The organism is Rheinheimera mangrovi, from assembly GCF_003990335.1.
In the GTDB taxonomy this organism is placed as follows: Bacteria; Pseudomonadota; Gammaproteobacteria; order Enterobacterales; family Alteromonadaceae; genus Pararheinheimera; species Pararheinheimera mangrovi.
In genome coordinates this window covers 1,876,314-1,991,656 of record NZ_CP034683.1, presented here as the reverse complement: position 1 = coordinate 1,991,656, position 115,343 = coordinate 1,876,314, and the positions used below count along the sequence as shown (strand labels likewise).

Below are 115,343 nucleotides of genomic sequence, written 5' to 3'. Positions count from 1 at the left end.
TTGATGTTCGTGCTTTAGGTCAGCAGGGATACTTCACCTTCGATCCGGGCTTTATGGCCACGGGCTCATGCGAATCAAAAATCACCTATATCGATGGTGACAATGGCGTGTTGTTACACCGGGGTTACCCAATAGAGCAGTTAGCAGAACATTCAGATTATCTGGAAACCTGTTATTTGTTATTGGAAGGCGAATTACCAGGCAAAGAAAAGTACGATGAGTTTGTGCATACCATCACGCGCCACACTATGGTGCATGAGAAAATTGCCTCATTTTTTCAGGGCTTCCGTGTTGACGCTCACCCAATGGCCATGCTGTGTGGCGTGGTTGGCGCACTGTCGTCTTTCTACCATTCAGACCTTGATATTAACGACCCGGAGCAGCGTAAACGCAGTGCTCACCGCTTAATTGCCAAGTTACCTACTATCTCTGCCATGGCGTATAAGTACACTGTAGGTCAACCTTTTGTGTACCCACGCAATGACTTAACTTACGCAGAAAACTTCCTGCATATGATGTTCTCTGTACCAGCTGAAGAATACAAAGTTAGCCCTATCCTGGCCAAAGCCATGGACCGTATTTTTATGCTGCATGCAGACCATGAACAAAACGCTTCAACGTCCACAGTACGTTTAGCTGGTTCTTCAGGCGCAAACCCTTACGCTTGTATCGCTGCAGGCGTTGCATCTCTGTGGGGCCCTGCACATGGCGGCGCCAACGAAGCATGCTTAAAAATGTTACAGGAAATTGGCTCTGTTGAGCGTATTCCTGAGTTTGTGGCTCGTGCCAAAGACAAAAACGACAGCTTCCGCCTGATGGGCTTTGGTCACCGTGTTTATAAAAACTTTGACCCTCGTGCCAAAGTAATGCGTGAAACCTGTCACGAAGTGTTAAAAGAGCTGAATATCAAGGATCCTCTGTTGGATGTTGCTATGGAACTGGAGCGTATTGCGCTGTCTGACCCGTACTTCATCGAGAAGAAATTGTATCCAAACGTAGATTTCTACTCAGGCATTATTTTAAAAGCCATCGGTATTCCAACCAGCATGTTTACTGTGATTTTCGCTATGTCACGTACTGTTGGCTGGATCTCTCACTGGGACGAAATGCTGTCCGACAAAGGCCACAAAATTGGCCGTCCGCGTCAGCTGTATACCGGCTACACCAAGCGCGACTACAAAAAAGCCTAACCTGCTCATGAGGCCGGATGTTATGATCCGGCCTCATTTGTTTTTGCTTTAGGTTGGCAACCTTGAATTTCGATTTATCCGCTTTACGTCAACAATTCCCGTTTTTTAGCGCTCATCCGGATTGGATTTATCTGGATAACGCAGCCACTTTGCATAAGCCCCAAAGCGTTTTTGATGCAATGAATACGTTTTACAGCAGCCAAAACAGCAATGTTCACCGCTCTGCGCATGGCTTAAGTCAACAAGCCACAGCAGCTTTTGAAGCGGCCAGAACCACTGTGGCTCAGTTTCTAAATGCCCGTTATTCGCATGAAATCATCTGGACCAGCGGCACCACAGCAGGCTTTAATCAGCTGGTGTTTGGCCTGATGGGGCCTGTTTTACAGTCCGGCGATCGGGTATTAATTTCATCTATGGAACATCACGCAAATATAGTGCCCTGGCATATTCATGCCCTACCTTTTGGTGTGGAACTGGACGTAGTGCCTTTAACGGCCGAGTATCGTTTTGACCTTGCAGCCTTTGCTGAATTATTAAAGCTTAAACCTAAAGTGGTCAGTATCAGCCATGTATCTAACGCTTTGGGCCATATTCAGCCAATAGCGGACATAGTGCGTCTGGCAAAGGCTGCAGGCGCTATAGTCATACTGGACGGCGCTCAGGGCATTGTCTGGGAGCAAGTTGATGTACAGGCATTGGATGTAGATTTTTATCTGTTTTCAGGCCACAAGTTGTATGGTCCCACTGGCATTGGTGTGCTTTATGGCAAAAAAGACTATTTAAATTTGCTACGGCCCCTGCTTGGCGGTGGAGAAATGATTAAAACCGTCAGCTTTTCTGACAGTAGCTGGAACGATTTACCTTACAGATTAGAGGCAGGTACACCCAATATGGCAGGCGCTATTGGCCTTGGCGCTGCTATTTTGTGGTTACAACAGCAGGATTTGAAGGCTTGGCAACAGCATAAAATAGCCTTGCTGCAGCGCTTTTATGCCGGTTGTCAGCAAATTCCAGCTTTAGAGCTGCTATCTGGTCCGACAACTAACGCAGGAATTGTGGCTCTCAACCTGAAAAATGAGCACCCTACCGACCTCGCAACCCTGCTAGACCAGCAAAACATAGCAGTTCGGGCTGGAACTCACTGCGCCATGCCACTTTTTCAGGCACTTAATCATAGTGGTTCAGTGCGTTTTTCTTTGGCTTGTTACAACAGTTTCGACGAAATTGACCGAACTTTAACCGCTTTAGCTACAGCAGTGGAGTTACTTGCTGAATGATCCGACCAGATATCTTTACAAAAACTGCTATTGCTCTAAAAAACATTGGCGAAACCCGATTACCGGAATTGCGAAAAATCAAAGAATGGCAAAGTAAATACCGGGTGCTGATGACGTTGGGCAAGGAATTACCGGCTTTTGACAGTAAATGGCAGCAAGATGAGTTCTTAGTGCAGGGTTGTGAGAGCAAAACCTGGCTGATCCACTATCAGGATCCGCTTACAAAACAGCATTTTTGGGCCTTTGACAGCGAAGCCCGTATTGTAAAAGGGCTGATTATTTTGATTTTGGCACAGGTAAATGGCTTTACTTGCGAAGAATTGGCTAGCGCGACGCCAGAATTATTGCTGAATGAATTGCAGTTACAACAAAATATCAGTCAGTCGCGCACTAACGGTTTGCTGGCGGTGTTAACTAAAATTAAAAATGTGATCTGAATTTATTCGCTGCCATCCATGGCGCTCCCCCTAAAGGGCCAACGCTCCGCGTTGTTAAACATTGCTCCGGGTAATGTTTTATTCGCTGCCATCCATGGCGCTCCCCCTAAAGGGCCAACGCTCCGCGTTGTTAAACATTGCTCCGGACAATGTTTTATTCGCTGCTATCCATGGCGCTCCCCCTAAAGGGCCAACGCTCCGCGTTGTTAAACATTGCTCCGGACAATGTTTTATTCGCTGCCATCCATGGCGCTCACCCTAAAGGGCCAACGCTCCGCGTTGTTAAACATTGCTCCGTGCAATGTTATCAGCCAGTTTTTTCAGCACTCTGGATACAGCAACAAAAGCAAAGGAGCCTGTCACTACGGTGACAGCACCAAAACCACCGCTGCAATCTAAACGCATAGGGCCTTCCAGTTCAGGTTTAGTCTGGCAAACAGTGCCATCGCCTTTTGGATACACCAGTTGTTCAGTGGAATACACCGCATCTATACCAAAACGCCGTTTTGGATTGCGGCTGTAGTTATAGTCGCGACGCAACGTATTGCGAACCTTAGATAACAAAGGGTCGTACACAGTCTGGCTTAAATCGGCCAGCTGAATTTGCGTCGGATCGACCTGCCCGCCAGCACCACCTACAGTTACTATCGCAATTTTATTGCGTTTGCAGTGTGCGATTAGCGCCACTTTGGCTTTGATGGAGTCAATACAATCCACCACATAGTCAAAATCTTTGCTCATCAGTTCGAATAAATTATCCTGTGTGACAAAGTCTTCCACCTGATGCACCACACAATCAGGGTTTATGGCTTTAATCCGCTCTGCCATCACAGCCACTTTGTCTTTGCCTATGCTGTCAGACAAGGCATGCAACTGACGATTCGTATTGCTGATGCAAATATCATCCAAATCAATCAGGGTAATTTCGCCTATGCCGGAGCGCGCCAAAGCTTCTGCCGCCCAGCTGCCAACACCACCTATGCCAACCACACAGACATGAGCCTTCTGAAACGCATCCAGCGCTTTAGTACCATACAAACGGCCTATACCGGCAAAACGTAATAAATAATCGGACACGTTAAATACTCTTTTACTCTACGGTCTTAGAAGTCGTAGGTTTTTGATACGAAGGCCAATCCAGCAAAGCAGGTTCTGCCCAATTCTGATTGAGATACTGTTGCAAGGGCTCAGCCAAAAAATCGGCACCATCAGAGGGCGGTAACACCAGCTTAAGTTGTGTAGCACCCCAGCTAAAATACAAGGCATAAGCGTGTAGGCAGAGACGATCTGCTGCGCTGCCCTGATACAACTCATCGCCTAAAATGGCAGCGCTGACACTTTTTAACGCCACACGCACCTGATGGGTTTTACCGGTAAAAGGTTTCACCAAAAAAGCTCTACGCCCTTCGATTTGGTAAAAAGCCGAAACAAAATAACTGACAGCAGGATTGGCTAAGGTGCTGGTTAACTTCCAGGCTGAACGGCGCGCCTGTACCATATCGCCTTTGACCCACCCCTGTTTTTTCTTTGGTTTTTGATCAGTCAGCGCCAGATAAAACTTTTGGATCTGCTGGTTTTGAAACAATTCAGACAACTTCGCTGCAGCTTCACTACTTTTGGCCAGCAGCAATAAACCTGACGTACCTTTATCCAGCCTATGCACTGCATACAACTTCTGGCCAAACTGAGCTTCAGCCAAAGCCACCACACCAGGTTCAAACTCAGAATGAAAACTGATGCCGGACGGTTTATCCAGCACCAAAAAGTCGGCGTGATCCAAAACCCGTTTTAATGTCATTTACAGAGCTGCCGCCACCAGACGGGCACGTTCTAAATCTTCTGGTGTATCCACGCCTACAGCTGGAACTTCAAGCGCAGTAGCCACATGAATAGCTTCACCTTGCCACAGCACTCTTAATTGCTCTAAGCATTCAATTTGCTCAAGCTGCGAAGCTGGCCAGCTGACATAATCTTTTATAAAACCAGCACGGTAAGCGTAAATACCTATATGGCGACGATAAATATTCGCAAGTTCTGTGCTAAAGGCTTTGTCTCTGTCAAAAGGGATCACGGAGCGGCTGAAATACAATGCATAACCATTTTTATCGCTTTGCACTTTCACCACATTGGGGTTTTGTACTTCGTCGCTATGGTCAATAGCTACAGATAAAGTCGCCATACGCGCTTTGGTTTGGCTGGCTAAGTTTTCAGCCACCTGACGGATAATGGCTGGCGGAATAAAAGGCTCGTCGCCTTGTACATTTACCACCACTGTGTCGTCGGCCAAACCTAATAAAGACACCACTTCGGCCAGACGCTCAGTGCCGGAGTTATGGGCTGGGCTTGTCATACAGACGTCAGCACCAAAGCCTTCGCAAACCTGTTGCACCCTGGCATCGTCAGTGGCAATCACAACTCGCTCTGCACCACTTTTAATGGCCTGACGGTATACCCGTTCAATCATGGTCAAGCCTGCAATATCAGCCAAAGGTTTACCTGGCAGACGGCTGCTGGCGTAACGGGCCGGAATAACAACCAGAAACGCAGACATCTTTAGCGCCGCTTTTACTAACGCCATTTTTCCGCCTCATCCAGACTTAAAGTGCGGGCTTCAGACGTTAATAACACAGGAATATGTTGTTTGACCGGATATGCCAAACGATCAGCAGTACAAATCAACTCCTGCTTTTCTTTATCCAGTTTCAGTTTGTTTTTACATAAAGGACAAGCAATGATGTCCAGTAAGGCGATATTTAAAGCCATTATTCATCTCTCCATTGGCGCAGCTGTTGCTGCAGCCAGAATTTAAATTCGTCCGACAGATCGGCTTCGACCGGCAGGTAATACCAATTGGGTTTGGCAAAAGCACGGCATTTCACCGCATCTTTTTCTGTCATCAGCACTGGGCCTTCAATATCGGCCAGACTGTGTTCATCAAAAGCAAAATGATCACGGAAAAAGGCTGTGGCTTTAATCTCAATGCCCACACTTTTTACCGTATCGACAAAACGTTGCGGATTGCCTATGGCTGCGACTAAAGTCACAGCCTGAGCTTGTTCTGGCCATTGGCTTTGCCCATCCAAAGCCTGTGGTATCACAGCTTTTAACGACATCTTGTGCTTTGCCAGTGCAAAGTCACCACTATTCACAATCACCGCATCAACTTTTTGCAAACGTGATACCGGCTCACGCAATGGCCCGGCTGGTAATAATTGCTGATTACCCAGCCCGCGTTGACCGTCAATCAATACCAGTTCCAGATCGCGTTGTAATCTATAGTGCTGCAAACCATCGTCGCTGATCACTATATCGCAGTCTGTGGTATCAAGCAGATACTGTGCTGCTGCCACTCTGTCCGGACAAATCACCACAGGGCAATGACTTTTGCTGGCTAAAAGCAAAGGCTCATCGCCTACATCACAAGCCAAATGCAGAGAGGTCACCCGCACAGGCTCTGTGATTCGGGCACCATAACCCCGACTGACAATACCAGGGGTAAAGCCCTGCTCTGCTAAAAACTTACAAAGCCACAAAGTAAAAGGTGTTTTACCTGTACCACCTACCGAAATATTACCAACAATAACAACGGGCTTTTCCACCGCAAAAGACTGAAACCAGCCACGCTGATAGCCGAAACGACGAATTACAGCAACCAGACGGTACAGCAGGCTCAGCGGCCAGAAGATCAGTGTAAAAGGGTGCTGTTGGTACCAGCCTTTCTCCCACCAGTTCATCAGACTTCGCTAAATTGCATTTTATACAGCTGAGCATAGTAGCCATTTTGTGCCAGCAAGGACTGATGAGTACCCTGCTCTACAATCTGGCCCTGATCCATCACTAAAATCTGATCGGCATTTTCAATGGTGGATAATCGGTGCGCTATAACAATACTGGTACGGCCTTTAAATAATTCATCCAAAGCGCCCTGAATTTTACGCTCTGATTCTGTATCCAGGGCTGAAGTCGCTTCATCCAGAATAAGCACAGGCGCCTGGCGCAATAAAGCACGGGCTATTGCGATACGCTGACGTTGACCACCGGATAAAGTCACGCCGTTTTCGCCAATTTCAGTATCAAGTCCCATCGGCATTTGGCTGACAAACTCCATCACATGAGCTTTTTCCGCCACTTCCAATAAACGTTCAGGACTTAATTCACCACGGTAACCATAAGCAATGTTGTTGGCGATAGTGTCGTTAAACAGTACCACTTGCTGCGATACCACAGCCATTTGCGAGCGCAGTGAATCCAGTGTGCAGTCTTTGGTATTGATACCATCCAGCAGAATTTCGCCCTGCTCTATTTCGTAAAAACGTGGCAACAAGCTGGAAATAGTGGTTTTACCGCTGCCGGAACGGCCGACTAAAGCCACGGTCTGGCCTGGTTCGACTTTGATATTGATCTGTTTTAACACCTGTTTTTCATGGCCAGGGTAGTTAAAACTTAAATCTTTAATTTCGATAGTGCCTGTCACTTGCTTCAGCTCTATGCTTCCAGTGTCTTGTTCAGGTTTTTCATCCAACACTAAAAATACATTAGCCGCCGCTGCCATACCACGCTGAAAATCACTATTGACTGTCGTCAGCTGTTTTAGCGGTTTCAACAAAAACATCATAGACGCCAGAATTTCGCTAAAAGTGCCGGGGGTTAAGGTGTCCAGCATAGCCGGGAAGCTGGCCAGATAAATCACAAAAGCTAAGGCAAAAGAGGCGATCAGCTGAATCAACGAGACGCTGATGGCGCGGGTCGCTTCCATTTTGACATCCAGCTGCCGGTTGCGATTATTCACCGCTTTAAATCTGTTGTTTTCTAAATCACCTGCACCAAAAGATAAAATTACTTTATGGCCGTTCAGCATTTGCTCTGAACTGGTGGTGACATCGCCCATGGCGTTTTGCATATTGCTGCTGATTTTACGAAAACGTTTCGACACTTGCGCAACGATCACTGCGATCACTGGGGCTATCACTAAAAAAATCAACGATAAATGCCAGCTGTTATAAAACATCAGCGCAAGGCAACCTACAACAAATACACCTTCGTGAATAAGTACCATCAGCGCTTTACTGGAGGCTTGTTTAATTTGTTCGGCGTCGTAAGTAATTTTGGAGATCAGCTCACCGGTTGAGTGCTTATCATGATAACTGACAGGCAAAGCAATCATCTGACGGAACAGTTGCTGACGTAAGTCTTTGACTATATGAGTACCAGCCCAGGTTAAGCAGTAGCTGGAGATAAAATGAAACACACCCCGCAGGAAAAACATGCCGACCACAAAAACCGGAGCCCAGGCTAAATAGGCGGTATCTTTTTGCGTGATACCACGGTCAATAAAGCTGGAGAACTGTGAAATAAAATATACGTCAACACAGGCATATCCAGCCATACCCAGCATTGCCAAAGCAAAACCTGCTTTGTAAGGCTTCAGATACTGCAACAAGCGTTTATAAGTGCTGATAGAACCCGTTGTTTGTGAAGACAAATCTAACCCCAAAGAATAAGAAAACCGCCGCCATTCTACCTTGTTGTTCAAGCGCTTTCAGCAATTGTTCACTGCTTTTGCAGCCAAAATGGCAAAGGTTGCTGCCGATAAGGCCAGATATGGAGATGCTGTTCTGTGATTTCAATCCGCACAGCGCCCTGCTCTGCCGTATTCAGTAGCGGAATTTGCAGCAGTGCCAGTCGTCCCAACACCTCTGCGCTGGGATGGCCGTAGGCATTATTCGAGGCGGCGCTATTCAGCGCGACCAGAGGGTGCACCCGACTTAAGAAGTTTAATTGGCTGGAGCTTTTGCTGCCATGATGACCCAGCACTAACAGTTCGCTACGCAAGTTGGGCTGTGCCAGTAATAATTCCGCTTCTACGTTATGACCTATATCACCTGTCAGCAGCGTTTGCCATCCGGCGGTTTTTATTGCCAGCACACAAGAGCTGTCATTGCCTTCCTGCAGCTGATGCGCACTTCGAAAAGCCCACAGCTCCGCATCCAGATAATAGGCAGGTAAAGATAAACAAGGTTGCTGCAAAAAGCCGGTTTCAAAATCGGCAATCAATTTTACCTGCGGATAAGCTTTTATTACTTCGTCAAAAGCACCTGTGTGATCGGTGTCTGCATGACTTAACACCAAATAATCCAATTGCCGAATGCCCTGATAATGCAGGTAAGGCAACACATAAGCTTCGGTTGCATTAAAACTGCCATACACAGGACCCACATCGTACAACACTCCTCGTTGTCCTTTTTGCAGCAGCACTGCAGTGCCCTGCCCAACATCAATGACATGAAGTTGCCACTGTGCGGCTTTAGGCCATAACAAGAATAAAAAAGGTAACAACAGCAGACTAAGTCGTAATTTAGGTATTGTGGCTGGCAAGAAAACCAACAGTTGCAATGCAAGCGCGATACAAAGAGCAGAAAACACCGTTTGAGCGGGCAACAACCACCAATAATCCATCGCTGCACCGTACAGTAGCCAATGATGAAGCGGTGCCAATAATAAGTCAGCCAGTTGCCAGTGCCAGATCACATCTGCCGGTAACAATAATTCCAGTAGCAAGGCTATCAGCAGATAAGGGATCACTAACAAGGAACACCAGGGCACAAAAATCAAATTCGACAGCAACGCCAGAGGCGCTATACCATGGAAAAATAATAAAGTAGGCGCACTCATTAACAAGGTCATCAGCGCCTGAAATTTCAGCGCGTGTTTGATCATGCCCCAATGACTACGGTCTGTCAGTGGATAACACCAGACAAATAAAAAGATCAAGGCCACTGCATAAAGCGTCAACCAAAAACTGATACTCATTACCCATAAGGGATTGAGTAATAACAAGAACCCACAAACTAAAATCCAGCTTTGGCTATAACTTAAACGTCTGTGCTGCTGCATCAGATAAACAGCCAAAGCCAACGCAACTAAAGCCCTTAAAGTCGGAATAGCAAAACCGGCCAACAAGCTGTAATACCAGGCAGCGGCCAAAGCGACAAAAGGCGCAAGACGCCGACACCATAACAACCTGACATGAAGCCGGGCTAACAGCAGCATCAAGCCATAGACCCAGCCAAACAGCAGACCAATATGAAAACCGGATATCGAAATTAAATGGCCTAAAGCTGTTGCTTGTAAACCCAACCACAACTCGTCATTAAAAGGCCGTTCGCCAATGGTGAAGGCAGTGATCAACGAAAAGGATGGCAAGTCGCCAATTTTTTGCAGTAAACGCTGATACAGTTGCTGGCGATGGTCCCAGCTTGCGTCCAGCAACAGCGCATCTTTCACCACACAATTGCCAATAATACCCAACACATAAGCGTTGGCTTCCACATAAACTGACCCCGGATTGGCCGGGGCACGAACCGCTTTACAACGCAGCTTTAACCACAAGTTTTGCCCTTGCCCCAAAAGCTCTGGCGCATCCTGCCAGCGCAATCTGAGTACATCCCCTCGCAGAGGCCCCTCATTGATTTGCCATAAAAATCTGCTGAAGTCCTGATCCTGTTGTCTGATACTGACGACTTGCCCTTTCAGCCATGGATCGGACAATTGAAGCAACAGCTCAGCATGCGATTGATGCAGCTGTACCTGCCACAACCAAAGGCTTAACGCACAACAAAGACCAGTGAAAAAGAACAAACGATAGTAAAGACAGATCAAGATCAAACACAGCAGGAAAATAAGCCACAAAAGGGCTGGCACTATTGGTGAAAATAATGACAATAGGCATCCGCTGATCACGCCAATGAAAAAACGGTTCACGTTAATTATTCATTAATGAGTTGTAATGGCAAAGAATCTAATTAAGAAATATCTACCAGATACAGAAAAAATCAAGCACCACCCTTCGCTAAAAATCTTTGGCACTTTGTTGCATGACAACAATTTGTGGCACTTTAACCGCCGCTCTGCCCGGGGTGCTTTTGCCGTGGGTTTGTTTGTAGCATTGATCCCTATGCCATTTCAGATGGTATTAGCCGCTGCTTTGGCTATTTTGTTCAGAGTCAATTTACCTTTGTCAGCCGCTTTAGTCTGGCTGACCAACCCACTGACCATGGGGCCGATATTTTTTATCTGCTATCAGTTAGGGGCACTGATTTTGGGCCATCCTGGTCATCATGTCGAACCACAAGTCAGTTTAAGCTGGTTGATTGATAGCCTGGATACCATAGGCAAACCTTTTCTGCTGGGCAGCCTGATTGTAGGTTGTACCTTGTCGGCCTCAGGTTATGTGCTGGTGGATTATTTCTGGTGTTTATCGGCGAAAAAAGCCTGGAAGAACCGCATTAAAAAACGCCAGAGTGAGCTTGAACCCGACTGACTCTGACGTTGGTTTTTATCTTTGGCCTAAAACCTGAGCTGGCTGTACTTTGCTGGCACTTAATGCCGGATAAATAGTCGCCAGTAAGCTCATGATTAAAGCGATACCTATGGTCATTACCACTTGCATAGGCTCAATATGAGAAGGTACATAATCGACAAAGTAAATGCTGGAATCAAGCAAACTAAAGCCCGTTAAGCTGGTGATGAAACGAAATAACGGTTCTATTTGCCATGCCAGTAACAAACCGACCACACCACCCACCAGAGTACCGGTTAAACCGTTCAGCCAGCCCAGCCACATAAACGCTTTAACTATACGACGCCTCGGCATACCCATGGTCAGTAAAATAGCGATATCCCCTTGTTTTTCCCGCACTGCCATCACTAAGGTCGCAACAATATTAAAACAAGCCACAGCCAATACCAGCACTAGCACCAGATACAAAATGCTGCGCACCATCTGGATATCGTTATACAAATGACCCTGAGTACGAAACCAGTCCAGCATATAGACATAATCAGTGGCCATAGCGCCAAGTTCGCGTGACAAGGCAGGAGCTGCAAAAATATCGGCAATTTTAAAGGCAAACCCCTGCACCGCACCTTGTGGATAGCTCAGCCAGTAACCTAAAGCGGCAATGTCGACCCAGGCTTGCTGATAATCCAATTGGCCACCAATACTGACAATAGCCACCACTGTTAAGCTGACATGTTTGTGGCTGGCGAGTTTACCGTCCGCTGTCACTTGTGGCAGCATCAGTTGAACTTCATCCCCTACTTTGGCTTGCACTTCGTCCGCTATACCTTTACCAAGCACGATCTGATGTTCACTGATCTGGTCTAACTGCCCTGCGACGACAAAAGAGCCCAAGGCACTAATGCCCTGCTCCAGCTGCAGATCTATGCCTCTTAAACTGGCTGCTTTGACCTTAGCGCCGCTACGGATCATGGTATTGGTTTTGATATAAGGTGCACCAGCCACAACACCAGAGTGCTGTTGCAAAGGTTTAATTTTTTTCTGCCAGTTCCGAATGGGATCCGACACGGCCTGCAATTCGACATGAGGGATCACAGACAATAACTTATCTTTTAATGCCAGCTCAAAGCCGTTCATCACCGACAAGGCCAGGATCAGAATAGCAACGCCAAGACCTATGCCTATAGTGGAAGATGCAGCGATAAAACGAATAAAAGCATTGCTGTTACGGCTTTTGCGATAACGCTGCGCCAATTGCCAGGACAAACTAGCCATGAGGTAAGCCATCCATCGTTTTACCTAAATGGCCATCCAGCATCCAGTACTGCTGGTCCAGCTTCTTCGCCAGCGCCAAATCATGGGTCACCACTATAAAGCTGGTTTTCAGTTCGCGGTTTAATTCACGCAGTAATTTATAAATGCTTTCAGCGGTTTGATGATCCAAGTTGCCCGTTGGCTCATCAGCCAGCACCAGCGCAGGCTCTCCAACTAAGGCCCTGGCTATAGCAACACGCTGGCGCTCCCCTCCACTCAACTCCGCAGGTCTATGGCTTATGCGATGCGCAAGGCCAACACGAGTCAACATAGCGGCGGCTTTTTGCTCAGCTGTTGCATTGGATTCGCCGCGGATAAGCAATGGCATGGCCACATTTTCCAGCGCGGTAAAATCCATCAACAAATGGTGAAACTGATAGATAAAACCCAGCTTCTCATTACGTAGTTTGGCTTTGGCATTGGCCGATAATTTAGCTATAGCTTTGCCCAACAAAGTCAGTTCACCACTGTCCGGCTGGTCCAGAGTACCTAAAATATGCAACAACGTGCTTTTACCTGAGCCAGAGCTACCTACTATCGCCAACATATCGCCGGCTTTCACATCCAGACTGACCTGATGCAACACCGGAGTGACATTAGCGCCATCTGTGTAACTTTTACTGATTTGACGGGCCGTTAAAATACTGGTCATTAGATTCTATCCAAAAAATTGATATTACAGCGCGACGACACTGTAGGGGCGGGTCTTGTACCCGCCCGTCTTGCACATAAACCTGTGTTTGGGCGAAAGCGCGCAGTCAACAAAGCTGCAGCTTCCACCGACGAGGTTTCCTCTAAGTCATTGGAGTTGCAGCGCGACGACAAGGGATTGAGACCCCGGGAGCATAGTTCACCTATGTGACCGGGGCGAAAGCGCGCAGTCAACAAAGCTGCAGCTTCCACCGACGAGGTTTCCTCTAAGTCATTGGAGTTGCAGCGCGACGACAAGGGATTGAGACCCCGGGAGCATAGTTCACCTATGTGACCGGGGCGAAAGCGCGCAGTCAACAAAGCTGCAGCTTCAAGGACGACGAGGAAACTATTCATCCCGGAGAATCTCTGCAGGTTGTACTTGCACCGCCCGCCAGGCTGGATAAACCACAGCCAATGCCGTCAGCACTAAAGCGCATACTATGATAAAGAAAATTTGCACTGGCTGAATATCCACTGGCAATGCCACACCAGCAACCACACTAATGCCCAAAAACGACAAAATATCATTCAGTTGCCACGCAACTACAATACCAGCCACAGCGCCACTTAAAGTACCCAACAGCCCGTTATTCATGCCTTGCACGGCAAAAACGGTGAAAAGCTGTGCATCAGTCATGCCCTGAGTTTTTAAAATGGCTACTTCTCGTTGTTTTTCTGTCACCATCATCACCAGCGCAGACACTATATTAAAAGCCGCCACTGCAACTATTAATAACAACATCAGCCACATCATGGCTTTTTCCATAGCCACAGCAGAAAACAATTTGCCATGACTGTCGCGCCAATCTGTCACCTTAGCAACGGCGGGAAACTGATGAATTTCGTCGGCTAAAGCCGGAGCAGCAAAAGGTTCAGTTAAACTTAAACGCCACTGCTCCGCATCTTTTGCTTTGCTGCCAAGACGTTTTAAATCCGGCAAATGCACTAAGGCCACACCGTTATCTACTACTGAGCCGGTATTAATTAAGCCTGCCACAGTAAATAAGCGCTGGCGTGGTAACCAGCCCATAGGCGTAAAACTGCCACCTTCGGCCAGTAACAAACGAATTTGTTGACCTGGCCCAACCTTTAGCTCATCAGCCAGACCTGCACCTAAAATTACCGAATAAGGTTGTTCGGTTAAATCAGACCAGTCACCTGCCACCAAAGACTGCTGCAAAAAGGCCGGGATTTGTGTTGGTTCAATGCCCTGCAATAACACAGCGGTCAGCTGCCCCGGGCTTTGTACTAAAGCTTCGAGCTGCAAATAAGGCGTGGCCTGAATAATTTGCGGATACCTTTGCTGCAAAGCATTGATATCAAGTTGTTGAGTAGTCTCACTTTGTACTATCAAGTGCGGTATCACACCAAGGATGCGCTTTTTCAGTTCAGCTTCAAAACCATTCATTACCGAGCTGACAATAGTCAGAGCCATCACACCTAAAAAAATACCTGTGACAGAAAACAGCGTAATAAAGGATAAAAAGCCATGGCCTTTCCGGCTTTGGCTATAGCGTAAACCAATACGGACACTCAGGGGCAATTGCAGGCTTTTCACAGACTTCCACTTGGGTTGGTGAAGAAATTGCTGCGATAATAGTGATTATCCGTTAAGGTTACAAGCTTGCTACCCGAGGTATCCTTATGCAACAGCCAGGCAATATAGATATAGCCACAGAATTAGCCGATGAATTTTCGGACTACTTTCAGATTGAGCATCAGACCACTGTCAATTTAGTGCCATTTTTTGAACCATTGCCGGATCAGGACGGATTTTTACGCCTTATTCCTGACGCCTTTAAAATGACCAGCGAGTTAAGTCTGCTAAATAACTCCTCCATTCGCACTTTTAATGCAGTAAAAGATTTATCCATCGATTTGGCTCATTATTTACAACAACAAGCCCGTAAACTCGATGCGTTAACCCACTACGTGCTGCGCTCGCAGGACGATCCCAAGCAACGTTTTCATACGTTCAGTTACGGCGGTTCAGGCGTACAAGTCTGGATGGATGAGGCGGTAGAACAAGGTCAGGTTTACGAAGTAAAACTCTTTCTGGATAATAATGACGGTGCTTTATATTGCTTGGGTCAGGTATTGGAAGTGATTGAGCAACAGCGGTCAGAGTCACAGCCCGGTTATCTGGTAAAAATATTGTTTCGCCGCATTCGCGATGAAGACAGAGATATGGTGGTCAGAGCCAGTTTGCATGAGCAATCCAGGCAACTAAAACGCAAAGCTGAACTGCGCCAGCAACAAGCACAGCAAAGCCAGCAATAAAAAGCTGAACTCAAACAGCTAAACCCAAATAACAACATAGACCGTATTAACCAACGGTCTTTTGATAACGAGTAAAGAATCTCCCTGATGATCCGCATTGAAGCATTACCAGCGCCCACCTCCAGCACCGATCAAAAACAATGGGGCCGTCTATCTGGCGCCGCCTTGCCCTGGGCTATTTATCAGCTGTATCAGCGCCAGAAAGGCCTTTATGTTGTCATAGTGCCAGACACCACTACAGCCCTTCGCCTAGAGCAGGAGCTGATGGTGTTTTTCCATGAAAACGCTACCGATGTATGGACTTTTCCTGACTGGGAAACCTTGCCTTATGATGTATTTTCACCGCATCAGGACATTATTTCTCAGCGCATAAAAACCCTGTACAGCCTGCCACGATTGCAACATGGCATAGTGATAGTGCCACTGAATACGGCCCTGCTGCGGTTAACAGACGCCAGTTATTTGCAGCAGTACAGTCTGGTGCTGAAAAAAGGCCAGCAACTGGATTTAACGGCACTGCGTCAGCAATTGGCCGCAGTGGGTTATCGTGCTGTGGATCAGGTGATGGAACATGGTGAGTTTTCAGTACGCGGCTCCTTGCTGGACTTGTACCCTATGGGCAGCAGCCTGCCTTATCGCATCGACTTTTTAGATGACGAAATTGACGGCATTCGCCTGTTTGATCCGGACAATCAGCGCACAGTGCAACAGGTTGATGAAATCGAACTTTTGCCTGCCCACGAATTCCCGCAGGATAAAGCAGCAATAGAACGTTTCCGTATTCGTTATCGCGAGCGTTTTCCGGCGCGTAGTGAAAAAGAATCGCTCTATATGCAGGTCAGTCAGGGTTTGATGCCTGCTGGTATTGAATATTACCTGCCGCTCTTTGCAGAGCAGTCTGCGCCGTTATTTTCGATGTTACCAAAACAAACAGTGATGATGGCTGTAGGTGATTTAGAAGCTGCAGCAGAACGTTTCTGGCACGACTTGCAACGTCGGTATCAGGACAGGGCCATCGACTTACTGAAACCCATTTTAAAACCGCAGGAATTGTATTTAGCGGTCGATGAGTTTTTTGCTCAGTTAAAACAGTGGCCACGTTTACGTTTAAGCCGGGCCGAATTGCCCGAGCGCGCCGGACAATCCAATGCTGCTGTTGCTGATTTGCCAGAACTGACGGTGAATCATCAGCTGAAAAATCCGCTGGAAAAGCTACAGCAATTTATTGTCGATATCAAAAAACAGCAAGGCCGTGTGCTGTTTTTTGTTGAATCTGAAGGCCGCCGCGAAAGCTTGTTACAGCTAATGCAGCGTAATCAAATTCGTTTGCAGCAATTTGCCTCGGTGGAAGAATTTTTAACAGACCAGGTGGATTTAGGCATAGTCATTGGCTCGTTAGAGCAAGGCTGTCTGCTTAAATCCGGCAAAACCAAAGCGGGTGAAGAGCCTTTAGCTTTAGTCAGCGAAAACGAATTATTTGGCCAAAAAGTTACCCAAAGACGTAAACGTAAACACAGCCAACAAATCTCCGGCGATACCATAATCCGCAATCTGGCCGAGTTGTCTGTTGGCCAACCTGTGGTGCATTTACAGCATGGTATAGGCCGTTATCAGGGGCTGCAGGTGCTGGATGCGGCTGGCATCAGCGCTGAGTTTGTGACCATTGAATACGCAGGTGGCAGCAAGTTGTATGTGCCTGTGTCGTCCCTGCATTTAATCAGCCGTTACACAGGTTCTGATCAGGACAATGCGCCGCTGCATAAACTTGGCAACGACAGCTGGGAAAAAGCCCGGCGTAAAGCAGCAGAAAAAGTGCGGGATGTGGCGGCAGAATTACTGGATGTATACGCCCAGCGCGCCGCTCAAACCGGTTATGGTTTCAAACTGGACGCTGAACAATACGAAATTTTTGCCGACGGTTTCCCTTATAAAGAGACTGTCGATCAGCTTGACGCTATAGCAGCAGTGCTGGCCGATATGCAGGCTGAACGCGCTATGGACCGTCTGGTCTGCGGTGACGTGGGTTTTGGTAAAACAGAAGTAGCGATGCGCGCGGCTTTTGTTGCAGTTAATGACAACAAACAAGTGGCGGTTTTGGTGCCAACCACGCTTTTGGCGCAGCAGCACTTCGAAAACTTCCGCGATCGTTTTGCCAACTGGCCAGTCAAAGTGGCAGTGCTGTCGCGCTTTATCAGCGCCAAAGAGCAAAAAGCCATACTGGACGAGACCGAACAAGGCAAAGTGGATATTTTAATAGGCACTCATAAACTGCTGCAGGACGATATTCGTTTTAAAGATCTGGGCTTATTGATTGTCGACGAAGAACACCGTTTTGGTGTGCGGCAAAAAGATAAAATCAAAGCGCTACGCGCCAATATCGACATTCTGACTTTAACGGCCACCCCTATTCCACGAACCTTAAACATGTCGATGTCAGGCATGCGCGATTTGTCTATTATTGCTACTCCGCCGGCCAAACGTTTGGCGGTGAAAACCTTTGTGCGCGAGCATGAAGAAGGCTTAATACGGGAAGCTGTACTGCGGGAAATTTCCCGTGGCGGCCAGGTGTATTTCCTGCATAACGATGTCGCCAGCATAGAAAAAACGGCGGCAGATTTAGCCACACTGCTGCCTGAAGCTTTGATTGGCATAGCCCATGGCCAAATGCGGGAACGTGAACTGGAACAGATCATGGCTGATTTTTACCATCAGCGTTTTAATCTGTTGCTCTGTTCCACCATTATCGAAACCGGCATAGACGTGCCCACTGCCAATACCATTATTATCAACAGAGCCGATAATTTTGGTCTGGCGCAATTGCACCAGTTACGCGGTCGGGTTGGTCGCTCGCACCATCAGGCCTATGCCTATTTGTTAACTCCGCCACCAAAACGCTTAACCAAAGATGCGGAAAAACGCCTCGAAGCTATTTCCGCTTTGGAAGATTTAGGCGCTGGTTTTGCACTGGCCAGTCAGGATATGGAAATTCGTGGTGCAGGCGAACTGTTGGGGGATGAGCAAAGTGGCCAGATTGAATCTGTCGGCTTTAGTTTGTATATGGAAATGCTGGAACAAGCGGTTGAAGCGTTAAAAGCGGGTAAAGAACCTAGTCTGGATGCGCTGTTGACCCAACAAACCGAACTGGATATGAAGCTGCCTGCTCTGCTGCCAGATTCTTATATTCCGGATGTCAGCTTACGTTTGTCCTTTTACAAACGTTTAGCCTCCTGTCGAGACGAGCAGGAACTGGATGATGTGCAGGTAGAATTGATCGACCGTTTTGGCTTATTGCCGGATGCGGCGAAAAACTTAGTCAAAATCACAGAGTTAAAAATGCAGGCTCAGCAGCTTGGCATTAAACGACTGGAAGCCAACAGCAAAGGTGGTGTGCTAGAATTCGCCGAACGGACTTCAGTGAACCCGTCTTACATTATTCAGCTGATCCAGACGCAATCAAAAGTCTTTAAGCTTGAAGGTGGCAGTAAACTGAAATTTATCAAAGATTTACCTGATACGAACAGCAGATTCGCCTTTGTCAGCTATATGCTGGAAGACTTTGCTAAACATCAGACAGGAGCATCATGAAACATCTGCGTTTAACATCGCTGGGTTTGGCGTTAGTGGCTTTATGTACCACCAGCACAGCCATTGCCAATAGCTGGTATGAAATTGAACTGATCGCTTTTAGCCGCAGTGCCAACACCAGTTTAAAAGAACAGTTTGAAGCGCCAACTCAGGAGCTTAAAACCAGCAATGCAATGGATTTAATGCGCCCACTGGTGCAGCCTGCAGTCGCGGATTTAATCAAAGCTGTTCCTGCTTGCGCCCCCACTCCTGCGGCATCTGATACAACAGCGCCTGCTGTTGCGGCTCCTGTTTCTGCCACTGTGTCGGTCACAGTGCAGCAGCAAATTCAGCAGCTTTTAACTGAACATCAGCAAAGTAAACAAAATCAGCAGACTGTGGTGGCGGAAGATTCATTAGATGTACAATTAGAACCAGAACCTGCAGTAGCGTCTTTGTTCCAACTGAATTTCCAGAATTGTCAGATGGAACAATGGGATCTGGATGGCCAGTTAACCAGCCGGGCCTTAACTTCAGAAGAGCTGGCCTTGCAACTGCCTGCACCAGCGCAAATTCCAGCTACTTTTACCGGTGACGGTGTAGCAAAAGACAATGCTTATCTGGTCGGTGCTAATGATCTGCAACTGAAAAACCTCGCCTATCAACTACAGCGTGAAGCAGGGAAACAACTGCTATTGCATACTGCTTGGCGCCAGCCTTTAGTCTCGGGTCGCAATAGCCGCAGTCACTGGTATGCTGGGGTGTATCAGAATGAAGCAGCAACAGAAACTGAGCAGACTATTGATTTGATGCAGCAAGTGCAGCAACAGTTAGCCGCAGTGCAGCAAGGTCAGAGCAGCTTGCAATTGTGGTACAGTCCATGGCAATTTGATTCTTTAGTTCAGTTACGTTTGGGTCGCTTTATCCAATTTGACGGTACTTTTTATCTGCGCCAGACCGATGACGCAACTCAGCCGGCACAAATTGCAGTGAAACAAAGCGCCCGTTTAACCTTAGGTCAAATTCACTATCTGGATCACCCACGTTTAGGGCTGATTATTCAGGTAAAACGTTTTACCCCGCCAGAGGCAACTGTGGCAACAACACCTTAAATAGTTAAATAACACAAGGAATCTGTTATGAAAAAAATCGTGGTTTTGTTAGCAGCGCTAACCCTTATTGGAGCATGTAGCAAACTAACACAAGACAATTACAATCAGGTGAAAGCCGGTATGACATACGACGAAGTAACCGGAATTTTAGGCACAGCTACTCATTGTGATGAAGCTGTTGGCACTAAAAGCTGCCGCTGGGGAGATGATGAAAAAAATATCAAAATCACTTTCTTGGCCGACCGTGCGACAGTTTTCTCAAACCACGGTATTCAGTAATATTCCTTATACCCTTTGTACTTGAAGCTGCAGCATTGTTGACTGCGTGCTCTCGCCCCAGAAGTTTGTGGCGTATGATGGTTGGCGTGAGCTGCGAGCTCTCGCTTCAATCCAATTACCACATAGGTAAACTATGCTCCTGGGGTCTCACGCTTTTGTCGCCTCCCTGTAACTCCAATTACTTTGGGTATAGTTGTTATCAAAGGGGCTGTAACTGGCCCCTTCTTCTTGCGTAAACCATCCTTATGCTGCAACTTCGTGACTATCAACAACAAGCGGTTAAAGCCGTTTTAGTGCATTTCCGTCAAAAGCCAGAAGCAGCCGTATTGGTATTGCCCACAGGTGCAGGCAAAAGTTTGGTGATAGCGGAACTGGCACGTTTGGCTCGTGGCCGTGTGCTGGTATTAGCTCATGTCAAAGAGCTAGTGGAACAAAATCACGCTAAATACCAAAGTTATGGCTTAGAAGCCGCTATTTTTTCTGCCAGTCTCGGCCGCAAAGAAACCGCAGCCAAAGTGGTGTTTGCCTCAGTGCAGTCGGTGGCAAGAAATCTGACTGAATTTACTGAACAATACAGCTTACTGGTCATCGATGAGTGCCATAGGGTGGGTGATGACGAAGACAGCAGTTACTTAAAAGTCATTCGTGCATTACAAGCACAAAACCCGGATTTAAAAGTGCTTGGCTTAACAGCGACGCCCTACCGCTTAGGGTCTGGTTGGATTTATCAGTACCATAGCCGTGGTCTGATCCGCACCACCGAACCGCGCTTTTTTAAATACTGTATTTTTGATTTGCCTATCCGTTTTTTATTAGGCGAAGGGTATTTAACTCCGGCCGTACTGATGGATGCGCCAGTATTAAGTTACGACTTTGCTGGCTTAAAACCCACGGCCAGTGGTTATTTTAAAGAAGCTGATCTGGATTTACGCATTAACCAGCAGCAGCGCGCCACCCCACAAATTATTCACCAAGTGATACAACATGCCCAAAGCCGCACTGGCGTCATGATATTTGCGGCCACCACAGCACACGCCCGCGAGATTTTAGGTTATTTACCCGCAGCAGAAACTGCGCTGATTTTAGGCGACACCCCACAAAAAGAACGGGATGCATTAATCCAGAGTTTTAAACAAAAACAGCTGAAGTATCTGGTCAATGTGGCGGTGTTAACTACAGGTTTTGATGCCCCTCATATCGATTTAATAGCGATTTTACGCCCGACCGAATCTGTCACTTTGTATCAGCAGATTGTCGGCCGAGGCTTGCGCCTAAGCCCGGGCAAAACCGACTGTCTGGTTTTGGATTATGCCGGAAATCGTTTTAATCTGGAGCAACCTGACATTGGCGAACTAAGACCAGAGCCTGGCACAGAATTGGTGACAGTACCCTGCCCCTTATGCGGCTTTTTTAATAACTTTTGGGGCAAAACCGACGACAGAGGTTTGGTGCTTGAGCATTATGGCCGCCGTTGTCAGGGCTATAAAGAAGACGAGGATGCTAAACCAGTAGCTTGTGGTTATCGCTTTAAAGCCAAGTTTTGTCCGGACTGTGGCGCTGAAAATGATATTGCAGCACGCAATTGTGGCGACTGTGGTCTGGTATTGGTCGATCCGGACAAAAAGCTCAAAGAAGCTTTGAGTTTAAAAGATGCTTTAGTGCTTTATGTCACGCGTATGAAGCTGCAAAGCCATCAAACCAAAGAAGGCAAAACTTCACTTAAGGTCAGCTATTTTTCTGCTGATGGCGCAGAAATAGCAGAGTTTTGGAGCCTACAAACCAAAGCACAAAAACAAAAATTTTTAACTTTGTTTGTTCCACCGCATTTGGTCGACAGGCACAGGGCTTTTACTGAAAGCTCGGTCAATAAAGTGCTGCAACAGTCTCACAGGTTTCAACCACCGCAAGCCATCATTGCACGCAAGGATGGTCGTTTTTGGCAAATTCGTGACAAACTGTTTCAAATTCAGGATAAAGACGCGAACTAATTCCCCGCATCATGGCTAATGAAAAATTCTTTTGTTTTAGTACTGGGCAAAGCCAATGGAATTCGCTAATAATCAAGATGTTCGTCTACAACAAAATAAAAAGACACCACACAGATAGTTCTCCTTTTTTGTCACAGGGTTACATTTTATGTCAAATGAAAACGCGTTATTAAGCTTACTGGTTGAAAAAATCCAGAATGATACCTTGGTGCTGCCAAGTCTGCCTGAAATTGCCTTACGAATTCGTAAAATGGCGGAAGATCCAAATGTGAATTTAAACCAGATGGCCGACATTATTTCTCACGACCCAGCCATGTCAGCCCGTATGATGAAAATCGCCAACAGTGCTTTTTTAGGCCGTTCAGTGCATGTCAACTCACTGCATCAGGCTGTGACCCGTATAGGATTGCGGTATATCAAAAACATAGTGACAGCTATGGCGGTTGAGCAATTATTTGTCTCTCATTCCAGTTTAATCAAAGGCATGATGAGCAAAGTATGGCAAGACACGTTAGAAGTGGCCGCTGTCGCGCTCGCCGCTATGCAACTGTACAACAGCAACCTAAAAGTCAGCCCGGTGAATTTTGATACCATGACCCTTGCTGGTTTAATTCATAACATCGGCGCATTGCCTATTTTGACTGAAGCCGAAAAACATTTGGATCAATTTGGTGACAAAGACTTTATCGCGGGCTGCATCAACGATTTAGCCGGAGGCGTAGGCGGTAGCATTCTGCGTAAGTGGGAATTTCCGGATGAACTGATTGAAGTGGCTGAGCAGTGGAATACCAAATTGCCTCATACAGACAAAGTAAATTATCTGGATTTTGTCCGTATTGCCACTATTCAAAAAGGCCACAGCAAAGACAAAACTGAACCACGTCTGGCGCTTAAACCTTATGCCGACCGTGGTTTAATCACTGGCGTGGACTTCTACCGTTCCCCAGAATTTGTGGTTATTTATCAGGATATGAAACAGCTGTTTGTTTGATTGAAATTGGGGTCAGAGTAAAATTAAGTGCCAGACACTCCATTTTACTCTGCCGCCAATAATCAGTTAGTTAAATAACGTCTGATGTAGCTCTTTCACCACTGCGGCCGCTGACGCATCCTGCACTAAAAAGCACAGGTTATGGCGCGAAGCACCGTGACAAATCAGCCGCATATTAATTTGCTCTAAAGCGCTGAATAGCTCACCTGTTACGCCTTTGGTGCTATGCAGGTGATTGCCTATCACAGCCACCAGACTTAAGCCCTGCTCTACTGTTACCTCACAGAACGCCTTCAGCTCTGCAATAGCAGGTTCTGTTGATGTGCTGAACGCACTTCCAGCAGATTCGTCCAAAGTTAAAGCCACGGAAATCTCTGACGTTGTTACTAAATCGACTGAAATTTGATGACGACTTAAAATATCAAAAACCCGGGCTAAAAAGCCTGCAGCGTGCAACATCTCAGGGCTTTTCACTGTGATCAGGGTTTGAGATTTACGTAAGGCTATGGCGCGATAAGCAGGTTTGTGTTCCACAGTTTTTGCAATCCAGGTACCACCGGCTTGTGGTTCACGACTGGAGCCAACAAAAACTTTAATATTGCGGCGCATCGCCGGAATTAGGGTGGCTGGGTGCAATACTTTGGCACCAAAAGTTGCCATTTCTGCCGCTTCGTCAAAGCTGATTTCATTGATACAACGGGCGTCAGATGTCAAACGTGGGTCTGTGGTAAAAATCCCAACTACGTCAGTCCAGATTTGTACGATGTGAGCATTTAAAGCTTCACCTAACAAAGCCGCACTGTAATCCGAGCCGCCACGACCTAAAGTGGTGGTTTGCCCTGCTTCATCAGCACCAATAAAACCCTGAGTGACCACAATCTGTTCACGCAGTAAAGGCTGCAGATGGGTTTGCGCTAATTCAGCGATCAGATGAATTTGCGGCTCGCCTTTACCAAAACGGCTGTCGGTGCGAAGCACACGGCGCACGTCAAAACACTCTGCTGCAGCGCCGCGTTCCACTAACACCTGAGTAAATAACACTGAACTTAAACGCTCACCAAAGGACTGGATCAGATCTTTGTGCGCGCCAGAATATACAGCGCCTCCTGTTTCAATCAGGTTACGTAAATCAGCCAATAAGGTGTTGATTTGTGCAGCCACAGCTTCAGGTTGCTGCAGTGCGTTCAGCACGGCCAAAGTAATACGCTCTATGCCTTCATAAGAAGCATAACGGGCCTGAACTTCGGTTTGTTTGGTGATATCGACCAATAAATTGGTCACGCCTGAGCTGGCACTGACAGCCACCAGCCGGATATTCGGATCGGCTAACACAATATCAGCACAACGGGACATAGCCGGAAAATCGGCCACTGAAGTTCCGCCAAATTTGGCGACGATAAGTTGATTAGACATTCGAGTCTCTCCTTATTCAAAAAGTCATAAGGCAGAGCATGGCATTTGCAGGCAGTAAATAAAGTTGTATGCAGGCAGGATGCTGCAAACAACTGATCACAGACACACAAAGGCCAGAAGCTCTCCACCACAAAAAACAGGTGACAGTCGTAAGGATTCAGCCTTAACAACCGGACCCTCTGCCGCTACAGCATCTGGTCCTCGGCGTTAATCCCCCTCAAACATCCTGCGGCTTGTAGCAGCCTGAGATGTTCTACCTGGTTAACGCTCCTCTTCTGGTCTATACCCGTTGGCATTACACGGGCGGGGGTAAACCCCGCCCCTACACATCGGGTATCTCATAATCACGTATGATTGACGGCGCTGAGCTTAAGTGACTTTTTTACAAAAGGCAACAGCCGTTTAGCCGTCTTTTCAAAAAAACTGTAATTAAATTACAGCTTTTTGCCGTTAGCCCAGTGCAAGCTGGCCAACGACATAAACACCAACATAACCCAGGCTATAACAGCCCAGCAGGTAGCCAGCCATTTTAAAGTAAGTGCCAAAAGTCAGCTCTTTCACTTTACTCATGGCGATAATACCGGCCGCTGAACCTATGATCAGAATAGAACCACCCACACCAGTGGCGTAAGTTAAAGTCAGCCACTCCGCTGTGGTCATGGTTAAATCTGCTTTTAACAAAGCCGCAGTTAGAGGCACGTTGTCGATCATCGCAGACAAAATACCCATCAGGTAGTTGGCTTGCACTGGTTCTAAATACTGATACAAATGCGTGATATTGGTCAGCACGCCAATTTCTTTCATAATGCCAACCAGCAGTAAAACACCTAAGAAAAACAATAAGGTATCAAACTCAACTTCGCGGATGTAACTTAAAATATTGACGCCGGTTTTCTTACGCAGCAGGTACTGAGCCGCCAGAAACATTACACCTAAACCAAACAGGAAGGTTAATACGGGCGGGATCTGGAACAGAATATTAAACAGCAGTGTAGAGCCTATTGTAGAGGCAAAAATGGCAGCAATAATCACATCCGCTTTTTCAATTGGCTTAGGTGTTTTCTCCAGTACAATACGGCCCTTCATTTTGCGTGACAGTAAAATAGCCAATACAGCGACTGCAAATAACGACGGCAGAATGAGTAACAGCAGATTGGTTATAGTGACTTTACCGGCTAAAAATAACATCAGCGTCGTCACATCACCTGTGATTAACGACACTCCGCCACTGTTGACCGCAAAAATAATCAAGGTGGCATATTGAATACGTTTTTTCGCTTCCAGTTTGATACTGCTGATCACCGCGATAGCGACCAGTGTGGCTGTAACGTTGTCGGCAAATGACGAAAAGATAAAGGCAAAAACCGCGATAATAAACATCAGGCGACGCTCAGATAACTCAGCCGGTAATAAACGTTGAACCACCTGAGAAATAAAGCCTTTACTGTTGAGATAAGCGACAAAAGTCATAGTTGACATCAAAAACAACCACAAAGTGGCTATTTCTAATAAGTTATGATTCAGCTGCTCGCTGATATCGGCACTTGTAGCACCGTGCATAGGAAAAATAAAAGCGAGGATCCAGCAAAGAGTACCGAAAAAAAGTGTCGTTTTTGCCTTGTTTACGTGGATAATATCCTCTATAACGATCATCACAAAGGCGATTGCCACCAGAGCCAAAATTACTGCGCTTAACATGATGTAGTACCAGCTTTAATGTTGTGGAAAAGGAAGGAATTTGCGGGGTCGTATTCTACCAGCCCACGCCAGATGCCACTACCCACCCATGTCACATTTGTGAAAATTTTATGAAAGAAAGGACAGATGATAGCCCCACGTAAAATTATCCGCTGCTTAGATGAGCATTGGACTGTCATTGAGCAGTTGGTTGAACGAAGTATAAGCGGCAACTTCAGTTTTCAGGATGTACAACATTTGATCCTGCGCCACAACAGTGGCATGAGCAGTGAACAGGTGTTTCGCGAAGCCCAACGTTTTTTGCAACTGGAAATTCTGATCCCGCTGGCTAAATCAAGCCAGTTGGAGCTGAATCGTTCTGTGCTGGAATTTGCTCAGCAGCTGATGCAGGAACAGCAATTAGGCCTTGCAACAGATATTGAAAGCCGAATTCTGGAGCTGAAGCGTTTATCAGAGCGTATGCAGGAGGCAGCTCATAGCCGTGATAGCAGTGAACTGCGCCGTTTTTCCCGGGTAATGGACGAACGTATTCGTGAAGTCCTGAAGCATTTTGGTCAGAATGAAAGCGCCATTTTGTCTTTAGTGGAACGCGCCAAAGCCGATGAAGGCAAGCTCAGCCTTGCACGCCGCTACGCTGCAGTGATGGATGCCTTTGATGACTACATTGACCCGGTTTTAGCGCTGGTCGATATCAACGGCCCTTTCCAGAAAACCGTGTCCGATGTGGAGGCTATGCTCAGCGCACTGCTGCAAACCATCGAAATAACGGGCACACTCAATACTGAAAAAGAGACACTTATTCAGCTGCGCACTCGTTTGATTGAAATGAATCAGGTGGGCCGTGAAAGTTTAAGTCGTTGTGCTGACTTATTGATGCCACTGCGTGATGAGCTACGCCGCAATACCCTGCTGTCGCGTAACGCCAGCTTCCTGCTCGGACAGATGCGTAAAAAAGGCATAGACCTGACGCTGGAACCTTTAGTGCCAGCTATCAGCTCAGACAGCCAGCGTTTCTCCTTAGGTTCAGCCAATCAAATCACCAGCTATATGGCAGAACTTTGCCAGTACGAACACGATGCCTATCAGCTACCGGAAGAAATTCTGAGTAATCACAGCATGCTGATGCAGGTGCCTGAACTGAAAGATGTAGTGCACAAAGCCAAAACATTGAAAAAGCTACCGGATTTAAGCCGCTGGCTGGCTGACAGTTACCCTGAATTACCGGTAGACGAATTGCTGTTTTTATACCAGGAATTGTCGCGCTCTGACGAGCTGACTCTACAGCACAGCGAACAGCACACAGAATTGACACTCAATGGCTATAAGCTGACCTTACACCCTTTCCAAAGCAGCGAAGCCGGGACTTTATAAATGCAATTAAACTTAGATGAACTGACCCAACTGGCTGAGATCAGCAAAAAGCTATCGAACGGTTACCATATCAGCGAACAGGATTTTGCCTTATGGCAGGAACTGGATCAGCAGGAAGACTCCTACACAGCTCTGTTTGGAGCTCTGGGTAATACATTAAAACGCGACAGCCGTGGTTTCTTTTATTTTGAAGTAGATGATGCCACCGCCAGCATGGGAAAAATCTCCCGGCTTTTTGCTTTAACCTTATTTGCCTTGGTCGAGTTTTATGCCGACAAAGGCCAGGACCCGCTGCGGGCTTTATTTGAACATGAAATTACCACAGAAATCTGGGGCCAGTTACTGCAGCAGCAATACCATTTATTCGAACAACTGGAAATTTTCTCAGTGACCGACATGAAACGTGAAATATCCAACCGCTTATTACGTTATGGTCTGGCGCGGCCAAGCGGCGATCAGATCAAATTATTATCTCCTGTGTATCGTTATTTAGATGCGTTAATGGATGTGGATCACAGCGCTGTAGCAGAGGAGCAAGCCGATGTCTGAGTCAATCAAATCGGAGTTGTATGGCTTAACTAAACTCGCACTGCTCAATACAGCAGGTTATGCCAAATGTGTGATCCCACTGGATGATTCATCCTCCATTTGCGCGCCGAATAATACGGGTAAAAGTTCGGTGATCAACGCCCTGCAGTTCCCGCTGATTAACGATTTACGTTTAACGGAGTGGGACGGCCACGACTTAGACGAAACCCGTAAGTTCTACTTCGGCACTGACCAAAGTTACATCCTGCTGGAAGCCAATTTGCCCGACGGCCCAGTGGTGATTGGCGTCGCCGGCCGCGGTAAAATTGCCGGTTACGCTTTCCAGTATTTTTGCTACAAAGGCAAACTGGACTTAAACCATTATTTAGATGGCAAAAGTTATGTCCGGTATAACAAGCTGGACCATCATTTACGTGGTTTAGGTTTTGATCCAATTGAATTAAAACAGTCTGAACTGAACGCCATGCTGACAGGCGGTGCCACGCCTTTTGACAGTCGTATTAACCTTCGGATGATCCCACTGGCGAACGTGTCTGATGCCCCTGTCTACAAAGATATTTTTCGCCGTATTCTGAACCTGCACCGCTTAACAGCGCAGGACGTCAAACGGCTGTTATTGCCAGTGTTTGCCCGCCACTTAGGTGACCCTAAGGTCGATTTTTATCAGGTCTGGCACAACGCCTTTGAAAAGGTCAATAAAGACAGACGTGAACTGAAAGCTTTGGAAAACCAGCAGGAAGCCGTTACAGCGCTGGAAAGCCTGCTCGACAACCGCTCAGTGCTCAAAGGCCGTTTAGCCACTTATGCGCCTAAGCTGGACGTGGCTTTAACCGAATTCCACAGCTACTTTGACGATCAGCAAGAGCTTCTGAACGAACAGCTGACCGGTCTTTTGGCCGAAAAAAATCAGCTGGAAGAACGGCAGCGTTTGTATGTAGGCCAAATTAAAGAACTCTCTGGCCGTCAGCAGCAATTGCAGCAATGGTTTGGCGAATTTGATGGCCTGTCACAAAAATTCAGCTTAAGTAACGAAGCCACCTTGCAGACCAACTTAAGCAATATACGTTCTGCCTACGAGCAGTTAAGCCACAGCTTACAAGGCGCAAGTCAGGTCAATGCCACCACTTTGGCACACCAGAAAAGCCAAAGCGCCAAGCAGCTGCAAAGCTTAAAGCTGCAACTGAAAAACCTGGAATTTAACCTGTATTCGCGTTTGCGCGAAGACTTAAGCCTGCCGGAAGTGCAGCAAATCACCCGCATTCTGAATCCGGATTTATTATCGCTATCCACCACAGGTGGCGGTGATATTGAAATTCTGGACGATGCGCTGTTTTCAGAGCAACTGGAGAAAATTGCCGATTGCTTTAAACAAGGCAAACTGCATTTACCAGGCGTCGTTATTGACCTGCATCACCTGCAGCCAGTCGAGCAAAATAGCCTTGAGAATAAAATCCAGCTGAAAGAGCAAATTGAAGCACTGCAGCAAACCTTGCATACGCTGGAACAACAACTGGCTGTGGCTGGTGATTTGGCTGGTAAAACCCGCGAAAAAGACCGTTTGTATCAGGATTTATTGCAAGCCGAAGAAGACATCAAAAAGTTTGGCCGCTACCAGCAGATGCTGGAAATCAGCGATGAGCAGCAAGCGCTGCAGTCCGAACTGGAAATTGAAGAAGACAAGCTGCAGGAGCAATTGGCTGAAGTACAGCATAAGGCCTCTACCTTGTCGGATCGTCGTAATTTAGTTTCGAACAAGCAGGAACAAATTAAACGTCAGGCCGAACGTATTGAGCAGGAGAAAAAAGAGCGTATCGACTTCCAGCTCGATTTCTACTCCGGCAAAGTTACACCTTATCCTATTGAAGTAACGTTGGATTTTGACAACTTAGCCGACGTATTACGCGACTTTAACAAGCAGTGTAATGAGCTGAAGCTTATCGACGTCAATATCAAAAATACCTACTTGTTTATATTTAACGCTGGCATTACCAAGTTTGAAGTTGAATCGGATGAGGAGCTGAAGTTCCAGAAACTCATAAGCGCTTTTCATCACCTGGACAAAGAACGTGAAGCCATTGAACGTCGTGCCCGGGTGGCATTAACAGAAGTTGCGTCCACGCTCAAAGGCTTACGCGACGACTTAAACCGTCTGCACCGTGAGCTCAACAGCTTTAACCGCGGCATTTGGCGTCATCAGATCTCCAACCTGCAGGATTTTAAAATTGAAATTGTCGACCGGGCTCTATTGGTTGGCCATATCGATACCATTCTGACCACCTCAGAAGCTTATCAACAAGGCGATACGCTGGATTTATTAGCGCCAAACGCCAGCAGCAATGAGCGTGAAGTGCAGGCCGCGAAGGATTACTTAATTCAGGCGGCCAGCGAAAAAGGTGGTTTAACTTTATCTGACTTGTTTGATATTCGTTTTAAAGTGGTGAATCGGGCTGGTGAAGTGGAGTTCTTTGACAAAATAGACTCAGCAGGCTCCAACGGTACCCGTATCACCATTAAGTTATTGTGCGGTATGTTGTTTATCCGACAGTTGCTCTCTGAACGTGAGCGCGGTAAATACCGTATTCCAATTTATATCGACGAAGCAGCAGATATTGACCCGCATAACCAGCAGGCACTGATTGAAACTGCACTGAACTTTGGTTTTGTGCCAATTTTTGCATCAGTAAAACCTCAGACTTCCTGCCGTTATATAGTGCCAATCCGCACTGTCGCTGGTGGTGCACAAAACTGGGTCGATGAAAAAGACTGGATTTTATGTGAAAAAATCCCGCTGGCTGGTGAAGAAGCAATCGAAGTGGCAGCAGTGGCTCTGGCTGAAGCCGACGTCTGATAGTCAGATCCTAAAAACGCGGTATTAACTCCAAAGCTTGCCAACTGGAGTTGATACCGAAAGATGCCGTGCTACCTGGGCCTGAAACAATTCAGCACAGGCCATGGCGTCTGTCACCGCATGATGAGGTTGGTAAGCTGGCAACTGATAACGTTGCCGGCAATCAGCAAGACGTAAGGATGGCTTGGTTTGTGTAGTCATACTGCGCCACCAGCCTTTCAAGCCAAGCTGGGTAAAACCCCGCTCTAACGCCAAAGTATCAATCATTGGAAATACAACACCTTCATTTATCCGGCTCATCAAACCATGATACAAAAAGGCCCGCTCTATAGGCAGATGATGCGCCAGCACCACTTTCCCCGCCAGCGCCTGCAACAAGGGTTCAATACACTGCTCTAAATCCGGCGCCTGAGCTATGGCACTGTCGGTAATACCATGCACTATCACTGAACTGTCTTTCAGCTGTATTCTGGGTTTGACCAGATAACTTTGAGCTTTACTGCTATAAATTCTATCCAAAGTCAGCGGCACTAAACCTATGCTGACAATGCCATCCCGCAGCGGATCCAGGCCGGTGGTTTCAAAATCCAAAGCAACAAAAGACAGATCTTGCAAAGTAGTATTAGCCGCCACAGCTCCAGCCTGATAAAAGGTTTTTAACCTGGGATCTTTGGCTTTTAACTCCAGTTGCTGCATGGTTTTTTGCCAGTGTTTGCCAAGCATCTCTAGTGGATCTGTTTTTAACTCCTGCTTTTTCAGATAAAACATAACACCTCTGCTACTGTCGCCCACCGGGGTAACGGAATTTCAGAAACTTTTGCGCGTAACTTAAAATTTGAAAGGCTTCTTTTAAGGTTTTACGCTCAAAGGCAGAGAGTTCTTCAGGTTTAACTTTGTTATCCGCCGTTCTGCCCCCTTGTATAGCTTTGGCTTGCTGGCGAATTCGTACCATAGCTATCACTTCCAGTGCATCCAATAAATCGTCAGCGCGGCCTCTAGGTAAAATGCCAGCCGCTTTGACCGCCAACAATCGCTCATAGGTATTGGTTGCAGTGCAGCCAATAGACAAAGCATGTACCCTGACCAAATCAGCCAAAGGCGCTGTACCTCTGCGTTTAATATCCAGAGAGTTATTTTGCTGGCCGTCGTTTTCCAGTACAAAATCTTTAAAGAAACCCAAAGGTGGCGTCCGGCTGATGGCATTGCGCGCCATGCAGGCTAAAAAATCCGGATTGGCTTTGACCTGACGTCTGATTTGCTGATTCAGCTGTTCAGCCCAGTGCAGCTGACCCCATACCCCTTCTAAATCAAAAAAGATGCCGCTGTTCAGCAATCGCTGCGCATCAGGTTGTTCAATCCAATCGGTAAAGTACTGCTGCCAGACCCGCAGCGGCTGTCGCCACTGGCTGTTAGTGGCCATAATACCGCCGCTGCAATAGCTGTAACCACAAGCGGCCAGACCATCGCAGACAAACTGAGCCAGCGCAGCGAAATAATCCTGATGCAACACAGGGTCATAATCATTGTGCAGCACCAACGCATTGTCCTGATCCGTCACTATCAGTTGTTCATCCCGCGCCATAGAGCCCAAAGCCAGAAAACAATAAGGCACAGGCGGTGGCCCCAGTTGTTGCTCGGCCAGCTCCAGTAAACGTTGTTTAAAACTACGGCCTGTCACCGCCATAGCAGCGCCAATCATTCGGGAGTTGGCATCTTCATTGACCATACGAACAAAACAAGAAGCCAATTCAGTGCTCAGGCTTTGCAATTCAGCCACAGTCTGTTGACGGAAAATGCTGCTGACAATATAGAGGCTGTTTTGTGACTCATAACGGATCACATCAGCGATAGAGATAATACCCAGCACCTTGCCGTCTTCCAGCACGGGCAAATGATGCACATTGTGGCGCAGCATCAATAACATGGCCTCAAACACAAACTGGTGCTGTTCAATGCACACCAGTTCTGTGGTCATCACCACTGCAACTTTCTGTTGATAATCCAATCCAGCTGCTATCAGCCTGTTACGTAAATCACGGTCTGTGACTATGCCAACCAAAGCCGCATCCGCTGACTGATCGGCCACGATCAACAAGCAAGACACCGACTCTTGTTGCATCAATTGTGCAGCCTGCTGCACTGTGGCGTCCGCCGCTAAAGTCACTGCGGGTCTGCCGATCAATTGGCGAACTGCTGAGCTCATTAAATCATTGCTACTTTTGTCGGCAAGAGCTCCGCCTTTTTTCCGTTGGGTATCGCCTATCTCGACATAATCGGCAAAAACTTCGTCAGATTGATACAGCAGCTCAAAACAGTCCACAGGGATAAAATAAATCAAACTGTCTTCTATAGCTGTTGCAGGGAATATTACGGTTTTGTCACGCAATAAACCTTGCTCAGCAAAAATTCCGCCTTCGCTGAGTCTGTTGTACAACACGCCGTTACGCCTGTAGGTCTCGACAGCACCGCTACGCACCAGATGCAAGGCCTGCAAAGGTTCACCAAAACGCAAAATAGGCGTACCGGCTTTAAAATAGCCAATATCCACCTGCTTTGCCGTGTGCTGCAACAAGTCATCCGGTAGCTCTTTAAAAGGGCTATAGCCTTTTAAAAAATTCAGAATCTCTATTTGTTCTATCTGCATCCGCTTGCCTTAAAACTTAAATGGGGAGGCTAAACCCTCCCCTTATTTAGACTGATGGTTAAGCGCGAGGCTCGGATCTCAGTCCTATCACTACAGAGACACAAGAAGCCAATAAGACCAGGGCAAAAGGAAAGCCGGTCGATACCGCCATGGCTTGTAATGCCACTAAGCCTCCGCCCAGCACAAGAGCTATGGCAACCAGTCCTTCGAAGGTACACCAGAACACACGTTGCGCCACTGGCACATCCACTTTACCGCCCGCCGCTATGGTATCTATCACCAGGGAACCAGAATCAGAGGAGGTGACAAAAAACACCACCACCAACACTATGGCAATAAACGAGGTGATATCAGCCAGTGGCAAGGCCTGCAACATCTGGAACAATTGCAGTGGTAATTCAGCCGAAGCAGCAGCCTGATAACTGTCTTGCACCAATTGATGAATAGCGGTAGAACCAAACACCGTCATCCAGAGCACACAAGCAAAAGAAGGCACCAGCAGCACTGAAATTAAAAATTCACGTACAGTGCGGCCTCTGGACACCCGGGCGATAAACATGCCGACAAAAGGCGACCAGCTGATCCACCAGGCCCAATAAAAGGCCGTCCAGCCTTGCAGGAAATTGCTATCCTCGCGTCCAACCGGGTTGGCAAGAGCAGGTAAATACTGCAGATAAGCGCCCAGGTTATCCAGCACACCGCTTAAGATCACTAACGTTGGCCCTAGCACAATCACCGACAACAGCAGCAATGCTGCAAGTGCCATATTGATTTCAGATAAGCGTTTTACGCCTGCATCCAAACCTGCAACTACTGAAACTAATGCAATCAGCGTAATTACCACCACCAATACTATTTGGGTCGTCTGACCTTCAGGCACACCAAACAGCAGATGCAAACCTGCAGCAGCCTGAGCAGACCCCAAGCCAAGTGAAGTTGCCAGACCAAATAAAGTGGCAAATACCGCAAGAATATCGATGCAATGGCCTGGCCATCCCCAAACCCGCTCTCCTAACAAGGGATAAAACACCGACCTGATGGTCAGTGGCAAACCTTTGTTGAAAGAAAACAAGGCCAGCCCCAGCGCTAAAATGGCGTAAATAGCCCATGGATGCAGCGCCCAATGATAAATGGTAGCTGCCATACCCAAACGTGCGGCTGCGGCAGGATCGCCCGCAGCGCCACCCAATGGCGCCCAGTCGGTGCGGCTGCCGTTTTCCAACACTGGCCCGCTTAACGCACTGCTGAAATGCGATAAAGGTTCGGACACACCATAAAACATCAGCCCTATGCCCATACCGGCAGCAAATAACATTGAAAACCAGCCTACATAGCTGTAATCGGGTTTTGCTTCAGTTCCACCCAGCCGCACTTTGCCCAAAGGCGACACGATAAGGGCCAGACAAAGCAGTACAAAAATATTGGCTGCACTAATAAAAAACCAATCCAGATTGCTGGTCAGCCAGCCGCGCATAGCGGCAAACACCGGCGCTGTCTGGTTCTGGAATAACAAGGTCATCATAACAAAGGCGACAATACTCAAGCCTGAGATCAAAAATACTCTGTTATGAATATCCAGACCAAAAGGGCCAAGTTTTACCAGTATATTGTCTTGCCCGACCTGGTAGTCGGTGTCGATGGCATTCACCTTGCCATCAGGGATCATTGGATCTTTTTGTTCGTTCATTCTGTACCTGCTGTAGTTTTAGTTTGCGCCTGCACTGCTCCCCTTTTGAGCGAGCAGTTATTGCGATTTCGCGGTTAAAATGTCAGGAAAAAGACCGGCTAAAAGTAATAGCCAATATTGATATTAAAGCGTTGTTCCTCGTCGCTACTGTCACCGGCCATACTGCCACCGACAAAAGGCTGGTTACGGGCGTGCACATAGTCGACATAGGTAAAAAGTGCCCCTGCGGCCAGAGAAAAGCCCGTGACATTCATCAAAGTGCTGCGGCTTTGATCAGATTTGTCATACACCAGGCTGTAATTGTTATAAAACTGCAGATCCGTGACTGGGCCCCACTGCACTGGTAAATCGTAAGCCAGATTGACTGTGGCCGATTTGGCTTCAGCAGCTATAGAGTCATAAAAACCATAAGCCCCCACAGCGATGCGTTCTATACCGTCCAGATCATACTGATACTGACTATGTTGCAGCTGCAATTGCCAGCGCTGATAACGGCTATTCAGATGTAAAGCATAGGCCTGATAATCACCGGCATTACGTACACCATCGTGCAGTTTGCCGGACAACACGGAAAACCCAAGTTCGGTATTTAACTGGCCTTGCGTCAGGTGATAACCAAAACGGCTGACCAAGGTATTGGTCTCAGCCAGCGCTTGAGTGGGTTCGCCGTAAATATCTTCAGTAGCGCTGCGAGCACCTACTATGTCGTAGGAATAGCGGTCAGTTTTGTCACCAACATAACCATCTATGCCACCGAGTTCATCGTTTTTGAAAAAGCCGATATCGAGTTGCCACTGATCTGAAAGTTGGCGTTTAAACAGCAGCCCCAAATCATGATCATCTTCCAGACCCAGATAATAATTACTGCTAAAAAAGTAGTTATTTGAATTATATGGCCAGTTACCAAAAGGCACCTGAGTGATGCCCAGTTGGGCCTGCCACAACTCGTCGAATTGATAAGCCACATAGGCTTTTTTCACCGCAGTCATGTAATCAAAAAACCGGATTTCGGCATTTAAGCTGACATCTCCGACAGTGCCGCGAAAATCTAACCGCAGCAGGTCGAAGTCAAAATCGCCGCCTCGGTTTTTATTGCCCTCATCATAGGAGGTGTAACTAAAGTTTGTCCGCACAGCACCACCAACTTCAATACCATCTGCTGCTGTTTCAGCAGGTGGAGTTTCAGTTTCAGCTGCTATGGTGTTTTGCTGATTGTCCGCTTTGGCTTCTTGTTTAGATTGCTGTGCTAAACGACGTTCCAAAGCTTCAACCTGAAGTTTAAGTTGTTGTAGTTGTGTCGCTAAGTCCTGCTGCTCTGCAGTATTTAAACTATCCGTTGCATACACAATAGAAGGACAGGCCGCTGCAATAGACAGAGCCAGAAGTGTGGGCTTAACCATTGAATAACCTTTGGTAAGTGGTGAGAAGAAACACCCAGGTACAGAAACAGCCGAGTTGAACAAGCCGTTATTGTTTGCGTTAAACAAACATTACTTTGGGCATAAAACGCTTTTAAAGGGTAACGCAACACAAAGCTCAGGCCAAACTTGAATCGGAAAAACGGGATAAATGGGGAACTCAGCAGGATAGATGGCTAATTAGAGAATTATTGATTATGGAAATTAACTCTTAAATTTAAAAAAATTCAGCAGTTTTGATGCTGTTCGTTGCAAAAAAAACACTAAAGGGTCAGAGCCGAAGCTCTGACCCCATCACTTACAAACCCAACACAGCTTGACCCTGATTAAAGATAATATCGACCGGAATATTAGCCGTGGTTAAACGGGCTAAATCTGCGGCTAATTGCTCTTTAATCACGCCTTTATCGGCCATCAATGAGGCTACACCTTCGTAGTTACCATCGCCTTGTAAGGTCAGGATCAACTGCGACAAGGAAGTCATAGCTTGTTTCATTTTGACGTAATCCACCTGATAGGTGCCGTCGTCATTACGAACGAAAGCGCCCTGCTCGGCAAAATAGTTAAAACACACCATATTGGCTTTACCGTGCGCGCTGGAGGCGCCAAAACGCACTGAGCGGAAAATACCGGCCATAAAGGTGGTGTAAAAATCTTCCATTTTGGCATCAGGCAATAAGCCCTGTTCTGACAACTGGGAAATCATATACAAACCCAGAATATCGGCTTTGCCTTCTTCCAGCCCACCTGACAGCTCTTTTAAGCTCTGACGTACTGTGCCTTTGTTATTGATGGTGTTTTTAATACCTAAACCATGCGCCACTTCATGGAACATCACGTTGTTAAAAAAGGCATCAAAAGTCACATGCTGGCGCTGCGAAGGTGCGATCAGTAAGTCCGCAATAGGCGACATAATGTGTTCAAACTTAGCTTGCATCGCATTTTTTAACTGCAAACGGCGGGTGCCTTTTTCCAGCTGTACCTGCTCATCGTTCGGCAGGTTAATGGCGATCGTTTTACCACCCGAGTTGGAATGACCAGCGTAATAAATCACATCATAGGCATTTAAGTCGGCGTCCGAACCCGGGCTTTCAGTTTTGTATTGCTCAGGCACCGGCAGACCTTTTTGCAGCGCTGGCAAAGTGGCAGCGTATTTGGCTAAACGCTCACTCCAAGCTAAATCTTTCACCAGGACATAAGCTTCAAAAGCAGCGCGGTAACCAAATAACTGATCTTCATAAGTTTCGATAGGGCCAATCACCAGATCGATAGGGTTGGTTTTCATCGCCATCCAGGCAAAATCAGACGGCTGATAGTTGTCAGTTAACAAGGCTTCAGCGCGCATCGTCAGGTAGTTGGCAAAATCTTTATCTGCTGATAAAGCTGCGGCTTCTTTTAACAACTCAGCCGCTGCTGTCAGCTCAGTTTTGTAGACTTGTGAATAAGGCACGGCCACTAATTTGCCGTCTTTGTCGCGCTGCACTATTGAATACAGGCCGTTTTTATCGGCAAAGTCAGTTTTTTCAAACTCTTCTTTGCTCATGTCAGCTGGATAAAACTGAGCGCCTAAAGGCTTAGCTGCATAGCCAGTTAAAAACACCTCATCGCCTTGTAATCTGTCCCATGGGCCATAGTTTACATCGGCAAAAGCTTTGGTTTTAGCATCCGTTATTTTGCCTAAAAAGCTTTGTTTATCTTCTGCAAAGGCTTGTTTCCAGAATAACTGGTCCATGATTTCGGAAGCTTCAATTAATTTGCCCAGCATTTGTTTATGTTGAGCCGACACAGTGGATAAATCAGCGGTTAAATCCACAGTGCGGTAGATATCCAGGCGTTTTTCAAAGCCGGCCACTAATGCAGTTGCTGATGCAGCAGGCGCTGCTTGCTCTGTAGCAGCAGTTTGTTGTGTGGTTTGTTGTTCTGGTGCAGGTTTACAGGCCGTTAAAGCCAAAGCGCCGCCAAGACTTAACGCCAGCATTATTTTGTTGTAGTTCATCCGAAGTCCTCTCTGGGTTGGTTCACTTGATATTTTTATAGTCGTTTAATTGAGTATCTTGTTATTTGTTTAAGAAGGGTCAGGCAACAGTGGCATTATCATAGTTGGTTCTGCGCCTCACCCATAGCGCAATTGATGAGATCTCATTCGTCAAAATGGCGGATGTGAAAATTAGCAACATAATAATGATGTTGCATCAACAAAAAAAAGCCTATAGAGTTTAATCTCTAATAATGATACGGAAGTTAATAATTATGAAATTACTGATACCACTGCTTTTTTTGCTATCGTCCACCGCTGCTATTGCAGAGCAGTTTACCACTTATTCGTGTGATGATTGCGACTACGCTAAGGCGCGGCTGATTGCAATGAAAGAGACTCCTGAGCCTGAATGTCATTTCAGCATAAAGCCAAATACCTCCCCCATAGTGGCTAATGCCAGATGTTCAGGCCCATCAGAAACCTTCATGGTGGCAAACCCCATCACCAAACAAGCCTTCAAATTTCGCGTACAACTCTCGTGTTCAGGCAGCGTATGCGATCACAACGCTCAGATCACAGATTTGACCCTTACTGCGGAAGAGCAGGAGCTGATGCAAGGCTTTTATACATTACATAAGAACATAGGTGATGCGGTTTATAAGGCTCAAGAGGCAACTCAACTCACTCATCATCCCTTTGGAAGTTCTAACACGCTACCAACATCAACATCAACATCAACATCAACATCAACAAAGTGTGACGCTAGCCTATCAAGCTGTATAACTCACCACTTAACCGCAACCGGCTCCCGCTAGAGAAAGCTGCATTCGACAGCCCAATAGCTGAATCCACTCTCTTTTTTGGAGTGGATTAGGTCGGAAATGTGAATCGCCACTAATTTCCTAGACACCTTTCAGTTAGATAAACTAACTCAAAGAGAGGTGCCTATGAGCAGTAAACGTTACCCCGAAGAATTCAGAATCGAAGCAGTTAAGCAGGTCGTTGATCGCGGCCATTCAGTTGCGGATGTTGCCAAACGGCTCGATATCACCACGCACAGCCTGTACGCCTGGATTAAAAAGTACGGTCCTGACAAACAACAGCATAATGATTTGGCTGACGCTCAGGCCGAGATTAAGCGACTGCAAAAAGAGCTGAAGCGAGCCACCGAAGAGCGCGACATTCTAAAAAAAGCCGCGGCGTACTTCGCAAAGCTGTCCGACTAAGATACGCCTTCATTAAAGAACACTGCGACAGCTGGCCGGTGCGCTGGCTTTGTAACATGTTGGATGTGCATCCCAGTGGATACTATGCGTGGAGTAAGGCATCGCTGTCGAAACGCGATAAAGCAAACCGGCGGCTGACAGGATTAATAAAACAGTTTTGGCTGGAGTCTGGTTGTGTGTATGGCTACCGTAAAATTCATTCTGATTTACGTGATTTCGGCGAGTCTTGCGGCATTAACCGGGTATACCGGTTGATGCAATCCGAAGGGCTTAAAGCACAGGTTGGATATCGCAAACCCAGATCACGTAAGGGGGACAGCCATATCATTACGCCGAACCGCTTGCAGCGGCAGTTTAATCCGTTAGTGCCTGACGAGGTATGGGTAACTGATATCACGTACATCCGCACGCATGAGGGGTGGCTGTATTTGGCTGTGGTTGTGGATTTGTTCTCGCGCAAGGTTGTTGGCTGGTCGATGCATTCCCAAATCAGCAAAGATATTGTGCTGAACGCATTGCTGATGGCCGTGTGGCGACGTCAGCCTAAAAAACAGGTGATGGTTCACTCCGACCAAGGGAGCCAATACACCAGCCATGACTGGCAGGCATTCCTGAAAACTCATGGCTTACAAGGCAGCATGAGCAGACGCGGAAACTGTCATGACAATGCAGTGGCAGAAAGCTTCTTCCAGTTGTTAAAGCGAGAGCGGATCAAGCGGAAAGTCTACACGACGCGTGATGAGGCCAGAAGTGATGTGTTTGATTACATTGAAATGTTTTACAACAGTAAACGGAAACATGGTTCCAATAATCTGCTGTCACCGGTAGAGTATGAAAACCGTTACCAAGAACGGCTGGGAAGTGTCTAGTTTATTGGTGGCGATTCACAGATACAGTTCCCACACCTGATGATGTCGAATGCTCTGGTCCACTTGACACATTAGTAGTGGCAAACCCAATCACCAAACAAGCCTTCAAATTTCGGGTACAATTCTCTTGTTCAGGCAGCGTATGCGATTACAACGCTCTGATCAAAGATTTGACCCTTACTGCGGAAGAGCAGGAGCTGATGCAAGGCTTTTATACATTACATCAGACGATACGAGATGCGGTTTATCAAGCCCAAGCGACTACGCAATTAACGAACCAGACCTTTGTAAGGCTTAACACACAGTCAACATCAACAGAGTGTAGTAAAAGCCTAATAGGCTATCTGACTGATACCTCAGTGAAAGCTGAGCTCAACAAAGAAATGGCCGATAGAATCACAGCACATGTAGCGGATCGCAGCTGGCGTGATTATATTACCAGTGCAGCAATAAGCCAGACATCAAGTGAAATGAACCTCTCAGTCACTCCAGGCATTACAACAAAAGTGGATCGGACCCATGAGCAAAATCCCCTTTACCATGTGATCAGTGTAGGAGACCCTTGGCAGAATAGACTCTCATTTGAAGTCGATTACGGCGGAAATATCGATGTGAGAGGCATTAAATCGATTCATTTGAAATTCTATTTGGATCGGGCAGGTTCTATCATTGGTGGCCATGAATTAAGTACACTAACAGGCGATGGTGGTGTTTATAACTATATGGACCCAAATGACATGCCATCTCCTTGCATTATGGAGTTTATCTCTAAAGGAAGTCATATTACCGTTGTGGAGAATGGTTCTTCTGGTGGTGGTTCAAGCCCGGGCAGTGGCAATGGCGGTACAGGCGGCATTGAAGGCATGTGCCCGAAAACAACAAAAGCGACTGTATGTTCAACAACAAAAGAAGGTGTGTCTTGTACAGTCACCACTTATCATTTTTTAGCTCCATGCTCAGAATAACCTACAGCCCTTGCTGAATGCTCGCTGGTCACTCCTGAAAACAAAAGCCCTGAACTCAAATCAGGGCTTTTTAATGCATAAGGATCACAAGGTTAAACCAGTAAGCCCCAATCGTCATAAGCAGCTTTAGCCAACTGCTCCCGGAATTGTGGTGCAGCTATCTCAATTAAAGCTCTGGCTCGTTCGGTTAAACTACGTGCACGCAAATTAGCCACACCATATTCAGTCACCACATAATGCACATGAGCACGGGTGGTGACCACGCCAGCACCCGGTGCCAATAAAGAGCTAATGCGGGATACTGTGCCGCCAGCGGCTGTGGCAGGTAATGCAATCACTGAACGTCCGCCTTCAGACAAAGCGGCACCACGGACAAAATCCATCTGGCCACCTACCCCAGAATAAATGCGGGTGCCAAGTGAATCCGCGCAGACCTGACCGGACAAATCCACCTGCAAAGCGCTATTGATCGCCATCACCTGCGGGTTTTGCCGGATCACGGCGGTATCGTTGGTGTAGGCTACATCCAAAAACACCACTTCAGGGTTGTCATCAACAAAGTTATATAAAGCCTGGCTGCCCATCGCAAAAGTGGTGACTATTTTGCCCGGATGTTTTTTCTTATTGCGATTGGTGAACACGCCTTTTTCCAGCAGCGGCAACACACCATCGGAAAACATCTCGGTATGAATGCCTAAGTGTTGCCTGTCGCCAAGGCAAGCTAAAGTCGCATCAGGAATGGCACCTATGCCCATCTGCAGACAATCACCATCCCGCACTAAAGTTGCGACATTGCGGCCAATTTGCGCTGTGATCGGATCCTGGGCTGCAGGCAGATGCAAAGGAATTTGACTTTCCAGCTCAACATAAGCCGCAAAGTCAGTCAGATGCACAAAGGAGTCGCCGTGAGTGCGTGGCATAGCCGGATTGATCTGCGCTATGATTTTTTTCGCCGATTGCAACGCAGCTCTGGTGGCTTCCACTGAAATACCAAGGCTGCATAAGCCATGTTTATCGGGTGGAGACACCTGAATAATGGCGGTATCAAGCTTCTGTTCGCCGCTGCGGAATAACTTAGGGATCTCCGATAAAAAAGCCGGAACATAGTCAGCTAGTCCGGCATTGACCGCAGGTCGGCTGGGACGGCCAACAAAAAATACCCGCTGACGTAAATGTCCCTGCAGTTCTGCGGCGGCTAAAACGTCGCTGTGTTCGGTATGTAAACTGAGTAAGGTTAAATTCTGCTTATCAAGTGCCACCCTCGCTAGGCTGGCGAGCATGGCATAAGGGGTTGCAGCCATTGAATGGCACCAGATAGTTTCATCATTTTGGATCAACGAAAGAGCTTGTTCGGCTGAATGACAACGCATAGAAATCCTGTGCTGTGGATAAAAGTAGTGTGTAGTGTAGTTAGATTTAAAGATTAAAATGCTGATAAGGATCAACAGAAGCTATTGGTTTGTGTAATTTTTTTGTTATATTATTGATATAACATGCAGATGATTCACACTACTGGTCGCCGCAGATAAACCCCGCTTGCCTTTCAAAAAAGAAAAGCGCAATCACCACAAGGATGGACTGAATGAAAGCTGTTTTATGGTATTCACTGCTATTGGTTACTTTAACTGGTTGTGCGCTGCAAGAAGTCCATGCTCCTGCTAAACAGGGTTTAACAGCCTGGGATGCCATAGTGCTGTCAGAACAAGCAGCACCGCAGACTGTACCTGGATTATTTTCGTTGCAGATAAATAATGCGGCCAAAGTGGGCTCTATGGTGTATCTGAATACCGAATACGATTACCGTGACAGGCGCAATGTCAGTATTGTGCTGACACCCGAAGTGTTAAAGGAATTTGCAGCACAGTATCCAGACCAGCAACCTGAGCAGTACTTTTTAGGACGTAGCATTGTTGTTAACGGTGCGGCATCCCGTCAGACGGTCTGGTTTTTCAGCCAAGGTAAAAAAACTGAAAAGTATTATTTCCAGACCCATATCCCGGTCTGGTACGCAGGTCAGATCCTGTCTCCTTTGACTCAGGAAGCCTACTGGAAACAAAATAAAAAAATGTCAGAACCACAGCATCTGTCGCAAACCGCTGAACTTCAAAACGCAGCAAACTGAAACAGGACCTCTCATCATCAGCGAAGTTTCTTTGCTATCTGTTCCCTGGAACGCCGGTTCGGTGTGCTGATGTCAGCGCAATAAAACCGAACCGGCTTTCTTTTTACAGATACAGTTTCAGCCAGTCAAAAGTTTGCTGATCAAGCTGATGGTTAAAGGAGCGCAGGAAATGATCGCCCCCTTCAAACACCTCTAACTTATGCGGCCTGTTTTGTAGCTTCAGCACATCAGCCATTTGTAAAACCTGCTGCACATCCACCCGATCATCCTGATCACCATGCAAAAGTAAAATGGGTAGATCTGTTTTTATCTTGTTGATCACATAACGAGGAGAGCGTTGATCAAGTAACTGCTTTGCCCCAGTTGAATAACCGGGGATCAGCTCACGATAGGTTTGATCCATACGAGGACGCTTTAGCAGTTGGCCCGCTAAATCATACACGCCGGATTTAACCACCAGAGCTTTAACCTGCGGCAAACGCGAAGCAACCTGAAACGCCATCATGCCGCCCCTGCTTACGCCATAAAGCCCAATCCGACGGCTATCCGCCTGAGGATAGTCTTTAAGGAGTTGCAGCAATGCAACCACATCATCCACATCCTGCCCGCCATATTCATCCTGGCCTATAGGCTGAGCGGCCACCTCCACTGAACCATCTGTTTTGTACAAAGGCCAGCTGTCGGTGCCCCGATAATTGCTGGCAATCACCAGATAACCGTGCCGGGCGAAATGAAGTAAACGTGCAACACCACTAAAATTCATGGCAGATAAAGCACGATTCCCCCCTCTGTGGTAAAGGACCACAGGCAGTTTATCAGCCTGTTTCGGATACATCAGTACAGCTTCGACTTGAATACCATCGACCAGGTAATGCCAAACCTCACAGTGCACAGCAGACACTATGTCGACATAATTGTTTTTACTACTCAAGCCAATGTAGCCCTGCCAATTCGCATAATTGTGTTTTTCAAGCTGCTGACTAAATTGCTTTGCGTCCCCCTTCGGGCCAGAAAAGCAATCATAACGCTGTTGAAGCTTTACAGGTGTTGGCTGGCGACTCTCAGACGGCTGTAGATGAGAAATAAGGGGGGCGGCAGATACTAATAACGGACAGCATAACAAAGCTGTTATGCCACAACACAACATAAAACGCATAGCCACTCCTTAGCTTTTTACATACAAATCAAGCATCTCGCTGCGGATGCCGCGTCAAACTAACAGAACAGAAACACCACAGCAAGCCCATTTATTCTGCTGCAAAAGCCACTATCCAGCGGTACGTTCAATCATCAGAGCGATACCCTGTCCACCGCCGATACACATAGTGATTAAGCCAAAACGCCCTGCTGTTCTTTGCAACTCGGCCAGAGTTTTCACCACTAAAATTGCACCTGTTGCACCTACAGGATGCCCCAGCGCTATAGCACCACCGTTTGGATTGACTTTGGCAGGATCAAACCCCAACGTCTGACTGACCGCCATCGCTTGTGATGCAAAAGCCTCATTGGACTCAATCACATCAATGTCATTAAGCGATATCCCCGTCTGTGCCAGTAATTTCTGTACCGCTGGTATTGGCCCCAGCCCCATCAGAGCAGGTTCAACACCAGCAAAACTGTACCCTACAATTCGGGCTTGTGGCGCCACACCAAGGCGATTGGCTTCACTCTGACTGGTCAATACCAAAGCAGCTGCACCGTCATTTAAACCTGATGCATTGCCGGCTGTGACCAGTCCGTCTTTTTTAAAGGCGGCTTTGAGTGTGCTTAAGCTGTCGATTGTAGTCTCAGGTCTTAGGTGCTCATCTTTGCGAACCCACACTTCAGACTGGCGTGATTGAACAGAAACCGGAGCAATTTGTTCGTCAAAATAACCTTGTTGTTGTGCATAAGTGGCGCGACGCTGACTTTCGGCAGCAAAACTATCCAGTTCACTGCGGCTAAAACCATACTGAGCAGCGATAGTCTCTGCAGTCAGGCCCATATGGCCAGTACCAAAAGGGTCGGATAAAATACCTAAGGTTAAATCTGTGGACACAGCATGGCCTAATCGCAAACCTTTGCGCACAGCGGGCAGCAAATAAGCGCCGTTGCTCATACTTTCAGCGCCGCCGGCCAAAGCGATGTGGCTTTGCCCTAATTGGATCAGCTGAGCAGCAGAAATAACAGCCTGCAGCGCCGAACCACACAACCGATTGACATTAAAAGCGGCACTTGTCACGGGCAAACCAGAATTCAACGCAATATGACGGGCCAGATAAGCATCTTCAGCACCAGTGGTAATAATATGACCAAAAACTGCATGATCAATCTGTGCTGCAGCCACCCCACTTCGGCTAATCGCAGCCTTAGCCGCAGCAGTGCCAAGCTGTGCGGGGCTTAATGATGAAAGCGCGCCACCAAAACTACCAACAGCAGTGCGGGCACCAGCAAGAATAACCACATCAGAAAGTTGCATAAAACCCCCAGGCTAAAGACGACAAAAACCCAGCTTATCTTAGTTGGGTGCACTACAGCTACTTTAGTGCGGCTTGGTTTATGGAGTATGAGGATGGCACTGGATTAAGCGGTTGTTTACAAGTGACAAGTTAACTGAAATAAAGGTTCGCTATCGACTTGCATTGCTTTTGGGTCCACGATCGGCGAGTTGCAGGTATTAATCGGGATAGGGAGACGCCTCACAGCGCCTCTCCTCCCACACCACCGTGCATACGGATCACGTACACGGCGGTTCATTTTCATAATCCTAATCATGCTGCTATGGTGGGCAGCCCCATGTTTGTAAAATATCGGTTAGGCAAGGCGATGTAAAGCGCTGGGCTTTTGCTCAAGCGCCAAGGACCATGGGCTGATTTTGCAGTGTTCCAAGCTAAGAACCTATCAACTCCTGCTTTCCTCAACATGCGATAGCCCTTACTACCCCATTGCTTCCAGATATAACACCGTAACTTTCGCCGCAACCATTTGTCGGTGTCTCGCAGCTGACTCTGTACTTCTGCTATACCGAAGTACGCTTTCCAACCAAGCAGGGCTTTTCTTATATCTGCGATAACACTGCCAATATTATGGCCCCTCGTGCGACGCGTCAGCTCGCGTAATTTGTCTTTCAGTCTGTCCAGTGCCTTGTCGGTCACTTTTAGTCTCTTGTCTTTTCTGCGGCTGAACGTAAAACCAAGGAAGCTTCGCTCCCAAGGCCGAGCTACAGCACTTTTCGCTTGATTTACCTTGAGCCTCAGGCTTGTTTCGATAAAGCGCTCTATGCTCTGTTTTATTCGTTCACCCGCTCGTTTGCTGCCAGTGTAAATCTGACAGTCGTCGGCGTAGCGGGCAAACGAATGGCCGCGGCGCTCCAGCTCCCAGTCCAATTCATTGAGCACAATGTTGGCAAGCAGTGGCGATAGTGGCCCACCTTGCGGTACCCCCTCCCGACACGATTCCTGTTTACCATTGTGATCAATCTTCGCCTTAAGATAACGATGGACCAGCTTTAGCAGCGTTGGCTCTTGAATTTGCGCCCGTAGCTTACTCATCAACCTGTCATGATTAACTCGGTCGAAGAACGCGTCTAAATCCAGATCCACTACCCAACCTTTGCCTGATAACAGCAAGGCTTTTGCGTAGTTCACTGCCTGATGCGCACTGCGCATAGGTCTGAATCCATAGCTGTTGTTATGAAACTGGCTTTCCCAATGTTGACTTAGTACCTGTGCTATCGCTTGTTGAATAAAGCGATCCAGCACTGTTGGGATACCAAGCTTGCGCTTACGACCATCTGCTTTGGGGATTTCGACCCGTTTTACCGCTTCAGGTTGGTAACTGCCTGTCTCTAACTGCTCTTTTAGCGCTGGCCAGTGCTGTTTGAGATAATCCGATAATCTATCTACCGTCATACCATCAACGCCTGCAGCTCCTTTGTTACGTTTCACTTGGTTTAGGGCGCGGATCAGGTTGTCCTTTGCTAATACCTGCGCCATCCATGATGTTGGATTACTTGGTGGCTGGTTTGGTACTTTATGGCGCTGAATTTCATCCACTGCCTGCTGCAGTGGTCTCAGTTGAGACTTGGCAGATGCAATATCCATCATCAATTTGGTACACCGTCACCTGAAAATGTTCGGGCCTTCAGCGTTGAGAAACCGCCTACTATGCCCTCTGCTGACTTCTGCATGACGATCACGCACAGTTGCCCGTTTGTCAGTTGTTCCTTCAACATCATGCAGATCTCTCGGGGTAAGACACATAACTTTCCTGACGTAGATGCCAGATTTATAAAATACAGCCCAAACGCAGATGGAAGGCTTCGCGGTCACGTGCCCGCTCGCCTCAGCTGTATCACACCTCAGATCTGGTTCTTGTACATCATCCCGTCATTTTGGATTGGGCTTCCTTCAGACCCTGCCTCGCGACAACGCCCTTGCCCTTTTCCTAGCCTTCGGCTCTGCGAAAACCTGGCAAGAGGACTTTCACCTCTCTAGTTACGTGTCATGCCCGACACACACGCCGCAAGCAAAGGCGCGTGTTAGCGCGTCCAACCAGCAGGGCGATTTTGCCTTGTCTTGTTAAGTGCCTACGCACGAGTACCACCAGAATAGAGATGGTTAACACAGTAAGCACTGCCTTTTACCTGCTTCATGTCACAGCCTGGCCACATGCATGATTCATTGCTAAGACCGCCTCGATTTTGAACCATTTGCTGTTTTATGAGTGACTCACTGTCAAATGCTTCCCAATTTTCAGATGAGCGAATTTTTACTGCATAGCAGGTTTGATATTTATCCCACTCATCTACTTTGTATAACTGCTTGCAATCGGGGCATCGCATTAACAAAACCCAATTGGCAACATCTAGTTGGCCAAGATTTGATTTGAAATCAGAGTGGTTGTTGCTGATATCAATTAAAGCGGGTTGTTCTTTGCAATTGCACATAGCTTCCTTGGGCAGATAATGACCGCATTTGCGGAAAATTGAAGCGCAGCGGAAATTTATCCGCAACATGCGCTTGTTAAAACTCAGTGCGCTGACTGCATATAAAGCCACACAAGCCCACCCACAAATACGGCCAGGAACATACATGAAACAATTAGGCAAGCCGAGCTGAATTTGTTTAGCGTTCCTCTCACCCATTCAAACCCACCGGCGGCCATGGCAATAGCATAAAGAGCAATAACCAAATATAGGGATATTGATTGCCATAATGGCACATAGCATTCGCGATCTGACTCCCCGCCACATTCAACAGCGCGAACTGGGGAATATAACGAAATACCAACAAACAATACGATAAGAAATACCGAACTATATGCCGCCAAATCCCCTTTTTTCCAAGACAAACCCTGCTCCCTCATAGAGTTTTAACGCCCGCCACAAACGGCACAAAATAGCTGGCTAAAATTGGCGACGCAGGAGCACAAGCCAGCTGTTTTGTGTCCGCGTTTTAATGGCCTTGTTAGGTGCCTTTACCTAATTTTTGTTAGTGCGTCTTGAGTTGCTACCATAACAACTTTCCATTTAGAGTCTTTTTATAGCTCATCAATAGATTGATTCTCGCTATCAATATTTCGCTCAAAAAGTTTTGTAAACTCCCAGAGGATTAATATTTCATCCGGGGTGAAGCGTTCAGATATTAAACCAAGCCCTGGAGGTAAGGAGTCCATAACTAAATCATCAAACCACCAACAAACAAATTCGCTTTTATAGTCGATGTATTCGACTTTTGATGCAAATTTTCTCTGTCTCGGCGGAGACGATAAAAAGCTCAAAATGTCTAGGCACGAATTTCTGAATTTCGACGCAGTACTATCCATAGTTACCTAACGCTTAGCGCAGCGAGTCCGGCAGCCACAGCCTGCGAAATGCTGGGCCTTGTTAGGTATTTTACCCGTTAAATTCTTGATAACACTTTGGTGCATAACCCCAGACCCTAACAAAATCAGATGCGACTTCAAACTCTACGCCAATATCACTAAGACAATTTAGAATCTCATCTTTCAAATTTGTTTCTTTCTCAAACCTGCCGCCATCTCTGATGATAAAAATTGTTTTTACAAATTTAATGTCAAACCACTCAACACCAACGAATGGAAATGGGAGGTGATAAAACCAATCATTTTCCCAGTCAGATATAAAACCGTTTATCCATTTAGAACGATTACATACAGTCCATTTATTCGCTCTAAAAGCAGTTAATAGTTCATCCCATTTTGTGTTGTTGCAAAGTCCAGCCAAGTTCTTTGATTTTATTTCTTTTTTTAACTTATCCAAATCCACAGTCTTAGGACAAGATTCTGACATGGGTAGAATGTTCATGGATACCTAACGCCCGGCTCACGCGCCGGTTTGGAGCCGCACCGCGGCGGAAAATCGGTCTCTGTGCAGCCGATTGTTATGCCAATTGCCGAAGCCAGTCATTGAACCACTCCTTGGGCATTTGCTCGGCCTCAAAGTCTTTAGCTCGGAGCTCTTCAAGTGTATATGTGTTTGCCAGATAGAGATCCCACTGAGTTTCCACGTCCGTGAGAACAGGGAGCAGACTCTCAATTGCTGGATCGGCATCAATATCGAGATACTGACACCAGAACCTATCGCACCATTCAGCGATCTGCTTGTGCGAGTATGGGGATGCTTCTGGGTTTGCGCCCCAAGTAAGCATCTGTAGTACAGAATCTCGCGTAAACGGCATTTCTGCTGGAGCGCTTGGTTTCATGGTTCGGAGCACCTACTCACTAAGGCATAACATTTGTATATTGTGCCGGCACACTTTACCTGGTTATACCAGATCACAAGCCAGCGTTCATGAATTGATAAAGATTGATTAATCAAAACCAACTACTACAAGCTTGGACCAAAAGCGTGCTGGCACATTATTACTTTTCTCTGGCCTGTTATTTTTAGGTTGGTTCGCGCTAAGTATCTAAATTAGAGTGTTTTTCCTTCTTCAGCAACAAATAAATGTGCCTGCTGATTTGCTCAAAGCGTGCCTGTTTTCAGGTAAAAGCAAATAACACCCTGTATTCATCCAGCTGTACAAGCAATATCAGGTTTTGGCACAAAGTGACGATATCAGCAACCAGAGTAATGGCCTGTTTGCGTTGCAGTTGACTGCGTTCGAATCTCAGTGGGTACTATTATTTTCAGGCTAAGCGTAAGGGGTTAAGAGTGACTTACTTCATTATAAAAAAGCCTGCAACATTTATGCTGCAGGCCTTTATACATCAACAACTAAATGGCTTAGCTGATTTTAAATTTTCCCACCAGACCAAAAAGCACATCGGATAACTGCCGGATATCCTCTGACAATTTATTGTTCTCTTTGGCTACATCACCAGCGGCGCTGGCCTGATCATGCAAAGCATATAAGTTTTTGGTGATCTCTTCCGACACCACGGCCTGCTCTTCTGTCGCTGCAGCGGTACGGATAGCCATATCATTAACCTGCACTGACGATTGCATGATCAAACGAAATACTTGTTCAGCCTGAGCAAAGTTAGCCACAGTTAAATCTGCGTTTTGTTTACCACTGTTAATGGCCTGAGTAGACTCAGCCACCCGATTTTGCAGCTGCGCAATAATGTCCTGAATATGATTGGTGCTTTGTTGAGTGCGTGAAGCCAGGGTTCTGACTTCATCGGCAACTACAGCAAAACCACGGCCTTGTTCACCCGCCCTTGCCGCTTCTATGGCCGCATTTAATGCCAGTAAATTGGTTTGGTCTGCAATACTGCGGATCACTTCAAGTACAGAACTGATAGTACCAGAGCTCTTTTCTAAATCTGCTGAGAAACCTAAAGCCGCATCCACGTCAGCCGTCAGCTTGCCCATGCTGAAGGTTACTTTATCTACGACGTCTAATCCTAAACCTGCACTTTTGCGCGCCTGATCGGACTCGCCGGCAGTTTCTGTGGCTACCTGCGCCATTTCTTTATTCGCCAGCGTCATTTCGTGCACCGCACTGACAATGGAATCAGAGGCAATATTTAACGAGGAGGTAATAGTATTGGTTTTTATCGCCGAGTCTGACAGCTGCGTCGTCAGCTGACTTAACTGAGCAGCCTGCTGCAATATTGCGGCAATCATACTGCACTGGTTGGCGATAAAATTGTTGAACTGGCGGGCTAAATCAGCAAATTCATCTTTACTGCTAATTTCAAGCCGTGCAGTTAAATCGCCGTCACCACCTGCAATTTCTGACAAACGTTGGGTCAGAGCATTGATTTGTACCGTCAGCTGCTTTGGCCCTTTGTAGCTAAACCAGCCAGAAATTAATAATAAAACTACAGTAAAACTATAGGTAAGCGCATTAAAAAACTGTATTTTTTCATGCAACAGCGCTTGTTCTGATTCTGATAATTCTAAAGCCACCTCGCCCGCCTCATTGAGCATTTTCCGCAAGTCGGCAAATTTAGTGGCTTCATCTGATTGCAATTCAATCAGACCACTGCCAGCCTGAGCTGCAAGTAAGGCTTGCGCACTGACCAACCACCTGCGGTAGTTCGCCTCAAAGTCGTTAAATTTTTTTACTGTTTCCGGGTAAGCAGATAACAACGCCAGATAGTCAGCAAAACGTTGCTTAACCTGCTCGGCATTTTCGTCAAAATCCTGACGAGCGGCCACTTGCTCTGTATCAGAGCTGACTCTGAAATGGGCCAGCGCTAATTTTGCCTGATATAAATCCCGATCCGCATTCAGCACCGTTGAAACTGCAGGCAGGAAATTTTCAGCTTCAATCTTTAAAGCGCTTTGCTGCAATAAATTGAGATAGCTGAAGAGTGCAATAACGACCACTACTGTCATAGCCATTAGTGCTGTTGGAATACTGCTTTTAACCCTGATACTGCTGAAATTCATATCAAACCTACCTCACCATCATTTTTATCATTTATATCATATCCAAATCAACATTGGTATCATTTTTATCACTTAGGTGTGTTCGCTATTGGATTTTTGCACATGCTCTGACTGACGACTCCGACAGACTGGTAAACACAAGCTGACCATCGGCAACATTTTTCAGACCTAAGGATAAAAATCTGATCATGACTGTTTAACAGGCTGTAGTTTATGATTCAGCGCAAAGGATCAGGAAATACAACTGAACTATCTGGCCCCTGAAACAGAGTTAGCACAGATCAGGGGGTTGGGAAGGAAGCGACACAAGCATGCAGCTTGGGGAGTTGTGCACACTTGTTGCGCACAACTGCGGTCAAAGGATTGATCTGCCGGGTACTAGGTGCTTTATTTTACAACCTGTCAGCTGGACCACATACAGGTAGTTTTTTCATCTCCTGTTCAGTCGCGCTGTCATTGCACTCAGCAATAATACGCTCGTAACCATGTTCAAAACTGCTGTCGAGTTCAAAATAGCCCTCTTTACAAAATTGTGTGGTTTCCAGCAATTCGGCCAATTCGTCATAGAGAGGACCTTCACCAGGCTCTTTGTTATAACGGTCCGCATTGGCCGGACGCGAGCGTCCGCGCAGTGGCCGCTCTGTAGCTATACGTTGCATCATCACCTTTTGTTCTATCTGCATCGGGCGGCCTTTGCGATAACTGAATTGTTTGCTTTGGTCTGGATGCACACAGGCTTTAAAAATAGCGGGGGTTTCAGATCGCCTATGGTTAGTCGATGAACAACCTGCCAGCACCACTGTGATGCCTATCAATCCAATCCAATACTGTTGTTTCACCTGTGTATTTTCCTTGTTGTAACGGATCAACCGCTATTTTCAGCTATTTTCGCCGTTCACTTGACTCTGACGAAAGAGATTGGTTCCTTTTAGCACAAAATCGCCAGCAAAGGCAGCCTGCCGAAGTAGTCCGTTGCTCAGGCAACAGAGCAAAAAGCATTGAATGATCACACAAACTTAAATTCATGCTGTATTCATCGCAATTTTCCAACTTTTTCTCCGCTGTGCGGAACAAAAGCAGATGAGCTTTTGTCAGAGCACTTGCATGAGAACTCCTCCCGGAGTGAGAGAAGTAGTTCACCACCAGGGAATATTATTAAAAAGCGCTACACCGGAGCTCAACCCATGATGTCAAGTATTCGTACCCGTATTTTGGCTTTTTTAGATCTGGCCCACTGCACCTACAAAGTAGAAGGCAATACCATTATCACTTCAGCGGCTGTACTGGCGTTTACTGAAGACCACTTATCTATTTTGCGTGAAGGCAAACCTGAGCGCTTAATGCCCTATGAAAAGCTAAATATGGATAAAATCCTGTTTTTACTGACGGCTCAGACCGATAAAAACCCGGCTCGTTAAAACAGCACTGTGAGGGTCAGACTATACTCACTGACCTTTGTTGTGGTTGTGTTGCAACCTGATGCGACTCAATAAAGAGTTTTAGCTGCCACGCCGCCTGTTCGGGTATGGCTTGAAGCAAAAAATGTGGCGCATCTAATTTGACCAACTGCATATCGGGTTGCAACTGCTTTAGGGTTTTAGCGTTGAATGCCCAGATAAGCCGGTCTTGCCGTGCCTGTAAATACAATATAGGCAGAGTTAAAGCGGCAAAGTCAGCCAACACATCGACCCGCAGCACCTGTTTAGCCCTATGTTTAATCACCTGCTCCGGCACCATAGTCAGAGCATGCTCTAATAACGCCGATAACTGTGGACTGGCATAACGCCCCTGTAACCACAAGGCGGTCCAGTGATGCACCAGTTCATTCCATGGCAGCTTATCCACAGCGCTGGCCAAACCTTTGATAGCAGGTAATGGATTACGGCCAAAGGTACAACACAGCACCAGGGCTGTAAGATGCTGTGGTTTTTCTGCCGCTAGCAGAATACCCAAAGGACCTGAAAAGGATTCAGCTAACAGCAAGTAAGGACGTTTTGGCAGTTGCGGCCGGATAAACTCCAGCAGCCGGGCATAACCCCAGAGCTGGTCCAAAGGATAAGCAATGACCTGAAGCTCAAAATCCGGAGCCAATTGTTGCGCCAGTTGCTGATATAAAGTGCCTGTGCCATCCAGGCCTGGCAACAGTACTATGGTCATTTTGGATTTGATGATCATGAGTTCATTCCTGCTCCGATAATCCGAAAGTTCATTCTATTCAAAACAAATGACAAAGCGCTGACAATACAGCCGCGAAACTACAGGTTAATAATTTGTCACATTTTACTATTTTTGTTAAAGCTTTAGCATTGATATGCTGGTGATACATCATCACTCTAACTTGCTTGCAAGGACACATCATGCTCAGGATTTCAGCATATCAAATAGAAAAAAGTTACAGTACGGTCAAAGCTGTTAATCGAATTAGTTTCGACGTTCAGTCAGGTCAGATTTTTGCCCTGCTAGGTCCTAATGGCGCAGGAAAGTCATCCCTGATCCGTATGCTGGTGGGTTTAACCCGACCCGATGCTGGCCAGATACGTATTGAATACAAAGGCGAAGAGCTTAGCGCATTACCGCAGCGTTGTTACGGTTATTTACCGGAAGACCGTGGTTTGTATCAGGACAAAACTGTACGACAAAACCTGACTTATATTGGTAAATTACGTGGCATGGCAGCAGCTGATATTGAGGCCGGCCTGATTTTATGGTGTACCCGGCTCGATTTGCTGGAAAAAATGGATGACAACTTAAATAAACTCTCCAAAGGCAATCAGCAAAAAGTCCAGCTGATTAGCTGTGTGCTGCATAAACCGGATCTATTGATTTTAGATGAACCTTTTTCCGGTCTGGACCCGGTGAATCAGGAGCATGTGTTATCCATCCTGACAGAATTAAAACAAAGCGGCACAACCGTTATATTAAGCGCCCACCAAATGGCCTTGGTTGAACGTCTGGCCGATCAAATGTTACTGCTAAACAAAGGCGAGCTGGTGGCTCAGGGCAGTCTGGCACAAGTCAGCCAGCAATTGGACCCCAAACAGTGGTTTGAAGTGAGCTTTGAACAGCAAGTCAACCCCGAAGCTCTGGAGCGTTTAACGGCAGTGGCAGAACTCCAAATTTCAGATCCGGATAAAATTCAGTTGACCTTACACAAAGGCTACAGCGTCAGTCAGTTACTGCAGCAGCTGACCAGCCTCGCTGAACTGGCTGATTTCAGCCGTATTCAGCCCAGTTTGCATCAGTTGTATCTCACTGCTGTGCAGCGACACAATCAACAAACACCAGCGACCCGGCAAACCAGTGCAGAAGGAGATGCAGCATGAATTTATGGACCATAGCCGTTTTTGAGTTCCAACGTTATTTTAAATGGAAACAAGAGATCATCAGTATTGGCCTGATGCTGCTGTCTTTAGTCTTGATGAGTGCCTGGCCACTGGTAAAAACCTGGCTGGATAATGACTACAAAATAGCCCTGGTCAGCAGCGCTTCCGCCCCTAAAATCAGCGGTTTTACCATTAGCCAAATTCCAGCCGACTCAGCAGAAACAGCTCTCTCTGGTCTTGGCGAGGTTTGGGATTTAGTAGTACAGGTAGAAGACGACAAACTGGTGATGACGGCTGAATCCAGTGCCAGTTGGCAGGAGAAAATAACGCCTGAACTACAAAACTGGCTGCAGAAACAACGTATCAGTCAGTTGCCACTGAGCGCAGAACAAAAAAAGATTGTGGACAGTCTGCCTGAAACTCAGCTGGTTTTTCTGAAAAAAGACTCAGCTAAACAAAACAAAGAACAACAAATGGTCAGTGGCGGTTTGCTGATCCTGTTGGGTATTGGCGTATTTTCAGGCTTTGGCTTTATGTTTACCGCCATTACCACAGAAAAGCAGCAACGGGTTACGGAACAACTCTTGACGCTGATCAGCACCAAAGAATGGATTGACGGTAAAATTCTGGGGATCTCTTTGTTTTGTTTAAAAAGCATGGTCACCACAGGTTTGTTTTTATACCTGATGATCCAGGCTGTTTCACTGATGAAAGGCAAAGGTATGTTTGTTTTGCCAATCACAGCTTTAGAACTGGCCAGTGCTTTACTTTTTGTCAGTTTAGGTTTGCTGTTGATCAATAGTTTTATGGCTGGTTTTGCCGCAACTATTGATGATCCAAACCATTCCAGCCGCTCTATTATTATGTTTTTACCTACAGTACCTTTAGGTGTGGTTTTCAGTGCAATGGATAATGCTGAAGGCACGCTGATGCATATACTGAGCTTGTTCCCACTCACTTCTTTTGCCGCTATGCCGATGCGTATGGCTTCAGTTTCAGTGCCCTGGTGGGAGTGGATTTTATCTCTGCTTTTGCTGATTGCTTGCCTGTTCTGGCTGAAAAATGCCGCCAGCCGTGTGTTTGAACTTGGCATCCGAATGTATGGTAAAGAGCCCGAATGGTCCTTGCTGATGAAAACATTTTTGTTTGCGAGGGTGAAAGAATAGCCGATTAAGCCGTTGAAAACGTACTGAACTCTTTGTGACTGTTATACTCTTACCAATTAACCGGGTGCCACTGACCCGGTTTTAAACACAAAGGATAGTTCGCATTTTGTTGTACAGGACTCTGGCCATTCTGGCGCTGCTTGCTGCCTCTGCAGCCGCAGCGCATCCCCAAATAGAACTCAAGGGCGTTTCAGGCCCCCTTGCCGATAATATTGAACTTTATTTAGACAGGTTGCCTGCTAAAAACAACCTGGGGTCCAGACGTTTTCAAAACAAAGTGATTGAAGATGTCAAACTGGCAGGCCGGGCTGTAGGCTATTACCGCCTTGCTATCGAACCCAGCCTGGTAGGCAAAGATAAAAAACAAAAACTACGGCTGACCATTAAACCCGGTGAGGCTGTGCGGTTGAAATCAGTCAAAGTAGAGGTTTTAGGTGAAGCTTCCACCGATCCTGAATTTATCAAACTGGTGAAGCAAGTTGGGCCTAAGGTAAACCACAGGGTACACCATGGACGCTATGAAGAAATTAAAAACCAACTGAACTCTTTGGCTTTGCGCCGGGGTTACTTTCAGGCGAAATTTGTGAAGCAGGAACTGTCCGTTGCTCCATCTTTGCTGCAAGGCTTTATTCATATTCAATTTGATTCAGGACCTCGTTATCACTTTGGTGAAGTCGCCTTTGAAGGCAGCCAAATCCGTGACGAGCGCCTTCGCTCTATGCTGCCCTTTCAGCCGGGCGAGCCTTATCTGTCAAGCCAGCTGGGTGAATTAAATCAACGACTGGCCGAAAGCAATTGGTTTCGGAGTATAGATGTCACAGTGGATGAACCCGAAAACGCGCAGCAGCAACTGGCCGTGAAGATTAAAGTAGAACCCCAAATTCGAAATACAGTTGAGACGGGTGTGGGTTATTCCACCGATCTTGGCCCCCGTATTAAGCTGAACTGGAACAAGCCCTGGCTGAATGACAGAGGCCATAGCTTAAACAGTAAAATGGCCTTATCCGGTCCTGAGCAAACCGTTGAGGCGGGCTACAAATGGCCGAAAAAAAATGTCAGTGAAGATTTTTATAAACTGAACTTTGGTATTAAAAATAAAGATTTAGAAGATACCCGCAGTCAGGAGTACAACACAGCACTGGAACGCCACTGGTTACTGGACGACGCCTGGTACAGAACGGCTTCTGTGCGCTGGTTATACGAAGATTATGTGCAGGGTGAAGACTCAGGCAGTGCCAATCTGATCATGCCCGGCATCAGTTTTAGCCGCAGCTGGGACAGCGGAGGCAGTATGCCATCGGAAGCCAGCCGGTACTTAGTTGGTACTGAAATCTCAGACCCTGCCTGGGGCTCTGACAGTAGCTTTGTGCGGATCCGCAGCCGGGTTGGCTGGATAGGATCTTTTTCTGAAGACCATCGTTATCTGGTGCGTTTTGATGCTGGCGCAGTATTGATGGAAGCTATCACTGAACTGCCGCCGTCATTACGCTTTTTTGCCGGTGGTGATAACAGTATTCGCGGTTACTCTTATGAATCTATCTCGCCTGTAGCTGAAGATGGCAGCTTGATTGGCGCTCGCTACCTTGCCAGCACTGCACTGGAGTACCAGTACAGGGTGTCTGGTAACTGGTGGGCCGCCGCCTTTGTTGATGCGGGCAGCGCCTGGAATGATAAGGCCGATATTTACCGTGGTGTAGGTTTAGGTGTGCGCTGGGCCTCCCCTGTTGGCCCTATTCGTATTGATGTCGCCTGGGGATTGGATGTGCCCTCCAACCAGGCCTTGCAGTTGCATTTTAGTTTGGGGCCGGAATTATGAACCAGAAAAAAAGTACCGAGAGCAGTACAGTACCTGATGTGCCCCATGTCAGTTCGGGCTTTAGTCTGAAAAAGTTTTTTCTCACATTCAGTTTATTGATGCTGCTCAGCCTGATTGCGTTGTTTTACACCAATAAACCATTGCAATGGGTTGGGAAACTGTTGCCTCAATACATTCCGGTGCAAATAGGTCAAATCAGTGGCACTCTGGTGGACGGTTTTACGCTAACCAATCTGCAGTATCAACAAGACGGTATAGAGCTGACAATCAACAGCCTGGCGGCAAAAGTTGGCTGGTATTGTTTAGGACGCCTTGAGATTTGCCTGGATGCTGCAACAGTGCAAGGCGTCAGTCTGAAATTAAATCCGGCTGCAGCACCTGATGCAGAGACAGAGCCGGAAAATACAGTACTGGAACTGCCAAAAGTAAGGATCAGCCAGCTACATATCAGTGATCTGCAATTGCAACAAGGTGAACTGCGGCTCAGTTTGGCTGATCTGAAGACTGAATTAAAATTTGGTGGTCAGCAGATCCTGCTAGGTGACACTTTGTTGGATCAGCTACATCTGCATTTGCCTAAAACTTCAATACAAAACAGTGCCTCAACCCAGACCAGTCCTGAAGCCTGGTGGCATTATCAGGCGCCAGACATCCAGCAAATTGAACTCCCTTTGTGGCTGAGCGTAAAAAAACTTACCCTGCTACACCCCGCAGTTACTGGCGCACAACAAGTCTCGGCAGAGCAGCTTAGTTTTTCACTGCAAGCCAACCCGGAACAGTTTGAACTGACAGAGTTACAATTAACCGGCCTGGAGCTGCAAGGCAATAAACTCAATGTACAAGCCCAGCTAAGTCTGACCAATTCCAGCCCTTTTGCGGTGCAGGGTTTTATTAAAGTAGACAGCAACGGTTTAGTGCTGGACAGCAGTATTGCCGGCTCATTCGAACAGTTACAACTGGGCCTTGAACTGACAGGCAACCAGCAGGCCAAAGCCCAGGTTGAAATAGCCCCGCTCACCGCTGGACTGCCGATAGTGCTGCAAGTAGATGCCAGCCATCTGCAGTGGCCACTGCAAGGTGAAGCCATCTATAGATTACAAAGCATGACGCTGGATGCCAAAGGTACTCTGGCTGATCTGCAATTATCTTTGCAAAGCCAGCAGCAACTGCCACAGCTGCCGGATAGTCAGTTGCAACTGACAGCACATTGGCAGGCTCCATTATTGAATTGGTCAGCATTCACTCTGACCTCCTCTCAGGGCAATCTAAGCAGCACAGGAACATTAAACCTCGCAAAAGACCTGGCTGTTGACGCCAGCCTGAAGCTGGATAAATTGCAGTTAGACCCCTGGCTAAAAGATTATCCAGGCCAATTGAATGGCGATCTGAGCCTGAAAGCCAGTTACCATCAGCAACAATGGCAGCTTGAGTTACCCGCTTTAGCGATACAGGGCCAGGTTCGCCAGCAACCTTTGTCCTTGGCAGGTCAGTTGCAGGCCAAAGGCAAAGCTCTTGAAGTACAGAAGTTGAGCAGTAAAACCCTGATACTGCAGCATGGCAGTAATAAAATCACAGCTGAAGGAGAAGTGACGGACAAGTGGCAAATGGCCTTGTCTGTGGTGGCACCTGATCTGGCCAGCTCTATTCAGGGAGCTAGAGGCAGCCTGATGGCCGATGCAAAAGTCACAGGTCCACAGCAATACCCGGCTCTGGACATCAAAATGCAAGGTGAGAAGCTGCGTTATAAAAAGTTAATCCGCCTGCAAAATATCAGCCTGAATGCGCAGATCAACAGCAATAATCTGGATCATCAGCTGGAACTGACTTTGGGTAAGGGCATGCTTTCAGGCCAACAACTCAATTCAGCCCAATTGCTGTTAACAGGCAACAAAAACAGCAGCGATTTGGTGTTACAACTGGACGGTAATGACTACAAAGCCCAGCTGCAAGCCGCAGCCACAGCCAAACCTAAACAACAATGGCAAATTAACTTGCAACAAGCGCAGTTGCAAACCCCTGTTGGTCATTGGGCTTTAGCCGATACAGCAGTGATGGCACTGGATTGGCCCAAACAACAACTCAGCTTACCGGCGCATTGCTGGTCATCTGAACCAGGCCGGCTTTGTCTGGAAAAACCCAGCAAAATCAGCAGCAGCCAGGGCGACTTAGCGGTGCGGTTACAACAGTTTCAGCTGGCTCTGCTGGAGCCTTTTATTGGCGAATCACAACGATTGACCGGCGAAGCAGACGCTGATATGCAGCTGAGCTGGGGCAAAAAACAAGGCCTGAATGCAGCAATTAAGCTGACAGGCACAGCAGGTAAATGGCAACAAACCGATGTAAACCCCTTGCAACTGCCATGGCAAAGCTGGAATGCAGCACTGACATTGACGCCAAAACAGCTGTCCAGCAACTGGCAAATGCAGTTTAGTGAAGACCGTTCACTCAAAGGTTCGGCATCCCTGCCCGATTTAACGGCAGAGGATAAAAAGCTTGAAGCAGAGCTGACGTTAACCCGATTGGATTTAAGTTTTTTACGCACCTTATTGCCAGAACAAAGCGAATTTATTGCAAGCCTAAATGGTCAGGTTCGTGCCAGCGGCACCTTGGGCCGGCCTTTATTGTCAGGCCAGCTTAAAGTCAGTGACATCAAGTTACAGGGAAACAATGCGCCGCTGGATATTGAGCAAGGTCATGTTCAGTTGGACTTTCTGCAACAGAAAGCTCTATTGACTGCAGACATTCAAAGTGGCGAAGGGAAAGCACAGCTTTCGGGATATGCTGATTGGTTTGATTTAAAGAATTATCAGGCGCGACTGGCGTTAAGTGGTCAGCAGCTGCCTGTGAATCTGTCGCAAGGAGTGCTTTACGTCAATCCGGAAATAACAGTGCTGGCACAAAATCAGGTCGTGGCGGTAGAAGGCACTATACAAATTCCAAAAGCCAACATCGCAATAGATGATTTGCCGCAAAATGCAGTGCAAATCTCGGATGACGAAATAGTATTAAATAGAGAACTGGAAGTGCGCCGCGGTGCTGTCACCAGTTCAATTAAATTAGTGACCGAGATGCGGCTAATTTTAGGCGATGCAGTGAAGCTGCAGGCCTTCGGTTTAAAAAGCCGCTTAAAAGGGCAGTTATTGTTTAGTCAAAATGGTCCGCAACAACGCTTAAAAGGTGAAGTGAATATTCTGGACGGTACCTTCCGCTCCTATGGCCAGGATTTGCTGATCCGCAAAGGCAAACTGATCTTTAATGGTCCTGCGGATCAGCCGTTTTTAAATATTGAAGCCATACGAAACCCCTCCTCTACTGAAGATGATGTGATAGCAGGTATTCGGGTGAACGGCCCGGCCGATCAGGCTTCTGTGGTTATTTTTTCCGAGCCTTCCAAACCTCAGGCCAATGCTTTGTCTTATTTGCTGATGGGAAGGGATTTGTCTGGCAGTGGTGACACAAAAAGTAACCCGTTAACCAGTGGTTTAATTGGCTTGGGTATTGCCAATAGTAACGGTATGGTCAGCCAGCTGGGTCAGGCTCTGGGTTTTGAACAGTTTACATTGGATACAGCGGGCACTGGCGATGACTCACAAGTGACAGTTAGCGGCTACTTATCACCGAAACTACAGTTGAAATACGGCGTGGGTATTTTTAACTCTTTAGGTGAATTTACCTTACGTTACGAGTTGATGAAAAATTTCTATCTGGAAGCAGTACAAGGTTTAGATAGCGCTGTAGATGTGCTGTATAAGTTTGAGTTTGATTAAAGCTTTAACATTTCTTGTTACAAGCTTGTGTTTTGCGAGCCGGGTCTTGTTGTGGTTTACTTGTGGCAAATCAGAACCACAACAAGGACATACCATGTTTAAACCTCGTTACCTTGCGTTATTTTGTGCCCTGGCTACATGTTCCTCTTTTGCCTCACAAGGCACAGCCCTGCTGCGCCAACCCGATATCTCCGCAAACCAGTTAGCCTTTGTTTATGGCGGTGATATCTGGGTCAGCGACAAGGACGGACAAAACCCACGTCAATTAACCAGCCATCCAGCCAGCGAATTTGCCCCTAAGTTTTCACCCGACGGCAAGTGGATAGCGTTTTCAGCCAGTTACGATAACAACACCGATGTCTACCTGATGCCAGCAAGCGGCGGAGCTGCAACACGGCTAACCTTTCACCCTGGCACTGATACCGTCAATGGCTGGAGTCCTGATGGAAAAAGTGTGATCTTTGCATCCAACCGCGAGATAGCAAACAGCCGCAGCAACCAGCTGTTTAGTGTGCCAGTTAAGGGCGGTTTTGAACAAAAGCTGATGGAAGCTGTCGCCTTTGAAGGGGATTTAAGCGCAGATGGCAAGAAACTGGCCTACAGGCCCAATAATATGGCCTATAGTGGGCCAAGTGGCTGGCGCCTGCACCGCGGTGGCAGCACGCCTCCGGTATGGATCATCGATTTAGAAAAACAGCAGCTGGAAAAAATTCCACATCCGAATGCCAATGAATTCAGTCCGTTTTGGCTCGGCAACGATGTGTATTTCCTGTCTGATCGCGACAATACTGCGGTCAATCTGTTTCGCTACAGCAATAAAAAAGTGGAACAACTGACAAAGAATACCGATTGGGATTTGCGCAGCGCCGCAGGCTACAACAATCAAATCGTCTATGAAGCCGGCGGTTTTTTACATAGTTATGATGTCAGCACTGGCCAAAGCACACCTATCCCTGTGCATATTCAAACCCAGTCCGTACAAAAACGCCCACAGTGGAAAGATGCCAGTAAAACCCTGACCAACGCCCGCTTATCGGCCACAGGACAGCGTGTTGTGATCAGCGCCCGTGGTGATGTATTCACAGTACCGGTAAAAGATGGCAGTACCCGCAATTTAACGCAAAGCAGCGGCGTCAGAGAGTTTGACGGCTTATGGAGCCCGGATGGCCGCTCTGTGGCTTTTATTTCAGATAAAGGCAACAAACATCAGTTAGTACTGCAGGCGCAGGACGGTTTAAGCCAGCCTGAATCTTTTGCGTTGTCAGATTCAGGTTATTTTAACCTGTTAAGTTTTTCGCCAGATGGCAATCTGATTGCCTATCATGACAATCACTTAAACCTCTATGTGTTTAACCTGAAAACCAAACGCAGCCAGAAACTGGACAACTCTGATCGCCGCGCAGAATTTAAGCTGTCCTTTTCACCAGACAGTCGTTATCTGGCCTACACAGTGTCTGGCGCCAACTACTTTAGTCAAATCAAACTCTTTGATTTTCAAAGTAACAAAAGCAGCTTGATCACAGACGGTATGAGCCATGCTGATGATCCGGTGTTTACCCAGGACTATCTGTATTTCACCGCATCCGTCAATACAGGACCTGCTCAGGTCGGTTTGGATTTATCCACCCGGGAACGACCCGTACGTAAGGCAATTTATGCTTATGTTTTATCTGCACAAGGCAAGTCTCCGCTGTTAGCAAAAGCTGGCGATGAACCACTGACAAGCAAAACAGACAAAGAAGAGACAAAAGATAAAAAGGATGAAAAAGCAGTCAAAACAGTACGCATTGACCTGAACTCGTTGCAAAATCGTATTGTTGCTCTGCCCCTGCCTGAACGTAACTATGACAGCTTAGCTGTGGCTAACGATGGTGCGCTCTATTACGTCGACCGGCCACAAGCAGGCGCCAGCAATGAATTACCTGGCACTAATGGCCAGAACAATGGCACCTTGTACCGTTTTGATTTTGAAGAGAAAAAAGCTGCCCGCGTTAAAGAAGGCATAGCAGGCTACAACCTGAGTAACGATGGCAAAAAATTGCTGTTGATCAGTATGCCAAACATGCTGCAAGTCGCTGATGCAAAAGAAAAACTGGATGCAAAAGCTGTTAACCTGGCCGATGTACGCAGCTTTGTTGACCCGCAGCAGGAATGGCAACAAATCTTCAACGACGCCTGGCGGATGCAAAAAGACTACTTCTATGATGCAAAACTGCATGGCATGAATTGGCAGGCGGTTTATGACAAATATCAGCCTTTATTAAAAGATGTGCAGCGCCGTGAGGATTTAAACGAACTGCTGGTCGAGATGATTGCAGAGTTGCAGGTAGGCCATAACAGAATTGGTGGTGGCGATGTGCATCAGGAAAGTCCAAGCAAAGTTGGCTTGTTAGGTGCTGACTTTGTCATTAATGACGGCAAATACCAGTTTAAAACTGTGTTTAAAGGCGATCGCTGGAATCCATTTTTAAAAGCGCCGCTGAATGTGCCTGGCGCCAGTGCAAAAGCTGGTGATTACCTGCTAGCCATCAATGGCCGCAAGTTAGGCGAGCAGGATAATATCCATTCGCTAATGGACAACACATTGGGCAAGCAGGTGGTACTGACCATCGCAGACAGTGCAAATGGTGACAATAGCCGCACTATTACCGTCGAACCTGTCGCCAATGAAAGTCAACTGCGGTCCTGGCACTGGGTAGAACAAAACCGTCAATTTGTTGAAAAGCAAAGTGATGGCAAAATTGCCTATGTTTATCTGCCCAATACAGCAGATGGCGGCTTTTACTTCTTTAACCGCATGTTCTTTGCACAAACTGACAAACCAGCAGTCATTATTGATGAACGTAAAAATGGTGGTGGTCAGGCGGCCAACTATATCACTGAAATTTTAGGACGCGATTTCCTGTCAGGCTGGAAAGACAGGGATGGCTTGGTCTTCACTACTCCCGGCGCTGGTATTTATGGACCAAAAACCATGCTGATCGATCAAGATGCAGGTTCAGGCGGTGACTTCCTGCCGTGGGCCTTTAAACGTTTAGGTCTGGGTAAAACTATAGGCACCCGCACCTGGGGTGGCTTAATAGGTATATCCACCAACCCTGACATGATTGACGGCGGTTTCCATGTAGTGCCTTATTTCCGCTTTTACACTCCAGATGGTGAATGGCGAGTAGAAAACGAAGGTGTTGCACCTGATATCGAAGTGGAATTGGATCCAATAGCCGTCAACAAAGGCCGCGATGTACAGCTGGAACGGGCTATAGCTCATACCTTAGCTGAACTCAAAGCCAATCCGCCTGAAAATCATAATAAAGCCCCTGCTATGCCCACTCAGTTAGGAAAATAAAACACTTCTGTAGTGTACAGATAGCTTTAAAAATCGCTGCTTGTCAGCGATTTTTTTTATGTACAACAGAAAACTCAACCTGGCAAATGCATAAAAAAATGCCCGGCTGATAAGGCCGGGCCAGAACGTGGTCTTTGGATGGGCAAAGACTTCGGAGTTCGACAACAACAGCAGAACAGTTGTTGTCATAGGGTCACAACATGTAACACAACAATTACCCGCCTACGAAATCAAGTTGCCATCCTGGCAGGGTGCAGACTTCCCACTTGATTGCATAATTTGCAAATGATAACCGTTCGCATTACGAAATTAATCATAACAGCTTTCTTCCACACTGCAACTTTTTTTTACTTTTAATTCTCAGTAAATAAAAACGGGTTCAACTCAGATTATTAACAATTTGAGTTGAAGCCGTTTGCAGGTTTTTGTTATACAGCGCGAAGCAGCAGGTGCTGATACCGCCCTATCGAGGCATAAGGCTCTTGTCTGTTGTATTGCAGTTCCACCTGCAAAAGTTTGTCGAATTCTGTCTCTTGTTCAGAGCGGTCACGCAGATAATCATGGAAACAACGTACACCGGTTTTGCCTTCAATAACAAAACCCGCTTCTTTACACCAACGATACACATCCTCAGGTTGCAGCGGATTTTGTGGGCTTAAACTGACCTTTTTCTTAAAGGCCAAATCACGCAGCACATAGTTAAAGTTGCCATAAATAATATTACTCAGGCGTTTGGCGTCTTTGTTATAAAACATCAGCGACACCAGCCCATCTGTTTGTACTAAAGCCCGCAGTTGTTTGATGGCTTCAGCGGGTTCGTGCAACCATTCCAGTACAGCATGGCAAAGTACCACAGGAAAGGCTGGCCATTGCTGGTCGGCCAATTGCTGTAACGCCAGAGCATGACACTGGATTTGCGTATCGACACCACGCTCTTTGGCATCTTCAAGCGCTATATCCAGCATATCCTGTGACAAGTCGGTTAAGGTGACCTGATGGCCCTGCTGCGCCAGCGCCAGCGCCAATTGGCCCTGCCCTGCGCCTACATCCAGAATGCGGCTTGGGGTTGATAAATCGGCGCATTCGGCAAAATCACGCAGCAACACCGCCTGACGCAACCGGCCTTTGGTGGTCTGATAAATATTCTTCTGAAATTTGCCCGCTATACCGTCAAAATTGCGGTCCTGCTGTTTTTTACTCACTGCTTGCTACTCACCTGATCCAGGCCTAAGCCGGATTGTCGATATCAATAAATTCACAGACAACACCAGTGCGCTGCTGTACAAACTCTGCCAAAGCTTTGATGCCATAACGTTCTGTGGCGTGATGGCCTGCGGCAATAAAGTCGATACCAAGCTCACGTGAGCTATGGATAGTTTGCTCCGACACTTCGCCACTGATAAAAAGCTCTGCACCAGCCGCATATGCCTGGTCGATGTAAGATTGGCCGCCGCCTGTGCACCAGGCCAGTTCAGTCACAGGTTTATCCAACACAGCGTGCAATAGAGGTAAGCGGTTAAGCTCACTATGCAGACGATCGGCAATTTGCTGACTGGTCATCGCGTTTGCCAAAGTGCCGCGCATCAGCACGCCGGACGGGCTGACACCAGGCACAGCCTGCCAGCTGGTTAAGCCCAGCTTTAACGCCAGCTGAGCATTGTTGCCAAGCAGCGGATGCACATCCAGCGGCAAGTGATAGGCAATCAGGCTGATATCGTGCTTCAGCAAGGTTTGTAAGCGGCGCTTTTTAATACCAGTAATGGCATAGTCTTCGTTTTTCCAGAAATAACCATGATGCACCATAATGGCATCAGCTTCTGCGGCAATCGCCGCATCCAGCAAGGCCTGAGAAGCGGTCACACCCGCCACAATCTTTTTAATCTGGCCTTTGCCTTCAACTTGTAAACCATTGGGGCAATAGTCTTTGATCACACTACTTTGTAGTTCCTGATCCAAAAGTTGTACGAGAGCCTGACGGCTGATTTCACTCATCTGTTGTCTCCTGCTGTGCAAAGTTTTGTTTCAGCTCTGCCAGTTTAGTTTTTGCTTCAATCCACTGCGCCATAAACTGGGTGCTGCGATGCTGATGATGCCTGAGCATAGCGCCAGTGAAGTTGGTTAATCTATGCTGTGACAGCTGTTGCTGTACATCCATCAGTTGTTGCCAAACCCGGAGTTGATGTTGATGGCTGGCAAAACGTTGGGCCAAAATATCAAAACCCTGCTGCTGCTTTTGTTGCCATAAGCTTTCGTCCTGATACAGCAACACGGCCGCCTCTGCTATCTGTTGCGCGGTCTCGCCGATAAGCCCGGACCATGCCCCCTGATGCTCCATACCCTCAGCACCAACGGCTGTGGTGACATTGGGTGTGCCCTGTGTCATGGCATCAATAAACTTACCTTTTAAACCTGCGCCAAAAGGCAAAGGAGCCAATAAAACCCGCGAATTTTTAACCACTTCTGCTGCATCTTCTGCCCAGCCTTTGATCAGAAACCCTTCTTTCGGTTGATGCAACTGCGTGGCTTTAGGCGGTGGATAAGCACCGTAAATATGCAGTTCAGCTTTGGGAAGCTGCTTGCGGATCAAAGGCCAAATCTGCTGCTTTAACCACAATACCGCCTGCCAGTTTGGCTCATGGCGGAAATTGCCAATAGAGACAAAATGCTGTCGCTGCTCAAACGAAGGTAAACCCTGTTGTGGCTTAGTCTCCAACCAAAAGGGGCTGTAACACAAAAGCTCCTGCGGTACTTTAAAATGCTCAGTCAAAAGCTGCATCTCGGCTTCTGAAATAATCAGTGTCAGATCAGAGCGGTAAATAGCGGCGATTTCACGTTGTGCCTGTTCAGAGTGTAAGTCCTGCAGAGTCACGTCCCTGCCCGCTTTATAGGCTTGTTGGCGGGCTAATCGCAAAAAATGCAGATCCTCGGTATCCAGCAACCGCAGCGCCTGCGGGCATTGTTGTTCAACCCGCCAGCCAAACTGTTCTTCCAGCATAAAACGGTCAAACATCACCATATCGGGTTGCCACTGTCTGAGCTGCTCGTCAAAACTACTGTCATTTAACTGAATTTGTTCTTCACTGATCTGCCACTGGCTTAAGTCAAAACGATGCGGCCCTTTCTCCGCCGGACTGGCAAAAATCACAGTCCAGCCTTGCTGACGAAACATTGAGAGCAAAGACAACATCCGGCTGCCCGCTGCAGAGGAATTAGGTTCAGGCCAGACATAACCGACCACTAAAAGCACAGCCATATAGATTAGTTTCACTACCCGTTCAAAAGGGCGTTAGTTTACCCTTATCCACGGAAAATAACGAATTGCGCTGGTTGCTTTGATCCGGCCAGTGTTACCATAAGGCTTTGAGGTCAGTCCAGATAAAGCAGAACATGAAAGCAGCCAGTAGTTACAGCGCATCAGAAGAGTTAAGCCATGCCATCAGCCACGGTTTGGGAGTGCTCGCCAGTCTGGCGGCCTTGTACCTGATGCTGGAGCTTTCCGCCGCGGACTTCTGGCGTCAGCTGAGCAGTTGGGTCTTTGGCCTGAGTTTAGTCTTGTTATACGGCAGCTCTACCTTGTATCACTCGGTGCAGAACATCAAACATAAGTTGTGGCTGAGAAAACTCGACCATTCGGCCATTTTTATCCTGATCGCTGGTACCTACACCCCTTTTACTCTGGTCAGCTTACGAGACAGCTGGGGCTGGTGGCTGTTTGCTTTGGTTTGGAGTATCGCCTTTGCCGGGGTGCTGTTAAAACTCTTTACCGGCGCTAAGTACCAAAAGATTTCCATCGCCTTGTATCTGATCATGGGCTGGATTGTGCTGGTGGCGATAGACCCTATGCTGTCGCAAGTGCCGACAGCAGGCTTGTGGTGGCTCTTGGCCGGTGGTTTGTTTTACTCAGGCGGCGTGCTGTTTTATGTGCAAAAAAGCCTGTTTATGCACCACCTGATCTGGCATTTATTTGTGCTTGCAGGCAGCATCTGTCATGTTCTGGCCGTGTATTGGTATGTATTGCCGCAACCAGCGCTTTAACTTTGCTGCAGTGGTAATTCGAACCAGAACATAGCGCCTTGCTCTGGTTCACTTTCAAAACCAATCTCGCCCTGGTGTGCAGCTATGATGGTCTTGCAGATATTTAAGCCAAGGCCAGTGCCTTCAGCTTTGCGACTGGTGGACCCATCCGCCTGAGAGAACTTTTCAAAAATCCGGTTGCGGAAACTATCCGGAATACCAGAGCCCTGATCCTGCACTTCAAACCTGATACGTTCGGCCAACACAGTTAACTGAACCCGTACTGTCTGTCCAGGAGCTGAGAATTTAATCGCATTGGATAACAGGTTATCGACCACTTGTCTGATCCTGGTTTGATCAGCCACCACCTGGCCATCCGCTAATTCTGTCTGGAAACTCACCTGATAGCGGGTCGCATAAGGCGCAATGCTTTCTAATGCCTGCACGACCAGTTGCTTCATGTCGGTCTCTGCAAAAGACAAACTAAAATTACCGGATTCAAACTTCTGTAAATCCAGTAAATCATTAATCAATTGCGATAAACGCTCACTGTTGCCAAGCGCCGTTTGCAGTAATTTTTGGTAATGCTCTGAATCTTGCGCCACAGCTTTACTGGCCAGTAAGCCCACTGCGCCGCGGATTGAGGTCAAAGGCGTGCGAAGCTCATGACTGACAGTCGAAATAAACTCATCTTTTAAGTTATTCAGACGTTTTAATTCTCTATTATTTTCAGCCAGTTGCGACAAGCTCACCTCTAACTGCCGGGTTCGTAACGACAAAGTGGCTGAGCTATCCTGCAAAGCTTTAGTGCGTTCTTCGACCATAGTTTCCAGCACTGTTTGGTTATAGGCTCTTTCCTGCACTGAATGCTGTAACAGTTTATTGATTTGCCGCATATGGCGCAGCCGGTAGGCGTGCCCAGCCATTAACAACAGCAACAACGCGACACCAAGCCCGGCAATCACCCAGCCCTGTTGCCACCACAAAGGCAATACTTCGATGGTTAACAAATATGGTTGATCGGAAAACAAAGCATGTTGGTTCGACCCCCAGGCTTTAAACTGGTAGGTTCCAGGTTCCAGCTGGCTGTAGTTTACTTTGGTGTAGCCCATGCTGTATTGCCAGCCATTATCGAACCCAGCCAACTGGTAGATAAACTGATTACGCTTGGGGTCGTGATAATCCAGGCTTGCCAGCTCCAGACTGATACTTTCACCGGGCTTTAATTCAATATGCGACCATGGGTCTTGCATAATGTCGGGTTTGAGTTTTTTCTGATCAATCCAGACACCCGACACCCTGGTGGTGCTTTTGTGATGATTCAGCCACAGCAGTTCAGCATTGACAATGGATAAGCCGCCGGCAGTACCTAGGTACAAGTTGCCACGTTTAGATACAGAAAATGCTTTAAAAATCATTTCCTTATTATTTAAACCATCCTGCTCGGTAAAAGTGATCAGGCGTTCTTGCTGGTAAGGTTTTAAACTTAAGCCTTGAGCCGACAACAACCAGATATTGTTCTGTGCGTCTGTATAAGCGCCTAATAACTCGGCTTTAGGACCATGCAAACTCTCGGCAAGACCGGACACAATTCGATTCTGCAGGTCCAGACTAAGCAGTCCGCTGCGGCTGCACAGCAGTACAGTGTCGTCAGGCCCTTGCGCTATGCATTGAATATCAAGAGCTTGTTCCACCGGTATCAGGTCTTTTAACGACTGCAATTCAGCATTGGCAGGGTCCAGCACAAAAAGGCCGGAATAACGGGTACCAATCCAGATTTTGCCCTTTATCTCCTGCACTACCTGCACAGCGTCACCGACCTTCTGCTGCACCATATCCTGTAACCAGAATTGATGCTTACCCTCAGGGTCCCAGCGCATAAAGCCATTTTGCCACAAGCCTAACCACAAGCTACCATCAGGCAAGCTGACCAGATCCCTGACGTTTTGCCATTGCGCAGTGGTGGACCTGCGACCTGTGTCCAGCTGCACCAACTGCTGTTTGTTTTCATCAAATTGCCATAAACCAATGTCCGAACCTATGTAAAGTTCTCCCTGACTGGTTCTGGTAATAGCGTTGACACGCGCAGGCATCGCCAGCGACAACACAGCTCCGGTTTTTCTGTTGATCTGATAAAACTGATCGGCGCTGCCCAGCCATAAAAAATCACTTTCTACTTTTACAGCCGTCAGTTGTTGCTTGGCCAGCAACGCCGCCTGCTCGCCCCACCCCGTTAAGTCAGTAAAAGCTGAAGGCTGATGCCTGCCGTAAAATAAACCGCGTTCTCTGCTGCCTACCCACAATAAACCGCTCCGATCGACCAGCAAAGAACGCACATTGATACCGGCAAGTAATTGTTTGCTATCGCTAAAGGCTTCATAAGCACCAGAGGTCAGGGATACTTTATAAACGCCGTCAAAAGTGCCAACCAGCAGATTACCTTGTTGGTCTGCTTCCAACACATTGATAATAGGACTGACAGTATCATCGTAAAAAGGAACGGCCTGAAACACTGAGGATGCGCGGTCAAACTGAAATAATGCCCCACGGCCCCCCACCCATAACTGATTGCCATGCGCGAACAAGGTGCGCATTTCATTGTTGACACTGTTCTGGCCAAAGGCCTGATAAGCCCGGCTTAATCCATCTTGTTCTGTCCATTGATGCAGGCCTTCGCTTGTTGCAATCCAGATACTGTCATCTGCGGTCTGAACCAGAGCCCAGATCCGCTGGTTAATCAATGGCTGCGCTGCGTCAGATGCACCTATGATCTGCAAGGTACCATCAGGCAACAATCGCTGTAACCCTTTGTTGGTGCCTATCCAGATCGCTCCTGATTTGTCCATCAGCAAGCTCTGGATGTAATTACTGGTCAGAACTAAAGCGCTGTCCGGTCGATCGGAATAATATTCAATTGTCCCAGTCCGCGTATCAACTTTGCTCAGCCCCATACCCCAGCTGCCAATCCAGAGCCGATCCTGTTGATCCATCAGCAGCGCATCGATATCTGGTACCAGTATATTGTTACTGACTGATGCTGGCAGCACATCAAAAGCCTCCAGCTCATAGCCGTTGTACCTTAATAATCCAGTATTGGTTGAACCCAGCCAGATGTAACCTTCTTTATCCTGCACTATCCGATAAATACTGGCATTAGGTAAGCCATCATCGACTGTCAGACGAGTAAAATGAGTTTGTGCGGACACGAAAAAGCTATAGCTTAACAGCCATAACATAAGCAGAGGGTGAAGACGATATAACAACCTGATCAACATGTTTTCAGGTCTCTGGGATGGCCTAACGCAAGGAAAAAATGGTGCAATTTCAACCTCAACAGAGGGGCAACGTCAACTATGTGTAAACAAACAATACCATAGCACGACTTGCTTACCAGCGCCTGAATTGGAAAAAATGCGGTTGTGCTTTATCTCGCTATTGCAATGCCATAAAATCGGCCCCATTAACGACTCAACTGATTACATCATTGAAAAATGCCGGAGTACTGCATGTCCACTATTAAACACAGCCGTTTATTAATTTTAGGTTCTGGCCCAGCGGGCTACACTGCGGCTGTTTACGCTGCGCGCGCCAATTTAAACCCGGTGCTGCTGACTGGTATGCAGGCGGGCGGTCAATTAACCACAACGACAGAAGTAGAAAACTGGCCGGGTGACCCACATGGTTTAACTGGCCCAGCACTGATGGACCGTATGAAAGCTCATGCTGAAACCTTCAACACTGAAATTCTGTTTGATCATATTCACACTGTGGATTTCCAACAGCGCCCATTTATTCTGACGGGTGACAATGGCCAGTACAGCTGTGACGCATTGATTATTGCCACAGGCGCTTCAGCCAAGTACTTAGGCTTGCCGTCAGAACAAACCTACAACGGCCGTGGTGTGTCTGCCTGTGCCACTTGTGACGGTTTCTTCTACCGCAATCAAAAAGTTGCAGTAGTAGGTGGCGGTAATACAGCTGTCGAAGAAGCGCTGTATTTAGCCAATATCGCCTCAGAAGTGCATTTAGTGCACCGTCGCGATACTTTTAAGGCGGAAAAAATTCTGGTTGACCGTTTAATGGCGAAAGTGGCCTCTGGCAACATTATTCTGCACACCCACCGTGAGCTGGAAGAAATTCTGGGTGACGATATGGGCGTGAACGGCATGCGCTTAAAATCGACCAATGGCCAGCCGACTGAAGATGTAGCAGTAGCTGGTGTATTTATCGCTATTGGTCATAAACCAAATACCGATATTTTTGCGGGTCAGTTGGAAATGAACGGCGGTTACCTGAAAGTACAAAGTGGTACTGAAGGCAACGCCACTCAAACCAGTATTGAAGGTGTATTTGCCGCTGGCGACGTGTCGGATCATATCTACCGTCAGGCTATTACCTCAGCAGGCACAGGCTGTATGGCTGCTTTAGATGCTGAGCGTTATTTAGACGCTTTAGCAAAGTAATATATCTATAGGCTCAGGTGATACACAGGGGTAAATAGTGGTGATTTATTTACCCGAGTTATCAGATACATCGCTTGAATTCCCTCCGGTCAGTCAGGCTCTGACTGAACCGGATGGTTTATTGGCGATGGGCGGTGATTTATCGCCACAACGTTTACTCAAAGCCTATCAAAGCGGTATCTTTCCCTGGTTTAGCCCTGGTGACCCACTGCTGTGGTGGAGCCCGTCTCAACGTGCCATTTTTAAACCCGGCGTATTAAAGCCCAACCGCTCTTTGCGAAAACTACTGCACCACTCCAGTTTTCAAATCAGTATCAATAAAGCTTTTCCGCAAGTGATCCGAGCCTGCAGTGCACCGCGTGCTTCGCAGCAAGGCACCTGGATAGTGCCGGATATTCAACAGGCCTATATTACTTTGCATCAGCAAGGCCATGCGCACAGCATTGAAGTCTGGTCTGATGGCGAACTGGTCGGTGGTTGTTATGGCGTGATGGTCGGCCAGCTGTTTTGTGGCGAGTCGATGTTTAATACGTTGCCCAATACGGCAAAAATAGCCCTTGCGGCCTTACAGCAGCATTTATCTTCCTTCGCGACAGGCTATATTGATTGTCAGATGATGAATCCTTTTTTACAGCAGTTAGGAGCAGAGCCTTTGTCACGCAGAACCTACCTGACCTTACTGGCGAATCATAAAGCCCTGCTCTGCCCCGCTGATGTCTGGCGTGTGCAGGACATTCAGTTGGAGCTTTAAGATGTCTGGCTTAAAACTTGGCGTCAGTCAGCAACAGCAGTGCAATTACCTGCCCGACCGGCAGGAACGTTTGTTATTTACTCTGCCGGAAGAACCACTGGACGCTACCTTTTACCAGCAACTACTGACGCTGAATTTCAGACGCAGCGGTGAGCAAATTTATACCACCTATTGTGAAGGCTGCCAGCAATGTCAGTCGGTACGCATCAAAGCAACAGCATTTCAATCAAACAGCAATCAGCGCCGGGTTTGGAACAAAGCAAAACGCAGTAACTGGCGTTATCAGTTAACAGAGGTGCGTGATAATGAAAGCGGCACAGAAAAGTACTATGCCTTGTACCAGTCTTATATTGACAGCAAACATGCCGACAGTTCGATGTCCCCGACTAGTCCGGAGCAAATGGCTTATTTATGGCAAGCCAACTGGTTAAAAATACAATGTTTAGAACAATACATAGATGATGAATTGGTCGCTGTGACTGTGGTCGACTGCACAGCCGATGCTTTTTCTGCTGTTTATACTTTTTATCGGACTGGTCATGCTCTGGCTTTTGGTACTTTAGCAATTTTGGCGCTGATTGAGTTGGCTCAAACAGAAAACATCAGTTTTGTGTACCTGGGTTACTACATCCAACACTGTCAAAAAATGAGTTACAAGGCAAAATTTTTACCACAACAACGCTTTATAGCCGGAGAATGGCTCTCATTTCGCTAAATCTGACTATGTTGCTTTACTTATCTGCCCTTTTTCGGCAAAATCTGCGGCAGTTTTTTGAACTAATGAATTTAAATAAGAGGCTGGCACGCTGAATGGCGAAAGAAGACGTAATTGAAATGCAAGGGACTATCTTAGATACCCTGCCAAATACCATGTTTAAGGTCGAGTTAGAAAACGGCCACGTAGTTATTGCCCATATTTCAGGCAAAATGCGTAAAAACTACATTCGCATTCTGACAGGTGACAAAGTCACTGTTGAATTAACTCCTTACGATCTGACCAAAGGTCGCATCGTGTTCCGTCAACGTTAAGATTTGACGGAACCAGATAGCGCTAACGCTATTTGCTTAATGCTCTACAAAGAAAAACCCGGCCAAGCCGGGTTTTTTCGTATTCTCGATGTGTGATGCTGTTTTATACCCAAGTAATTGCAGCTGCAGCGCGGCGGCAAGTGTACGAGACCCCAGTCACATAGTTCACCTATGTGACTGGGGCGAGATGGCGCAGTCAACAAAGCTGCAGCTTCAAGAACGACGGGTATATTAGACCAGAGCTTCTTCTTCGTTGTAGTCAAATTCTAATTCATCGCCTTTCAGATCAATCCGCACATCACCGCCGTGCGCCAGTCGTCCAAACAAAATCTCGTTGGCTAAAGGTTTTTTCAGTTGCTCCTGAATAACCCGCGCCATAGGACGGGCCCCCATAGCCTGATCGTAACCTTTGTCGGCCAGCCATTGACGGGCGGCGCCACTTAGCTCCATCGACACTTGTTTTTTATCCAGTTGCACCTGCAAGTCGCAAACAAACTTATCGACAATCTGCAGAATAATATCGCGGGATAAATGTTTAAACCAAATGATGCCATCCAGACGGTTTCTGAACTCAGGACTAAAGGTCCGGTTAATTTCGGCTAACGCGTCATGGCTGTGATCCTGTTGTTTAAAGCCTATGGTTTTACGCACAGTCTCCTGCACACCAGCATTGGTGGTCATCACCAAAATCACATTACGGAAATCGACTTTACGGCCGCTATTGTCGGTTAAAGTGCCATGATCCATCACCTGCAACAGAATGTTGTAGATGTCGGAGTGCGCTTTTTCTATTTCATCTAACAGCACCACAGAATACGGATGTTTAGAGACCGCATCCGTCAGCAAACCACCCTGATCAAAACCAACATAACCCGGAGGCGCACCAATTAAACGACTGACCGCATGACGTTCCATATACTCGGACATATCAAAACGCAGCAGTTCAACACCCATAATTTTTGCCAGCTGTTTGGTGACTTCGGTTTTACCTACCCCTGTTGGGCCTGCAAATAAGAAGTTACCAATAGGTTTTTCTTCGTTGCCAAGACCTGAGCGGGATAATCGAATAGCCGAAGTTAATACTTCAATGGGCTCGTCCTGGCCAAAGACCACCATTTTTAAGTTACGGTCTAAGTTCGCCAGTACATCTTTATCAGAAGCTGACACTGATTTTTCAGGGATACGGGCCATTTTGGCAATAATATGCTCAATTTCAGGCACATTAATGACTTTCTTCCGTTTGGATACAGGCAACAAACGCTGACTGGCTCCTGCTTCGTCAATCACGTCTATGGCTTTATCCGGTAAATGCCGCTCGTTGATGTATTTAGCCGACAACTCAGCTGCAGCACGTAAAGCCTTTTGGGTATAACGCACACCATGGTGAGCTTCGTAGCGCTCTTTTAAGCCCTGCAGAATTTGCGTGGTGTCATCGACACTGGGTTCAACCACATCAATTTTCTGGAAACGACGCACCAGCGCCGTATCTTTTTCAAAGATGTTTTTAAATTCTTGATAAGTGGTAGAGCCGATGCAGCGCAGACGACCACTGGATAACAGCGGTTTAATCAGGTTCGAGGCATCCATCACACCACCGGACGCTGCACCTGCGCCAATGACGGTATGAATTTCATCAATAAACAGCACTGCATCTTTTTCGTTTTCGATTTCTTTCAGCAACGATTTTAAGCGCTTCTCAAAATCACCGCGGTATTTGGTACCAGCCAGTAACGAGCCCATATCCAGTGAATAAATAGTGGCATTAGCAATGACTTCAGGCACTTGCTTATTGACGATGCGATAAGCCAGACCCTCGGCAATAGCGGTTTTACCCACCCCTGCTTCGCCCACCAATAACGGGTTATTTTTTTTACGGCGGCACAACACCTGAATAGTGCGCTCCAGCTCCATATCGCGACCAACCAATGGGTCAATCTGACCATTTTTAGCCAGAACATTCAGATTGGCTGTGAAGCTTTCGAGGTATTTGTTTTCTTCAATTTGTACATCACCGTTTTCATCTTGCTGCTCGTCCTGCTGCTCAATTTTTTCGGTTTTGATCACGCCATGAGAAATGTAATTGACGATATCCAACCGACTGATATCAATTTTTTTCAGTAAATAAACAGCCTGTGATTCCTGTTCACTAAAAATAGCGACTAATACATTGGCGCCTGTGACTTCGGATTTACCTGAAGACTGTACATGGAACACAGCTCTTTGCAGAACACGCTGAAATCCGAGCGTAGGCTGCGTGTCGCGGTCTGCGTCGCCTTCTGGCAACAGAGGGGTGGTTGAGTCGATAAAATGCGACAGATCAAGCCGCAGGCGGTCTATGTTGGCACCACAAGACTTCAGCGCATCACCAGCTGCCGGGTTATCCAATAAAGCTAATAATAAATGCTCAACTGTCATGTACTCATGACGCTTTTCCCGCGCAAATCGAAACGCCAGATTTAAGGTTAACTCAAGATCTTTGTTCAACATACAACATCACTCCTAATCCACCTGAGTTACAACAGCAGTTGTTTGGCGTTAAGCCCGTTCCATAGTGCATAACAATGGATGTTCGTGCTCTTTCGCATAAATGGACACTTGCTGAACTTTGGTCTCCGCAACCTCGGCTGTGAACACGCCACACACCGCCATTCCTTCATTGTGTACCTGCAACATAATTTCACTGGCTTTTTCATACTGCATATTAAAAAACCGGGTTAACACATCAATGACAAAATCCATCGGGGTGTAGTCATCGTTGTGAAGTATGACTTTATACATAGAGGGAGGTTTCACCTGTTGCCGGGTTTTCTCCACTACTCCATGATCTGTTCCATTATTTTCTTTATAACCACTCATAAACTATAGCCACGCCTGTTCAAAGCATCAAAATTGCATTGATGAATTTTTTCACCGGACCTAAAGCCACTACAGGCTTTGCGGCCACTCTATATCCCTTATCTTATAGATAGTACCTGCAACGCACCTTTACAAGGGTGTAAAAAACTTGACTAGCTGCACAAATTATCTACAGTAAATGGTGGAGTCTGCCAGCAGCTCCCTGTTGCTCCGCCTTAGAATACAGAATTTAGCTAACTTAGAGAAGGAAGTAGTATGGCTACCGGTAAAGTGAAATGGTTTAATAATGCCAAAGGATTTGGGTTTATTCGTGAAGATGGTCGTGACGAAGACATCTTCGCCCATTATTCAACCATTAACATGGATGGCTACCGTACGCTGAAGGCCGGCCAGGATGTGGTGTTTGACCTGTCTGAGGGCCCAAAAGGTTTACATGCAGTAAATATCGCACTGCCAGAAGGTCACAAACCTGAATAACCACCTGAAGCTCACATATCCATATGAAATGCCGGCATAAGCTGGCATTTTTATTTGATCTCAATTAATCAAAATGCAGTCCAAGGTTCGAAGGGTCGCGGCTTGTCCCGGCCCGTACATGGGCACCGCGGTATTTTACCAATAACAACGCGGTATCATTAGACGGGAGAGGACAAGCCTATTTGGTATTGATTTGGAATTTGAGACGGGCGGGGACAAGCCCCGCCCCTACGGTGAATTACAGTGCAGCTAATGCCTGATTAAAGGTATCGCTTGGGCGCATAGCTTTTGATGCTAATGCATCGTCTGGTTTGTAGTAACCACCGATATCTACAGCTTTACCCTGGACAGAATTTAATTCCTGCACAATTTTGGCTTCGTTTTCGGTTAAAGCTTTAGCCAGTGGAGCAAATTGTGCAGCTAAAGATGCGTCTTTGCTTTGTGCGGCCAGAGCTTCTGCCCAGTAGAATGCCAGATAGAAGTGGCTGCCACGGTTATCCAACTGACCCAGTTTACGGGTTGGAGATTTGTCGTTATCCAGGAACTTGGCCGTTGCCTGATCCAAAGCATCAGCCAGTACCTGAGCTTTGGCATTGCCTGTCACCTGACTTAAATGCTCCAGAGAGGCAGCCAGAGCCAGGAATTCACCTAACGAATCCCAACGTAAGTGGTTTTCTTCAACAAACTGTTCAACGTGCTTAGGAGCAGAACCACCAGCGCCCGTTTCAAACAAACCACCACCGTTCATCAGAGGTACAATAGACAACATCTTCGCGCTAGTACCTAATTCCAGAATTGGGAATAAGTCAGTTAAGTAGTCACGTAAGACGTTGCCTGTGACAGAAATAGTATCCAAACCTTCTTTGATACGTTTTAAGGTATGGCGTGTTGCCTCTTCCGGCGACATGATCTGAATATCTAAACCAGTGGTGTCGTGATCTTTTAAGTAACGTTCTACTTTAGCAATCAGCTGAGCATCGTGAGCACGGTTTTTGTCTAACCAGAATACCGCAGGAGTTTTGCTTAAACGGGCACGGTTGACCGCAAGTTTCACCCAATCCTGGATTGGAGCATCTTTGGCCTGACACATACGCCAGATATCGCCTTGCTCAACATTGTGTTGAATCAGCACAGTACCAGCAGCATCTACAACGCGCACCTGACCCGCAACTTTAATTTCGAAGGTCTTATCGTGTGAGCCGTATTCTTCCGCTTTTTGCGCCATTAAACCAACGTTTGGCACTGAGCCCATAGTACGAGGGTCAAAAGCACCGTGTTCGCGGCAGAAATTGATAGTTTCCTGATACACACCGGCGTAGCAACGGTCAGGAATAATAGCTTTGGTGTCTTTTAATTTGCCGTCCGGGCCCCACATCTGGCCAGAAGAACGGATAGCCGCAGGCATAGAAGCGTCGATAATCACATCGCTTGGCACATGCAGGTTCGTGATGCCTTTATCCGAATTCACCATGGCCAAAGCTGGTTGTTTTGCATACACAGCTTTGATGTCAGCTTCAATTTCAGCTTTTTTATCGGCTGGCAGCTTGGCGATTTTTGCGTACACATCGCCTAAGCCGTTGTTTGCATCCACACCTAATTCAGCAAAAGTGGCGGCATGTTTTTCAAACACGTCTTTGAAGAACACAGTGACCACATGACCAAACAGAATAGGGTCAGACACTTTCATCATGGTGGCTTTTAAATGCACTGACAGCAGCACATCTTTGGCTTTCGCATCTGCAATTTCTGCAGCAATAAAATCACGTAATGCTTTTTTGCTCATTGAAGAAGCATCAATGATTTCACCAGCTTTTACAGCAGTTTTTTCTTTCAATACTGTCACGCTACCATCAGCAGCTACATGCTCTATGCGCACTTGGCCTGCTTCAGCGATAGTGACTGACTTCTCGCTGCCGTAGAAATCACCAGCGCTCATATGAGCCACATGAGATTTCGATTCTTTGCTCCATGCACCCATAGAATGTGGGTTTTTACGGGCATATTGTTTAACAGAAGCAGGTGCACGGCGGTCTGAGTTACCTTCACGCAGCACAGGGTTTACCGCACTGCCTTTAACTTTGTCGTAACGGCTGCGGGCTTCTTTTTCTTCCGCTGTTTTTGGGTCTTCCGAGTAATCAGGCAGTTTGTAGCCTTTGGCTTGCAATTCTTTAATAGCAGCCACTAACTGTGGAATAGAAGCACTGATATTTGGCAGCTTGATGATATTGGCTTCAGGCGTATTCGCCAGCTCGCCTAAACCTGTTAAGGCATCTGGCTGACGCTGTGCTTCGGTCAGAAATTCAGGGAACAAGGCAAGAATACGGCCAGCCAGAGAAATATCCTGAGTTTCAACTTCGATATCCGCAGTTTTGGCAAAAGCCTCAACTACAGGTAAAAAAGAATAAGTGGCCAGTGCCGGGGCTTCGTCCGTAATAGTGTAGATAATTTTTGAGGTGGTCATATCGTTTCCTGGATTTACAGCAAAATTGAATCGTTAGCCAGACGCATCTCATTTGAAGCGGCCTGGGCTGTTTAAAACGTTACAGTTACTCGAGGTGCCCGAGTATAACAGCGCTCATTCTAAGAGCCTAGTCAAGCACATGCGCTTTACGACAGAAGTAGTAGCTGCTCAAACTCTGTCGCGCTTTATATTACTGAAATGTCAGACGGAAAACAGAGTTCTGCGGCCCGACCACTTGAGCAACGTTAACGATTTATGGGCGTTTTGCGCCAATTACAACAAAAGATCGGTTTTTTTGTTCATATATGGCATAAATACAGTGCCTTGTTGTTTTTTCGTCACCTTCTTTTTATTGCAAGCCCTCATTTAAGGAGCCCTTTGTTTATGTCCCGTCCTTTATTGCATTTAACTGTCGCCGCTGTGTTGTATTTTCAGGGTCGTTATTTACTGGTGGAAGAAAAAGATAAAAGCTCCGGCCGACTGGTGCTGAATCAACCTGCAGGTCATGTTGAGGAAAATGAAGATGTCATCAGTGCGGTAAAACGCGAATTGCTGGAAGAAACAGGTCTGAGCTTAGAACCTGATGCCTGGCTGGGTATTTCTCAGCTCAAAGCAGCCAATGGTCATTTTTATGTGCGGGTGAATTTTGTCTTTACCCCTACCGAATTGCCATCACAGTATCAGCCACAAGATGATGATATTCGGGCCTTGCACTGGCTAAGTTTGGATGAATTGCGCAATCATGCCCTGCCCGTACGCAGTCAATTAGTGCTGGATGCCATCACACAGTTTGAGCAAAACCAACTATTGTCGTTGTCTCAGATCAGAAACGCCGTCGCACATTCGCTTTGATTAACATTTTTTGGCAAAGAATTTGGTGCTATAATCCGCGCCCGTTCCCATCCAGCCAGTAAAAAGTGCGGTGTAATGTCAGATAACAGCAGCAAAAAAGTCATTGTCGGTATGTCCGGTGGTGTTGATTCCTCAGTGTCCGCCTACTTGCTGATGCAGCAAGGTTATCAGGTCGAAGGCCTGTTTATGAAGAACTGGGAAGAAGATGACGACAGCGAATACTGCGCTGCTGCTGACGACTTAAGAGATGCTCAGGCGGTCTGTGACAAGCTGGGTATCAAGCTGCACAAAGTCAACTTTGCCGCTGAGTACTGGGACAATGTGTTTGAATATTTCCTCGAGGAATACAAAGCTGGCCGTACGCCGAACCCGGATATTATGTGCAACAAGGAAATTAAGTTTAAAGCTTTCCTTGAATTTGCTGCCGAAGCTTTAGGGGCTGACTTTATCGCCACAGGCCATTATGTACAGCGCCGCGAAGTGGATGGTCATTGGCAGTTATTGCGTGGTCTGGATACCAATAAAGATCAAAGCTATTTCCTCTATACCATAGGTGAAGAACATGTGGCACAAACCCTGTTCCCTGTAGGTCATCTGGAAAAGCCTCTGGTTCGGGCTATTGCTGAAGAACAAGGTTTAATTACGCACGATAAAAAAGACAGCACAGGCATTTGTTTTATCGGCGAGCGTAAATTTAAAGATTTCCTGCAAAAGTATTTACCAGCCCAGCCTGGTGATATTTACACAGTAGACGGCGATAAAATTGGCCAGCACGATGGCCTGATGTATCACACTTTAGGCCAGCGTAAAGGTTTACGTATTGGTGGCTTAAAAGATGGTGATGATCAGCCATGGTATGTGGTATCGAAAGACTTGATCAATAACCGTCTTATTGTCGCTCAGGGTCATGATCATCCGAGTATGTTCTCCAAAGGCTTAGTGGCGAATCAATTGCACTGGGTCGATCGCACAGGCCCACAGCAAGCACTGCGCTGCACAGTCAAAACCCGTTATCGTCAGACCGATATTCCATGCACCCTGACCCCAATGCCGGATGGCACTGTGGTTGTGGTATTTGATCAGCCTCAAAAAGCCGTTACTCCGGGTCAGTCTGCTGTGTTTTACAGCGACGAGATTTGTTTGGGTGGTGGCATTATTAATTCGGCCATACAGTAACTTATGCAACACAGTATTCAGACTCAAACCCTTGCACTGGCTGGTATGTGCCAGGCCCTAAAACTTTTACAGCAAGTCACCCGTACTAATGATGTGGCGCTTGCTGACTTGCAGTTGTGTTTAGCCAGTATCGCTAATTTATCTCCGGCAGAGCCTTTGGATATTTATGGCAAAGATGTGGCTAACCTGCGCGCTGGTTATCAGTGTCTGGTGGATCAGTTAGGTGACAATCAGCATAAAGACGTTGAGCTGACCCGCTATGTGGTGTCCGTCATTGCACTGGAGCGTAAGCTGACAAAAAACCGCGATAATCTGGATAACCTGGGTAAACGCTTATCCCGCTTAGAGCAGCAACTGCAGCATTTTGCTATTACCGATGAAAACATCATTGCCAATCTGGCCGATATTTATGTCGAATGCATCAGCTCTTTAGGCACCCGAATTCAGGTCGCCGGTCAGCCAGAACTGCTGAAGCAGCAACTGGTACAGCATAAAGTTCGCGCTTTGCTATTGGCAGCTATCCGCGCTGTGGTGTTATGGCGCCAGTCCGGTGGCAGTCGTCTGCATTTTATATTCAAACGCAAAGCACTGCTTAATGAAGCCAAATCCGTTTTACACACTATTGCCCCAACCCATTCATAGGAGCACCTAATGGAATTATCAGCATTAACCGCCATCTCCCCTGTAGATGGCCGCTATGGCTCAAAAGCCAGCGAGCTGCGTGAGTTTTTTAGTGAATATGGTTTAATCAAATTCCGGGTGACTGTGGAAGTACGTTGGTTGCAAAAATTAGCAGCCACTGCAGCTATCACTGAAGTTCCGGCTTTATCTGACAGTGCCAACGCGTTGTTAAACTCAATTGTCGACAATTTTAGCCTGGCAGATGCACAGCGGGTAAAAGACATTGAGCGCACCACCAACCATGACGTCAAAGCTGTTGAGTATTTATTAAAAGAAAAAGTAGCAGGTCATGCTGAACTGGCTGCAGTCAGTGAATTTATCCACTTTGCCTGTACCTCAGAAGATATCAATAACCTGTCACACGGTTTGATGTTAGGTGCTGCCCGTGATCAGGTATTACTGCCACTGTGCGATCAGTTATTAAATGAAATCAAAACTTTAGCTCAGAAGTACAAAGCTATCCCTATGATGGCCCGTACCCACGGTCAGCCAGCCTCTCCTACCACTTTGGGTAAAGAGATGGCGAACGTGTACATGCGTTTAAAGCGTCAGCGTGAGCAAATTGCCAAGGTAGAACTGCTAGGTAAAATCAATGGTGCTGTAGGTAACTACAATGCGCATTTATCTGCCTACCCAAACCTGAACTGGCATCAGTTTGCAGAAGAGTTTGTCACGAGCTTAGGTTTAAGCTGGAACCCGTACACCACTCAGATTGAACCACATGACTATATTGCCGAGCTGTTTGACGCCATCGCGCGTTTTAACACCATCCTGCTCGACTTCGACCGCGATGTCTGGGGTTATATTGCTTTAGGTCACTTTAAGCAGCGCACCATTGCCGGTGAAATTGGTTCTTCCACTATGCCGCATAAAGTCAACCCAATAGACTTTGAAAACTCGGAAGGTAACCTGGGTCTGGCCAATGCCATATTCCAGCATTTATCGTCCAAGCTCCCTGTATCACGCTGGCAGCGTGACTTAACGGACTCTACTGTACTGCGTAACTTAGGTGTAGGTTTTGCGTATACAGTTATTGCTTATCATGCGAGCTTAAAAGGTATCAGCAAACTGGAAGTAAACGAGGCCAACCTGCTGAGCGAGCTGGATCAGAACTGGGAATTACTGGCCGAGCCGGTACAAACCGTGATGCGTAAATATGGCATTGAACAGCCGTATGAAAAGCTGAAAGAACTGACCCGCGGCAAACGTATTACGCCAGCTGACTTAGCCGTTTTTATCGACAAGTTGGAACTGCCAGAGCAAGTGAAAACCGAACTTAAAGCGCTGCGCCCGGATAACTATATAGGTGCAGCTATCGAGTTAGTTAACTTGCTCGACTAAACTAAGTTTCAGTTGATGATGTTATGCAGGGCGATTTAATCGCCCTGTTTTTATGGTGAACCAGACCTATGTACCAATTATTTTTAAATGAATTAACTCCAGCTCAGTTTTTAGCTGACTACTGGCAGAAAAAGCCACTGCTTATCAAAGCAGGCTTTAGAAACTTTATCGACCCTATCAGCCCGGATGAACTGGCAGGCCTGGCTGGTGAAGAAGAAATCGAATCCCGTATTGTCAGCAATAAAAATGCAGTATGGGATATGGAAACTGGCCCCTTTGAGGATTTCAGCCATTTAGGTGAAGATGGCTGGACATTGCTCGTGCAGGCCGTCGATCATTGGCATCCTCAATCCGCCGCATTGATAGAGCCATTTCGTTTTATTCCAAACTGGCGTATCGACGATTTAATGGTGAGCTTTTCTACTGCTGGAGGCGGCGTAGGGCCTCATTTGGACCAATACGACGTCTTTATTATTCAGGGCCAGGGCAAACGCCATTGGCGTGTCGGTATGCCGGATAGCAGCTTAAAACAGCATTGCCCGCACCCCCGCTTATTGCAGGTCAGTCCTTTTGTCGACTGCATTGATGTGATCACTGAACCTGGCGATATTTTATATATTCCACCGGGTTGCCCACATGATGGCATCTCATTAGATCCGTCGCTGAACTACTCAGTCGGTTTCCGTGCGCCGGCGCAAAAAGATTTACTGACTGGTCTGGCTGATCATCTGATCGATCAGGACATTACGGGTAGTCGTTTTACTGATCCAGAGCGTCAGCTACCAGATTCAGTTGGCGCTATCAGCGAGCAGGATCTAACTCAGGTGCAAAGTTTATTACGTCAGTTAGTTGATGATAAACACTTTGCTGCAGAGTGGTTTGGCAGTTATATCAGCCATGCCAAACATGAATTGGATGCGACAGAACCTGATCCTCATTACGAAACTGATGAAATTGGTGAGTATCTGGAAGAAGGATCGGTGCTGGCTAAATTAGGTGGCCTGCGCACTTTGTACTATCAGGCCCCCCCTGCTGATGACATTCAACTCTTTATCAATGGTGACCGCTTTTTAGTACCTGCGGCTGAACTTGAAACAGTGAAAAAGCTGACCGATCAAATTAGCCTGAGTCAGGAAGATTGCCAGCATTTCGCAGCAGAGCATGGCCGTTTACAGTTGGTCACTTTGCTGATCAATAAAGGGTATTGGTACTTTACTGAGTAATAGTTACTGAGGATTGTGATACAAAAAAACCGCCAATGGCGGTTTTTTTGTCTGCGACAGCTTTTGTACTATGCACAATAAAACTACAGCATTAATAGCTGTAAAGATTTATATACTAAGCATCCTATTATTTTGGCGAATTCCACAGTTCTTCGTTATTAAACAAATCATACAAACCATGTGCTCTGTTCACCAGTAAATTGGCAAAGTCTGTTTTAGTCTGATCGGGCGTGCCTGAATTCATAATCTGCTCAGCTTTCATTTGCCAGTGTAATGAAAAAGCCCGAACAGCCTCACGTGCATCTTTTGCCGCCGACAAAGGCATATGATCTGTAGGTAAATCACCACTTATCACCCAATATTGCTGGCGGTTTTGCGCACTAATCTTCCAAACCGCCATTAATGGTGTTAAATAACGAGATTCTGACACCGCTACATTGTCTGGCAATATGCCTTTTTCCGCCAGATACTGGTTTGCTTTTTGGAACTGATTGCGAACCCACTCGCTGTTTGCTTGTTCCTGTTGTTCCGGGGTTATTTGTTCTGCCATCTTTATTTTCCTTTCTCCAAGTGGCGCTACTTTATGTGACTCAATGCTGACAATCAAGAGCCAGCTTAAATTGTCGACAATCATCTGGTCTTACCAGATTTTGTTTTTAGCAAAGCATGGCGTACAAGCTGGTGAAGTGGTACATTCCGCGGCGCAAAAAAGCCCTTAATCCTGCCCTGTAAAGCGCAGTGAGTTATATCAACGGAGAGCAAGTCGTGGCTGTATTTAACCATCCTGAATTTGATAACCATGAGCAAGTTGTATTCTGCAGTGATGAAAGCACTGGTTTAAAAGCCATTATTGCGATTCACAGCACCGCCTTAGGCCCGGCAACAGGTGGCTGCCGTATGTGGGATTATGTCGCTGATGAAGATGCCTTAGTCGACGTGTTACGTTTATCCCGCGGCATGACCTACAAAAACGCCATGGCAGGTTTGCCATTAGGTGGTGGTAAGGCCGTGATTATTGGTGACGCGAAAAAAATCAAATCCGAAGCCTTGTTCCGTAAATTCGGTCAATTTGTGCATTCGTTAAGTGGCCGTTATGTCAGCGCTGAAGATGTAAACATCACCACTGGCGACATTATGATCGTCAATAAAGAAACGCCTTACGTGGCTGGCTTAGAAGGCTTAAGCGGTAACCCAGGTCCATTTACGGCACTTGGAACTTACCGTGGTATTAAAGCAGCGGCTAAGCACAAGTTTGGTACTGATGATCTGAATGGCCTGACAGTGTCAGTGCAAGGTTTAGGTAGTGTTGGTTTTTATTTGTGTGAATACCTGCACAAAGAAGGCGCAAAACTGATTGTCACTGATATCAATCAGGACGCTGTCAGCCGTGCCGTAGCGCAATTTAACGCTACAGCTGTAGGCTTAGATGAGATCTATGCGGTTGATGCTGACATTTACGCACCTTGCGCTTTAGGTGCCACCATTAACGACCTCACTATTCCTCAACTGAAATGCAAAATCATTGCAGGTTGCGCCAATAACCAGCTCAAAGAAAGCCGTCATGGTGAACTGTTGCGTCAACAAGGCATTCTGTACGCACCTGATTACGTGATTAATGCGGGCGGCATTATTAACGTGGCGATGGAAATGCGCGCTGCAGGCTACAACGCCGAAGAATCTACAGCTAAGGTAAACCAGATTTACCATACGCTGATTAACATCTTCGAACGCGCTGATGCACAGCAAAAACCGACCAACGAAGTGGCAGATTTAATGGCGCAGGAAATTATCCGTAACGCCCGTTAACTCTATGACCATAAAATGAAAGGGCGACCTTTATGGTCGCCCTTCTATTCGTCGAAATAGTGACCCGCAGACCTCTTCAAGAACTCGGGGTATACCACTCAGTCCAGTCTTTCGTTAATGAATACACCTGCAAACTGGCAGTTTCCGCAGCCAGCTTAGAGAACAAATCATAGTTTGATAAATTCACCGTCAATAAACAGTTCCAACCACAATTCACTGGCCTGAAGGTCGCGCTTGAGGCGGCATACACCTGTGCATTGAGTTGATGCATTTGCGCTAATTTTTTCACTCGAAGCGCATGGTAATCGCTGCTGATAAACAAATAATTTTTGGTTTTATCCAGCTTTTGATCCAAAGACGCAAACTCGTGATAAGTAGTTGGCCCGCCATCAAAACACTGGATAGCCGCATATTCGGTTTTTTGTTTTAACAAAGCTTCATAAGGCCCACAGTGCAAGGTCGTCATATAGACATTCACTGGCCGCTGCTGGGCGTTAATCATCAAAGCCAGCTGATTAATTCTGTTACTGCCGCAATCCGGCAAGCTATGTTCATTACCGCCACAACCTAACAGCACATAGTCGCCGTTAAAATTAGCCGGTAATTCTGCCGTACTGATTTGTGTGTTGTACCAGTCCCGCACCTGATTGGCGACTAATGTATTGCCGCTTAAATAAAACCAAATCAGCAAGAGCCACAGGCCTTTACGGCGATAATACAGACAGGCGAAAAAAAACAACCAGAGGAATATATTCTGCGGGTATAAAAAGGGTTCTAAAAAATCTTTCACTATAATTCCTTCCACTGAACTGTATCAGTACCTGGTATCCACGATACCACAGAGTCACTAAGCCACCATTCAGCTAACACTGTTATTTTATTAAAAATTTTCTTCAACCGCAGCTATCTGTCATCTAAGCTTTCTGGCGTGCTGTGGTAAGATGTCCGCAAAGAAAGAGCCAACAAGCTTAATGGAGTTCGTTATGTTTAAAACGGTATCAGTGATTGGTTTAGGGTATATAGGCTTGCCTACGGCAGCCATGTTGGCATCACGCAAGCTTCGGGTTATTGGTATAGACGTGAATCAACACGCTGTGGATACCATCAATCAGGGTAAAATTCATATCGTAGAACCTGAACTGGATATGCTGGTGCATGCCGCAGTGACGGGTGGCTACTTGTCAGCTCAAACCAGCCCTGTGGCTGCTGATGCGTTTATGATTGCTGTACCTACGCCATTTTTTGATGATCTGTCACCGGATTTAACTTATGTTGAAGCTGCGGTGAAATCTATAGCACCGGTTCTTGCCAAAGGTAACTTAGTGGTACTGGAATCTACCAGTCCGGTTGGAACCACAGAAAAAATCTGCCAGTGGATCCGTGAAGCTCGTCCGGATTTAACAGTACCAACAGACTCTTCTCAGCCGGACATTCACGTCGCCTATTGCCCTGAGCGTGTTTTGCCAGGCCGCGTGGTATACGAGCTGATTGCCAATGACCGTATTGTTGGCGGTTTAACTCCAGCTTGTTCGGAAAAAGCCAAAGCCCTGTATCAAACTTTTGTGACTGGTGAATGCCTGGTTTCCGATGCCCGTACCGCAGAGATGTCAAAACTGACTGAGAATGCCTTCCGTGATGTGAACATCGCTTTTGCCAACGAGTTATCTTTAATCTGTGACGAGCTGAATATCAACGTCTGGGAGCTGATTAAAATGGCGAACCGCCACCCTCGCGTAAATATTCTGACGCCAGGTGCGGGTGTAGGTGGTCACTGTATTGCAGTGGATCCGTGGTTTATCGTGCACTCAGCGCCAGAGCAAGCCAAACTGATTCGTACAGCCCGAGAAGTAAACGACTTTAAACCTCAATGGGTACTGCAAAAAGTATTATCCACTGTGGCCAACCACGCTTTGCATAAGCCTTCTATTGCCTGTTTTGGTTTAGCCTTTAAACCGGATATCGACGATTTACGTGAAAGCCCTGCGCTGCACATTGTTAACGATTTAGCCGCAGCGTATCAAGGTAAAATCTATGCGGTTGAGCCGAACGTGGAACACACCAACAAGCTGGCGTCTAACGTTGAATTGGTTTCTATTGAACAAGGTTTAAAAGCAGACATTATTGTGATCCTGGTGAACCACAAAGGTTTTGGTGACCTGGATTTCAGCAAGAGCAGCCTGATCAATGTGGTAGGCCCACTGCGCTCAGCACACTAATTTTTTCTGAGTATAAAAAGGGTCAGCAGCTTAAATCTGCTGGCCCATTTTTATTTCTGCCAGTTACTGTGCATTGATAACCTGCAGTTTTACACTTAGAAATGCCGGCTCTAAGGCTTTTTGATCTGCTTGATCTATCCAGCTGAACATACTCTGCCGATAAGCTTCAGTTTGCCATAATGCCATCAGAGCAGTATCAATGTGTTTGATGATCTGTTGCCCCTGCTCACTTTTATTGCAGGTAATGTAAGACACCACATAGGGGGACGCATCTGCAACAATCACACTTTCAATACCGGAACTCTGTTTTTTCTGTTTAAGATAAAACACCATTCGTTCGGGGTACTCAATCACATAATCCACCCGCTTTGATAATAACAAGGCAGCAGCATTTATCTCACTGGTAAAGTCATGAGGTATCAAATTGGCATAACGCGTTGCAGCCATAACGGAAGGCGGATAAAAACGATTGGGCTGATAGGCTCCGGTCAGCTGTGTATCCTGCACTAACTGATGCACATCCACAGTACCATTGGCTTGTACAGCAGGATGACTCTTTATTTCAGCAGATAAGCGAAAATGTGCGGCCAAGCCAGGTAACACAGCAACAGCTTTGGAGTACCATCTGTTTTTCGCCCGCTCTTCTGTAAAAACGCTGCCAAAACCACAGACTGATTTACTGTTTTGGCGAAACGCCTGCTCCAGCCTGGGTAAATTAACCACCTGAACCTGATGAGTGATATGGGGCAGTTGAGCAATCAATTGTTTTAACAGCAGATCAAAAGTACCTTGTTCTGCATGTGCACCAGAGGTAATTTGATGAGGGGGCCAGTCTGTTTTTAACCAGGTGACTTCCGTGGCGCTGCTGTTTTGACAACAGAGTAAACCAACAATAATCAAACCAGTACGCACTGAACCCCCTGAACGAATGCACTGATGGACCCTGATTAACCATACAATACTATCAGCGCTGCTGCTGTGTTTTCCTTTGCCGTTGCACTTGCCAGATACAAGTCAGCGCTAACATAGAAGTAATCAACAGATTGCCGCTTAAAAACAACCAGGCCGTCAGCTCAACTGTTAAGTCATAATTAAACCAGCAATAAGCTAAAGCAGTTAACACCACTGCCAGTGTCACCAGCATGGCTTTGTAATGGTTCGCTCCTAATGAGGTCAGCAATACTTCAAAATAGGTTTTCAGCAAAGTGATCCATAAAGTCGCCAGCACCAGATGCAACATCAACAGATGACCAGGATCCAGCGCTTCATTAAAGGAAATCTGATACAACCAGTCGCCCAGCGGCCACATCAGCAGATACGGCAGCGACAACACAGGCAAAGTAAATAGGAAAATCTTACGGAAAAACTGTAGCTTGGCAGTCAGATCTGGCAGACGACTTAAACGACTTAAAAACACCTGAGAAAAAATCACCGGTAATAAGGTGATAGGCATAAATAAAATAAACAGCTTTCTGAACTGACCCAGCGCCAGCAAGGTGCTGAATAAGGCCAGAAAGATAAAAGGAATATTGGTCATGATAATGGCGAATACATCATGCAAGGCAAAATGCAGCCGCTGCCGGATATCCTGCCAGCCAAAGTATTGACGAAAATTGCGCAGATAAGGCCCCAGGCCTGCTTTCAGTTCAGGCCAAAGCACATTCAGCCCCATAACCACAGGCAACAAACTCGCTACCAGCACAGCTTCGAGCATCGCATCCAGCTCTGTAATCACACCGGCAAAAAGTAATGCGACCACCACCAGCAAACTTAAAGCGCCAACAAACTGTGATTTTACTTCGACAAAAAACTGCTGCCGGCCTTTGAGGTAACAGAATATGGCCTGACTGACAGCCCAGACCAAGCCTATCAACAAACTCAGCAGATACAGATAATAAGGCACGCTGTCGTTGATCCAATAATCAATACCGACTACACCAAGACACAACAGCAAAAACACAATAAAGCTCAGCACCAGACTGTTGAACAACAAACTGATTTGCTGTTGTTTGGCTGAATAGTGGATCAGGTAAAAACTGACACCAAAGGCAATGGTGGGAAAAAACAGGTTCGCCAGCATATAGACATAACTGAAGACACCAAAATCACTCGCCAGCAGTTGCCGTGCAACCACCAGATTGAGTAACCAGCGCGAGCCAAAGTTCAGACCATGGGCCAGACTGTTGTTTAATAGCTTACGGGCAAAATCACTGCGTAACATGCGCAAGCTCCGTCTCAGCTGGCTTGGACTGTGGCTGACAATGGATCAGCGCTGCCGCATTTATAAATCCCCAGACCGGCCACAACATTCCGGAGCTAATGACATGACCTGCAATACAGGACACCATCAGCAATAACAGATTTAACAACACCAGTGTGGCAGCAATATCGGAGGAATATAGTCTGCATAACCTTAAATTCTGAGCGACAAAACCTATAAAAATCCAGCTAAAAAACATCAAACCCGCTACACCATAAAAAATATACAAATCAAAAGGATCTGACTCAGCCCAGAACTTCCACAGATGCTCAGATACCCCAATTAAACCCACACCAAACAAACGATGTGCATCGCTGTAGTAAAAACTGACCACCTGCCAGATTTCAGCTGCATACTTGTCGCGTGACGATAACAACACGCCCAATAAACCTTGTTGCTGATAAATATGCTGTAATTTCTCAGCCAAACCTAACTGACTTAGCAGCAGCGGTGCCTGCCAAATGACCAGTGCGGCAGAAGCGAACAGCAACACCAGCCCCAGTGCCAGACGAGCCCAGTTCAGACGTATTAACCAGGGGATCAAGGGGATCAACAGCACTAAGATAAGGCTTCCTAACAAACCGGTTTTGGTTAGCATTAAACTGGCACACCACACAGAGGTTGCAGCCACAGCCAGAAATATCAGCTTTTGCTGATGCCAGTAGTACTGTAATAGCCAGGCAGATAACACCAAAAGCACCACAGAAAGCTCGTTCGCTGCATTAAAAAAACCTTTGCTGCCTAAATCCACTTGGGTCAAATGCTGCTGAGGCAAATAAGAGGTGTAGCCATAGCCTAAGGCGCCGAGAATAAAATTCACCAGCACAATCAGGTAGTTCAGGACAAAAATCTGATGCAGGGACTTCAGCGCAAAGTCTTTGTCCAATTGCGCCAGACTCAGTAAATAATAAAATGCTATCAGCGGCGAAATCAGTTTCAGGATCAGGCCCAGATCTGCGGCTAAAGAGCCACCAAGTTGCAACCAGCTATAAAAAGCACCGGGCAATAACAACACAAAAAGTGCAGGAAAGAGTAAAAAGGCTTTAGCGGTACGCAGGCTCAATGACATCAGCATTAACATCAGCATCAGCACTTTATACAAAGCAGACAAACCAAAGCTGTGACCAAACTGATTTAATAAAAAACCATTAAAGGCGTCCACCAGCAAGTAACAGCTGCAAAGCAACAGGATCAGTTTATCCAGCGGTTGTACCTGCTGAAAATAAGTCGAAAGCCGCATTAAAGCCGCCATAACATCAACAGAATAAAAGCGCAGCTAAAACCAAAAAAGGCGCCAAAAAGTAACATCAACCACAAAGCCGGACCTTTACTTTGTTCAGGCGCTTCAGGGCTTTGTAATTGCTGCAGCGCAAAAGGTTGAGCCTGTTTTGCATAATCCAGTTCAAACTGCAGCCGGTTTTGCTGTTGTTGCACCAAGTCACTGCTCGAGAGCTGTTGCAAAGTGAGCAACTCTTGTTGTTTTTGCTGAATAAATTGCTGACGCCAGCGCTGGTCCCACAGCTTCAACACTAAAGCCAGTTCAGTTTCAGCACTTTTTTCCGAGTTGCTGATCCATTTCAGTGTCACCAGATTGCCACGTCTTTTGTGTTCAACACTCAATTGCTCCACATTAGCGGAGCGTGCCAAAGACTGAAAAAAATCAGGGTCTTTTAACCACAATAAGGCTCTGGATATTGCATCTGCAGAGGCCCCACCTACATTGGCCGGATTTTTATCGTTTGGATCATCTCGTCGAGTTAAACGTTCGGTTTGCCAGTCGGTTAACGTCACCACAGCAATGGCCTGATAACGCACGGCTGTACTGAGCTGAAATATATACAAAGCTGCCGCGCCTAATACAGCAGCAGCTAATAACAACAGCCAAAAACGTTTAAGCAATACAGCGCTCAGGCTGACAAAATTGGCATGGGCTAACAAATTCTGACTCATTTTTTCGAAAACAATCCTTTAATGCCTTTGCTCAACAGCTGCTGGCGGAATTTAATCGCCCACTGTAATTTTTGTTTCAGGTAGTAACGGATTTTAGTTGCCCATAAGCCATAACGACAGAAAAACAACAAACGGCCAAAAGACAGTTGCTGCTGTTCCATTACCAGACGGTAAAACTGCTGGTTCTGCTTATTACGTTCATTCATTAAAGGCAGATGTTTTTCAACAAAATAACTTTGTGCAGCCAGACGTTTAGGTGAGGTAGTAATACGGCCGAGCTCGTGCCCCACATGGACTACATAAGTGGCTTCAGCCAGACGCAAGGCCTTGCCATAAGCTGCCACCAGCCGGATCCACATATCGTAATCCTGAAAGGCCGCAAGGCCAATATCAAAGCCACCTTGCGCCAGCATACGGCTGCGCTTCACTAACACCTGATTCGATAAACAGTGCACATCCAACAATTCGTTCAGGCCTACTATGGCCGATTCCGGATACAACTGTTTGCGTATAGTGCCGTAATCCCAGAAATAACTTGAGCAGACAAAGGCATATTGATCGTCATACGCCTGATACAACGAACTCAGACGATTCGGTAAAAACTCGTCATCATCATCAAGGCCGGTTACAAACTCACCTTTGGCTTCAGCTATCGCCAGATTGCGTGCTGCACAAGCGCCCTGCCCCTTTTCCTGCCTGAACAGACGAACGCGAGGTTCATCTGCATAGACCCGGTTTAAGGTGTCCCAGGTTGTGTCGGTAGACGCATCATCCACCACTAAAAGTTCGAGATGAGGGTAATCCTGCGCCAGAACTGAGCGAATCGCACGTTGCACCATGTCCACTCTATTAAAAGTGGGCATATAAACACTGATCAAAGGTAAATCGGACTGTTGCTGCACTATAGTTCTCTCTGTTTTTAATCGTTTTTTTCAGAGCTTGTTGGTTAAATATAACCAGGCATACGTCAGTAAATTAGACTGACGACCAATACGGGATGGCTGAGATAACAACCTGTAAGCCCACTCTAAATGTAACTTACACCACAGAGCCGGAGCTCGTTGTACATGGCCTGTGAATACATCATAAGTACCACCAACGCCCATATAATAAGCGTCAGGTAATTGCTGCTGACACTTGCCAATAAACAATTCCTGCTTAGGAGATCCCATAGCGACTGTCACAATGCGGGCACCACTTTGCGCAATACGGCTGATCAGTTCATTTTCATCTTTAAAATAACCGTCCTGAGAGTCCACCACATTGACCCCCATGGCCGTCAGTTTTTCCACTGTTTCGGCCATCACCTGCGGTTTGGCTCCCACTAAAAACACTGGAGTTTTAGTGATTGCGGCCTTTGCCATTAATGCCTGCCACAACTCACAACCCGGAATACGTTCCACTTTGCGGCCTAATTTACGCCGCATTACTTTCACCACACCCATACCATCGGCATAACGAATATCGGCTTTGCTCAGAATAGCCATCAGCTCTGGATTTTTACTGGCGGCGATCACCTTCTCAGGGTTCATCGCTATAGCAGAACCGGAAAAGACAGTACCATCATCCTGAATCACATAATTGACCAGCGCAGCCATGTTGCTGAACGCCATGACCTCAATGCCACCTACAGGTACCACTTCAGGTTGTATTGCCATGCTTGTATTTACCTTTATTTCTATCATCATTGTTCAGGCACCAGAGCCTGGTACAGTTGTTGTATTTTTGCTGCGACATCGTCCACCAGACATTCTTTTGCGTGCTGATGACCCGACTGCTGCAATGCTGTGTAGTCTGAGTCTGACAAACTTAATAGCTGCTGAATTTTTTTCAGCAAATGCTGTTGCAAAACCTGCTCATCTGTCTGATCTAACACCCAAAAAGAGTCAGCCCCCAACTGCTCTGCGGAGCCGTCAGTTAAGGTAGCAATAACAGGGGTGTAGCATGCCATAGCTTCGGTCATCACCAAACCAAAGGATTCATTACGCGACAAGCTTAAAAAACATTTGCTGCGCTGATAAAACTCTTTTAACTGCTCTGCACTCCGGCCTGCTTCAAGTTGTAAATTCGGATAATCTTTCATCAGTAACTGAAACTGTGTCAGGTAAGGGCCGGCACCAATCACACAGACTTTTTTGTCTTTTAGTTGTGGCAGCAGGGCTATTAATCTGTCCATGCCTTTGTTTTTATCCAAGCCGCCAACATACAGCAGGTCGATGTCTTTTTCTGCTCGGGTTAACTGTTTAGCATCGGCATAGACCTGCGCAATGCCAGCGGATAACACTTCTGCTCTTGGTTTAATGCTAAAAGCTCTGCTCTGAAGTTTCTCACTGGTAAAAATCCACTGCTCCACATAGCCACAACACCAACGATACAACGCATTAAAAGGCTGATAATGGTAGATGTCGCTGCCATGACAAGTGACCACTATTTTTACTGAAGGTTTGCGCAAGTATTTATAAAGTAAAGCCAGCCAGATGGTCGGATAAAAAAAGTGCACATGAATAATATCGAAGCTTTTAAAGCTCAGAATATAAGACCAGAAAAATTGGAAAAACAGCACAGGGTATTTCAGCAAACGATTTAACAGACTGTCGTTATGCCAGCTCATATAGAAATAAGCCAAGGCCTGGCGTTTCTGAAGCGCCAGCATCTGATTTTTAACAAACTGTCCCTGAAAAGGTGCAGAGGGCTTAGGCCCCATATTGGTGATAATCAATACTGCTTTGGTCACAGCGGGTATCCTGCATCAACAGCTGGAGTTCTGGTTAAGAAAACCAAAAACAGCAGCGGCTCTTCAATAAATAGGGAATGCCAACGTCTTGATTCACTGCATAAAAATGCTTCAACACGTCCGGCTATCACAGCAAGTGTGACAGAAATAACAATTAGAGCATTATTTTCTGACAAAGTCGTTATTCCTTTCAATTTTATCTCCCAGACGCCGTAGTCAGCCCCGTTTTCTTCACCTATAATCAGCCCAATTTCGTTTGAGCCAGTTCGCATTATTTCAGGCTAAAAAGCCGATGGAAACCACATGACCGAACATTTGCAGCTGTTTATTACCACTTTTGTTCTTACCCTGACTGCCATTTTTATTCTGATCCCCTTGTCTGTCAAAGTGGGATTAGTGGACAAACCTGCTGGCCGCAAACAGCACACAGGATCTGTGCCATTAATAGGTGGTATTTCCATATTTACCGGCGTTGGCCTGACATTGGCCTGGTTTGGTTTACCCGAAGATATTCATTATTACTACCTGCTGTGTGGCGGCACTATTGTCATTCTGGGTGTATTTGATGACTTTATGGACTTAAGTGTCAAATTACGGCTTTGTGTCCAACTGCTGATAGGTTCTGCCATGGTGTACGGCCTGCAACTGCATTTGGGTAATTTAGGTAACTTATTTTCACTGGGCGATGTCACTTTAGGCTACATAGGTATACCTGTGACCCTGATTGCTGTTATTGCCGCCATTAACGCTTTTAATATGATTGATGGCATAGATGGTCTGGCAGGCATGCTCAGTGGTGTCACTTTTGTCTCTGTGACCCTGATGATGGGCATGGGAGGACAGCTGGAACACGCGGTTTTGCCTATGGTGTTGGTGTTTGCACTTATTCCTTATTTGCTGTTTAACCTGGACGTAGTGGGAAAAGGCAAAGGCAAAATTTTTATGGGTGACGCCGGCAGCATGCTAATTGGCTTAACCGTGATTTGGTTGTTAATCATCGGCACCCAAAGCGACACAGCCAGCTTCCGTCCTGTCACCGCATTATGGGTGATTGCAGTACCACTGATGGATATGGTGGCTATTATGCTGCGCCGTATCCGTAAAGGTCAGTCACCCTTTTTAGCAGACCGTGAACATTTACATCATATCTTCCTGCGTCTTGGCTTAAATTCCCGTCAGGCGCTGGTGGTGATCAGTAGCTTTTCCTGCATGCTCGCCACTCTCGGCGTCATTGGTGAGTACCTGATGGTGCCTGATTTAATTATGTTGCTGTTATTCCTAATAGTATTCAGTGTTTATTCATACACTTTGCAGCATATTTGGCGTATCACCCGTGCAATCAAACGTTACAAAGCGAAACGACGTGGTTAAGTTTTTAGTCAAAGTCGCCAAAGCCAAAGCCGTTGCTTTATTAGGTGAACGTATAGTCAAGCTGGCGGCTGGCGCGTTAATTACTATTATTGTCGCGCGGATGCTGGGTCCTGAAGCTACAGGTTATTACTCTATCGTGATGACCTGGAGTGCATTTTTAGCACCGCTAGCCAATTTAGGCTTAAATAATCAGGTACAGAAATCGGTACAACACGCCGTTAATGCACATACAGGCCAGTTGATTTTATTTACTGCAACCTGGATGAGGTTGGTTGTAGGTTTTGTGTTTGCGGCTCTGATGTTTATCGGTTTTAGCTGGTATTTACCCGCTGAATTTGAACCTTATCAGTTGGGCGCCGCAGTGCTTTTTGTGGGTCAGCTATTTAACGCTTTTATTTTATTTGAATACCACCAGAACTATTTAGGCCATTTCCGAACCCTTGCCTACAGTAAGCTGGGATTAGGTGTTTTAGGCCTGATCGCCAAGTTGGCAGCACTTTGGTATGGCCTTGGCATTGGTGCTTTGTTCTGGATAGTAGGTCTGGAATTTGCAGCCGTAGGTGTATTGCAATACCAGATTTATAAAGGCCATAACAAAGAATCTGGCCGCCTGACTCCAGCCTGGTTTAACTGGCAGCAAGGCAAAGAGCTATTACGTCGCTCCAGCTGGTTATGGGTTTCAGGTATTTTATCTGTAGTTTATCTGCGTATCGATTTAATTATGATTGAACGTATGATTGATATAGAAGCCGCCGGGGTTTATACAGCGGTCAGCCGAATTTCAGAGCTGTGGTATGTCATACCAGCGACATTAGCAGTGCGGTATTATCCTGAGTTACTGAAAAGTCATCAGGTGAGTTGGTCTGGTTATTTGTTGCTGCTGCGAAGATACACCAGTTACTTTTTTGCGATGGCACTTGCCATAGCAGTAGTTATATTTATCGTCGCACCGCCTCTGGTACCACTGATCTTTGGTGAAGAATTTAAAGCAGGTATTTCAGTACTGCAAATCCATATCTGGGCCGGTGTGTTTATTTTTATCCGGTATTTGATAGGACAACATTTAATTATTACCGGTCAGGAGCCTTTATCTCTGGCCAGTCATGGCATAGGTGCAGTGCTGAACGTACTGCTGAACTGGTGGCTCATCCCTATTATGGGCATTGATGGTGCAGCCTGGGCGACACTAATTTCTTATGCATACGCTTCATTTTTCTTTTTATTTTTTTCCGGAAGAACCCGTCGTCAGTTATGGCAACTAATCAAGGTTAAAACTTCTGGAGTGGTGGTAGACAAAGAGACGGTATGAAAAAACAACTCCAACAAATCAGGCAAAAGCTCGACAAGGTCTTGTTACCTTATGCAGCCAAAAGCCGTCTGGCGGCAACGCTGTATTACGCATTTTTTAACCCGCATTTTCGCCGTGAGCAACATGCCACAGCGGCGGGCCGGCATCATTATCATCTGCATGAAGAAAGCAGTAGTATAGCGACCGTTATTTTACGCAGGAATATTCACAGGCTGGAAAAAGGTTTAAGCATGGTGCCACGCAAATCCTTGTTTGCGCTGGACTATATTGACGAAACTTTAACTGCATTGCAAAACCTGCTGGCCGATCATCAGGCGTTAGATTTAGTGCTGCTGAAATATTGCCACGATGTGATGGATAGCTACTTTTCTGTCACCCAATGGCCAGAAGGAGCCAGTCAACCTGTCACTTTCGCTGCATTAAAAGCCCAGATCACCCCACGTTTAGCACAAAGCCGCCCTTCTGCACCAGCTCCTTACGAACAAAGACCTCGCGCTGACATCAGCTACGAGCAGTTTTTAATCTTGTGCCAGCAGCGTTGTTCAGTCCGTACTTTTTTACCTCAGAGCGTACCTAAAACCGTTCTGGAACAAGCGGTTGCTGCTGCAGCTCAGGCGCCAAGTGCCTGTAATCGTCAACCGTTTCGTTATATTGCAGCCACAGAAGGCGAGATGCTGAATAAGTTAGCCAACTTGCCTATGGGCACAGTAGGTTATGCCAATGGCATTCCTGCCCTGCTTGCTGTGGTCGGAGATTTAAGTGCTTATCCTTTTGAGCGCGACCGCCACGTGATTTATATCGACGCCAGCTTATCCAATATGCAACTGATGCTGGCTTTGGAAACCATGGGCCTGGCCTCTTGCTCTATCAACTGGCCTGATATCGAAAACTACGAAGCCAAAATTGGCCGCTTACTGAAATTACAACCTTTCGAACGAGTCGTGATGCTGATTGCTGTGGGTTACCCTGATCCGCAGGCGTTGATCCCTCACTCCGAGAAGAAAACCGCTACGGAGTTATTAACTTATGTCTGAATCAAAAGCCTTATTAGTCGAAATCAAAGGCGTGCAGTTCCGCAATAAAGGCGCCTACCTGATGCTGCTGGCCTGTTTGCAGGGCTTAAAAACCTTAAACAACACTGAGCTGGTGTTATCGCCTGGCCCTAACCTGCCCTACCGTGAGCGTGCATTATTAGGCGCATGGCAAAAAGTTTCATTCCGTCGTAAAGCTTTGGATTTAACGCCATGGTTTGGCAAATTACCAGGATCAATGCGTAACCTGATGAAACGCTACGGCATGGTGACAGAGCGTGATGTTGACGTCATTTTAGAAGCCAGCGGTTTTGCTTATGGCGATCAGTGGCCTTTAAAGTTTCTGCAAAATACCGCCCGTGAAGTAAAACGTTTTAAAGAAGCAGGCAAACCTTTTGTCTTTATGCCTCAAGCCTTTGGGCCTTTTACCAGTGACGAAAGCAAAGCCGCTATGCGCGATATCATCCACAGCGCAGCTCTGATTTATGTGCGCGACCCGGTGTCCTTCAGCCATTTACAAAGCTGCGAAGCCAATCTGCCGGATACAGTGAAGTTAACGCCTGACTTTACCGTCGGCTTAAAAGGCCACAGCACCACAGCCCTGCCTGAAATTGAAGGCAAATTTGCGGCTTTAATTCCAAACAGCAAAGTGGTGTCCAAGTTTAATCACGCCAATGCGGAAGCCGAACGCACCAACTATGTCGAAGCTTTTGCTGCTGCAGCCAATCAGCTGGTGGAATTAGGTTACGCTGTAGTGCTGGTGAATCACGAAGGTAAAGAAGATCAGCTGTTGTGTCAGGAAATTTCCCGCTTAGCGCCTTGTGAAATTATTCAGATTGAAGACCCACTGGCCGTTAAAGCCTTTATCGGCCAAAGCTCTGTGGCTATCAGCTCGCGTTTCCACGGTGCTATTAATGCGCTGAGTCAGGGTGTGCCTTGTATCGCCACCAGCTGGAGCCACAAGTATCACGCCATGATGTCTGATTTTGGTATGGCGGATTATTGCCTGGAAAAACTCTCTGCCGTAAGTCTGACGCAAAAAGTCAGTCAGTTACTGGCTGAACAGGAAGAAATCGCGCCTCGTCTGGCAGAAAACGCCGCTAAACTGAAGCAGAAAAACCAAACCATGTGGCAAGGTTTATATAAAACTCTGGATAAATACTTAGGCCGTTAAACTGATAATGGGGTCAGCTCAGATGGTGCACACTTAACCATATGAGCTGATCCGATTTTTGTATCCGCTTCACAATGAATTTCATTTTTATCAAAACACCTACTTAACACTATTTTGCAAACATATTTTTATCATTATTTTCATTTTAAACTTTTTGGTCTAGACTTTTAAAAAGTCAGGCTAAGGAGTTGTATATGCCTATTCCTATCACTATAGCGGACGATTCAGCGCTGTCCCGCAAAACCATTCGACGGGCATTGCCTGTGCAATGGGATGTCAGCATTTGCGAAGCCGCAAACGGTAAAGAAGCGATCACAGCGGTTGAAAATGGCCTGGCTGAAGTGTTGTTTTTGGATTTGCAAATGCCGGAAATGGATGGTTATCAGGTGCTGACCTACTTAAAACAGCATCATGAAAAAGCTGTGGTCATCGTCATTAGTGCAGATATTCAAACACAGGCGCAAGCATTGGTCAGCGCTTTAGGCGCCTTTCGTTTTCTGAAAAAACCGCTGGACCCCCTTTTGCTTGCAAGCACACTTAAAGAGCTTGGGCTGCTATGAGCGGGCAATTTTTGTCTGAAGAACAGCGGGATGCATTACAGGAAGTGCTGAACATCTCAATGGGTCAAGCAGCTGACGTACTGGCTCGACTGATCCAGACACAGGTGCAATTATCTATTCCATCGGTAAAGCAAAGCAGTCGTCAGGACTTTATCGGATGTTTAAAGCAGCCGGTTCAACAGCATTTGGCGCAACAATCCTTTTTGGGTGAGTTGAGTGGCGAAATGATTTCACTGATGACCGACAATGGCAACGAAGCTATAGCCAGACTGATGCACTACGATATACCTCTGCCAGAACAAGATCGGCAAGAGTTGCTACTTGAACTCACCAATATACTGGCCGGAGCTTGCCTGCACGGTTTGATCTCTCAGCTGAATTTTAAAATCCAGTTGGCAGCACCTGTGCTGTTCAACCCCGCCTCACTTTGTAGTGAACAATTAAACTGGCAGCAGGCTTTATTGATGGAGGTTCAGTTTCAAATACCGGAAACCAGTTTCCACGCCCGGATCCTTATTTGCCTGAAACAGGATTCACTGTATCCATTAATGCACCACTTAGATATGCTATTACAATGATCACCCGCGGATCGTAACCTATGATAGATGAACAACTGGCTTCACAACTGATCAGACAGCTGCCGATAGGCGCATGCCTGCTAACACCTGATTACACCATAGTGTTATGGAACGATTTTTTTGCTGAGCGTTTGCAAATGCCCGTAGAACAGACGCTAGGCCGCAACCTATTGGAGCTTTTTCCTGATCAGGCCAGATTTCTTAAACGCAAACTAGATTCGGTATTTATACTGAAAAACACCAGCTTTAGTTACTGGGAACAACGTCCGCATATCTTCCGATTTAAAAGTTCACGACCTGTCACAGGGCAAGAAGAACTGATGTACCAGAATATGGAAATAGTGCCTATTTTCAACGATGAAGGTCAGATCAGCCACTTGTTTCTTGCCATTACAGATGCCACCACCACAGCGTCCTATTCCATTGCACTCAGACAAGCGCACAGGCAATTGGAAGATGAGCACAAGGCGCAGGCCGAACTAATCCGTAAACTGGAAGAAGCACAGAATCAATTGCTGCAGGCAGAAAAAATGGCGTCGATAGGACAGCTGGCTGCCGGGGTGGCTCATGAAATTAATAACCCCATTGGCTTTGTATCGTCAAATCTGGAAACCTTGCAGCATTATTGCCAGACCCTGATACAGGCGCTGGACTTCGCCGGACAGTTGCTGGCCAAACATCCTGCGGCCGAATTAGCCGCAGACTATCAACAGTACAACACCAATCATAATCTCGATTTTTTACTCCGGGATATGCCGGAACTTATCACTGAATCACTGGAGGGCACGGGCAGAGTCATGTCTATCGTCAAAAGTCTGAGGGAGTTTTCTCATGTCGACACTTCACAGTGGAAAGAAACCAACCTGATAGATGGCATGGAAAGCACACTGCGCATTATCAATAACGAACTGAAATACAAAGCCACTATTCACAAAGACTACCAAGAGCAAATGCCGTTGGTGTATTGCCAGTCGATGCAAATCAACCAGGTTTTTATGAATTTACTGCTTAACGCGGTTCAGGCGATGGACCAGCCAGGTGATATTTATATCCGGATAAGCACAGCAGGAGATTTCGCCAGGATCAGCATACGTGATACTGGAACAGGTATAGCACCACAGCATATAACTAAAGTATTTGAGCCATTTTTCACCACAAAACCGGTCGGAGCAGGCACTGGACTGGGGCTGTCATTGTCCTACAGTATTATTCAAAAGCATCAGGGCAAATTGAGTGTCACCAGCCCTGCAGGGCAAGGCGCAGAGTTTGTGATCCAATTGCCCTTGTCAGCAATCCCAGAGGAGTAACAACAAAGCTCCAGCTATCCTGCCAGTGGAAAATACAAGGTGAAGCGACTGAATAATCCTGGCTCACTCAGCACTTCAATACGGCCGCTGTGCTGCAACATAATACTGTGGCACAATGACAAGCCAAGGCCTGTGCCTTTGCCTACGTCCTTGGTAGTAAAAAAGGGTTCAAATAATCTGTTGATGTGCTGAGGTTCAATTCCTGTGCCGTTGTCTTCAATCGCGACCCAGGCCTCATTATCCTGCAGGCCTGAGCTAATTTTCAGTTCGCCGTGATCGTGAGTAATGGCTTGTCTGGCATTCATCATAATGTTCAGAAACACCTGACCAATCTGATTGGATTTTCCCATCACATACAAAGAGCCTGAGTACAGCTGTTTGTTCAGACGCAACGAATGTTTGAGCTCACCACTGATGATTTTAATGGTCGATTCAATACTTTCATTCAGATCTACCAGTTCTATCTGATCCGTATCCGGATGCGAAAAACGCCGCAGGCTCTGCACTATATCCCGGACCCTGATCGCACCTTCAAGCGAGTCAGAAATCAGCATATCGCTGTCTTCAAGCAAAAAAGCCACGTCTTCCTTTTGATACAATAACTCAAGATCTTTTTTAGCTTGTTGTTTCACGGTTTCACTTTGCGTGACATCTTCAAGCAAGCGGTAGTTATTCAGCAATGCCTTAAAAATAGATAAGTAGGTTTGAAACATATGAATATTACTGAGCAAAAACCCTATTGGATTATTCAGCTCATGCGCCACACCGGCAGCTAACTGACCCAATGACGCCATTTTCTCCGACTGAAGCAAGCTTTGTTCTATTCGTTGCTGCCGCTCTTTTAGTGACTGTGATGCTATATAGAGCTTTTTGTTTTCCACACTGGCAATAGTACTGGCGACGAAGCTGATAAATTGTCCCATGATCTTTTCTTCAGAAGGCCCAAAAGCAGCCACAGAGCCAGACCCCAGTATCAATAAAAACTGTTGCTCACGGGTTTGAATGCACTGAAACAAAGCAGAATGGATTTGAGGCCACCACTGACTGACAGACTCACCCCATCCGGGCAATAGCATCAGATTAAACACAGCGACAGAATGCCTGCCACACAAGGCATTCATTAAAGTGCAACTCCCCAACTCGGCCTGATCGGGCCATAGCGGCGCATTTTGCTTAGCCAACATCGTAAAGCGTGTCTCTTCCAGACGTAATAACACTGCACAGTCAAACTGTACGCCCTCGGCCATCACACCAAAAAATTTGCTGAACGTATCTTCCAGCGTATCCGAACTTAAAATGGCATCCAGTCCTTTTTGCAGCAGTTGATTCAACCTGACATGCAACAAGGCACTGTCCCGCTCAAAGGTCAGCTCCAGTACTTTTTCCCGCAATTTTTCAATACTGGGCATCCGCCTCTCCAAATAAAACTGTGGCATACATCAGGTTGCCGTGCCTGTTGGTCTGATCGACGGCATAACCCTGCTCACCAAAAGTGAAAGCAATCAAAAAAGGGGCGCCGCCCAAAGCTTGCTTTACATTGTTATGCACAAATTCCATCTGATCTTTGATGCTGAGCAAACAGGCGCCACAAAAAACAATAATACCGCCGCTAACCCGTTGCGCTGGCAAAACAGAGCGGGTGCACTCACACATAGTGCCAGTCCGGCTCAGCAAACGTGATACTTCACTTGTCATTAAACAGAGTTGTTTCCCCTGCTCTACTTCAGCAAAAAGCTCGATAGAACCATCAGGGTGAAAATTAGTTGGCAAGCTGAGCATATACAAAGGCACATCCAGCTGGCTATGCTCTATGACCGACCCCAGCGGATGTAGGGTGGTCTGCTGCATATAGTTGCTGGTGATTTTTCTGTTCAGCCATCTGCTGTAGACCTCAACCGCAGGCTGATGATCAATTTCCTGTAACAAACGGCCCTGAGATTTGGTTACTATGCCCTTGTGTTCAGTGGGAATATAACCAGAATGAAAAAAGTGACTGATGGCCACCGAAGGGTAAAACACGGCGATCACTACGGCTTGCTGATGAATAGCCCTGCCATCGTATTGCAACCATTGACCCGATACGTCATCGTCGGCGCTGCTGCCACCATAGACCGGAACTTTCTTTCCCAGTACCTGTTCAATTTGCTTTAATACAGCTTCCTCTGTGCCCGGAGGCTGCATACACCACACCAATTCAGGAACCTGAAATGGCCGTCCGGCCCGCTGCAAAGCCGAAGTTAAAGCATCGCGAGTCGCTTTGGCTATATTAACGCCTTCAATCACTGCACTGCCTGAACCATAATGCCCGTCATCATCCCGTATCATAAATAGCGCCAGGCTATCCTGTTGTAAAAAAACACCCTGCTCAGTCATCACCCCCAAACAAGAGCTGCCCCCAAGCCATTGGTCAGCCACACTCGCCAGTGGGACATCTGCCAATTGGGCAATACAGCTGTGATGCCCCATCACCAATCCAAACTGAAAATGCTGCCCTGCCAGTTGCTGCTGCAAATCTTGCCAGATCTCTGCAGCAGTGCTGGCTTTACTATGTGCTGTCTTTATTTCAAACATCTGCCATTACTCCGCAGTTACTTTCACAGAAGAAACCAGCAAGGTCCATTTTTTCTGACGTTTCGCTTCGATCTGCTGCAGCTTGGCAATACTCTGACTGGTAAATACATGACCATGAGGCAGCAATAAAATTCGGTTTTCATTGTACAAAGGACGCTCCAGCATCATACCGGGTTCCAGTTCATTGGTTTCAAGCTGCTGATGAGACGAAGCAATAAGTTCTGCACCGGACAGCTGCTCAGCGGGTAAACTGGACAAAATCTGCAATAACAACGGGTCATACGAGCTGCCCTGTTGCATTTTCAATTGCACTATTGCGTTGCTAAATGCGCTGTCTTGCGGTCCCTCAAGCTTTTCTATCATCAACCAAAAATCTCTGGCCAAAGCAACAATACGTGCCCCCAGAGGTATATCAGTGCCCACCAGGCGATCAGGACTACCAGAGCCGTTGTAACGTTCATACTGGTGGTAAATCGCATCCGACATCAATGCCAGATGGCTGGCAGGTAATAACATCAACTGAGCCATGGCAGGATGAGTGCAATATTGCTGACGCTCGGTGCCATCCAGCACATGATAGGACTTGCTGTAAAGCATCGGATCCATGCCTAATAACCCTAACTGCGACAATAAGCCTGCCATCACTATTTGCTGCTGTTCTTTGGGTTCAAGTTTCAGGTGAGAACATAACAAATGACAGGTTCTGGCCACATGCTGAGCAAAATGTCCGTTTAAATGCGGATTGACACTGATGAAGTTAAAGAGCAAATCCAACAAAGACTTATGTTCAAGCTCCAGTTGTTTTAACACTTTACGTAACTGAGCTGTACGCTTAGATACATGCTGCTCCAGCAGATGATTCATGTCCTTCAGCTTGTGATTTTGTATACTGAGTTTTTGCTGCAACTCTTTATTTTGTTTAATCAGTAGATATTTTTCTGCCGACTCTCTAACCTGCACCACAAGCGCTTCATTACTCCAGGGCTTTTGAATGTAGCGTTGGATTTGCCCCTGATTAATGGCTACTATCGTTGAATCAATATCGGCATATCCTGTGAGTACCAGACGCTGACTATCAGGACAACGCTGTGCTGCGAATTGCAAAAATTCGGCCCCTGTCATACCCGGCATGCGCATATCGCTGATAATGACCGCAAACTCTTGCTTTTCCAGCAGCAGCAGTCCTTGTTCGCCTCCAGTTGCTGTCACTACGTCAAAACCAGTTGCCATCAGCAGGCGCTGCAACGATTTGAGGATACTGATTTCGTCATCCACACAAAGCACAGCAGCACGAATAGGTGTTGTAGCGGTAGTACTAGATGGATCTGCAGTGGTCATCATTGGGCCTCCGACACAACAAATATCTTATTTGCCTCTAATGTCGCATTTGTCTTAAACCTATGCTAAATTCAACCAAACTGCAAGAATGAGGCTAAAAAAATAACGATGAAAACTCTGACGCCTGGGGAAATTGCTCACTATTGTGACGTGCATCAACGCACTGTCAGCCGCTGGATAGCTTCAGGGCAACTCAAAGGATTTAAGTTACCTGGCCGGGGTAACTACAGAGTAGTGCTGGAAGACTTTATTTGCTTTTTGCAGCAGCAAAAAATACCTGTACCCCAGGCTTTAACCAGCACAACAACAGTCTTAGTGGTTGATGACGAAGTTGCTTACAGGCGCGCTATACTTCGTGTGCTGCAATCTGGCGGATTCAACGTCATGATGGCAGCTGATGGATTTCAGGCAGGAGCCCTGCTGCTACAACATAAACCTGCGGTGATGACCCTCGATTTACAGATGCCGGGGCTGGATGGCTTTGAAGTACTGAAATTTATCCGCCAGCATCCGGAAATAAACCAGATAAAAATTCTGGTGATTTCAGGCTTAGGCCAAACAGAACTGGACAAAGCAAAAGCGGCCGGCGCCGATGCGATCTTGAGCAAACCTTTTGACAATGCAGAGTTACTTGACGTCATAACCCGGTTAATCCCCTAACAAGCCCGCCAGGAGCTGAAAATGCACAGTAAAATACTGATCGTGGATGATGAAGCTGCTGTGCAGCGAAGCCTTGAACGTTTGCTTTGCCGTGCGGGTTATCAGGTAATAGTCGCCAGCAGTGGAGCTCAGGCTCTGGAATTGCTGACACAGCATCAGGTGCACATAGTACTGACGGATTTTCGCATGCCCTTGATGTGCGGCAATGAGTTGCTCAGAGCAGTGAAAAAACATTACCCACAGATAGTGGGTCTGATCTTAAGTGGCTACGCCGACTTTAATGCGGTGGTGGAAACACTAAATTCGGGCATTGCCTATAAGTTTTTGCAAAAGCCATGGACAGACCATCTGCTATTGGACGAAATTCAACGCTCCGAACTTGAATACCAACGACGTACTCAACCTGATTTATATACTCAGTTATTGATCAGCAGTCAGGACGCCTTGATAGAGGTGAACACACAAGGCCAGATACTCAGGGTCAATGCCGCCTTGGCCAAATTGTGGCAGCTTGATCCAGCCAACATCAGCAACAGCCCTTTGTCTGCATTTCTGCCTGCTCTGCCCATCGAGCAACTTCAGCAGTTTTTAATGAGTCAGCAAAGCACCCTGGTGTGCCTCGATCATCAGCACCATGAAGTTGAATTAAGCCACAGGTTGACCAGAGCTGAGCACTTGCTGCTGAAACTGGAGCGACTGGAGTCCTTGCCACAATTCAGTTCAGATTTATCCAGTCTGAGTAACCTTTTAAACCATCAACAAGCCTGTCAGGTGCTGGAGCAGCAAATTGCAGCACAATCTGGTCTGATCGCAGTTGCAGTGCTGGACATAGATAATTTCAGTTTGATCAATGACGCTATCGGCTATCACAAAACTGATTTACTGATCAATAAAGTAGCTTTCCTGTTGCAGCAACAGCTCAAAGCCGGTCAGCATCTGGTGTACTTGTCCGGCGATAAATTCGCGCTGATTTTTACCCATTGCCGCGATGAAATGGCGATACAACTGGCGATGAGCGAATGCCTATCCGTGTTTGATAAACCAGTGATGCATGACGAGAGGTTAATGCAGCTGAATTTTAATCTGGGCTATGCCATAGCGCCGGATGACACTGTGATCGCAGAAAAATTGCTGAAGTACGCCAACCTTGCCTGCAGAACCAACAGAAACAATCAGCACCATTTTTATATGCGCTTTGAACAGGCCATTCTTGAAAGTAAAAAACAACAGTTTGAAATTAGTAATGCTTTGTATAACGACATCGAACATAACGGCTTCAGCCTTAACTTCCAGCCTAAAATTAGCCTTGCTGATGGTCGGATCCGGCAAGCCGAAGTTCTGTTGCGCTGGAATCATCCAACCTTAGGCAGTATTTCTCCTGCTTTATTTGTGCCCATCGCTGAACGGGACGGACAGATTATCCGTATAGGTCTTTGGGTGCTGGAGCAATCCTTAATAGCCTTGCGCTCCTTCTATCAGCAAGGTCTGGAGTTAGGCTGGCTCAGTATCAACGTCTCAGGCCGACAATTACAGGATCCGACCTTTAGCAACTCGTTGCAACAACTGCTTAGAAGTTATGGCATAAAGCCAGAACAAATTGAGCTGGAAATAACTGAAACCTATCTGATGGAAGATATTGAATTGAGTAATAAAGTATTGTTACAGCTGCATCAGATAGGTGTGCGTATCTCGATGGATGATTTTGGCACTGGTTATTCGTCACTGGCGTATCTGACCAAACTACCTATTGATGAGGTGAAGCTGGACAGATCCCTGATCACTGAGTTAAGCAGCGATTTACAGAGCCAGGGCATGGTCAGAAATATTATCCGGATGGCCCATGATTTGAACCTGGTGGTCACAGCCGAAGGAATAGAAACGCAAGAACAACAACAGTTGCTCAACGCCATGGACTGCGACCTGATCCAAGGCTATTACTACAGTAAACCCCTGACTGAAAAAGACTTTATCACAATACTCAAACAACAACCCTTTGCAGGAGGACTCAGCAATGCCCACTAAAGACTTTCTGGTGTTGCTGATTGATGATGACGAGCTGATTTTACGGGCTCTGAAACGAACACTGAGTCGTTTGCTGCCACACTGGGCTGTTGAAACTATGCAGGATGCACATCAATTAACCGAACGTTTGTCCAAAGGGCCGGCGCCTGATGTGGTGATGACGGACAGGCTGATGCCGGGCATACAGGGTGAGCAAGTGTTGCAACAAGTTCAGCAACTCTGCCCTCTGGCACTGCGCTGTATACTGACCGCTGACAACTCGGCCGATCTATTGATCCAGGACAGCGCACTGATCCATTTTTTTCTGGCGAAACCTTTTACCGATGAACAACTGTTGCAGGTTTTTTCCTGCGCTGAACGGCTGCAAGCATTGAACTTCTCTCCGGCTGAACGAGCCTATCTGGGTCGCCTTTGTGTATTGCCGGTCCTGCCGCCTCTGTACCAGAAAATAGAAGCGATGCTCAACAAAGCTGAGTTCCAGCTCAAAGATATCGCTGAACTGATCTGCCACGATCCGGTCGTTAGCAGTAGGTTGTTGCAATTAGCCAACTCCGCCTTTTTGGGGTTTTCTCGCCCGACTATCTCTTTGACCGAAGCCATCAGCAGGCTTGGGCTGGATCTGATGAAGTCTATAGTACTGGCTCTGAAAAGCAGTCTGGCTTATCAAAGCCATATCAGTGCAGGCCAACATCAGCGTATTACGGAACAGGCCTTTCATCAGGCTTGTCTGGCGCGTAATCTGTGTAAGCAAGCAGGTCTTGGCAATGACATTCAGGATTCTGCATTTTTAGTCTCCTTGTTTGACTGCCTGGGCTGGATGGCAGAGCATTTGCAGCAGCCCTCTATGGCTGACGAAGACAGCTGTCACTTTTCAATGATTTCAGCTTACTTGCTGACGTTGTGGGGATTTGACCAGAGCATAGTGCAAGCGGTTATTCTGCCCGACGAGCTGGAAGACTGTCAGTCGCTGGCGGGAGTTATACATTGGCTCGCCCACAAAGCGGCTCAATTTAAAACTATTCAGCTAAAAGAAACTGACCAACACATTCTCGAAGCACTGCAGCTCTACCCTGCCTGGACAGAGCTGCAAGCAGGTATTAAGACCAGCTAACCCAACCAAAATACCAGGACGCCAGAATCACCAGGCCAAACGCAATGCGGTACCAGGCAAAAATCTCGTAACTATGGTTAGAAACAAAGCGAACAAAGGTTCTTACTGCAATTAAAGCGCTGACAAAAGCCGCGACAAATCCCACGATAAACATCGGCATTTGTTCGAAACTCAGTACGTCGCGGTGTTTGAAAATGTCGTAAAAAGTGGCGGCAAACATGGTAGGTACAGCCAGGAAAAATGAAAACTCGGCGGCAACTTTACGATCAAAACCAAAAAACAGACCGCCGATAATAGTAGCGCCAGAGCGCGATGTGCCGGGTATCATCGCGATAATCTGAGCACAGCCAACTTTTAACGCATCTTTCCAGCTGATTTCATCTACATCATGGATCTTCACCGCATGAGTGCGGCGCTCTGCATACAAAATCACCAGACCGCCCAACACCAGCATAGTGGCCACTGTAATGGGGTTAAACAGATAAAGTTTGATGTATTTAATAAATAGTAAACCAACAATGGCTGCAGGCAGGAAGGCGACAAACAAATTCAGAACAAAATTCTGTGCTTTTTTATCATGAGTAATGCCGGTCGCTACGCTGATAAACCGCTTCCGGTATTCAAAAACGACGGCCAGAATAGCACCAAGTTGGATCGCGACTTCAAAAACTTTGCCTTCGTTGTAAAAGTTAATTAAATCTCCCACAACAATCAAATGTCCTGTGCTTGAAACCGGCAGGAACTCGGTCAAACCTTCGACTATCCCCAGTATTAAGGCCTTGAGTAAAATTAAAAAATCCATGAGAACACCATAAATCAGGCGGGTAGCCTTGCAATATCAATGAGGTGCCTATTATCTGCATCTCTGTCCTGCTTGTCACCCTTAATCATGAATTCGCTGGTCAGGCAGAGAAAATATTTGCGCTTATGCAGTGTATTGCGGCGTCAAATCTTCTACTATCAAGTTATCATTTTTTTCAAATGGGATTATTCCTTGCTCCTCTCGCGACACTACAAGGCAACCGATAACGGCAGAGCTAGCAGTTTGCTTTATTTTTGTGGTTTAAGCTTTTTCGGCTGCCTGGCAAACTTTCTTGCTCTGGAGTTTCCGCTGGGCACCCCTTTACTATTGGGAAATCTTGCTTTTATTGTCGTCATGCAACGGCTTGGAATACTGTACGCTCTTGCTTGCGCCCTTGTCGTCCTAATGCCTTTGAGTTCACCCGTCTATTGGGCCTGTTCTTTATTGCAGTTAATGGTGTTTCTACCAGCCGTAAATAACAGCAGAAAACGTCGGACGGCCGTCGTGCTTTACTTTTTTGCCTGCGTATTTTTATTACTTTACCTATCAGAGGATACACAAAGGTTCAATTGGGTGCTGATAAGCGCATTGATATTGACTGTCACTCTGCTCATCCTTAAACGTTGCGCCCGGCTTTTTAAAGTTCAGGCTGCAGGCCCTGACGAAAAACGTCGTCAGCCATTAAAGTCACAGCTAGCCAGCCGCATTGCTTTACTCGCTGCTATTCCCTGGGCACTGATGATT

Annotated in this window: 95 protein-coding genes and 1 riboswitch (2 of these 96 cut by a window edge); of the genes, 47 read left to right on the top strand and 48 right to left on the bottom strand. The window is 46.7% G+C overall.

What is annotated here, in order from left to right; all coding sequences use genetic code 11:
* From gltA to EK374_RS08970, 3 genes are all read left to right on the top strand, one after another.
* A protein-coding gene (gene gltA, locus EK374_RS08980) for a citrate synthase (protein WP_127022186.1) crosses the window boundary here: on the top strand, positions 1-1,190 show its 3' portion. 88 nt of this gene lie to the left of the window's left edge; the window shows 1,190 of its 1,278 coding nt (coding positions 89-1,278); its start codon lies off the left edge, out of view; the stop codon is at positions 1,188-1,190.
* A 62-nt stretch (positions 1,191-1,252) separates the two neighbouring features.
* Positions 1,253-2,467 (top strand): aminotransferase class V-fold PLP-dependent enzyme, encoded by a 1,215-nt coding sequence (locus EK374_RS08975; RefSeq protein ID WP_127022183.1) that lies wholly within the window; start codon positions 1,253-1,255, stop codon positions 2,465-2,467.
* Entirely contained in the window at positions 2,464-2,904 is a 441-nt protein-coding gene (locus EK374_RS08970) for a SufE family protein (protein WP_127022180.1), read from the top strand. The genes EK374_RS08975 and EK374_RS08970 overlap by 4 nt, the downstream gene beginning before the upstream one ends.
* A gap of 282 nt (positions 2,905-3,186) precedes the next feature.
* Here EK374_RS08970 and tcdA read toward each other — a convergent pair whose 3' ends face one another.
* From tcdA to EK374_RS08935, 7 genes are all read right to left on the bottom strand, one after another.
* Positions 3,187-3,981, bottom strand: coding sequence for a tRNA cyclic N6-threonylcarbamoyladenosine(37) synthase TcdA (tcdA, locus tag EK374_RS08965; RefSeq protein WP_127022177.1), 795 nt, complete (start codon positions 3,979-3,981; stop codon positions 3,187-3,189).
* A gap of 13 nt (positions 3,982-3,994) precedes the next feature.
* Positions 3,995-4,702 (bottom strand): pseudouridine synthase, encoded by a 708-nt coding sequence (locus tag EK374_RS08960; RefSeq protein WP_127022174.1) that lies wholly within the window; start codon positions 4,700-4,702, stop codon positions 3,995-3,997.
* Positions 4,703-5,482, bottom strand: a complete 780-nt coding sequence (gene kdsB, locus EK374_RS08955) for a 3-deoxy-manno-octulosonate cytidylyltransferase (RefSeq protein ID WP_127022171.1) — start codon at positions 5,480-5,482, stop codon at positions 4,703-4,705.
* Positions 5,473-5,667 carry a Trm112 family protein gene (locus EK374_RS08950; RefSeq protein WP_127022169.1) on the bottom strand — a complete coding sequence of 65 codons (195 nt, stop codon included), beginning with the start codon at positions 5,665-5,667 and terminating at the stop codon, positions 5,473-5,475. The genes kdsB and EK374_RS08950 overlap by 10 nt, the downstream gene beginning before the upstream one ends.
* Entirely contained in the window at positions 5,667-6,638 is a 972-nt protein-coding gene (gene lpxK, locus EK374_RS08945; RefSeq protein ID WP_127022165.1) for a tetraacyldisaccharide 4'-kinase, read from the bottom strand. Before lpxK ends, EK374_RS08950 begins: the two co-directional genes overlap by 1 nt.
* Positions 6,638-8,386, bottom strand: coding sequence for a lipid A export permease/ATP-binding protein MsbA (gene msbA, locus EK374_RS08940; RefSeq protein ID WP_127022163.1), 1,749 nt, complete (start codon positions 8,384-8,386; stop codon positions 6,638-6,640). Before msbA ends, lpxK begins: the two co-directional genes overlap by 1 nt.
* 68 nt (positions 8,387-8,454) lie before the next feature.
* Positions 8,455-10,626, bottom strand: coding sequence for a DNA internalization-related competence protein ComEC/Rec2 (locus EK374_RS08935; RefSeq protein WP_164731849.1), 2,172 nt, complete (start codon positions 10,624-10,626; stop codon positions 8,455-8,457).
* Positions 10,627-10,690: 64 nt separating this feature from the next.
* Here EK374_RS08935 and EK374_RS08930 point away from each other — a divergent pair, with 64 nt between their 5' ends.
* The gene (locus tag EK374_RS08930) at positions 10,691-11,224 is read left to right on the top strand and encodes a DUF2062 domain-containing protein (RefSeq protein ID WP_127022156.1); all 534 of its coding nucleotides are present in this window, start codon (positions 10,691-10,693) and stop codon (positions 11,222-11,224) included.
* A gap of 15 nt (positions 11,225-11,239) precedes the next feature.
* Here the strand turns inward: EK374_RS08930 and EK374_RS08925 are convergent, their stop codons facing one another.
* The 3 genes from EK374_RS08925 to EK374_RS08915 form a co-directional block, all read right to left on the bottom strand.
* Entirely contained in the window at positions 11,240-12,478 is a 1,239-nt protein-coding gene (locus EK374_RS08925) for a lipoprotein-releasing ABC transporter permease subunit (RefSeq protein WP_127022152.1), read from the bottom strand.
* Positions 12,471-13,169 (bottom strand): lipoprotein-releasing ABC transporter ATP-binding protein LolD, encoded by a 699-nt coding sequence (gene lolD, locus EK374_RS08920; RefSeq protein WP_127022149.1) that lies wholly within the window; start codon positions 13,167-13,169, stop codon positions 12,471-12,473. The genes EK374_RS08925 and lolD overlap by 8 nt, the downstream gene beginning before the upstream one ends.
* Before the next feature lie 387 nt (positions 13,170-13,556).
* On the bottom strand, positions 13,557-14,768 hold the full coding sequence (locus EK374_RS08915) for a lipoprotein-releasing ABC transporter permease subunit (RefSeq protein ID WP_127022146.1): 1,212 nt from the start codon (positions 14,766-14,768) through the stop codon (positions 13,557-13,559).
* An 86-nt stretch (positions 14,769-14,854) separates the two neighbouring features.
* Here EK374_RS08915 and EK374_RS08910 point away from each other — a divergent pair, with 86 nt between their 5' ends.
* The 6 genes from EK374_RS08910 (at position 14,855) to EK374_RS08885 (ending at position 23,424) form a co-directional block, all read left to right on the top strand.
* Positions 14,855-15,490 (top strand): PilZ domain-containing protein, encoded by a 636-nt coding sequence (locus EK374_RS08910; protein ID WP_127022143.1) that lies wholly within the window; start codon positions 14,855-14,857, stop codon positions 15,488-15,490.
* A gap of 87 nt (positions 15,491-15,577) precedes the next feature.
* Complete coding sequence (gene mfd / locus EK374_RS08905) at positions 15,578-19,075, top strand: transcription-repair coupling factor (RefSeq protein ID WP_127022140.1); 3,498 nt, start codon at positions 15,578-15,580, stop codon at positions 19,073-19,075.
* A complete protein-coding gene (locus tag EK374_RS08900) occupies positions 19,072-20,166 on the top strand; it encodes a CsiV family protein (RefSeq protein ID WP_127022137.1) in 1,095 nt (364 codons plus the stop codon). Before mfd ends, EK374_RS08900 begins: the two co-directional genes overlap by 4 nt.
* A gap of 27 nt (positions 20,167-20,193) precedes the next feature.
* Positions 20,194-20,445 carry a DUF3862 domain-containing protein gene (locus EK374_RS08895; RefSeq protein ID WP_127022134.1) on the top strand — a complete coding sequence of 84 codons (252 nt, stop codon included), beginning with the start codon at positions 20,194-20,196 and terminating at the stop codon, positions 20,443-20,445.
* A 245-nt stretch (positions 20,446-20,690) separates the two neighbouring features.
* The gene (locus EK374_RS08890) at positions 20,691-22,433 is read left to right on the top strand and encodes a DEAD/DEAH box helicase (RefSeq protein ID WP_127022131.1); all 1,743 of its coding nucleotides are present in this window, start codon (positions 20,691-20,693) and stop codon (positions 22,431-22,433) included.
* Between the two features lie 148 nt (positions 22,434-22,581).
* Positions 22,582-23,424 carry an HDOD domain-containing protein gene (locus EK374_RS08885; RefSeq protein ID WP_127022128.1) on the top strand — a complete coding sequence of 281 codons (843 nt, stop codon included), beginning with the start codon at positions 22,582-22,584 and terminating at the stop codon, positions 23,422-23,424.
* A gap of 66 nt (positions 23,425-23,490) precedes the next feature.
* On the opposite strand, the gene lysC is transcribed toward EK374_RS08885, so the two are convergent.
* On the bottom strand, positions 23,491-24,837 hold the full coding sequence (lysC, locus tag EK374_RS08880; RefSeq protein ID WP_127022125.1) for a lysine-sensitive aspartokinase 3: 1,347 nt from the start codon (positions 24,835-24,837) through the stop codon (positions 23,491-23,493).
* A 109-nt stretch (positions 24,838-24,946) separates the two neighbouring features.
* Positions 24,947-25,120, bottom strand: a riboswitch (Lysine riboswitch).
* Between the two features lie 167 nt (positions 25,121-25,287).
* Entirely contained in the window at positions 25,288-26,535 is a 1,248-nt protein-coding gene (gene nhaD / locus EK374_RS08875) for a sodium:proton antiporter NhaD (protein WP_127022122.1), read from the bottom strand.
* A 126-nt stretch (positions 26,536-26,661) separates the two neighbouring features.
* Here nhaD and EK374_RS08870 point away from each other — a divergent pair, with 126 nt between their 5' ends.
* From EK374_RS08870 to EK374_RS08860, 3 genes are read left to right on the top strand one after another with little or no spacing between them, the layout of a single operon-like run.
* Complete coding sequence (locus EK374_RS08870) at positions 26,662-27,906, top strand: hypothetical protein (RefSeq protein WP_127022119.1); 1,245 nt, start codon at positions 26,662-26,664, stop codon at positions 27,904-27,906.
* Positions 27,907-28,455, top strand: coding sequence for a condensin complex protein MksE (locus EK374_RS08865; RefSeq protein ID WP_127022116.1), 549 nt, complete (start codon positions 27,907-27,909; stop codon positions 28,453-28,455).
* On the top strand, positions 28,448-31,303 hold the full coding sequence (locus EK374_RS08860; RefSeq protein WP_127022113.1) for an AAA family ATPase: 2,856 nt from the start codon (positions 28,448-28,450) through the stop codon (positions 31,301-31,303). Before EK374_RS08865 ends, EK374_RS08860 begins: the two co-directional genes overlap by 8 nt.
* 24 nt (positions 31,304-31,327) lie before the next feature.
* Here EK374_RS08860 and EK374_RS08855 read toward each other — a convergent pair whose 3' ends face one another.
* The 5 genes from EK374_RS08855 to EK374_RS08835 form a co-directional block, all read right to left on the bottom strand.
* Complete coding sequence (locus EK374_RS08855; RefSeq protein ID WP_127022110.1) at positions 31,328-32,071, bottom strand: 3'-5' exonuclease; 744 nt, start codon at positions 32,069-32,071, stop codon at positions 31,328-31,330.
* Between the two features lie 10 nt (positions 32,072-32,081).
* Positions 32,082-33,947: a putative nucleotidyltransferase substrate binding domain-containing protein gene (locus EK374_RS08850; RefSeq protein WP_127022107.1), complete on the bottom strand. Its 1,866-nt coding sequence runs from the start codon at positions 33,945-33,947 to the stop codon at positions 32,082-32,084.
* Positions 33,948-34,005: 58 nt separating this feature from the next.
* Complete coding sequence (locus EK374_RS08845; protein WP_127022104.1) at positions 34,006-35,634, bottom strand: BCCT family transporter; 1,629 nt, start codon at positions 35,632-35,634, stop codon at positions 34,006-34,008.
* 98 nt (positions 35,635-35,732) lie between these two features.
* Entirely contained in the window at positions 35,733-37,034 is a 1,302-nt protein-coding gene (locus EK374_RS08840) for a porin family protein (RefSeq protein ID WP_127022101.1), read from the bottom strand.
* Positions 37,035-37,350: 316 nt separating this feature from the next.
* The gene (locus EK374_RS08835; protein WP_127022098.1) at positions 37,351-39,048 is read right to left on the bottom strand and encodes a dipeptidyl-peptidase 3 family protein; all 1,698 of its coding nucleotides are present in this window, start codon (positions 39,046-39,048) and stop codon (positions 37,351-37,353) included.
* 254 nt (positions 39,049-39,302) lie between these two features.
* On the opposite strand from EK374_RS08835, the gene EK374_RS08830 reads away from it, so the two are divergent.
* The 3 genes from EK374_RS08830 to EK374_RS08820 all read left to right on the top strand — a co-directional run bounded on the left by EK374_RS08830 (position 39,303) and on the right by EK374_RS08820 (position 42,090).
* A complete protein-coding gene (locus EK374_RS08830; protein WP_127022095.1) occupies positions 39,303-39,845 on the top strand; it encodes a hypothetical protein in 543 nt (180 codons plus the stop codon).
* A 132-nt stretch (positions 39,846-39,977) separates the two neighbouring features.
* Positions 39,978-41,125, top strand: a protein-coding gene (locus EK374_RS08825) for an IS3 family transposase (RefSeq protein WP_127019341.1) whose coding sequence is annotated in 2 segments (ribosomal slippage) — positions 39,978-40,215 and positions 40,215-41,125 — 1,149 coding nt in all. Because the reading frame shifts where the segments join, the coding sequence is not laid out codon by codon here.
* A gap of 77 nt (positions 41,126-41,202) precedes the next feature.
* Positions 41,203-42,090 carry a hypothetical protein gene (locus tag EK374_RS08820; protein ID WP_127022092.1) on the top strand — a complete coding sequence of 296 codons (888 nt, stop codon included), beginning with the start codon at positions 41,203-41,205 and terminating at the stop codon, positions 42,088-42,090.
* 92 nt (positions 42,091-42,182) lie between these two features.
* Here the strand turns inward: EK374_RS08820 and EK374_RS08815 are convergent, their stop codons facing one another.
* Positions 42,183-43,460: an acetyl-CoA hydrolase/transferase family protein gene (locus tag EK374_RS08815; protein WP_127022089.1), complete on the bottom strand. Its 1,278-nt coding sequence runs from the start codon at positions 43,458-43,460 to the stop codon at positions 42,183-42,185.
* 212 nt (positions 43,461-43,672) lie between these two features.
* On the opposite strand from EK374_RS08815, the gene EK374_RS08810 reads away from it, so the two are divergent.
* Positions 43,673-44,212 (top strand): hypothetical protein, encoded by a 540-nt coding sequence (locus EK374_RS08810; RefSeq protein WP_127022086.1) that lies wholly within the window; start codon positions 43,673-43,675, stop codon positions 44,210-44,212.
* 103 nt (positions 44,213-44,315) lie between these two features.
* On the opposite strand, the gene EK374_RS08805 is transcribed toward EK374_RS08810, so the two are convergent.
* The 8 genes from EK374_RS08805 to EK374_RS08770 form a co-directional block, all read right to left on the bottom strand.
* Entirely contained in the window at positions 44,316-45,143 is an 828-nt protein-coding gene (locus EK374_RS08805; RefSeq protein ID WP_164731848.1) for an alpha/beta hydrolase family protein, read from the bottom strand.
* Positions 45,144-45,479: 336 nt separating this feature from the next.
* On the bottom strand, positions 45,480-46,670 hold the full coding sequence (bktB, locus tag EK374_RS08800) for a beta-ketothiolase BktB (protein WP_127022080.1): 1,191 nt from the start codon (positions 46,668-46,670) through the stop codon (positions 45,480-45,482).
* Positions 46,671-46,962: 292 nt separating this feature from the next.
* Positions 46,963-48,297: a group II intron reverse transcriptase/maturase gene (ltrA, locus tag EK374_RS08795; RefSeq protein WP_206099317.1), complete on the bottom strand. Its 1,335-nt coding sequence runs from the start codon at positions 48,295-48,297 to the stop codon at positions 46,963-46,965.
* Between the two features lie 482 nt (positions 48,298-48,779).
* A complete protein-coding gene (locus EK374_RS20755) occupies positions 48,780-49,337 on the bottom strand; it encodes a hypothetical protein (RefSeq protein ID WP_206099316.1) in 558 nt (185 codons plus the stop codon).
* A gap of 750 nt (positions 49,338-50,087) precedes the next feature.
* Entirely contained in the window at positions 50,088-50,474 is a 387-nt protein-coding gene (locus EK374_RS08785) for a DUF6678 family protein (protein WP_127022078.1), read from the bottom strand.
* A 121-nt stretch (positions 50,475-50,595) separates the two neighbouring features.
* Positions 50,596-50,916: a hypothetical protein gene (locus tag EK374_RS08780; protein WP_206099315.1), complete on the bottom strand. Its 321-nt coding sequence runs from the start codon at positions 50,914-50,916 to the stop codon at positions 50,596-50,598.
* Positions 50,917-51,440: 524 nt separating this feature from the next.
* On the bottom strand, positions 51,441-53,057 hold the full coding sequence (locus EK374_RS08775; protein ID WP_127022075.1) for a methyl-accepting chemotaxis protein: 1,617 nt from the start codon (positions 53,055-53,057) through the stop codon (positions 51,441-51,443).
* A gap of 392 nt (positions 53,058-53,449) precedes the next feature.
* Entirely contained in the window at positions 53,450-53,896 is a 447-nt protein-coding gene (locus EK374_RS08770) for a hypothetical protein (RefSeq protein ID WP_127022072.1), read from the bottom strand.
* Between the two features lie 345 nt (positions 53,897-54,241).
* On the opposite strand from EK374_RS08770, the gene EK374_RS08765 reads away from it, so the two are divergent.
* Positions 54,242-54,475 (top strand): hypothetical protein, encoded by a 234-nt coding sequence (locus EK374_RS08765; RefSeq protein ID WP_127022069.1) that lies wholly within the window; start codon positions 54,242-54,244, stop codon positions 54,473-54,475.
* Between the two features lie 16 nt (positions 54,476-54,491).
* Here EK374_RS08765 and EK374_RS08760 read toward each other — a convergent pair whose 3' ends face one another.
* Positions 54,492-55,232, bottom strand: a complete 741-nt coding sequence (locus EK374_RS08760; RefSeq protein WP_127022067.1) for an alpha/beta fold hydrolase — start codon at positions 55,230-55,232, stop codon at positions 54,492-54,494.
* Positions 55,233-55,414: 182 nt separating this feature from the next.
* On the opposite strand from EK374_RS08760, the gene EK374_RS08755 reads away from it, so the two are divergent.
* The 5 genes from EK374_RS08755 (at position 55,415) to EK374_RS08735 (ending at position 66,475) form a co-directional block, all read left to right on the top strand.
* Positions 55,415-56,380 (top strand): ABC transporter ATP-binding protein, encoded by a 966-nt coding sequence (locus EK374_RS08755; protein ID WP_127022064.1) that lies wholly within the window; start codon positions 55,415-55,417, stop codon positions 56,378-56,380.
* Positions 56,377-57,546 (top strand): ABC transporter permease, encoded by a 1,170-nt coding sequence (locus tag EK374_RS08750; protein ID WP_127022062.1) that lies wholly within the window; start codon positions 56,377-56,379, stop codon positions 57,544-57,546. The genes EK374_RS08755 and EK374_RS08750 overlap by 4 nt, the downstream gene beginning before the upstream one ends.
* Before the next feature lie 106 nt (positions 57,547-57,652).
* Positions 57,653-59,362 carry an autotransporter assembly complex protein TamA gene (gene tamA, locus EK374_RS08745; protein ID WP_206099314.1) on the top strand — a complete coding sequence of 570 codons (1,710 nt, stop codon included), beginning with the start codon at positions 57,653-57,655 and terminating at the stop codon, positions 59,360-59,362.
* Positions 59,359-63,129: an autotransporter assembly complex protein TamB gene (tamB, locus tag EK374_RS08740; protein ID WP_127022059.1), complete on the top strand. Its 3,771-nt coding sequence runs from the start codon at positions 59,359-59,361 to the stop codon at positions 63,127-63,129. Before tamA ends, tamB begins: the two co-directional genes overlap by 4 nt.
* Before the next feature lie 94 nt (positions 63,130-63,223).
* A complete protein-coding gene (locus EK374_RS08735; protein ID WP_127022056.1) occupies positions 63,224-66,475 on the top strand; it encodes a S41 family peptidase in 3,252 nt (1,083 codons plus the stop codon).
* 428 nt (positions 66,476-66,903) lie between these two features.
* On the opposite strand, the gene EK374_RS08730 is transcribed toward EK374_RS08735, so the two are convergent.
* Genes EK374_RS08730 through EK374_RS08720 form a run of 3 tightly spaced genes read right to left on the bottom strand, consistent with a single transcriptional unit; the run spans position 66,904 to position 69,743 of the window.
* Entirely contained in the window at positions 66,904-67,677 is a 774-nt protein-coding gene (locus tag EK374_RS08730) for a methyltransferase domain-containing protein (protein WP_127022053.1), read from the bottom strand.
* A 25-nt stretch (positions 67,678-67,702) separates the two neighbouring features.
* The gene (locus EK374_RS08725; RefSeq protein ID WP_127022050.1) at positions 67,703-68,467 is read right to left on the bottom strand and encodes a Nif3-like dinuclear metal center hexameric protein; all 765 of its coding nucleotides are present in this window, start codon (positions 68,465-68,467) and stop codon (positions 67,703-67,705) included.
* The gene (locus EK374_RS08720; RefSeq protein WP_233280375.1) at positions 68,460-69,743 is read right to left on the bottom strand and encodes a glycosyltransferase; all 1,284 of its coding nucleotides are present in this window, start codon (positions 69,741-69,743) and stop codon (positions 68,460-68,462) included. Before EK374_RS08720 ends, EK374_RS08725 begins: the two co-directional genes overlap by 8 nt.
* Before the next feature lie 119 nt (positions 69,744-69,862).
* On the opposite strand from EK374_RS08720, the gene trhA reads away from it, so the two are divergent.
* Complete coding sequence (trhA, locus tag EK374_RS08715; protein ID WP_127022047.1) at positions 69,863-70,510, top strand: PAQR family membrane homeostasis protein TrhA; 648 nt, start codon at positions 69,863-69,865, stop codon at positions 70,508-70,510.
* On the opposite strand, the gene EK374_RS08710 is transcribed toward trhA, so the two are convergent.
* Positions 70,507-73,764 carry a sensor histidine kinase gene (locus EK374_RS08710; RefSeq protein ID WP_127022044.1) on the bottom strand — a complete coding sequence of 1,086 codons (3,258 nt, stop codon included), beginning with the start codon at positions 73,762-73,764 and terminating at the stop codon, positions 70,507-70,509. The two genes, trhA and EK374_RS08710, sit on opposite strands and share 4 nt — an antisense overlap.
* A 231-nt stretch (positions 73,765-73,995) precedes the next feature.
* On the opposite strand from EK374_RS08710, the gene trxB reads away from it, so the two are divergent.
* The 4 genes from trxB to infA all read left to right on the top strand — a co-directional run bounded on the left by trxB (position 73,996) and on the right by infA (position 76,732).
* Positions 73,996-74,952: a thioredoxin-disulfide reductase gene (trxB, locus tag EK374_RS08705; protein ID WP_127022041.1), complete on the top strand. Its 957-nt coding sequence runs from the start codon at positions 73,996-73,998 to the stop codon at positions 74,950-74,952.
* A gap of 37 nt (positions 74,953-74,989) precedes the next feature.
* The gene (gene aat / locus EK374_RS08700) at positions 74,990-75,703 is read left to right on the top strand and encodes a leucyl/phenylalanyl-tRNA--protein transferase (RefSeq protein ID WP_127022038.1); all 714 of its coding nucleotides are present in this window, start codon (positions 74,990-74,992) and stop codon (positions 75,701-75,703) included.
* A 1-nt stretch (position 75,704) separates the two neighbouring features.
* The gene (locus tag EK374_RS08695) at positions 75,705-76,418 is read left to right on the top strand and encodes an arginyltransferase (protein ID WP_127022035.1); all 714 of its coding nucleotides are present in this window, start codon (positions 75,705-75,707) and stop codon (positions 76,416-76,418) included.
* 95 nt (positions 76,419-76,513) lie between these two features.
* Positions 76,514-76,732 (top strand): translation initiation factor IF-1, encoded by a 219-nt coding sequence (infA, locus tag EK374_RS08690; protein WP_008610216.1) that lies wholly within the window; start codon positions 76,514-76,516, stop codon positions 76,730-76,732.
* 231 nt (positions 76,733-76,963) lie between these two features.
* Here the strand turns inward: infA and clpA are convergent, their stop codons facing one another.
* A complete protein-coding gene (gene clpA, locus EK374_RS08685; RefSeq protein WP_127022032.1) occupies positions 76,964-79,219 on the bottom strand; it encodes an ATP-dependent Clp protease ATP-binding subunit ClpA in 2,256 nt (751 codons plus the stop codon).
* A 48-nt stretch (positions 79,220-79,267) separates the two neighbouring features.
* Complete coding sequence (clpS, locus tag EK374_RS08680) at positions 79,268-79,588, bottom strand: ATP-dependent Clp protease adapter ClpS (protein ID WP_127022029.1); 321 nt, start codon at positions 79,586-79,588, stop codon at positions 79,268-79,270.
* A gap of 255 nt (positions 79,589-79,843) precedes the next feature.
* Between clpS and cspD the strand changes: the two genes are divergently transcribed.
* A complete protein-coding gene (cspD, locus tag EK374_RS08675) occupies positions 79,844-80,065 on the top strand; it encodes a cold shock domain-containing protein CspD (protein ID WP_046518730.1) in 222 nt (73 codons plus the stop codon).
* Between the two features lie 238 nt (positions 80,066-80,303).
* Here the strand turns inward: cspD and EK374_RS08670 are convergent, their stop codons facing one another.
* On the bottom strand, positions 80,304-82,526 hold the full coding sequence (locus tag EK374_RS08670) for an NADP-dependent isocitrate dehydrogenase (protein WP_127022026.1): 2,223 nt from the start codon (positions 82,524-82,526) through the stop codon (positions 80,304-80,306).
* Positions 82,527-82,910: 384 nt separating this feature from the next.
* Here EK374_RS08670 and EK374_RS08665 point away from each other — a divergent pair, with 384 nt between their 5' ends.
* The 5 genes from EK374_RS08665 to EK374_RS08645 all read left to right on the top strand — a co-directional run bounded on the left by EK374_RS08665 (position 82,911) and on the right by EK374_RS08645 (position 87,799).
* Complete coding sequence (locus EK374_RS08665; RefSeq protein WP_127022023.1) at positions 82,911-83,378, top strand: NUDIX domain-containing protein; 468 nt, start codon at positions 82,911-82,913, stop codon at positions 83,376-83,378.
* Positions 83,379-83,453: 75 nt separating this feature from the next.
* Positions 83,454-84,554: a tRNA 2-thiouridine(34) synthase MnmA gene (gene mnmA / locus EK374_RS08660; RefSeq protein WP_127022020.1), complete on the top strand. Its 1,101-nt coding sequence runs from the start codon at positions 83,454-83,456 to the stop codon at positions 84,552-84,554.
* A gap of 3 nt (positions 84,555-84,557) precedes the next feature.
* Complete coding sequence (gene hflD / locus EK374_RS08655; protein ID WP_127022017.1) at positions 84,558-85,196, top strand: high frequency lysogenization protein HflD; 639 nt, start codon at positions 84,558-84,560, stop codon at positions 85,194-85,196.
* Between the two features lie 9 nt (positions 85,197-85,205).
* The gene (gene purB / locus EK374_RS08650; RefSeq protein WP_127022015.1) at positions 85,206-86,576 is read left to right on the top strand and encodes an adenylosuccinate lyase; all 1,371 of its coding nucleotides are present in this window, start codon (positions 85,206-85,208) and stop codon (positions 86,574-86,576) included.
* A gap of 68 nt (positions 86,577-86,644) precedes the next feature.
* On the top strand, positions 86,645-87,799 hold the full coding sequence (locus EK374_RS08645; protein ID WP_127022012.1) for a ribosomal protein uL16 3-hydroxylase: 1,155 nt from the start codon (positions 86,645-86,647) through the stop codon (positions 87,797-87,799).
* Between the two features lie 127 nt (positions 87,800-87,926).
* On the opposite strand, the gene EK374_RS08640 is transcribed toward EK374_RS08645, so the two are convergent.
* A complete protein-coding gene (locus EK374_RS08640; RefSeq protein WP_127022010.1) occupies positions 87,927-88,349 on the bottom strand; it encodes a DUF4826 family protein in 423 nt (140 codons plus the stop codon).
* 188 nt (positions 88,350-88,537) lie between these two features.
* Between EK374_RS08640 and EK374_RS08635 the strand changes: the two genes are divergently transcribed.
* The gene (locus EK374_RS08635) at positions 88,538-89,605 is read left to right on the top strand and encodes a Leu/Phe/Val dehydrogenase (RefSeq protein WP_325049722.1); all 1,068 of its coding nucleotides are present in this window, start codon (positions 88,538-88,540) and stop codon (positions 89,603-89,605) included.
* Between the two features lie 76 nt (positions 89,606-89,681).
* Here the strand turns inward: EK374_RS08635 and EK374_RS08630 are convergent, their stop codons facing one another.
* Positions 89,682-90,395, bottom strand: coding sequence for a hypothetical protein (locus EK374_RS08630; RefSeq protein WP_127022007.1), 714 nt, complete (start codon positions 90,393-90,395; stop codon positions 89,682-89,684).
* A gap of 193 nt (positions 90,396-90,588) precedes the next feature.
* Between EK374_RS08630 and wecC the strand changes: the two genes are divergently transcribed.
* Complete coding sequence (wecC, locus tag EK374_RS08625) at positions 90,589-91,821, top strand: UDP-N-acetyl-D-mannosamine dehydrogenase (RefSeq protein WP_127022005.1); 1,233 nt, start codon at positions 90,589-90,591, stop codon at positions 91,819-91,821.
* A 63-nt stretch (positions 91,822-91,884) separates the two neighbouring features.
* On the opposite strand, the gene EK374_RS08620 is transcribed toward wecC, so the two are convergent.
* From EK374_RS08620 to EK374_RS08585, 8 genes are read right to left on the bottom strand one after another with little or no spacing between them, the layout of a single operon-like run.
* Positions 91,885-92,733 carry a hypothetical protein gene (locus EK374_RS08620; protein WP_127022003.1) on the bottom strand — a complete coding sequence of 283 codons (849 nt, stop codon included), beginning with the start codon at positions 92,731-92,733 and terminating at the stop codon, positions 91,885-91,887.
* Positions 92,734-92,785: 52 nt separating this feature from the next.
* The gene (locus EK374_RS08615; protein ID WP_127022001.1) at positions 92,786-94,042 is read right to left on the bottom strand and encodes a lipopolysaccharide biosynthesis protein; all 1,257 of its coding nucleotides are present in this window, start codon (positions 94,040-94,042) and stop codon (positions 92,786-92,788) included.
* Entirely contained in the window at positions 94,029-95,321 is a 1,293-nt protein-coding gene (locus EK374_RS08610) for an O-antigen ligase family protein (protein WP_164731847.1), read from the bottom strand. Before EK374_RS08610 ends, EK374_RS08615 begins: the two co-directional genes overlap by 14 nt.
* On the bottom strand, positions 95,321-96,031 hold the full coding sequence (locus EK374_RS08605; RefSeq protein WP_127021997.1) for a hypothetical protein: 711 nt from the start codon (positions 96,029-96,031) through the stop codon (positions 95,321-95,323). The genes EK374_RS08610 and EK374_RS08605 overlap by 1 nt, the downstream gene beginning before the upstream one ends.
* Positions 96,028-96,933, bottom strand: a complete 906-nt coding sequence (locus EK374_RS08600) for a glycosyltransferase (RefSeq protein WP_206099313.1) — start codon at positions 96,931-96,933, stop codon at positions 96,028-96,030. Before EK374_RS08600 ends, EK374_RS08605 begins: the two co-directional genes overlap by 4 nt.
* A gap of 30 nt (positions 96,934-96,963) precedes the next feature.
* Complete coding sequence (locus EK374_RS08595; RefSeq protein ID WP_127021995.1) at positions 96,964-97,689, bottom strand: WecB/TagA/CpsF family glycosyltransferase; 726 nt, start codon at positions 97,687-97,689, stop codon at positions 96,964-96,966.
* 26 nt (positions 97,690-97,715) lie between these two features.
* On the bottom strand, positions 97,716-98,765 hold the full coding sequence (locus EK374_RS08590) for a glycosyltransferase family 4 protein (RefSeq protein ID WP_206099312.1): 1,050 nt from the start codon (positions 98,763-98,765) through the stop codon (positions 97,716-97,718).
* Entirely contained in the window at positions 98,762-99,037 is a 276-nt protein-coding gene (locus tag EK374_RS08585) for a hypothetical protein (RefSeq protein WP_127021993.1), read from the bottom strand. The genes EK374_RS08590 and EK374_RS08585 overlap by 4 nt, the downstream gene beginning before the upstream one ends.
* Positions 99,038-99,068: 31 nt before the next feature.
* Here EK374_RS08585 and wecA point away from each other — a divergent pair, with 31 nt between their 5' ends.
* The 7 genes from wecA (at position 99,069) to EK374_RS08550 (ending at position 106,095) form a co-directional block, all read left to right on the top strand.
* Positions 99,069-100,136 carry a UDP-N-acetylglucosamine--undecaprenyl-phosphate N-acetylglucosaminephosphotransferase gene (gene wecA, locus EK374_RS08580; RefSeq protein WP_206099311.1) on the top strand — a complete coding sequence of 356 codons (1,068 nt, stop codon included), beginning with the start codon at positions 99,069-99,071 and terminating at the stop codon, positions 100,134-100,136.
* Positions 100,129-101,445, top strand: a complete 1,317-nt coding sequence (locus EK374_RS08575) for a flippase (protein WP_127021991.1) — start codon at positions 100,129-100,131, stop codon at positions 101,443-101,445. Before wecA ends, EK374_RS08575 begins: the two co-directional genes overlap by 8 nt.
* Positions 101,442-102,479 (top strand): nitroreductase family protein, encoded by a 1,038-nt coding sequence (locus EK374_RS08570; protein WP_127021989.1) that lies wholly within the window; start codon positions 101,442-101,444, stop codon positions 102,477-102,479. The genes EK374_RS08575 and EK374_RS08570 overlap by 4 nt, the downstream gene beginning before the upstream one ends.
* A complete protein-coding gene (locus tag EK374_RS08565; RefSeq protein ID WP_127021987.1) occupies positions 102,472-103,650 on the top strand; it encodes a polysaccharide pyruvyl transferase family protein in 1,179 nt (392 codons plus the stop codon). Before EK374_RS08570 ends, EK374_RS08565 begins: the two co-directional genes overlap by 8 nt.
* Before the next feature lie 194 nt (positions 103,651-103,844).
* Positions 103,845-104,210 carry a response regulator gene (locus tag EK374_RS08560; protein WP_127021985.1) on the top strand — a complete coding sequence of 122 codons (366 nt, stop codon included), beginning with the start codon at positions 103,845-103,847 and terminating at the stop codon, positions 104,208-104,210.
* The gene (locus EK374_RS08555; RefSeq protein WP_127021983.1) at positions 104,207-104,788 is read left to right on the top strand and encodes a chemotaxis protein CheC; all 582 of its coding nucleotides are present in this window, start codon (positions 104,207-104,209) and stop codon (positions 104,786-104,788) included. The genes EK374_RS08560 and EK374_RS08555 overlap by 4 nt, the downstream gene beginning before the upstream one ends.
* Positions 104,789-104,808: 20 nt before the next feature.
* Positions 104,809-106,095 carry a sensor histidine kinase gene (locus tag EK374_RS08550; protein WP_127021981.1) on the top strand — a complete coding sequence of 429 codons (1,287 nt, stop codon included), beginning with the start codon at positions 104,809-104,811 and terminating at the stop codon, positions 106,093-106,095.
* Between the two features lie 14 nt (positions 106,096-106,109).
* Here the strand turns inward: EK374_RS08550 and EK374_RS08545 are convergent, their stop codons facing one another.
* From EK374_RS08545 to EK374_RS08535, 3 genes are read right to left on the bottom strand one after another with little or no spacing between them, the layout of a single operon-like run.
* Positions 106,110-107,504 carry a sensor histidine kinase gene (locus EK374_RS08545; RefSeq protein ID WP_164731846.1) on the bottom strand — a complete coding sequence of 465 codons (1,395 nt, stop codon included), beginning with the start codon at positions 107,502-107,504 and terminating at the stop codon, positions 106,110-106,112.
* Complete coding sequence (locus tag EK374_RS08540; protein ID WP_127021977.1) at positions 107,491-108,666, bottom strand: FIST signal transduction protein; 1,176 nt, start codon at positions 108,664-108,666, stop codon at positions 107,491-107,493. The genes EK374_RS08545 and EK374_RS08540 overlap by 14 nt, the downstream gene beginning before the upstream one ends.
* A gap of 6 nt (positions 108,667-108,672) precedes the next feature.
* On the bottom strand, positions 108,673-110,007 hold the full coding sequence (locus EK374_RS08535) for an HD domain-containing phosphohydrolase (protein ID WP_127021975.1): 1,335 nt from the start codon (positions 110,005-110,007) through the stop codon (positions 108,673-108,675).
* A gap of 105 nt (positions 110,008-110,112) precedes the next feature.
* Here EK374_RS08535 and EK374_RS08530 point away from each other — a divergent pair, with 105 nt between their 5' ends.
* From EK374_RS08530 to EK374_RS08520, 3 genes are read left to right on the top strand one after another with little or no spacing between them, the layout of a single operon-like run.
* Positions 110,113-110,664 carry a response regulator gene (locus EK374_RS08530; RefSeq protein ID WP_127021973.1) on the top strand — a complete coding sequence of 184 codons (552 nt, stop codon included), beginning with the start codon at positions 110,113-110,115 and terminating at the stop codon, positions 110,662-110,664.
* A 21-nt stretch (positions 110,665-110,685) separates the two neighbouring features.
* The gene (locus EK374_RS08525; RefSeq protein WP_127021971.1) at positions 110,686-112,686 is read left to right on the top strand and encodes an EAL domain-containing protein; all 2,001 of its coding nucleotides are present in this window, start codon (positions 110,686-110,688) and stop codon (positions 112,684-112,686) included.
* On the top strand, positions 112,676-113,797 hold the full coding sequence (locus tag EK374_RS08520) for an HDOD domain-containing protein (protein WP_127021969.1): 1,122 nt from the start codon (positions 112,676-112,678) through the stop codon (positions 113,795-113,797). Before EK374_RS08525 ends, EK374_RS08520 begins: the two co-directional genes overlap by 11 nt.
* On the opposite strand, the gene EK374_RS08515 is transcribed toward EK374_RS08520, so the two are convergent.
* The gene (locus tag EK374_RS08515; protein ID WP_127021967.1) at positions 113,784-114,599 is read right to left on the bottom strand and encodes an undecaprenyl-diphosphate phosphatase; all 816 of its coding nucleotides are present in this window, start codon (positions 114,597-114,599) and stop codon (positions 113,784-113,786) included. The genes EK374_RS08520 and EK374_RS08515 overlap by 14 nt on opposite strands.
* Positions 114,600-115,172: 573 nt before the next feature.
* Here EK374_RS08515 and EK374_RS08510 point away from each other — a divergent pair.
* On the top strand, positions 115,173-115,343 hold the 5' end (the start) of the coding sequence (locus EK374_RS08510) for an ATP-binding protein (RefSeq protein WP_164731845.1). 2,511 nt of this gene lie beyond the right edge of the window; only the first 171 of its 2,682 coding nucleotides appear in the window; the start codon lies at positions 115,173-115,175; its stop codon lies beyond the right edge, outside the window.

Bases quoted from the DNA above. Each gene is read 5' to 3' on its own strand.
- EK374_RS08970 (WP_127022180.1), top strand. From the start codon at position 2,464: ATGATCCGACCAGATATCTTTACAAAAACTGCTATTGCTCTAAAAAAC.
- EK374_RS08960 (WP_127022174.1), bottom strand. From the start codon at position 4,702: ATGACATTAAAACGGGTTTTGGATCACGCCGACTTTTTGGTGCTGGAT.
- kdsB (WP_127022171.1), bottom strand. From the start codon at position 5,482: ATGGCGTTAGTAAAAGCGGCGCTAAAGATGTCTGCGTTTCTGGTTGTT.
- EK374_RS08950 (WP_127022169.1), bottom strand. From the start codon at position 5,667: ATGGCTTTAAATATCGCCTTACTGGACATCATTGCTTGTCCTTTATGT.
- lpxK (WP_127022165.1), bottom strand. From the start codon at position 6,638: ATGAACTGGTGGGAGAAAGGCTGGTACCAACAGCACCCTTTTACACTG.
- EK374_RS08930 (WP_127022156.1), top strand. From the start codon at position 10,691: ATGGCAAAGAATCTAATTAAGAAATATCTACCAGATACAGAAAAAATC.
- EK374_RS08925 (WP_127022152.1), bottom strand. From the start codon at position 12,478: ATGGCTAGTTTGTCCTGGCAATTGGCGCAGCGTTATCGCAAAAGCCGT.
- lolD (WP_127022149.1), bottom strand. From the start codon at position 13,169: ATGACCAGTATTTTAACGGCCCGTCAAATCAGTAAAAGTTACACAGAT.
- EK374_RS08910 (WP_127022143.1), top strand. From the start codon at position 14,855: ATGCAACAGCCAGGCAATATAGATATAGCCACAGAATTAGCCGATGAA.
- mfd (WP_127022140.1), top strand. From the start codon at position 15,578: ATGATCCGCATTGAAGCATTACCAGCGCCCACCTCCAGCACCGATCAA.
- EK374_RS08900 (WP_127022137.1), top strand. From the start codon at position 19,072: ATGAAACATCTGCGTTTAACATCGCTGGGTTTGGCGTTAGTGGCTTTA.
- EK374_RS08895 (WP_127022134.1), top strand. From the start codon at position 20,194: ATGAAAAAAATCGTGGTTTTGTTAGCAGCGCTAACCCTTATTGGAGCA.
- EK374_RS08890 (WP_127022131.1), top strand. From the start codon at position 20,691: ATGCTGCAACTTCGTGACTATCAACAACAAGCGGTTAAAGCCGTTTTA.
- EK374_RS08885 (WP_127022128.1), top strand. From the start codon at position 22,582: ATGTCAAATGAAAACGCGTTATTAAGCTTACTGGTTGAAAAAATCCAG.
- lysC (WP_127022125.1), bottom strand. From the start codon at position 24,837: ATGTCTAATCAACTTATCGTCGCCAAATTTGGCGGAACTTCAGTGGCC.
- nhaD (WP_127022122.1), bottom strand. From the start codon at position 26,535: ATGTTAAGCGCAGTAATTTTGGCTCTGGTGGCAATCGCCTTTGTGATG.
- EK374_RS08870 (WP_127022119.1), top strand. From the start codon at position 26,662: ATGATAGCCCCACGTAAAATTATCCGCTGCTTAGATGAGCATTGGACT.
- EK374_RS08865 (WP_127022116.1), top strand. From the start codon at position 27,907: ATGCAATTAAACTTAGATGAACTGACCCAACTGGCTGAGATCAGCAAA.
- EK374_RS08860 (WP_127022113.1), top strand. From the start codon at position 28,448: ATGTCTGAGTCAATCAAATCGGAGTTGTATGGCTTAACTAAACTCGCA.
- EK374_RS08855 (WP_127022110.1), bottom strand. From the start codon at position 32,071: ATGTTTTATCTGAAAAAGCAGGAGTTAAAAACAGATCCACTAGAGATG.
- EK374_RS08850 (WP_127022107.1), bottom strand. From the start codon at position 33,947: ATGCAGATAGAACAAATAGAGATTCTGAATTTTTTAAAAGGCTATAGC.
- EK374_RS08845 (WP_127022104.1), bottom strand. From the start codon at position 35,634: ATGAACGAACAAAAAGATCCAATGATCCCTGATGGCAAGGTGAATGCC.
- EK374_RS08840 (WP_127022101.1), bottom strand. From the start codon at position 37,034: ATGGTTAAGCCCACACTTCTGGCTCTGTCTATTGCAGCGGCCTGTCCT.
- EK374_RS08835 (WP_127022098.1), bottom strand. From the start codon at position 39,048: ATGAACTACAACAAAATAATGCTGGCGTTAAGTCTTGGCGGCGCTTTG.
- EK374_RS08830 (WP_127022095.1), top strand. From the start codon at position 39,303: ATGAAATTACTGATACCACTGCTTTTTTTGCTATCGTCCACCGCTGCT.
- EK374_RS08815 (WP_127022089.1), bottom strand. From the start codon at position 43,460: ATGCGTTGTCATTCAGCCGAACAAGCTCTTTCGTTGATCCAAAATGAT.
- EK374_RS08810 (WP_127022086.1), top strand. From the start codon at position 43,673: ATGAAAGCTGTTTTATGGTATTCACTGCTATTGGTTACTTTAACTGGT.
- bktB (WP_127022080.1), bottom strand. From the start codon at position 46,670: ATGCAACTTTCTGATGTGGTTATTCTTGCTGGTGCCCGCACTGCTGTT.
- ltrA (WP_206099317.1), bottom strand. From the start codon at position 48,297: ATGATGGATATTGCATCTGCCAAGTCTCAACTGAGACCACTGCAGCAG.
- EK374_RS20755 (WP_206099316.1), bottom strand. From the start codon at position 49,337: ATGGGTGAGAGGAACGCTAAACAAATTCAGCTCGGCTTGCCTAATTGT.
- EK374_RS08780 (WP_206099315.1), bottom strand. From the start codon at position 50,916: ATGAAACCAAGCGCTCCAGCAGAAATGCCGTTTACGCGAGATTCTGTA.
- EK374_RS08775 (WP_127022075.1), bottom strand. From the start codon at position 53,057: ATGAATTTCAGCAGTATCAGGGTTAAAAGCAGTATTCCAACAGCACTA.
- EK374_RS08765 (WP_127022069.1), top strand. From the start codon at position 54,242: ATGATGTCAAGTATTCGTACCCGTATTTTGGCTTTTTTAGATCTGGCC.
- EK374_RS08760 (WP_127022067.1), bottom strand. From the start codon at position 55,232: ATGATCATCAAATCCAAAATGACCATAGTACTGTTGCCAGGCCTGGAT.
- EK374_RS08755 (WP_127022064.1), top strand. From the start codon at position 55,415: ATGCTCAGGATTTCAGCATATCAAATAGAAAAAAGTTACAGTACGGTC.
- EK374_RS08750 (WP_127022062.1), top strand. From the start codon at position 56,377: ATGAATTTATGGACCATAGCCGTTTTTGAGTTCCAACGTTATTTTAAA.
- tamB (WP_127022059.1), top strand. From the start codon at position 59,359: ATGAACCAGAAAAAAAGTACCGAGAGCAGTACAGTACCTGATGTGCCC.
- EK374_RS08735 (WP_127022056.1), top strand. From the start codon at position 63,224: ATGTTTAAACCTCGTTACCTTGCGTTATTTTGTGCCCTGGCTACATGT.
- EK374_RS08725 (WP_127022050.1), bottom strand. From the start codon at position 68,467: ATGAGTGAAATCAGCCGTCAGGCTCTCGTACAACTTTTGGATCAGGAA.
- trhA (WP_127022047.1), top strand. From the start codon at position 69,863: ATGAAAGCAGCCAGTAGTTACAGCGCATCAGAAGAGTTAAGCCATGCC.
- EK374_RS08710 (WP_127022044.1), bottom strand. From the start codon at position 73,764: ATGTTGATCAGGTTGTTATATCGTCTTCACCCTCTGCTTATGTTATGG.
- trxB (WP_127022041.1), top strand. From the start codon at position 73,996: ATGTCCACTATTAAACACAGCCGTTTATTAATTTTAGGTTCTGGCCCA.
- EK374_RS08695 (WP_127022035.1), top strand. From the start codon at position 75,705: ATGTCTGGCTTAAAACTTGGCGTCAGTCAGCAACAGCAGTGCAATTAC.
- infA (WP_008610216.1), top strand. From the start codon at position 76,514: ATGGCGAAAGAAGACGTAATTGAAATGCAAGGGACTATCTTAGATACC.
- clpA (WP_127022032.1), bottom strand. From the start codon at position 79,219: ATGTTGAACAAAGATCTTGAGTTAACCTTAAATCTGGCGTTTCGATTT.
- clpS (WP_127022029.1), bottom strand. From the start codon at position 79,588: ATGAGTGGTTATAAAGAAAATAATGGAACAGATCATGGAGTAGTGGAG.
- cspD (WP_046518730.1), top strand. From the start codon at position 79,844: ATGGCTACCGGTAAAGTGAAATGGTTTAATAATGCCAAAGGATTTGGG.
- EK374_RS08670 (WP_127022026.1), bottom strand. From the start codon at position 82,526: ATGACCACCTCAAAAATTATCTACACTATTACGGACGAAGCCCCGGCA.
- EK374_RS08665 (WP_127022023.1), top strand. From the start codon at position 82,911: ATGTCCCGTCCTTTATTGCATTTAACTGTCGCCGCTGTGTTGTATTTT.
- mnmA (WP_127022020.1), top strand. From the start codon at position 83,454: ATGTCAGATAACAGCAGCAAAAAAGTCATTGTCGGTATGTCCGGTGGT.
- hflD (WP_127022017.1), top strand. From the start codon at position 84,558: ATGCAACACAGTATTCAGACTCAAACCCTTGCACTGGCTGGTATGTGC.
- purB (WP_127022015.1), top strand. From the start codon at position 85,206: ATGGAATTATCAGCATTAACCGCCATCTCCCCTGTAGATGGCCGCTAT.
- EK374_RS08645 (WP_127022012.1), top strand. From the start codon at position 86,645: ATGTACCAATTATTTTTAAATGAATTAACTCCAGCTCAGTTTTTAGCT.
- EK374_RS08640 (WP_127022010.1), bottom strand. From the start codon at position 88,349: ATGGCAGAACAAATAACCCCGGAACAACAGGAACAAGCAAACAGCGAG.
- wecC (WP_127022005.1), top strand. From the start codon at position 90,589: ATGTTTAAAACGGTATCAGTGATTGGTTTAGGGTATATAGGCTTGCCT.
- EK374_RS08615 (WP_127022001.1), bottom strand. From the start codon at position 94,042: ATGTTACGCAGTGATTTTGCCCGTAAGCTATTAAACAACAGTCTGGCC.
- EK374_RS08610 (WP_164731847.1), bottom strand. From the start codon at position 95,321: ATGCGGCTTTCGACTTATTTTCAGCAGGTACAACCGCTGGATAAACTG.
- EK374_RS08605 (WP_127021997.1), bottom strand. From the start codon at position 96,031: ATGAGTCAGAATTTGTTAGCCCATGCCAATTTTGTCAGCCTGAGCGCT.
- EK374_RS08595 (WP_127021995.1), bottom strand. From the start codon at position 97,689: ATGGCAATACAACCTGAAGTGGTACCTGTAGGTGGCATTGAGGTCATG.
- EK374_RS08585 (WP_127021993.1), bottom strand. From the start codon at position 99,037: ATGCGAACTGGCTCAAACGAAATTGGGCTGATTATAGGTGAAGAAAAC.
- wecA (WP_206099311.1), top strand. From the start codon at position 99,069: ATGACCGAACATTTGCAGCTGTTTATTACCACTTTTGTTCTTACCCTG.
- EK374_RS08570 (WP_127021989.1), top strand. From the start codon at position 101,442: ATGAAAAAACAACTCCAACAAATCAGGCAAAAGCTCGACAAGGTCTTG.
- EK374_RS08565 (WP_127021987.1), top strand. From the start codon at position 102,472: ATGTCTGAATCAAAAGCCTTATTAGTCGAAATCAAAGGCGTGCAGTTC.
- EK374_RS08560 (WP_127021985.1), top strand. From the start codon at position 103,845: ATGCCTATTCCTATCACTATAGCGGACGATTCAGCGCTGTCCCGCAAA.
- EK374_RS08555 (WP_127021983.1), top strand. From the start codon at position 104,207: ATGAGCGGGCAATTTTTGTCTGAAGAACAGCGGGATGCATTACAGGAA.
- EK374_RS08550 (WP_127021981.1), top strand. From the start codon at position 104,809: ATGATAGATGAACAACTGGCTTCACAACTGATCAGACAGCTGCCGATA.
- EK374_RS08545 (WP_164731846.1), bottom strand. From the start codon at position 107,504: ATGCCCAGTATTGAAAAATTGCGGGAAAAAGTACTGGAGCTGACCTTT.
- EK374_RS08540 (WP_127021977.1), bottom strand. From the start codon at position 108,666: ATGTTTGAAATAAAGACAGCACATAGTAAAGCCAGCACTGCTGCAGAG.
- EK374_RS08535 (WP_127021975.1), bottom strand. From the start codon at position 110,007: ATGATGACCACTGCAGATCCATCTAGTACTACCGCTACAACACCTATT.
- EK374_RS08530 (WP_127021973.1), top strand. From the start codon at position 110,113: ATGAAAACTCTGACGCCTGGGGAAATTGCTCACTATTGTGACGTGCAT.
- EK374_RS08525 (WP_127021971.1), top strand. From the start codon at position 110,686: ATGCACAGTAAAATACTGATCGTGGATGATGAAGCTGCTGTGCAGCGA.
- EK374_RS08520 (WP_127021969.1), top strand. From the start codon at position 112,676: ATGCCCACTAAAGACTTTCTGGTGTTGCTGATTGATGATGACGAGCTG.
- EK374_RS08515 (WP_127021967.1), bottom strand. From the start codon at position 114,599: ATGGATTTTTTAATTTTACTCAAGGCCTTAATACTGGGGATAGTCGAA.